The organism is Methyloceanibacter caenitepidi (assembly GCF_000828475.1).
Lineage (GTDB): Bacteria > Pseudomonadota > Alphaproteobacteria > Rhizobiales > Methyloligellaceae > Methyloceanibacter > Methyloceanibacter caenitepidi.
The window spans coordinates 2722772-2836600 of sequence record NZ_AP014648.1; the positions used below are offsets into that span (position 1 = coordinate 2722772).

107 protein-coding genes (2 of these 107 only partly in view) are annotated in these 113829 nt (G+C 63.4%); 61 read left to right on the plus strand and 46 right to left on the minus strand.

Going from position 1 to position 113829, the window contains the following annotated elements; genetic code table 11:
- Together GL4_RS12890 and GL4_RS12895 are read right to left on the minus strand one after the other, a co-directional pair.
- Positions 1–1044 carry the beginning of a heterodisulfide reductase-related iron-sulfur binding cluster gene (locus tag GL4_RS12890; protein WP_244462616.1) on the minus strand. 1197 nt of this gene lie to the left of the window's left edge, so the window shows 1044 of its 2241 coding nt (coding positions 1–1044); its start codon is at positions 1042–1044; its stop codon lies off the left edge, out of view.
- 101 nt (positions 1045–1145) lie between these two features.
- On the minus strand, positions 1146–3341 hold the full coding sequence (locus GL4_RS12895; RefSeq protein WP_045368129.1) for an oxidoreductase: 2196 nt from the start codon (positions 3339–3341) through the stop codon (positions 1146–1148).
- Positions 3342–3693: 352 nt separating this feature from the next.
- Between GL4_RS12895 and GL4_RS12900 the strand changes: the two genes are divergently transcribed.
- A complete protein-coding gene (locus GL4_RS12900; protein WP_045368131.1) occupies positions 3694–4803 on the plus strand; it encodes an aminomethyl transferase family protein in 1110 nt (369 codons plus the stop codon).
- 118 nt (positions 4804–4921) lie between these two features.
- On the opposite strand, the gene GL4_RS12905 is transcribed toward GL4_RS12900, so the two are convergent.
- Positions 4922–6538 (minus strand): trimethylamine N-oxide permease, encoded by a 1617-nt coding sequence (locus GL4_RS12905; RefSeq protein WP_045368132.1) that lies wholly within the window; start codon positions 6536–6538, stop codon positions 4922–4924.
- Between the two features lie 220 nt (positions 6539–6758).
- Between GL4_RS12905 and GL4_RS12910 the strand changes: the two genes are divergently transcribed.
- The 3 genes from GL4_RS12910 to GL4_RS12920 are packed head-to-tail and all read left to right on the plus strand — an operon-like array spanning position 6759 to position 8824.
- A complete protein-coding gene (locus GL4_RS12910; RefSeq protein ID WP_244462617.1) occupies positions 6759–7541 on the plus strand; it encodes an ABC transporter ATP-binding protein in 783 nt (260 codons plus the stop codon).
- Positions 7534–8238: an ABC transporter ATP-binding protein gene (locus tag GL4_RS12915; RefSeq protein ID WP_244462720.1), complete on the plus strand. Its 705-nt coding sequence runs from the start codon at positions 7534–7536 to the stop codon at positions 8236–8238. Before GL4_RS12910 ends, GL4_RS12915 begins: the two co-directional genes overlap by 8 nt.
- A complete protein-coding gene (locus GL4_RS12920) occupies positions 8204–8824 on the plus strand; it encodes a hypothetical protein (protein WP_052464506.1) in 621 nt (206 codons plus the stop codon). The genes GL4_RS12915 and GL4_RS12920 overlap by 35 nt, the downstream gene beginning before the upstream one ends.
- 108 nt (positions 8825–8932) lie before the next feature.
- Here GL4_RS12920 and GL4_RS12925 read toward each other — a convergent pair whose 3' ends face one another.
- From GL4_RS12925 to GL4_RS12935, 3 genes are all read right to left on the minus strand, one after another.
- Positions 8933–9955 carry a branched-chain amino acid ABC transporter permease gene (locus tag GL4_RS12925; RefSeq protein ID WP_197539041.1) on the minus strand — a complete coding sequence of 341 codons (1023 nt, stop codon included), beginning with the start codon at positions 9953–9955 and terminating at the stop codon, positions 8933–8935.
- On the minus strand, positions 9948–10820 hold the full coding sequence (locus GL4_RS12930; protein WP_045368138.1) for a branched-chain amino acid ABC transporter permease: 873 nt from the start codon (positions 10818–10820) through the stop codon (positions 9948–9950). The genes GL4_RS12925 and GL4_RS12930 overlap by 8 nt, the downstream gene beginning before the upstream one ends.
- Before the next feature lie 159 nt (positions 10821–10979).
- On the minus strand, positions 10980–12272 hold the full coding sequence (locus GL4_RS12935; RefSeq protein WP_045368139.1) for an ABC transporter substrate-binding protein: 1293 nt from the start codon (positions 12270–12272) through the stop codon (positions 10980–10982).
- A gap of 416 nt (positions 12273–12688) precedes the next feature.
- Here GL4_RS12935 and GL4_RS12940 point away from each other — a divergent pair, with 416 nt between their 5' ends.
- Positions 12689–14653 (plus strand): molybdopterin-containing oxidoreductase family protein, encoded by a 1965-nt coding sequence (locus GL4_RS12940; protein WP_244462618.1) that lies wholly within the window; start codon positions 12689–12691, stop codon positions 14651–14653.
- A 45-nt stretch (positions 14654–14698) separates the two neighbouring features.
- Entirely contained in the window at positions 14699–14866 is a 168-nt protein-coding gene (locus GL4_RS12945; protein ID WP_045368141.1) for a twin-arginine translocase TatA/TatE family subunit, read from the plus strand.
- A gap of 85 nt (positions 14867–14951) precedes the next feature.
- On the opposite strand, the gene GL4_RS12950 is transcribed toward GL4_RS12945, so the two are convergent.
- Both GL4_RS12950 and GL4_RS12955 read right to left on the minus strand, forming a co-directional pair.
- Positions 14952–15680, minus strand: coding sequence for a class I SAM-dependent methyltransferase (locus GL4_RS12950; protein ID WP_197539042.1), 729 nt, complete (start codon positions 15678–15680; stop codon positions 14952–14954).
- A gap of 94 nt (positions 15681–15774) precedes the next feature.
- A complete protein-coding gene (locus tag GL4_RS12955) occupies positions 15775–16539 on the minus strand; it encodes a TorF family putative porin (RefSeq protein ID WP_082025662.1) in 765 nt (254 codons plus the stop codon).
- A 463-nt stretch (positions 16540–17002) separates the two neighbouring features.
- On the opposite strand from GL4_RS12955, the gene GL4_RS12960 reads away from it, so the two are divergent.
- From GL4_RS12960 to GL4_RS12990, 7 genes are all read left to right on the plus strand, one after another.
- On the plus strand, positions 17003–17758 hold the full coding sequence (locus tag GL4_RS12960; RefSeq protein WP_045368142.1) for an SDR family oxidoreductase: 756 nt from the start codon (positions 17003–17005) through the stop codon (positions 17756–17758).
- Positions 17759–17878: 120 nt separating this feature from the next.
- Positions 17879–19795 (plus strand): excinuclease ABC subunit UvrC, encoded by a 1917-nt coding sequence (uvrC, locus tag GL4_RS12965; RefSeq protein WP_045368143.1) that lies wholly within the window; start codon positions 17879–17881, stop codon positions 19793–19795.
- A gap of 154 nt (positions 19796–19949) precedes the next feature.
- Positions 19950–20495: a CDP-diacylglycerol--glycerol-3-phosphate 3-phosphatidyltransferase gene (gene pgsA / locus GL4_RS12970; RefSeq protein ID WP_045368145.1), complete on the plus strand. Its 546-nt coding sequence runs from the start codon at positions 19950–19952 to the stop codon at positions 20493–20495.
- A 13-nt stretch (positions 20496–20508) separates the two neighbouring features.
- Complete coding sequence (moaD, locus tag GL4_RS12975) at positions 20509–20763, plus strand: molybdopterin converting factor subunit 1 (RefSeq protein ID WP_045368146.1); 255 nt, start codon at positions 20509–20511, stop codon at positions 20761–20763.
- Between the two features lie 33 nt (positions 20764–20796).
- Positions 20797–21282, plus strand: a complete 486-nt coding sequence (gene moaE / locus GL4_RS12980) for a molybdopterin synthase catalytic subunit MoaE (protein ID WP_045368148.1) — start codon at positions 20797–20799, stop codon at positions 21280–21282.
- Positions 21283–21447: 165 nt separating this feature from the next.
- Positions 21448–22554, plus strand: a complete 1107-nt coding sequence (locus GL4_RS12985; protein ID WP_045368149.1) for a hypothetical protein — start codon at positions 21448–21450, stop codon at positions 22552–22554.
- A gap of 3 nt (positions 22555–22557) precedes the next feature.
- Positions 22558–23067 (plus strand): Imm1 family immunity protein, encoded by a 510-nt coding sequence (locus GL4_RS12990; RefSeq protein ID WP_045368151.1) that lies wholly within the window; start codon positions 22558–22560, stop codon positions 23065–23067.
- Here GL4_RS12990 and gcvA read toward each other — a convergent pair.
- Positions 23010–23996, minus strand: a complete 987-nt coding sequence (gcvA, locus tag GL4_RS12995; RefSeq protein ID WP_045368152.1) for a transcriptional regulator GcvA — start codon at positions 23994–23996, stop codon at positions 23010–23012. The genes GL4_RS12990 and gcvA overlap by 58 nt on opposite strands.
- Positions 23997–24097: 101 nt before the next feature.
- On the opposite strand from gcvA, the gene GL4_RS13000 reads away from it, so the two are divergent.
- The gene (locus tag GL4_RS13000; protein WP_045368154.1) at positions 24098–24835 is read left to right on the plus strand and encodes a type 1 glutamine amidotransferase; all 738 of its coding nucleotides are present in this window, start codon (positions 24098–24100) and stop codon (positions 24833–24835) included.
- A gap of 1 nt (position 24836) precedes the next feature.
- On the opposite strand, the gene bluB is transcribed toward GL4_RS13000, so the two are convergent.
- Positions 24837–25469: a 5,6-dimethylbenzimidazole synthase gene (gene bluB / locus GL4_RS13005; RefSeq protein ID WP_045370133.1), complete on the minus strand. Its 633-nt coding sequence runs from the start codon at positions 25467–25469 to the stop codon at positions 24837–24839.
- Positions 25470–25967: 498 nt separating this feature from the next.
- On the minus strand, positions 25968–26858 hold the full coding sequence (locus GL4_RS13010; RefSeq protein ID WP_045368156.1) for a branched-chain amino acid aminotransferase: 891 nt from the start codon (positions 26856–26858) through the stop codon (positions 25968–25970).
- 284 nt (positions 26859–27142) lie between these two features.
- Between GL4_RS13010 and GL4_RS13015 the strand changes: the two genes are divergently transcribed.
- From GL4_RS13015 to GL4_RS13030, 4 genes are read left to right on the plus strand one after another with little or no spacing between them, the layout of a single operon-like run.
- Positions 27143–27724 carry a MarR family winged helix-turn-helix transcriptional regulator gene (locus GL4_RS13015; protein WP_082025665.1) on the plus strand — a complete coding sequence of 194 codons (582 nt, stop codon included), beginning with the start codon at positions 27143–27145 and terminating at the stop codon, positions 27722–27724.
- Positions 27725–27732: 8 nt separating this feature from the next.
- Positions 27733–28452, plus strand: a complete 720-nt coding sequence (locus GL4_RS13020; protein WP_045368157.1) for a response regulator — start codon at positions 27733–27735, stop codon at positions 28450–28452.
- Positions 28452–29867, plus strand: coding sequence for an ATP-binding protein (locus GL4_RS13025; RefSeq protein ID WP_045368159.1), 1416 nt, complete (start codon positions 28452–28454; stop codon positions 29865–29867). Before GL4_RS13020 ends, GL4_RS13025 begins: the two co-directional genes overlap by 1 nt.
- Positions 29868–29889: 22 nt before the next feature.
- Positions 29890–30258 carry a hypothetical protein gene (locus GL4_RS13030; protein WP_045368160.1) on the plus strand — a complete coding sequence of 123 codons (369 nt, stop codon included), beginning with the start codon at positions 29890–29892 and terminating at the stop codon, positions 30256–30258.
- Positions 30259–30324: 66 nt separating this feature from the next.
- On the opposite strand, the gene GL4_RS13035 is transcribed toward GL4_RS13030, so the two are convergent.
- From GL4_RS13035 to GL4_RS13050, 4 genes are all read right to left on the minus strand, one after another.
- The gene (locus GL4_RS13035; RefSeq protein ID WP_045368162.1) at positions 30325–31008 is read right to left on the minus strand and encodes a ubiquinone biosynthesis protein COQ9; all 684 of its coding nucleotides are present in this window, start codon (positions 31006–31008) and stop codon (positions 30325–30327) included.
- Between the two features lie 116 nt (positions 31009–31124).
- The gene (gene proC, locus GL4_RS13040) at positions 31125–31946 is read right to left on the minus strand and encodes a pyrroline-5-carboxylate reductase (protein ID WP_045368164.1); all 822 of its coding nucleotides are present in this window, start codon (positions 31944–31946) and stop codon (positions 31125–31127) included.
- Positions 31947–32061: 115 nt separating this feature from the next.
- A complete protein-coding gene (locus GL4_RS13045) occupies positions 32062–32559 on the minus strand; it encodes a type III secretion system chaperone family protein (protein ID WP_045368166.1) in 498 nt (165 codons plus the stop codon).
- A 191-nt stretch (positions 32560–32750) separates the two neighbouring features.
- Positions 32751–33014 (minus strand): accessory factor UbiK family protein, encoded by a 264-nt coding sequence (locus GL4_RS13050; RefSeq protein WP_045368168.1) that lies wholly within the window; start codon positions 33012–33014, stop codon positions 32751–32753.
- Positions 33015–33227: 213 nt separating this feature from the next.
- On the opposite strand from GL4_RS13050, the gene lgt reads away from it, so the two are divergent.
- The 6 genes from lgt to GL4_RS13090 all read left to right on the plus strand — a co-directional run bounded on the left by lgt (position 33228) and on the right by GL4_RS13090 (position 38917).
- Positions 33228–34055, plus strand: coding sequence for a prolipoprotein diacylglyceryl transferase (lgt, locus tag GL4_RS13055; protein WP_045368170.1), 828 nt, complete (start codon positions 33228–33230; stop codon positions 34053–34055).
- Positions 34056–34066: 11 nt separating this feature from the next.
- Positions 34067–35194, plus strand: a complete 1128-nt coding sequence (locus GL4_RS13060; protein ID WP_244462620.1) for a class I SAM-dependent methyltransferase — start codon at positions 34067–34069, stop codon at positions 35192–35194.
- Positions 35195–35212: 18 nt separating this feature from the next.
- On the plus strand, positions 35213–35998 hold the full coding sequence (gene pgeF, locus GL4_RS13065; RefSeq protein ID WP_045368171.1) for a peptidoglycan editing factor PgeF: 786 nt from the start codon (positions 35213–35215) through the stop codon (positions 35996–35998).
- Positions 35999–36207: 209 nt separating this feature from the next.
- Positions 36208–37215 carry a hypothetical protein gene (locus GL4_RS16890; RefSeq protein ID WP_156137598.1) on the plus strand — a complete coding sequence of 336 codons (1008 nt, stop codon included), beginning with the start codon at positions 36208–36210 and terminating at the stop codon, positions 37213–37215.
- A gap of 179 nt (positions 37216–37394) precedes the next feature.
- On the plus strand, positions 37395–38327 hold the full coding sequence (locus tag GL4_RS13085; RefSeq protein ID WP_045368177.1) for a ribose-phosphate pyrophosphokinase: 933 nt from the start codon (positions 37395–37397) through the stop codon (positions 38325–38327).
- 155 nt (positions 38328–38482) lie between these two features.
- Positions 38483–38917, plus strand: coding sequence for a GlcG/HbpS family heme-binding protein (locus GL4_RS13090; RefSeq protein WP_045368179.1), 435 nt, complete (start codon positions 38483–38485; stop codon positions 38915–38917).
- A 4-nt stretch (positions 38918–38921) separates the two neighbouring features.
- On the opposite strand, the gene GL4_RS13095 is transcribed toward GL4_RS13090, so the two are convergent.
- Entirely contained in the window at positions 38922–40157 is a 1236-nt protein-coding gene (locus GL4_RS13095; RefSeq protein WP_082025666.1) for an alpha-hydroxy acid oxidase, read from the minus strand.
- A 190-nt stretch (positions 40158–40347) separates the two neighbouring features.
- On the opposite strand from GL4_RS13095, the gene GL4_RS13100 reads away from it, so the two are divergent.
- From GL4_RS13100 to GL4_RS13120, 5 genes are all read left to right on the plus strand, one after another.
- Positions 40348–41376, plus strand: a complete 1029-nt coding sequence (locus GL4_RS13100; RefSeq protein WP_045368181.1) for a 2-dehydropantoate 2-reductase — start codon at positions 40348–40350, stop codon at positions 41374–41376.
- A gap of 155 nt (positions 41377–41531) precedes the next feature.
- The gene (locus GL4_RS13105) at positions 41532–42176 is read left to right on the plus strand and encodes a 50S ribosomal protein L25/general stress protein Ctc (RefSeq protein ID WP_045368183.1); all 645 of its coding nucleotides are present in this window, start codon (positions 41532–41534) and stop codon (positions 42174–42176) included.
- A gap of 53 nt (positions 42177–42229) precedes the next feature.
- Positions 42230–42844: an aminoacyl-tRNA hydrolase gene (gene pth, locus GL4_RS13110; RefSeq protein ID WP_045368184.1), complete on the plus strand. Its 615-nt coding sequence runs from the start codon at positions 42230–42232 to the stop codon at positions 42842–42844.
- 45 nt (positions 42845–42889) lie between these two features.
- Positions 42890–43987 (plus strand): redox-regulated ATPase YchF, encoded by a 1098-nt coding sequence (gene ychF / locus GL4_RS13115; RefSeq protein WP_045368186.1) that lies wholly within the window; start codon positions 42890–42892, stop codon positions 43985–43987.
- 165 nt (positions 43988–44152) lie between these two features.
- The gene (locus GL4_RS13120; RefSeq protein ID WP_045368187.1) at positions 44153–45409 is read left to right on the plus strand and encodes a DUF1963 domain-containing protein; all 1257 of its coding nucleotides are present in this window, start codon (positions 44153–44155) and stop codon (positions 45407–45409) included.
- A gap of 41 nt (positions 45410–45450) precedes the next feature.
- Here the strand turns inward: GL4_RS13120 and GL4_RS13125 are convergent, their stop codons facing one another.
- The 3 genes from GL4_RS13125 to GL4_RS13135 all read right to left on the minus strand — a co-directional run bounded on the left by GL4_RS13125 (position 45451) and on the right by GL4_RS13135 (position 49727).
- The gene (locus tag GL4_RS13125) at positions 45451–46158 is read right to left on the minus strand and encodes a DUF502 domain-containing protein (RefSeq protein ID WP_082025801.1); all 708 of its coding nucleotides are present in this window, start codon (positions 46156–46158) and stop codon (positions 45451–45453) included.
- A gap of 132 nt (positions 46159–46290) precedes the next feature.
- Entirely contained in the window at positions 46291–47532 is a 1242-nt protein-coding gene (locus tag GL4_RS13130) for a methyl-accepting chemotaxis protein (RefSeq protein WP_052464513.1), read from the minus strand.
- Between the two features lie 149 nt (positions 47533–47681).
- Complete coding sequence (locus GL4_RS13135; protein WP_045368188.1) at positions 47682–49727, minus strand: bifunctional aldolase/short-chain dehydrogenase; 2046 nt, start codon at positions 49725–49727, stop codon at positions 47682–47684.
- A 198-nt stretch (positions 49728–49925) separates the two neighbouring features.
- Here GL4_RS13135 and GL4_RS13140 point away from each other — a divergent pair, with 198 nt between their 5' ends.
- Complete coding sequence (locus GL4_RS13140; protein WP_045368189.1) at positions 49926–50162, plus strand: hypothetical protein; 237 nt, start codon at positions 49926–49928, stop codon at positions 50160–50162.
- A 195-nt stretch (positions 50163–50357) separates the two neighbouring features.
- Complete coding sequence (locus GL4_RS17845) at positions 50358–50678, plus strand: hypothetical protein (protein ID WP_045368190.1); 321 nt, start codon at positions 50358–50360, stop codon at positions 50676–50678.
- 82 nt (positions 50679–50760) lie between these two features.
- On the opposite strand, the gene GL4_RS13150 is transcribed toward GL4_RS17845, so the two are convergent.
- The 8 genes from GL4_RS13150 to petA all read right to left on the minus strand — a co-directional run bounded on the left by GL4_RS13150 (position 50761) and on the right by petA (position 58108).
- Positions 50761–52041 carry an MgtC/SapB family protein gene (locus GL4_RS13150; RefSeq protein WP_045368191.1) on the minus strand — a complete coding sequence of 427 codons (1281 nt, stop codon included), beginning with the start codon at positions 52039–52041 and terminating at the stop codon, positions 50761–50763.
- A 62-nt stretch (positions 52042–52103) separates the two neighbouring features.
- Positions 52104–53183: an S-methyl-5-thioribose-1-phosphate isomerase gene (gene mtnA, locus GL4_RS13155; protein ID WP_045368193.1), complete on the minus strand. Its 1080-nt coding sequence runs from the start codon at positions 53181–53183 to the stop codon at positions 52104–52106.
- Positions 53184–53253: 70 nt separating this feature from the next.
- Positions 53254–53793 carry an adenine phosphoribosyltransferase gene (locus tag GL4_RS13160; protein ID WP_045368195.1) on the minus strand — a complete coding sequence of 180 codons (540 nt, stop codon included), beginning with the start codon at positions 53791–53793 and terminating at the stop codon, positions 53254–53256.
- A gap of 112 nt (positions 53794–53905) precedes the next feature.
- The gene (locus tag GL4_RS13165; RefSeq protein ID WP_045368196.1) at positions 53906–54781 is read right to left on the minus strand and encodes an S-methyl-5'-thioadenosine phosphorylase; all 876 of its coding nucleotides are present in this window, start codon (positions 54779–54781) and stop codon (positions 53906–53908) included.
- A 61-nt stretch (positions 54782–54842) separates the two neighbouring features.
- The gene (locus GL4_RS13170) at positions 54843–55400 is read right to left on the minus strand and encodes a hypothetical protein (protein ID WP_052464516.1); all 558 of its coding nucleotides are present in this window, start codon (positions 55398–55400) and stop codon (positions 54843–54845) included.
- 10 nt (positions 55401–55410) lie between these two features.
- Positions 55411–56235, minus strand: coding sequence for a cytochrome c1 (locus tag GL4_RS13175; RefSeq protein WP_045368197.1), 825 nt, complete (start codon positions 56233–56235; stop codon positions 55411–55413).
- Entirely contained in the window at positions 56235–57497 is a 1263-nt protein-coding gene (locus tag GL4_RS13180) for a cytochrome b (protein WP_045368198.1), read from the minus strand. Before GL4_RS13180 ends, GL4_RS13175 begins: the two co-directional genes overlap by 1 nt.
- Positions 57498–57505: 8 nt before the next feature.
- Positions 57506–58108: a ubiquinol-cytochrome c reductase iron-sulfur subunit gene (gene petA / locus GL4_RS13185; protein WP_045368199.1), complete on the minus strand. Its 603-nt coding sequence runs from the start codon at positions 58106–58108 to the stop codon at positions 57506–57508.
- Positions 58109–58468: 360 nt separating this feature from the next.
- On the opposite strand from petA, the gene hemF reads away from it, so the two are divergent.
- Complete coding sequence (gene hemF / locus GL4_RS13190) at positions 58469–59371, plus strand: oxygen-dependent coproporphyrinogen oxidase (RefSeq protein WP_045370146.1); 903 nt, start codon at positions 58469–58471, stop codon at positions 59369–59371.
- A gap of 138 nt (positions 59372–59509) precedes the next feature.
- Here hemF and GL4_RS17565 read toward each other — a convergent pair whose 3' ends face one another.
- Positions 59510–59665: a hypothetical protein gene (locus tag GL4_RS17565; RefSeq protein WP_156137599.1), complete on the minus strand. Its 156-nt coding sequence runs from the start codon at positions 59663–59665 to the stop codon at positions 59510–59512.
- Positions 59666–60072: 407 nt separating this feature from the next.
- On the opposite strand from GL4_RS17565, the gene GL4_RS13195 reads away from it, so the two are divergent.
- The 3 genes from GL4_RS13195 to GL4_RS13205 all read left to right on the plus strand — a co-directional run bounded on the left by GL4_RS13195 (position 60073) and on the right by GL4_RS13205 (position 62303).
- Positions 60073–60291, plus strand: coding sequence for a cold-shock protein (locus GL4_RS13195; protein ID WP_045368201.1), 219 nt, complete (start codon positions 60073–60075; stop codon positions 60289–60291).
- 259 nt (positions 60292–60550) lie between these two features.
- Positions 60551–60964: a BA14K family protein gene (locus tag GL4_RS13200; RefSeq protein ID WP_052464517.1), complete on the plus strand. Its 414-nt coding sequence runs from the start codon at positions 60551–60553 to the stop codon at positions 60962–60964.
- A 388-nt stretch (positions 60965–61352) separates the two neighbouring features.
- Positions 61353–62303 carry a fatty acid desaturase family protein gene (locus tag GL4_RS13205; RefSeq protein WP_045368202.1) on the plus strand — a complete coding sequence of 317 codons (951 nt, stop codon included), beginning with the start codon at positions 61353–61355 and terminating at the stop codon, positions 62301–62303.
- 89 nt (positions 62304–62392) lie between these two features.
- On the opposite strand, the gene GL4_RS13210 is transcribed toward GL4_RS13205, so the two are convergent.
- The gene (locus GL4_RS13210; protein WP_045368204.1) at positions 62393–63034 is read right to left on the minus strand and encodes a class I SAM-dependent methyltransferase; all 642 of its coding nucleotides are present in this window, start codon (positions 63032–63034) and stop codon (positions 62393–62395) included.
- Positions 63035–63120: 86 nt separating this feature from the next.
- Here GL4_RS13210 and GL4_RS13215 point away from each other — a divergent pair, with 86 nt between their 5' ends.
- Both GL4_RS13215 and GL4_RS13220 read left to right on the plus strand, forming a co-directional pair.
- Positions 63121–64023, plus strand: a complete 903-nt coding sequence (locus GL4_RS13215; RefSeq protein WP_045370150.1) for a LysR family transcriptional regulator — start codon at positions 63121–63123, stop codon at positions 64021–64023.
- A 205-nt stretch (positions 64024–64228) separates the two neighbouring features.
- Positions 64229–64651, plus strand: coding sequence for a CBS domain-containing protein (locus GL4_RS13220; protein WP_045368205.1), 423 nt, complete (start codon positions 64229–64231; stop codon positions 64649–64651).
- A gap of 3 nt (positions 64652–64654) precedes the next feature.
- Here the strand turns inward: GL4_RS13220 and GL4_RS13225 are convergent, their stop codons facing one another.
- On the minus strand, positions 64655–65149 hold the full coding sequence (locus GL4_RS13225; protein ID WP_045368207.1) for a DM13 domain-containing protein: 495 nt from the start codon (positions 65147–65149) through the stop codon (positions 64655–64657).
- Between the two features lie 247 nt (positions 65150–65396).
- On the opposite strand from GL4_RS13225, the gene GL4_RS13230 reads away from it, so the two are divergent.
- Positions 65397–66074 (plus strand): hypothetical protein, encoded by a 678-nt coding sequence (locus tag GL4_RS13230; RefSeq protein ID WP_045368209.1) that lies wholly within the window; start codon positions 65397–65399, stop codon positions 66072–66074.
- On the opposite strand, the gene GL4_RS13235 is transcribed toward GL4_RS13230, so the two are convergent.
- Positions 66071–66337 (minus strand): usg protein, encoded by a 267-nt coding sequence (locus GL4_RS13235; RefSeq protein ID WP_045368210.1) that lies wholly within the window; start codon positions 66335–66337, stop codon positions 66071–66073. The genes GL4_RS13230 and GL4_RS13235 overlap by 4 nt on opposite strands.
- Positions 66338–66592: 255 nt before the next feature.
- Between GL4_RS13235 and groES the strand changes: the two genes are divergently transcribed.
- Positions 66593–66910 carry a co-chaperone GroES gene (groES, locus tag GL4_RS13240; protein ID WP_045368211.1) on the plus strand — a complete coding sequence of 106 codons (318 nt, stop codon included), beginning with the start codon at positions 66593–66595 and terminating at the stop codon, positions 66908–66910.
- A 101-nt stretch (positions 66911–67011) separates the two neighbouring features.
- Positions 67012–68661, plus strand: a complete 1650-nt coding sequence (gene groL / locus GL4_RS13245) for a chaperonin GroEL (protein ID WP_045368212.1) — start codon at positions 67012–67014, stop codon at positions 68659–68661.
- Between the two features lie 84 nt (positions 68662–68745).
- Here the strand turns inward: groL and GL4_RS13250 are convergent, their stop codons facing one another.
- From GL4_RS13250 to GL4_RS13260, 3 genes are all read right to left on the minus strand, one after another.
- Positions 68746–70047 (minus strand): CCA tRNA nucleotidyltransferase, encoded by a 1302-nt coding sequence (locus tag GL4_RS13250; RefSeq protein ID WP_082025670.1) that lies wholly within the window; start codon positions 70045–70047, stop codon positions 68746–68748.
- Positions 70048–70093: 46 nt separating this feature from the next.
- Complete coding sequence (locus GL4_RS13255) at positions 70094–70354, minus strand: DUF6111 family protein (RefSeq protein WP_045368214.1); 261 nt, start codon at positions 70352–70354, stop codon at positions 70094–70096.
- Between the two features lie 113 nt (positions 70355–70467).
- Positions 70468–70941, minus strand: coding sequence for a DUF1285 domain-containing protein (locus tag GL4_RS13260; protein ID WP_052464520.1), 474 nt, complete (start codon positions 70939–70941; stop codon positions 70468–70470).
- 239 nt (positions 70942–71180) lie between these two features.
- Here GL4_RS13260 and GL4_RS13265 point away from each other — a divergent pair, with 239 nt between their 5' ends.
- From GL4_RS13265 to GL4_RS13280, 4 genes are read left to right on the plus strand one after another with little or no spacing between them, the layout of a single operon-like run.
- Entirely contained in the window at positions 71181–72176 is a 996-nt protein-coding gene (locus GL4_RS13265; RefSeq protein WP_045368217.1) for an AAA family ATPase, read from the plus strand.
- 7 nt (positions 72177–72183) lie between these two features.
- The gene (locus GL4_RS13270) at positions 72184–73137 is read left to right on the plus strand and encodes a DUF58 domain-containing protein (RefSeq protein ID WP_045368219.1); all 954 of its coding nucleotides are present in this window, start codon (positions 72184–72186) and stop codon (positions 73135–73137) included.
- A complete protein-coding gene (locus tag GL4_RS13275) occupies positions 73134–76001 on the plus strand; it encodes a DUF4159 domain-containing protein (protein WP_045368221.1) in 2868 nt (955 codons plus the stop codon). The genes GL4_RS13270 and GL4_RS13275 overlap by 4 nt, the downstream gene beginning before the upstream one ends.
- 3 nt (positions 76002–76004) lie before the next feature.
- Entirely contained in the window at positions 76005–78101 is a 2097-nt protein-coding gene (locus tag GL4_RS13280; RefSeq protein ID WP_045368223.1) for a membrane protein, read from the plus strand.
- A 15-nt stretch (positions 78102–78116) separates the two neighbouring features.
- Here the strand turns inward: GL4_RS13280 and GL4_RS13285 are convergent, their stop codons facing one another.
- On the minus strand, positions 78117–78617 hold the full coding sequence (locus tag GL4_RS13285) for a GNAT family N-acetyltransferase (RefSeq protein WP_156137600.1): 501 nt from the start codon (positions 78615–78617) through the stop codon (positions 78117–78119).
- A 369-nt stretch (positions 78618–78986) separates the two neighbouring features.
- Here GL4_RS13285 and wrbA point away from each other — a divergent pair, with 369 nt between their 5' ends.
- Positions 78987–79604 (plus strand): NAD(P)H:quinone oxidoreductase, encoded by a 618-nt coding sequence (gene wrbA, locus GL4_RS13290; protein WP_045368225.1) that lies wholly within the window; start codon positions 78987–78989, stop codon positions 79602–79604.
- A 12-nt stretch (positions 79605–79616) separates the two neighbouring features.
- On the opposite strand, the gene GL4_RS13295 is transcribed toward wrbA, so the two are convergent.
- The 3 genes from GL4_RS13295 to GL4_RS16895 form a co-directional block, all read right to left on the minus strand.
- Positions 79617–80111, minus strand: a complete 495-nt coding sequence (locus GL4_RS13295) for an NUDIX domain-containing protein (RefSeq protein WP_244462621.1) — start codon at positions 80109–80111, stop codon at positions 79617–79619.
- A 35-nt stretch (positions 80112–80146) separates the two neighbouring features.
- A complete protein-coding gene (locus GL4_RS13300) occupies positions 80147–80557 on the minus strand; it encodes a hypothetical protein (RefSeq protein WP_156137601.1) in 411 nt (136 codons plus the stop codon).
- Positions 80558–80810: 253 nt separating this feature from the next.
- The gene (locus GL4_RS16895; protein ID WP_052464526.1) at positions 80811–82148 is read right to left on the minus strand and encodes a hypothetical protein; all 1338 of its coding nucleotides are present in this window, start codon (positions 82146–82148) and stop codon (positions 80811–80813) included.
- A gap of 315 nt (positions 82149–82463) precedes the next feature.
- Between GL4_RS16895 and GL4_RS13310 the strand changes: the two genes are divergently transcribed.
- Positions 82464–83405, plus strand: coding sequence for a metallophosphoesterase family protein (locus GL4_RS13310; protein WP_244462622.1), 942 nt, complete (start codon positions 82464–82466; stop codon positions 83403–83405).
- Here GL4_RS13310 and GL4_RS16900 read toward each other — a convergent pair.
- The 3 genes from GL4_RS16900 to otsB form a co-directional block, all read right to left on the minus strand.
- Positions 83392–84396, minus strand: a complete 1005-nt coding sequence (locus GL4_RS16900) for a hypothetical protein (protein WP_156137603.1) — start codon at positions 84394–84396, stop codon at positions 83392–83394. The genes GL4_RS13310 and GL4_RS16900 overlap by 14 nt on opposite strands.
- The gene (locus tag GL4_RS13320) at positions 84338–85750 is read right to left on the minus strand and encodes a hypothetical protein (RefSeq protein ID WP_045368226.1); all 1413 of its coding nucleotides are present in this window, start codon (positions 85748–85750) and stop codon (positions 84338–84340) included. The genes GL4_RS16900 and GL4_RS13320 overlap by 59 nt, the downstream gene beginning before the upstream one ends.
- Before the next feature lie 128 nt (positions 85751–85878).
- Complete coding sequence (otsB, locus tag GL4_RS13325) at positions 85879–86610, minus strand: trehalose-phosphatase (RefSeq protein WP_045368227.1); 732 nt, start codon at positions 86608–86610, stop codon at positions 85879–85881.
- A 328-nt stretch (positions 86611–86938) separates the two neighbouring features.
- Between otsB and GL4_RS13330 the strand changes: the two genes are divergently transcribed.
- The 5 genes from GL4_RS13330 (at position 86939) to malQ (ending at position 97604) form a co-directional block, all read left to right on the plus strand.
- Positions 86939–88369 (plus strand): alpha,alpha-trehalose-phosphate synthase (UDP-forming), encoded by a 1431-nt coding sequence (locus GL4_RS13330; RefSeq protein WP_045368229.1) that lies wholly within the window; start codon positions 86939–86941, stop codon positions 88367–88369.
- Between the two features lie 185 nt (positions 88370–88554).
- On the plus strand, positions 88555–91848 hold the full coding sequence (treS, locus tag GL4_RS13335; RefSeq protein WP_045368230.1) for a maltose alpha-D-glucosyltransferase: 3294 nt from the start codon (positions 88555–88557) through the stop codon (positions 91846–91848).
- A 40-nt stretch (positions 91849–91888) separates the two neighbouring features.
- Complete coding sequence (gene glgX / locus GL4_RS13340; protein ID WP_045368232.1) at positions 91889–93964, plus strand: glycogen debranching protein GlgX; 2076 nt, start codon at positions 91889–91891, stop codon at positions 93962–93964.
- Complete coding sequence (treZ, locus tag GL4_RS13345; protein ID WP_045368234.1) at positions 93961–95751, plus strand: malto-oligosyltrehalose trehalohydrolase; 1791 nt, start codon at positions 93961–93963, stop codon at positions 95749–95751. The genes glgX and treZ overlap by 4 nt, the downstream gene beginning before the upstream one ends.
- 8 nt (positions 95752–95759) lie before the next feature.
- On the plus strand, positions 95760–97604 hold the full coding sequence (gene malQ / locus GL4_RS13350; RefSeq protein ID WP_045368236.1) for a 4-alpha-glucanotransferase: 1845 nt from the start codon (positions 95760–95762) through the stop codon (positions 97602–97604).
- A 57-nt stretch (positions 97605–97661) separates the two neighbouring features.
- Here the strand turns inward: malQ and GL4_RS13355 are convergent, their stop codons facing one another.
- Complete coding sequence (locus GL4_RS13355) at positions 97662–97970, minus strand: Rdx family protein (protein WP_045368238.1); 309 nt, start codon at positions 97968–97970, stop codon at positions 97662–97664.
- A 290-nt stretch (positions 97971–98260) separates the two neighbouring features.
- Between GL4_RS13355 and GL4_RS13360 the strand changes: the two genes are divergently transcribed.
- The 5 genes from GL4_RS13360 to GL4_RS13380 all read left to right on the plus strand — a co-directional run bounded on the left by GL4_RS13360 (position 98261) and on the right by GL4_RS13380 (position 105036).
- Positions 98261–98752 (plus strand): VirB8 family type IV secretion system protein, encoded by a 492-nt coding sequence (locus GL4_RS13360; RefSeq protein WP_045368240.1) that lies wholly within the window; start codon positions 98261–98263, stop codon positions 98750–98752.
- Positions 98753–98869: 117 nt separating this feature from the next.
- Positions 98870–100018 (plus strand): ABC transporter permease, encoded by a 1149-nt coding sequence (locus GL4_RS13365; protein WP_045368243.1) that lies wholly within the window; start codon positions 98870–98872, stop codon positions 100016–100018.
- A 7-nt stretch (positions 100019–100025) separates the two neighbouring features.
- Positions 100026–100805 carry an ABC transporter ATP-binding protein gene (locus GL4_RS13370; RefSeq protein WP_045368245.1) on the plus strand — a complete coding sequence of 260 codons (780 nt, stop codon included), beginning with the start codon at positions 100026–100028 and terminating at the stop codon, positions 100803–100805.
- Positions 100806–100836: 31 nt separating this feature from the next.
- On the plus strand, positions 100837–102105 hold the full coding sequence (locus GL4_RS13375) for an ABC-type transport auxiliary lipoprotein family protein (protein WP_052464530.1): 1269 nt from the start codon (positions 100837–100839) through the stop codon (positions 102103–102105).
- 159 nt (positions 102106–102264) lie between these two features.
- Positions 102265–105036: an HAD-IC family P-type ATPase gene (locus GL4_RS13380; RefSeq protein WP_082025803.1), complete on the plus strand. Its 2772-nt coding sequence runs from the start codon at positions 102265–102267 to the stop codon at positions 105034–105036.
- A gap of 60 nt (positions 105037–105096) precedes the next feature.
- Here the strand turns inward: GL4_RS13380 and GL4_RS13385 are convergent, their stop codons facing one another.
- The 4 genes from GL4_RS13385 to GL4_RS13400 all read right to left on the minus strand — a co-directional run bounded on the left by GL4_RS13385 (position 105097) and on the right by GL4_RS13400 (position 109533).
- Entirely contained in the window at positions 105097–106122 is a 1026-nt protein-coding gene (locus GL4_RS13385; protein WP_045368248.1) for a class I fructose-bisphosphate aldolase, read from the minus strand.
- Between the two features lie 160 nt (positions 106123–106282).
- Positions 106283–106675: a hypothetical protein gene (locus GL4_RS13390; RefSeq protein WP_045368250.1), complete on the minus strand. Its 393-nt coding sequence runs from the start codon at positions 106673–106675 to the stop codon at positions 106283–106285.
- A gap of 14 nt (positions 106676–106689) precedes the next feature.
- Complete coding sequence (locus tag GL4_RS13395) at positions 106690–107754, minus strand: HAD family hydrolase (protein WP_045368253.1); 1065 nt, start codon at positions 107752–107754, stop codon at positions 106690–106692.
- 108 nt (positions 107755–107862) lie between these two features.
- Positions 107863–109533 (minus strand): arylsulfatase, encoded by a 1671-nt coding sequence (locus GL4_RS13400; RefSeq protein ID WP_045368255.1) that lies wholly within the window; start codon positions 109531–109533, stop codon positions 107863–107865.
- Between the two features lie 179 nt (positions 109534–109712).
- Between GL4_RS13400 and GL4_RS13405 the strand changes: the two genes are divergently transcribed.
- The 5 genes from GL4_RS13405 to aguB all read left to right on the plus strand — a co-directional run.
- Entirely contained in the window at positions 109713–110405 is a 693-nt protein-coding gene (locus GL4_RS13405) for a Crp/Fnr family transcriptional regulator (RefSeq protein WP_045368256.1), read from the plus strand.
- 164 nt (positions 110406–110569) lie between these two features.
- On the plus strand, positions 110570–111523 hold the full coding sequence (locus GL4_RS13410; RefSeq protein ID WP_045368257.1) for an NAD-dependent epimerase/dehydratase family protein: 954 nt from the start codon (positions 110570–110572) through the stop codon (positions 111521–111523).
- Positions 111524–111751: 228 nt separating this feature from the next.
- Positions 111752–111964, plus strand: a complete 213-nt coding sequence (locus tag GL4_RS13415; protein WP_045370162.1) for a response regulator — start codon at positions 111752–111754, stop codon at positions 111962–111964.
- A 250-nt stretch (positions 111965–112214) separates the two neighbouring features.
- Positions 112215–113273 (plus strand): agmatine deiminase family protein, encoded by a 1059-nt coding sequence (locus GL4_RS13420; RefSeq protein WP_244462623.1) that lies wholly within the window; start codon positions 112215–112217, stop codon positions 113271–113273.
- Between the two features lie 60 nt (positions 113274–113333).
- Positions 113334–113829, plus strand: the 5' portion of a protein-coding gene (gene aguB / locus GL4_RS13425; RefSeq protein ID WP_045368259.1) for an N-carbamoylputrescine amidase. It continues 362 nt past the right edge of the window; 496 of the gene's 858 nt are visible here — the first part of the coding sequence; it begins with the start codon at positions 113334–113336; the stop codon falls past the right edge of the window.

The window sequence follows — 113829 nt, forward strand, 5'->3', positions numbered from 1 at the left end:
CGCCTCGTGACAACGGCCGCACTTCGTACAGGCATCGAGATTGAGAAGCTGCTTCCAGGTGAAGTCCGTGATGGACTCCGCGCCGACTTTCTTCGCGGTCAGGTCTGATTCGGGAAGATGCGCGGCCGGCTTCGCATCGCGCACCGCGAGCGAGGCCATGGCCGTGAAGATGTGCTTCGCCTTGGTATAGGGAATGGCCGCGATGAAGGTGAGAGCCAGAAGGCCGTGGAACCACCATAGCCCGATGCGCAGCTCCCCTGCCCCCATCGGCGTCAGCCCGAGCGCTTTGTAGCCGTATGCCACGATCGCGCCCACCGGCGACCACCAGCGGTAGTCCCAGACCGTCGGGTCGGCCTGCAGCCAGACGAGGCGCGCGGCCTCGAGCATGAAGCCGGTGATGCCGAGCAGCACCAGGGCCCAAAGAAACAGCCAGTCCTCCATCCGGTACCAGTCGCGGCCGTAGTCGGGATCGGACGGGACACGATCGGGGCGGCGGTAATCGAGCTTCGGAAGCGCCAGCCACTTCCGGCGATACATCATGTACAGGAGGCCGATCACGAACCCCGCGCCCGCGATGTCGAGCACCAGCGAGAACCAGAGATAAAAGGAACCGTACCAGAACTTGATACCCGCGATCGGCTCGAGAATGTCGTACTCGAGCGTGATCGTCGCCGTACCGATGAAGAGCAAGGCGAAGCCGAAAAAGATCAGCGCATGATTGCGGCCGGCGGCTGAATCGCGGCGGCGGATCGTGCGATGTGTCAGCATCGCCTCGATCATGTCTTTGATGCCGCCCCAGAGCCCCTTCTCGGACACGGAACGGCCGCGGGCGTATTTCCGCACCTGCGCGTAGCAGCCGTAAACAAACACGGCGATCGCAAGGACCGCGACGACGTAGAATGACACCAGCATCCACGTCGGAAAATCTTGGAACAGAATTCGGGTGACCTGCTCCGGGTTCTGCCCCGCTTCGATCAACGTCGTCTCCTGACGGGTTGAGGGCGTTTCTTGGAACCCGCGCTCCCTGATCGAGACTCGCGTCAATCAGGTCGGATCGTTCGGGTTCGTTTGCGCCAAAGCCCTAAAGTTCGTTGTTGAAAGATCGTCCCGGGCGGGGGGAGAGAACCGCCCGGGACGAAGTCGTTCTACTCTTGGTACTGAATTTCGACGGCGCCGCCCGGCATATGGGGCTCACCCCAGACAGCCACTTCGCGGCGATACGGCTTCGGATGCTGCGGATCGTTTTCTTCGATCTCGCGGGCGATCCGGTGTCCATCGAAGGTCGCATCGGCAATGAGCTTGGGCGCCCAAGCATCGCCGATGACGTACACACCCTTGATGCCCTTCTCTGCCCACTCGCTCTTCCGCGCCTTCAGGCCACGATAGATCTCGTCGTCCGAGGAACGGCCGGTCACGAGCACCAGCGTGTCGAAGTCGACCCAGCGCTGGGTCTTGTTCTCATCGCGCGGCAGCTGGCCGGGCCCCTTGTACTGTCGCTTCCAGCCGTCGCCGTAGATGTCGTAGATCTCGATACGGCCTTCTTCTGCGCGAGAGGCCCAGACGCCGTCGATCATCTCGACATGGTTGTTGTGCAACCAGCGGTGAAGGTTGGGAAGTTCGAGCGTGAACTCCATGTACCGGCCCATCTGCACGCCATTGATTATGGTGACGTCGTGGCCGGCTTCCTTGAGCCGCTGCGCAAGGCTTGGGCCCATGTAGTACCAATCGCAATTGAGCACCACGACCTTCTTGCCGATCTTCTTCTTGCCTTCGAAGATCTGTTCGGGCGTCACGCACCAGTCCTGGGTCGTTGCGTCGATGCCGGGGATCGGCTCATGGGTCAGACCGCTCGTACCGTCCGTGTTCCAATGGGAACCGGTCGCCACGATGATCTTGTCGGCGCCGTAGTCGAGACAGTCGTCGACCGTCATGGGCTTCACGCCGAGCGCGACCTGGGAGTCCTTGTTCTTTTTGAGAAGCTTGTTGATCTGGGTCTCACGGTAGTCGCGGTGATAGCTCCACTCGCCGAGGCCAGGCAACGTCGCGATCGTGTTGACGCAGCCGCCGACCTTGTCGGCCTTGTCCACCAGGTGAACGGTGTAGCCCCGCTCCATGAGGACGCGCGCGGCTTCCGAACCGGACGGGCCGGCGCCGAGCACGAGGATCGAGTCGTCCGACTCGGCCTTGGGGAACTTCTCGGGATGCCAGCCGCGGCGGTACTCTTCACCCGCCGTCGCATTCTGCGTGCAGATGAAGGGAGGACCGCCGATTTCCCACCGCGAGATGCAAACGTTACAGCCGATGCAGGTGCGGATGTCGTCGAAGCGGCCTTCCTCGATCTTCTGAGGCAGGAACGGATCCGAGATGCTCGGCCGCGCTGCGCCGATGATGTCGAGCTCGCCGGCACGGATGACCTGAGCCATCTTTTCGGCATCGGTGAAACGGCCCACGCCAAGCACCGGCTTCTTGGAAACCGCCTTGATGTGCTTCTGCCACGGGATCTGATGGCCCATGCGGTACCAGCGGGACGGACCAGCGTCCTCGCCCCATTCGGCGATGTCGCCCACATTGACGTCCCAGACGTCGACCAGCGGATCGGCCAGCTCGACGAACTTGATGCCGTCTTCCTCGACCTCGACGCCGGCGTCGCCGTAAAGCGTGTCGACCGCGAAGCGGGTCGCAATCGCGCAATCCTTACCGACTGCGTTGCGCACCTTTTCCAGCGTCTCGAGCCAGAACCGCGCGCGATTCTCAAGCGAGCCGCCGTATTTGTCGGTGCGCCGGTTGTAGTAAGGCGACAGGAACTGAAGCGGCAGATAGGAGTGCGCGCCATAGACATAGACAATGTCGAAGCCCGCATCGCGCGCGCGAATGCCGGCGTCCACGTAGTATTGCTGCAGCCGGTTGATGTCGTCCTGATCGGCTTCGTGGCAATAGGTCAGGTTCTCGTATTCCGAGTTGAACTGGCTCGGTCCATAGGACGTACAGCGTGTCTCCATGCAGGGCGCATGCGCCGCGCCGTACCACATCTCCACACCGGCCAGCGCGCCATGGGCGTGAATGTGATCGGTCATCGCACGCAAGTTACGGATATCGCCGTCGTCCCAGATTCGGGCGGATACGCGATGGCAATCGTCCGATTCCGGATGAATCGAGCAGTACTCCGTGTTGATGCCAGCCCAACCGCCTTCAGCCTTCAGAGAGCGGTGCGCCGCCTGGAAACCCGGTTTGTCCGATCCGGCGCCGATGCAATGGGGCACCTGATAGAAGCGGTTGCGGAGGGTTTTGGGCCCGATCTTGATGGGCTCGAAAAGGATGTCGTATTTCGAGTCACTCGCCATGGAGTGCATCTCCCTTTATCTGGCGGTGGGGAGATCAGCTCCGCTCAACCGCTATTCTCGACCAGCCAGAGCCCGGAAAAGTCTAGTCCGGCTTATTGTTATGTGCCGGAGCGGCCGCCCAACCCGAGACATCTTGGCAGTGCAAGTCTCGGCCAATTCGGCCCAATTCCAATTCCCTTGGATGGATACCCACTTGGGGTTAGCCGCCGTCCGGCGCATGGCAGGAGCCGCGCGCTTATTCAGAATGGCCTACCTCCACGAGAGTAATTGTCATTCGGCGTGTTCACTTCGACACTGCGGATAGCCGCCACGACGCGGTTTTGATCGAAATCACGCACACGGTTGGGGCGACATGAGCACGCGAAATTCCGCACTGAACAGTCGACACGAAGCTCTGGGATCGAAACTCGACGGCGAGACATGGTGCGACATGCGCGTGCCGTGGAGCTATGCGACCGATCCGAACGACGAAGTCGTGGCGGTACGGACCTGCGCCGGACTCTACGACGTCTCCGCGCTGAACATCGTGCGGGTGACTGGGCCGGACGCCGTCGCCACGCTCAATGGTCTCGTGGCCATCGACGTTTCCACGATCGCCCCGGGCCAGGCTCGGCTGGGCGCCGAAGTGAACGAAAACGGCGCCCTCGTCGACGACATCATGATTATTTGCGATGGGCCGGACGAATACCGCGTCACCCACGGCAGCGGCGCCACGCCCGAGCAGCTCAAGAAGGTGTCGGAAGGCAAGAACGTCTCCGTCGAGTGGGACCGGGATACCCATGTCCTTTCCCTGCAAGGTCCGGCGTCTCTGAAGACGCTGAACCCGCATACGCCCATGGCGCTGGAAACGCTCCCCTTCTTCAATCACGCGAAGACGACCCTGTTCGGCAAGGACGTCATTATCGGCCGCTGCGGATATTCCGGGGAGCGTGGCTACGAGGTCTATTGCTCTTCGGCGGATGCCGGCGAGGTATGGGACAGCATTCTGGCCGCCGGCAAAGAGTTCGGCGTCGTGCCCGCCTCTTGGACATCGCTCGATCTCATCCGCGTCGAGTCCACGCTTCTGTTCTTCCCCTACGATATGCCTGAAGGCGACACGACTCCGTGGGAAGTCAACATGGGCTGGGGTATCGACGAGGACAAGCAAGCGGACTACATCGGCAAGCAGGCGGTCCTCTTCCTTCGCGGCCGAGAGCGCATCAAACAGGCCGGCATCGTATGTGACACCGACGACGCGGTCGAACCCGGCACGCGCATCTTCAAGAACGGCAAAGACGTCGGTGTCGTCACCAGCTCGAGTTTTAGCCGGTACCTCATGAAGTCCCTAGCTATGGTTCATCTCCTCCCGGACTGCACCGGACTTGGCACGCAGGTGACATTGGGCGGCGAACCGGGCATTTGCACCGGCACGGTGGTGCAAACCCCGTTCTACGACCCGATGCGACTGCGTGTTGAGGACTAGCAGCCCCGAGTGCCGCCTGCACTACTGGCCGCGGGTGGTACCGAGAGCCGGTTGCGTGCACGTCACGCGGCCGGCTCTTTCCCTTTGTGCCTTCGGCAGAAACCGTGCTCGGCAGCGATCAACTCGATGCCCAGAAATGGCAGGCTAGCGTGACGGCCGCCGCGCCGGCGAGTGCCAGATAGGGCAGCAGACCCCCACGTGTCGCCACCCCCGCCTCGGGTCCGAGATGCATGTCCTCGGCCATGTTTTCCGGATAGATGCCTTTGTCCTGGACATAGTGCCGGTAGATGAAGAACGGCACGGCGAGGAACGCGATGATGAACCCGGTCAGCAAGGTGCCCTGCCCCCATATGTTCGCACCGAGCCCGGCCACCGCCATGTTGACGAACGACATCAGAATGCCGGCGATCAGCAGGACCTTTGGGACCCGATAAGGCCGCACCCAGTGGGGACGGTCGAGCCGGTGTATCCAGCCAGCGTTCACGTAGAGAAACGTGAAGACCATGTAGGAGACATTGGTCGCGGCCAGGACGAAGATGTAGTCCGACATCAGGAGTAGGCCCAGATTGAGAACCAGATCCGTCCACATCGCGTTTGTCGGCGCGCCTGCCTTGTTCACGTGGGAGAGGTAACGCGGCAGCCATCCCTCGACCGACCCCTGATAGGACGTCCGCGCTGCACCCGACATCGCCGTCATGACGCAGAGCAGGATTGCGAGGATCAGCAGCACCGCGACGATGGTTTCCAGAACTACGCCGCCACCGAGGATGTCGGCCAGAACGTGGCCCACATCCATGCCGCTGCGGATGCCCGGCGCGATCATCCCTTCGATCCCGAGCGAGCCTTGAAAGGCCAGCGGCACGAGCGTAAAGACGCCGACGCACAACAGCCCCGACGACATCAGCGCCAGAAACGTATCGCGGGCCGGGTCCTTGAATTCGCGCGTATAGCAGGCGGCCGTCTCGAACCCGTTGGCGGACCACAAGGCAACGAACAAGGCGCCGCTGACGGCGATCCAACCCGCTTTGTCCCAGGTGCCGTCAACCGCTCGACCGGCCGCGTCGTAGGCCAGCGGGGCCAGCGGCAAGAAATTCTCGCGCGGCATGTCGCCGGTGAACAGCGGAACGATGCCGATCAGAATGAGCGGCACGAGAGCAGCAATCCCAAGCAGCATCGTCACACGCGCAGACTGAAGGATGCCGCCGCGCTGGATCGCGAAACAGCCGAGCAGCAGCGTGGCCGCCACGATGAATGTCGCGTTGATGCGTAAGGTGAGCCCCTCCTTCAGCCATCCGAGATCGGCCAGCACGATTTGCCAGCTTGTGATGGCGGCGTCCGGGGCGAAAAACAGGTTGAGGACGTAGCCGGCACCAAGACCGGCGCCGATCGACAGCACCACGGACCACGCGGACCAATTGCACCACACCGCAATCGGGGCGAACAGCTTGCCGTATCGCGACCAGGCGATCGCGCTATGGATGGCTGCTCCGCCGGACTTGCCTGGGAACAGGCCCGCGATTTCCGCGTAGGTAAAGGCTTGGATGAAGGCCACGGTGATGGCTGCGACCCAAACGAGCCAAGAGGCCTTGCCCGAAGTGGCGGCGACGCCGCCCATGGTGAAGAGAACCAGGGCCGGGACGCCACTGGCGACCCAGAAGGCATCCCGCCAACCAATCTGCCTCTGCAGCGAATGCGGGCTTTCGCCGGCGTATTGTCCTACGTCTTCTACGGCCACCGGCTCTCGATCGTCCCTGCCACGGACGGGTTCTATGGCCCGTCTTATTCGCGTCATTGAAGCTATGTTGTCCGCACGAAGCGTCCCGCATCAGCCAAGAGCGAGCAATGCTCTGATCGAAGTAACTCCTAAGAGGTACGATCTTGTAAGAATGCAGCGCTCTGTGAAGCTGTGCTAAATCTCGACAAGACTTGATTTTCCGGGGACAACGCACACGCCGATGATGCAGACACAAACGCCTATTATCGAGGTACGCGATCTTGGCCGCATCTTCGGCGGCATCGTTGCCATCAACGATCTGAGCTTGACCGTTCGCGAGGGCACGATCCACGGGTTGATCGGTCCGAACGGCGCCGGCAAGACGACGACCTTCAACGTCATCAGCGGCTTCTACCCGCCGTCTCGGGGAAAGATCCTCTATTGCGGCGAGGACGTTTCCGGCCGGCCGACCAGCGCGCTTGCCGAGCGTGGTCTCATCCGCACATTCCAAGGCACCACGCTGTTCCACGAATTCACCGTGATCGAGAACGTTCTGCTGGGATGCCACCGCAGCGCGAAGGCCGGCGTGGTCAGCCGGATCCTTGGGACGGACCGCAACATCGAGGCGGCCGCGAGGGCCAAGGCGTACGAGATACTCGAGTTCCTCAACCTCGCCCACCTAGCGGACGAGCTGACGGCGAACCTGTCGCACGGTCACCAGCGCGCCCTCGGACTGGCGGTCGCGCTTGCCGCTGAACCGCGGCTGCTGCTGCTGGACGAGCCCTTTACCGGGATGAACCCCGAAGAGACACGGCAGATGATCCAACTGGTCCGGCGCATCCGCGAGGAGCAGCGCGTCACGATCATGCTGATCGAACACGACATGCAGGCGGTGATGGGCCTCTGCGACATCATCACGGTACTGAACTTCGGGACGCTCTTGACCGAAGGCACGCCGGAAGAAGTGCGCACCAACCCCGCCGTTATTGAAGCCTACTTGGGAACCGCGATCGATGCTGCTTGAGATCAAGAACATCAAAGTCCACTACAACAAGGTGGCGGCCCTGAAGGGTGTCAGCATGGCTGTTCCCGACAAGGGCATCGTCACGATCGTCGGCGCAAACGGCGCCGGCAAGAGTACGACCTTGCGCGCCATCTCCGGCCTCGTACGGATCAGCGATGGCGAGATCATTTTCGACGGCCAGCGCATCGATCGGCTGGCGCCGGAGAAGATTGTTGCGCTCGGGATCGCACATGTGCCCGAAGGGCGGCGGGTCTTCCCCGACCTGACGGTTGAAGAAAACCTTAGAACCGGTGCTTTTCTGCGGTCGGACAAGGACGGGATTGAAGCGGACCTGCGCGACGTGTTCAAGCGCTTCCCGCGCATGGAAGAGCGCCGGGGTCAGTGGGCTCGGTCGCTCTCCGGCGGCGAGCAGCAAATGCTGGCGATCGGCCGCGCCCTGATGTCCAGGCCGCGAATGCTGATCCTCGACGAGCCCTCCATGGGGCTGTCGCCGGTCATGGTTCAGGAGATGGCACGCGCCATTCGCGACATCGTGGATCGCGGCGTTCCCGTCGTCCTCGTCGAACAGAACGCCGAGCTCGCTCTCAAACTTGCGAACTTCGCCTATGTCCTCGAGACGGGAACAATCGCGCTGGAAGGACCCGCACGGGAGCTGCACGACAATGACCATGTTCGAAAAGCCTACCTCGGCGCCTGAAATCTGGAGTCTGCAGGAGCTCGTCAACGCCGGCTGGAGCCAGGACGATCTGTCCTGGGAAGCCACCAGCGAGGAAGCGGTCGCGGCCGCATGTGCAGGAGACTTCGAGCAGGCGAAGGACAAGGCGGGCAGCGCCTTGCGGCTGGCACGCGAGACCTTTGAACCAATCGACCCGCGGCTCGGCACGAGCCTTGCCAACTTCGGGATATGTCTTGCGCTGACTGGCGACAAGAACGACCTCGCCGCTCTGGCCGCAAAGGCTCTTGAGACCTGGCGTGGGGCCCATCCCTGGATCGCCCGCATGCAGGCGCCCAGAGTCGCCCGCAGCTCGATGTTCCACCTCCGCATGGAGGCTCTTCACCGCGACACCTACCGCGCACTGTGGCAGAAGCGGTGGAACGCTATCGCCAAGGACGCGGCAACGCGCCTGGAGGCTTTGAGGGACAATCCAGACACGCTCATCGCACCCGACGCGGCCGTGTTCACGGCCTGGCGGCGCGAACGGCCGGCCATGTTGAATGATACCCGCAAACTGCTGGCAGCCGGTCAGCTCTTGCTTGCGCCGGCGGCCGAACCGCGCAGCTAGCGCGGCTCTTCCCAACTGATCGAGAACTGGGCTTCCCGTCCGCCCGTTGCGCGGCGCGCTATTGCTCTTGCGCCGCGGGCCCGGCTAACGCGCCAGCCCCGCCGATCCTCACTCTGCGATCTGGGGCGACGCGAGAGATCCGTTGCTCTCTTTGTCCCGTTTGCCGAACAGCCGCTTGATCTTCGGAACCAGGCTCTCTAGGCCGTCGGGCAGGAACAGAATCGCGATGATCAGGAGAGCGCCGTAGAACATCGGCCGCATCTCCTCGACACCGAGAGACCGCAGCACGATCTCGTTGACAATGGTGAGTACCACGACGCCGATGATGGGACCGTAGAAGGTCGCCGTGCCGCCGACGATCGCCCAAATCAGAATGTAGACCATCTCCTCGACGCTGAACCTGTTGGGCGCGATTGCGCCCACATAGTGCGCATAGAGCGCGCCGGCGAGACCGGCGAAAAATGCCGAAAAGACGAAGGCGAGCGTCCGGTAGCGGAACGTGTTGACGCCGACAGACTCGGCCAGCTTGTCCTGCCAGTGAATGGCGTGAAAGGTGAGCCCGATGCGCGACTTCTCAACGCGATACAGAATCAGAAGTGAGATCGTTACGACGATCAGGCAGAGATAGTAGTAGTTCACCGGCTCGTAGAAATCGATCGAGAGAAAGTCCGGAAAGGAGGGGATACGCTTGATGCCCTTCGGACCGCCGAACAGAAACGTGAGGTCGCTCCACTTCCACGAGAGGCGAATGACCTCGCCGGCCGCGAACGATGCAATGAGGAAATAGAACCCCTTCATCCGGAACAACGGAAAGCTGAGGAGAAACGCCAGGAATCCTGCCATCGAGGCGCCGGCCAGCATTGCGAGCGGGACCGGAACCGAAAGCTTCTTTGCCACCAGGGCCGATGTATAGGCCCCTACCCCCATAATGACGGCGTGGGCCAGAGACCATTCGCCTGTCAGCGTCAGCAGCCGGTAGCTGCAGACGAGCAGCACGTTGATCACGAGCAGGACCAGAACCTCCTGCTGCGAGAACGACAGGAGATGCGGAAGCACGACGAGGACGCCTGCCAGAAGTACGAACCCAAACGCAGCAGCGAGGTTCACGGAGTGACTGTCAGGCTTATGCACGTTCTTTCGCTCCAAATAGTCCTGTCGGCCGCACGATGAGGACCCCGAGCATCAGGAGGAGACCGACTATATTCGCCAGGGTGCCGTCGTAGAGCGTCGTCACGAAGGTATGGACGAACGCGTAGAGGATCGAGACCAACACGGCCCCTTCCAAGGAACCGAGGCCGCCGACGATGATGATGATGAAGGCGGAAACGACGACGGGATGCCCCATATAGGGTGTCGGAGAAACCAACGGCGCCGTCAGGGCACCGGCAACGCCGGCAAGCGCCGCGCCAATGAACATCGCCAAGCGTGCCGTGTTGTTGATCGACATTCCTTGAAGCACGGCCGCTTCCCGATCTTGGGCACAGGCTCGCAATGCCCAGCCGAACTTGCTCTTACGCAGAAATATCCAAAGCGCACTTAGCAGGGCGACAGCAGCTACGATGACATAGAGTCTCTGGTAGGTCAGAACGACACCGTCCATGAAGACAAGCTTGTCCTGGGTCGACGGAGGCACGTTCTTCATCCGCACGCCGAATCCGAGAACCGCAATCGTCTGCAGGATGAGAAGAAAGCCGATCGAGGCGATCAGGCCGCCCAGTGGATTGTCGCGCAAGGGTCGGAACAGAGCGAGCTCCATGAGAAGCCCGAGCACCCCGACAAAGGCCAGCCCCGCCGCGACCGAGAGAAAGAAGGGAAATCCTTGGTCGGCATAGAGGGCGACGACGGTATACGCCCCTGCCATATAGAGTTCGCCGTGCGCGAAATTGACCACGCCCATCACGCCGAAGATGAGGACGAATCCAACCGCGATGAGTGCCATGTAGCTCGCGGCATAGGTCGCATTGACGACGGTCTGAAAGAAAAGTTCTGCTGTCATCTCATATCGCTCCGCCTCGCGCCCGGCCCAATATGGGGCCGGGCGCTGGCAGTCGTGTGCACAGAAAGTATGGCTCTGGATGATCCGCACCGCTCACGGAACGCCTTGGCGATGGTCAAGCGCGCGCCGCGCTGGCGAACCAGCCTGCGCCCAGTCTGTTTAGCCGCGCTGATAGTACATCTGATTGAGCGCCTTCATGTGCTTGATCATCAGGTCGCTATGCTTGTCCCACCAGGCGGGGATGGACTTGAAGTCTTGGATCTTCGCCTTGCCGTCCTTGATAGCCACGACGGGCCACTCGCCAACGAGCGCGTTGTCGATGCCGAACAGCTCCTTGCCCCACCACTTGGCTTCGCCAAACGCCTGGCGCCCGGTGCCGCCGACCTTCATGGCCTCGAGCACCTTGACCGGCTCGGTCGTTCCGGCGCGTCCCGCAGCGTCAGCCCAAAGATCCATGATCGAGGCGTACTCCCACGACACCGCGCTCCACTCGCCCTTGCCGTAGCGCTTCACATACTCATTGTAGAAGTCGTTCGGCTTGTTGAAGTTGACGTGCTCGGCATTCATGGCCGGGTCGTCAAAGTCTGGGAACTGGAAGATGAAGCCTTCCATGAACTCCTTGGACGTCTTCTCAACCAGCTTCTCATAGAAGTCCGCCGTGCACGAGATCATCTGCCCCTTGAAGCCTTGCTGGAACGCCTGCTCCACCAGCGGATGCACATAGTCCGCATAGCACGTATCCAGGCAAATGATGTCCGGCTTCAGCGCCAGCATCTTGGACATGAGGGGCGCGAAGTCGGTCGTCGCCGGGTCGAAGAAGATGGGCTCGTCGAGGACCTCGATGCCGGCGGCCTCAAAGGCGGCGAGGTAGGTCGCCACGGAAGGCTTGCCGAGGGAATCGTCCTGTGCGCAGACGACGGCCGTCTTGAGCTCCGGCTTGTTCTCGGCAAGCCACTCAACGCCCGTCACGTTGTAGATCGGATGCACCTCGCACGGCGCAACCAAGAGCTCCGTCTCGGGGCTCAGATCGCTGGGCAGCAGGGTCGAGAACAACATTTCCTCTTTGTCCGCGATCGGAGCGGCGCCCGGCCACGGATCGCCGCCCAGCATCATGACGAACTTGACGTCGTCCTCTTTGATCAGCTTCACCGCGCCGGTCCGTGCCTTGCTAGGATCGTATTCGTCGTCATAGGCGACGAACTCGACCTTGTAGGCCTCGTCGCCGATCTTGACGCCGCCGTCCGCGTTGACCCAGTCCGCCCAAATCTTGCAGCCGTCCAGGCCGGGCTTGCCCCAGGCGGAGACTTCACCGGTCAAGGGCGCGAGAAATCCGATCTTGACCACCTTGTCCGCGCCGAAGGCGAACTTCGGCATCGAGACACCGGCCATGGCCGTTACCGCCGCCGTGGTTGCGAGAAAGTCGCGGCGACTAATCGTGAATTTGCTTGTCATTTAGTCCCTCCACGTCAAGTGACGGCGCGACCGCAAGAGCGAACGGTCTGCCTGCTAAACGCATTGCTGATGGGTGAAGAATGGGCGGCGCGGCGCGGTAGGCTGTATGAAGCTCAGTTCGCTTATTCATGATGCCCAAGCTTCCAACCGCGAGTTGCGCCACCAGTTTTCCGGCCTCGAAATCGGGCCGATATCGTTCTGATGCTCGGTAGTTTCGGTGTTGGAACGACGGCGGGGCAATCCTCTTGAGTGAGTAACTCCTAGGGGGTACGGGAATATATTAGACTTCCAAATCACCACTTGGCAGGATCGGGCGATGAAACCTTGAGCAAGTCCTTCGAGGATTCATCGTGCCAAGTGAAACGGTCATCAAAACGACATGCGCGCGCGACTGCTATGACGCGTGCGGAATAGCCGTGCATACGCGAGACGGGTCCATCACCAAGGTTATCGGGGATCCGGACCATCCGGTTTCGCGCGGCAAACTCTGTGGCAAATGCGCTATTGCCTACAATGGCGCCTGGCGCGACCCAGCGCTCCGCCTTTCCTCTCCACTGCGGCGTGCGGGACCGAAAGGTGAGGGAAAGTTCGTTCCGATCTCCTGGGACGAAGCACTCGCGGAAATCTCCGAGCGCTTCACGGAGCTTGTCGATCAAGGCAATGCACACACTATTCTGCATACGCACTATACGGGCACGGTCGGGCTGATAAATATTGCGTTTCCACTGCGCTTCTTTCACCGCTTAGGTGCGACCGAGGTCGACCCCGACACTGTGTGCAACAAGGCGGGCCATGCGGCTTTGGACCTCACATTCGGCACATCGGTTGTCGGCTTTGATCCACGCACGGCGCGGGATTCGCGATGCATCCTCGTCTGGGGCGCAAATCCGTCCCACTCTGCCCCACATCAGGACCAACGCTTCCTGACTGAAGCCGCCGCTGCCGGAACGACGATAATCGTCGTGGACCCGATCGAGCACGCGACGGCTACGGCATCGGACCTGTTTCTCAAGCTTCGCCCGGGCACGGACGCCGCCTTGGGATTTGCATTTCTCAATGTGATGAAGTCGAGCGGCTTGATCGACTGGGAGTTCGTCGACGCGCATGTGCTTGGCGCCAAGGCGCTCATGGAGACGATCGACAGCACGACCCCGGCCGTGGCGGAGAAGCTTTGTGGCGTACCGGCAGATTTGATCGATAAGGCGGCTCGCGCCTACGCCGAGGGCCCCTCGTTGCTTTGGCTTGGACAGGGCGTGCAGCGTCAGACATATGGCGGGAACGTCTTCCGCGTCCTCTCCGCCCTTGTGGCCTTCAGCGGAAATGTCGGAAAGCCCGGCGCGGGCTTCCTCTACTTGAACGGTCCCGATTGCCGCGGCATCGACATGGACATGGTCGCGATGCCCGAACTCGCGCGCGGCGCGACCCCGTCCATCAGCCATATGGACCTCGCAGCGACTCTCGAACAGTCCGAGTTGTCGAACGCGCTGGTGACATGGAACAGCAATCCGGCGGCGTCCTCGCCGGAACAGCGGCGTCTGCGCAAAGCCTTGTTGCGCGACGACCTCTTCCATGTTGCCGTTGAACTCTTCCATACGGACACGACGTCTTATGCGGATGTCGTTCTTCCGGCCGCGAGTTTTCTCGAGTGTAACGATCTCGTCCTGTCGTATTTCGATTTGACGCTGTCGGCTCAGGTGAAGACCGTCGACCCTCCCGGGGACGCGCTGCCGAACCATGAGATATTCCGGCGATTGGCGGGCGCGATGGGTTATGAGGAACCCGCTCTCTTCGAGAATGAAGCCGATCTCATCGAGAGACTGCTCGAGCAAACGCCTTACCCCGGCAGCTTCTCGGACCTGGCTGCGGCCGGGACGGTCACGCTTTTCGACGAGCCCCAAACCCAGTTCCCGGACCTATCGTTTCCGACGGAGTCGAAACGCATACAGCTCGCCAACGACGCTGCGGTCGAGCTGGGACTTCCACGCGCGCCGACCGCCCATGCGGACGAGCGGGCTCAGCCCGGCTTTCTGCGGATCGTTTCGCCCGCATCGGCCTGGCTCATGAACTCGAGCTACGGCAACGATCCGGTTATCCAGAAGAAGCTGGGCACGCCATCGATCGTTCTTCATCCGGATGACGCGGCCGAGTACGACGTCGTGGACGGAGATCCGATCGTTCTGGTGAACGACATCGGACGGTTGGCGCTGACCGTGGCAGTCTCGGACATCGCACAGCCCGGCATGGGCATTGTCTACAAGGGCCGGTGGCCCGGCACGACAGATACCGACGCCAATATCAACGCGCTCGTCTCCGGCCGCAAAAGCGACCTTGCCGAAAACACGACCGTTCATAGCACCGAGGTCCGGCTCGAGAGGGTCTGACCCCACACATTCAAAGACACGTTCAAGGAAGTAAGAGGACAATCTATGGGACCGAGTTGGTGGCAAATCGCAGTCGTTATCGCCTTGTTTGTGCTTCTCTTCGGCCGCGGCAAGATATCAGACGTCATGGGAGACGTGGCCAAGGGTATTAAGAGCTTCAAGGCAGGACTTGCCGACGAGGAGGTCGACAAGGCCGATCGCCACACCGGCTAGGTCTCCGGACCGCTCGAATCCAGTTAAGTACGCTGGGCGGCGTCCGCATCGACACGCGGTCGCTTCAAAAGCGGCGACGGGGCCCCTAGCACGCAACGAACAACGCGACCAGGCCGCGCTGTTCGACGTCTACATGCGCAAAGCGGCGTTTCAGACCTTCGGTCAAGGCGGCCAGGCTGTCCTCGCTGTTATTGAAGACGCCCCGCTCGTTATAGATCTTGAACAGTGCTCGGGCGGGCCCGTTGGGCCGCACCCCATCACCCAGAATCGTGGCGCCGAACAGACGTGCGTCTTGTGCCATGAGCGGCTTGAGGTGATCGAGCACCACGAGCTTTTCCGCCATGGACCCCGGCAGACAGTGCAGCACGTAGGTCAGCGCCACCGATGAGAACGGCGCCAGATCCGAAGACAAGGGCTCCAGAAGGTTCGCCTGCCGGCACTTCGGGTCGAACCGCCGCAGCCGCCGCGCCGACACGCTCAAACAGTGCGGATTGATGTCGAGCAAGACCAGGCGGTCGAATGCTGTGCCGGCACGGTCGAGAAAAAGACCGGTACCGACCGCGGCCTCCAGGTGGTTTGCCGACAGATGCCGCCGGTAAAGGCCGACGATGTTCGACGTCGGACAACGCCATGCAATCCGATTGGAGAGGCCGTGAACCGCAAGATCGTAAAACGACAACGAGGCGGGCGTGTAGATCGCGTGCGCCTTGGCGACGGCGTCCATCTTGGCGACGGCATCTGCTCCGGCAGGGGCAACGCCACCCTGCCCTGAGTCTGAACCGGGAATCTCAGCCCCCTTTTCCGATTTCGTCATCGCTCGAACTTAAGGGTTGGCTGAAAACGCGCACGAAAAAAGAAAAAGGGGCGCCGAAACGGCGCCCCTTTGGAAGGTAGTGTTTGGGTAAGTCTTAGAACGATGCGCTGATCGTACCGACGACGCGACCGTCGCAGTTGTCGCCGCGACCCGGTGCGCCACCGCAACCGATATCGCTCAGGTCGGTATCCCAGTAGCGGACATCAGCTGCCCAGTTGTCCAGGAAGCCGAGGGTCAGACCCACGTTCCAGTAGGTGTAATCCGTACCGGCATCGGCCCACTGGAAGCCGACCAAACCGCTGACGCTCGGATCGAAGAAGTTGAACCACTTGTTGCCGAAGACGTACTCGCCGCCGACCTCAAGAACGTCGTAGTCGGAGTCAGTACCCCAGTAGTTCGTCACGCCGAGGGTGAAGGCATCACCGAAGGTGTACGAACCGCCCGTCTTAATTTCGACGATGTCGGTCCCGCTGGCGCCCGGATAGGTGTACCACAGCACGCCGATATCGAGGTCGAAGCCGCCGATCGTCGGAGCGATACCACCGTAGTAGTCGATCTCGATGCTGTCAGCGAAGTCGATGTTGGAGCCCCACATGCCGAGGTAGAACATGCCGTAGGACGCATCGAGCGAACCCTGAACGGCCGGGTTCTGATTGGTCTGAGAGATACCACGGAACACATAGTCCGTGGTGAAAGCCGTGGTGGCGCTAAGCTCGAGCTGATTGCCCGAACCACCGCCGAAGGGGCCGAATGCCTGGTCCCCAGGATCTTGCGCCTGTGCCGCAAGGGCGGAACCCGCAACGAGTGCCGCTCCCAAAACCGTAGATTTGAAGATCCCCGCAATTTCACGCCGAGCCATTATCCAGTCTCCTGCTTTTCGCCTGTCCCTGACGACTTGATTTCGTTGTTTAGGATGCTGCTGACACGCTGTGTTCGCGGTGCAACGTCCCCCGTGGCTTTGACAATAGTCAGGGCTTTTGGTGAAGCAACGAAAAAGCAAGGTTCTTTCGAATTCTACAAACCCAGTGTGTCCTATCTGCAATAATTTACTGTTTTTGATACCGCATTGGGCTTAGGAGCCGCTCCGGTCAGCCTACCCATTCAGCCAGTTGCACAGTTGTTGGGCGTTTTGGCTTCGTTCCTTTGAGATACCCTCGGCGCTACACGGGTAAGCCGGGCCGACTCAGTGCGGACTCGGGGCTCCGCGCCATGTCTTGTTCGGCAGATTTCGCTCCCATAGAGTGCCGATCCCACGTGGTTGGGGCCCGCTTGGCGGGTTTTTTCCGATATTTCCGGCAGCAGCCTACGACTCGAAGGACACGATGGCCGCCAACTCCTTGGAAGCCTGTGCATTGGTGACCGGCGCCGCCCGCCGCTTGGGGCGCGCCATCGCGGAAGACCTCGCGCGCGCCGGGTGGCGGGTCGCGGTCCACTACCAGAGGTCCGAGGCGGACGCGCGCGGCCTTGTGGCGGAAATCGAGGCTTTCGGCGGACGCGCGGCAGCCGTTCAGGCCGATCTGTCGGAACTCCAGGCCTTGCCGGGCTTGATCGAGGACAGCGCCAAGGCCCTGGGGCCCGTGGCCTGCCTCGTCAACAACGCCGCCTGCTTCTCCTGGGACTGGCCGGACGATTTCGACGAGACCGGCTGGACCCAGCATCATGAAGTCAATCTTCGCGCGCCGGTTTTCCTGACAAAGGCCTTCGCCAATGCCCTGCCGGCCGGCGTCGAGGGCAATGTCATAAATCTGATCGATCAGAAGGTTCATGCGCTGAACCCCCATTACTTTACCTACACAATCGCCAAATCGGCCCTCTGGACCGCGACTCGCACCCTCGCCCAGGCCCTGGCGCCCCAAATCCGGGTCAACGCCATCGCCCCCGGCCCGGTGCTGCCCTTCGAGGGCCAGTCGGACGAAGACTTCGCGCGCGAATGCCATGACACTTTGCTGAAACGCCCTGTCCCCATGAGTGACATCACGGCGACGGTCCGCTTTCTTCTAGAGACGGGATCGATCACGGGCCAGATGATCGCGCTGGACGGCGGGCGGCACCTCAATTGGCGTCCCGACGCGGGCTGAAGCGAAAACTTGTTAGACAAGGCTCTTGCGTGGACGCCCTTGAAGGGGGCCGGAGCCACCCCCTAGTGTGAACGACAGGTCCGCACTGCCGCGAGGCAGTTGCCAACACGATACGATTTCATGACACCGGAAAGCTCTGACAGCGAAAGCGCAAATCCGCTTCTCAAGCGGGATTCGGACGCGAGTCCCGAGACGGGAGCCGCCGTCATCGCGCGCCATGCGAAGCTCGCGCCGGCTGGCCCCGGCGTCTATCGCATGTTCGATTCCGAAGGCCAGGTGCTCTACGTGGGCAAGGCGCGGCACCTCAAGAAACGCGTCCAGAGCTACGCGCGCGGCGCCGGCCACAACAACCGCATCGCCCGCATGATCGCCGACACGGCGGCCATGGAGTTCGTGACCACCAACACCGAGATGGAGGCGCTTCTCCTCGAGGCGAACCTCATCAAGCGGCTCAAGCCCCGCTACAACGTGGTTCTGCGGGACGACAAGTCGTTCCCCTTCATCTTGATCGCCCGCGACCATCCGGTGCCGCAGATCCTGAAGCATCGCGGGGCCCGCAACCGCAAAGGCGATTATTTCGGGCCTTTCGCGTCCGCCGGTGCCGTGGGCCGGACCATCAATACTTTGCAGCGCGCCTTTCTATTGCGCTCGTGCTCCGACGGTTACTACGAAGCCCGCACGCGCCCCTGCCTGCTCTATCAAATCAAGCGATGCAGCGCGCCCTGCACCGGCGCGATCTCCGAGGAAGCCTATGGTGAGCTCCTCGACGAGGCCCTGGGGTTCCTGCGCGGAGAGAGCGATGAGGTGAAGCATCGCCTGCGCGCGCTGATGGAAGAGGCCAGCGAAGCCCAGGACTACGAGCGCGCGGCGAGTTTCCGCGACCGGCTGACGGCGCTGAGCCATATCCAGTCCCACCAGGGCATCAACCCGCACACGGTGAAGGACGCCGACGTGTTCGCCGCCCACCAGGAGGCCGGGCAGACCTGCATCCAGGTCTTCTTCTTCCGCGCGGGCAACAATTGGGGAAACCGGGCCTATTTCCCGCGCGCGGACAAGGCCCTCCCCGTGGAAGAGGTTCTCGAAGCCTTCATCGCGCAGTTCTACGACGACAAGCCCCCGCCGCGGCACATCCTGCTGAGCCACGAGATCGCGGGGCAAAGCCTGCTCGCCGCCGCCCTGGAACTGAAGGCCGGGCACAAGGTCGAGGTGCTGACGCCCCAGCGCGGCGAGAAGCGCGACCTCGTCGAACATGTGCGGACGAACGCGCAGGAAGCCCTAGGAAGACGCCTCGCCGAACACGCCTCACAGCGCGACATATATAGAAGACTGGCGGACGCCCTCGATCTGGAGGAACCGCCCGAGCGCGTCGAGGTCTACGACAACAGCCATATCTCGGGCACGAACCCCGTGGGCGCCATGATCGTGGCGGGCCCCGAAGGCTTCCAAAAGGCCCAGTACCGCAAGTTCAACATGAAGGGCGAGGACCTCACCCCCGGCGACGACTACGCCATGATGCGGCAAATGCTGACCCGCCGCTTCAGCCGGCTTCTCAAGGAGCGCGAGAACGACGAGGAGGACAAATGGTCCATGCCGGACCTCGTGCTGATCGACGGCGGCCCCGGCCAGCTCTCCGCGGCCCACGAGGTTCTGGAGGAGCTCGGCCTGACCGACATCAACCTCGCCGCGGTCGCCAAAGGCCCGGACCGCAACGCCGGGCGCGAGCGCATCTACCGCAAAGGCAAGGAGCCCCTGATGCTCGAGCCGCGCGATCCGGTGCTCTATTGCATCCAGACCCTGCGGGACGAGGCCCACCGTTTCGCCATCGGCGCCCACCGAACCAGGCGGAAAAAAGGCATCACCGCCTCGCCGCTCGACGAAGTGCCCGGTATCGGCCCCACCCGCAAGCGGGCGCTGCTCCAGCATTTCGGCTCCGCCAAGGCCGTCAGTCGGGCCGGAATCGCCGATTTGGAAAGCGTTGGCGGCATCAGCGAGCACATGGCCAAAACGATCTACGATTTTTTCCATGAACGCGGTTAGCAGCGCCGCCCATTGCGTTATGTTGGGGACACCAACTGAACTGAGTGATTACGACATGTCGGAACAAGGATTGGCGGGACGGGGCGTGCCAGGGTCGCATGATGCAAACCGTGGGCGCAACGCGGATCGGCGGCATTACAGCAGCCTGCCGAATATGCTGACCTATGGCCGCATCGTCGCCGTTCCGGCCATGGTCGCCTGCTTCTTCATCGAGGCCGATTGGGGCCGCTGGCTCGCCATGTGGATCTTCATCGCCGCGGGCGTCAGCGATTTCCTGGACGGCTATCTCGCCCGCGCCTGGCAGCAGCAAAGCAAGCTCGGTCAGATGCTGGACCCCATCGCCGACAAGCTGATCGTCGCGGCCGCGCTCCTGATGCTGGCCGCGAACGGGACGATCGCCGGCTGGTCGCTCTGGGCCGGCGTCATCATCCTCTCCCGCGAGATCCTGGTCTCGGGCCTGCGCGAATTCCTCGGCGGCCTCAGCGTCAGCGTGCCCGTCACCAATCTCGCCAAGTGGAAGACCGTGGTGCAGATGGTCGCGATCGGCTTCCTGCTGGCCGGCCCCGCCGGCGACAAGGTCTGGTCCTTCACGACCAATTTCGGCCTGACGCTCCTGTGGATCGCTGCGATCCTCACGCTCTACACGGGCTACGATTACTTGCGCGCCACGCTGCGCCATCTCATGCCCGACGAGAAATAGGCACGACCCGACAATGACACGCCTCCTCTACTTCGCCTGGGTGAAGGAAAAGACCGGCATCGCGTCCGAAGACGTCGATCTGCCGGAGAGCGCCGGCACGGTCGCCGACGTCATCGCCTGGCTGAAGACGCGCGGCCCCGAATTCGAAAATGCGTTTGCGCAAAGCGAGACGATCCGCGCCGCCGTCGACCAGACCCATGCGCGCGCCGACGCTTCCATCGCGGGCGCACGCGAGATCGCCTTCTTCCCGCCCGTCACGGGCGGCTAGTTACTTCTGGCTAGTTACTAAAGGAGACGCGCCGTGATCCGCGTCCAAGAGGGCGACTTCAATATCGGCGAAGAGATCGAGGCGCTGCGCAAAGACTGTTCGGGCAAAGTCCGCACCGACATCGGCGCCATCGTCACCTTCACCGGCACCGTACGCGACGCGCTTCGCGCGTCCGATGGTGAAGGCGCCGGCGAAATCTCCACCCTGACCCTCGAGCACTATCCCGGCATGACCGAGAAGGAGCTCGCGCGCATCGAGGAAGAGGCCCATGCGCGCTGGCCGCTGCAGGCCTCGCTGATCGTCCACCGCGTGGGCACACTTCTCCCCGGCGACAATATCGTGCTCGTCATCACCGCCTCGGCCCATCGCGAGGCCGCCTTCGAGGCGGCGCGCTTCCTCATGGACTACCTCAAGACCTCCGCCCCGTTCTGGAAACGCGAGACGGGCCCGCAAGGCGAGCACTGGGTGGAAGCAAAAGAGACCGACGACCAAGCCGCCGCGCGGTGGCGGGAGGAGTAGCCCCTCGCGCGTAACGCGCCCGATGCTCGGTCCTCCTGTCATTCGCTCAGTCTAAGACCATAGGCGCGCGCTGCCCGGCAGCGCCCCTATCCCCCGCCAATCACCACGCCCCTTGATAGGATTATATTCCTTTGACAGTTCAACTGGACCTAGGAGCGGCGGGCCGTGGCCGAACACGGGGAAACTCCACTGGACGACAATCAATGGGGCACGCCGGAGCGTCCCTGCGACCCTAGCCACACTGCAGCGATTGGCACGGACGCTGCCTGGGACCGGGCTCGCCTGCAGCGGGACGTCGCTTTCCTGCAACTCAAGACGGCCTGGGGCTACGCCAAGCTCGACCAGAAACTCGAGACCTTCAAACAGGCCTTCTACGTCTACTACGCCGAGGTCTTTGGCGAGCCCTACGTCCCTCGTTCTTACGTCCCCAAAGCCTTCGACCCCAACCAGCCCCGCGTGCCCGCGGGCAACCCCGATGGCGGCCAGTGGACCAGGATCGGTGGGGGCAGCGCCTCATCTAGCAACGCCGATGAGGCGCCCGTTGGCACCCGACTCGCCCAGACGCGTCGGCGCAATAGGGCGACCGATGCAGAGGGCACACTCGCCCAGGTAACACGACGGGATGTCACCGAGGCACTCGCGCGCAACGCGATTCAGCGTGTCCAAAGACTTGACCCAGGCTGGCGCCCCAGTCCGAGCATAGAACGACGAAACTCGATAGTAGGCCAGATCCGACGCGCCGAGGAGAACCTAAGGGAGGCCCAGGCGCGACTCCGCGAACTTGAACAGCAGCGAGCTCCTGAAGCGATCCAAACCCTGAGGGACAGCTACGGCACTGACCTCTTAGGCAGACCACTGTTGGGCGACAGCGACACGGTGGCGCATGGCATTGTAGACGGTGAAACCTTCATGGGCGTCAATTCGGGGGCGATTGTAGAGTACTCTCAGCGAGACCTGAATGATGCGAAACGCGCGCTCATCCCATTGGTTCGAAAACGCCCCGACATCATGAGTACCCACAACATTGGTCAACGTCCGAACGATGCATTGTTTCATGCGGAGAGCACCGTGCTGCTGAGAGCAGCCCGTGCCAACGATGGTACACTTTCAGGCAAGGTGATCGATATCACTGTGGATCGGCCAATTTGCTCTAGCTGCAAAAAGGTGCTGCCGTTGATCGGACAGGAACTAGGGAATCCCATCGTCCGATTTACCGAACCCTCCGGACGTGTGCGCACGATGCACAATGGCGAATGGAAAGACCAGGACTAGGCAATGCTCAAGCGAACAGACTTTGGCGAATACGAGCACAAGGGCTGGCCTGCTCCCAAAACCTTGAGCCGCTTCTTCTTGGCACCGCCGGGACAGGAGTGGTTCAACTACTGGGGAAACGATACAGCCGCCCTCTCCATAGAAGGTCTCTACGGCACCGAAAATGAAGATCATCTCGCCGGAAAGCGGGTCGACCTCGATCTATACCTGTACGGCATGCCTGGCCTTGGTGTTCTGCTCATCTACCATAAACACGGCGGTGGCTATCAGGAGGAATATACGTCTGTCGGCGACTTGAGCCGGCTGAACGAATGGGTCGAAAACCTCCACCGCACAAAGCTGCCCATCGGTCTCTTTATCCCCTTCCCTCGCGCCTATGATGCGGTAAAGGAATTCATCGAGACGGACGGAGAGCTTCCCAAATGCATCGAATGGGTGGCCAATAAGGACTTGCCCTACGGCACCTTCCCGGATCCGGCGGTGGAACTAGAAGAACGCTTCGGCAAGGGATAACACTCCGAGGAAGTCGCCGCGCCGCCGCCCCCTTGGTTCAGCCCCGCTTCCGCCAACAGCCATTTGCGAAACGTTGCGACGCGCGGATCGTCCAGTGCGCGCGGCGGGCAAACCAGCCAATAGCGAATCCCGACTTCATGGGTGATGTCGAACGGCGCGACGAGACTGCCGGCCTTGAGCTCCGCCTCGACCAGATGCTGCCGCGCGACGGCGACGCCGAGGCCTTCGGACGCGGCGCGCAGCAGCAGCTCCGAATAGCCGAAGCGCGGCCCGCGATTGAGATCGATGCCCTTGAGCCGCGCGGCCTTCAGCCAGAGCGGCCAGTCCTCCGGGTGCGCATCGTTGCGCAGCAAAACGTGATGGGCGAGATCGGCCGGCTCTTTGAGCGGGCGCGCCCCCTCCAACAGCGCGGGGCTGCAAACCGGGATCAGCCTCTCCGCGATCAGCGGTTCGCAATGAAGCCCCGGCCAATTCCCCTGCCCGTAGCGAATGGCCACATCCACGTCGGAGCCCGTGAAGCTCGCGACCTCCATGCTGGCGTCGAGCCGCACCTCGATCTCGGGGTGCTTGCGCTTGAGATCGGCGACGCGCGGCACCATCCAGCGCACCGCGAAAGTCGGCAGCATACTGATCGTCAGCGGCGCGTTGGGCTTGCGCTCGTGCAGGTCGGCGATGGCGAGGGAAAGCCGGTCCATCGCCGCCTGAACCTCGGGCAGGAACCGCTGCCCGGCGCTGGTGACGGTCACGCCGTGGGACCCGCGTTCGAAGAGCTGGGTGCTCAACGCCTCTTCCAGGGCGCGGACCTGGTGGCTCACCGCCGAGGTGGTCACCGACAGCTCCTCCGCCGCGCGGCGGAAGCTCTTGAGCCGCGCCACGGCCTCGAAGGCCCGGAGCCCCGCCAGAGGCGGTATCGGAACATGCGCAACCATGATGAGTTCTTCTCAACACCCGATGAAAACATATCGCTTTTCAGCCGCTTTTTCGACTGTAAGTTCATGAGAAGATTTCACCAACTGCCAAGGCGCGCCCCATGAAGCCCATCCGCATTTTCCGCCACGAAGACTGGATTCATCCCGGCCGTCTCACCCAGTTCCTCAACGCCGAATCCGTCCCGTGGGAATTGGTGCGGATCGACCAGGGCGATCCCGTCCCGCAGACCATCGACGATGTCGCGGGCCTCGTCTTTCTCGGCGGCACCATGAGCGTCAACGACGATTTCCCATGGCTGCTCGACGAGATGGCGCTGATTCGCAAGGCCGCGGCCCAGGACGTACCCATGCTGGGCCATTGCCTGGGCAGCCAGCTCATCGCCAAGGCGCTGGGGGGCGTTGTCGCGCCCATGCCGGACAAGGAAATCGGTTGGTGGCAGGTGACGAAGTGCGACAACCCGGTGGCGCGGGAGTGGCTCGCCGATACGCCCGATCCGGTCGAGATTCTCATCTGGCACCACGAGGCCTTCACCCTGCCGCCGGGCGCCGCGCCGCTCTATTCAAGCCCGTTCTGCGCGGAGCAGGCCTATGTGCGCGGCAACGCGGTCGCGACGGTCGCCCATCCGGAGGTCACACCCGAACTGCTCGGGAGCTGGCTCGACCTCTATGGCTACGACATCGAGCCGACGGTCCCGAGCGTGCAATCCATCGAGCAGATTCGCGAAGATTTGCCCAAGCGTTGCGTGGCGATGCATGCGGCCCTCACGGATCGGCTCTATGAGAAGTGGCTGGCGCGGATCGTGGCCTACGCACAGACCCGAGAACACTCCGCCGCGTAGCCTAGCGCCGCAGGATCACCTCGTCGGTCGCGTGCCGGTGTTCCCAGCCCGCGCGCTGCAGCGTCGGCGTGTCGTCTTCGACTTGCGGATAGCCGACGCAGAGATAGCCGATGAAGATCCACTCTTCCGGCACGTCCAGCGCCGTCGTGACGCCGGCCGGGTCGATGATCGACACCCAGCCCACCCCGATGCCTTCGGCGCGCGCGGCCAGCCAGAACGTGTGCACCGCCGTCACCACCGAATAGTCGATGGTCTCGGGCATGGTCATGCGGCCGAGCCCGTAGCCCTGCACCGTCTCGCGGTCCGCATAGACGGCGATCTGCACCGGCGCCTCGTCCATGCCTTGCAGCTTCAGCCTCGCGTAGAGCGCCGCCCTGTCCGGCGACTGCATGGAGAGCGCCTCGGCGTTGCAAGCCTCGAAATTCGCGCGGATCGCGGCGCGGCGCGCGGGGTCTTCCACCAACACGAAGCGCCACGGTTCGCTGAGCCCCACCGATGGCGCGAGACACGCCAACCCCAACAGCCGGTCGATCATGCCCTCGGGGAGCGGATCGCGCTTGAAGCGCCGCACGTCCCGCCGCCAGCGCAAAAGATCATAGAGCTTCGCGCGGAACGCCCCGTTGAAATCGGGCACGGATTCGCGGGCCTCAGGCTCGCGCTTTTCGGGCTCACGCGTCTCGGGTTCGCGCACGTTGCGCTGCTGGAATTGTTCGCCAAACGCTTTCATCGCCGCAAATCCTAGCATGCTTGCCCGCAAGGCAAGCCGGTTCTTTCCTGCCGCCCTTACTGTCCTGGCCGCACGGTCGCTCTTTTCGGTTCTTGAACAAGATGCATCTATTACCCTGAAAACAACTCACTTCATGCAAGGATAGGAAGCCGCTAGAACCTACCCATGACGTTTGGCCGCCCAGCCCGAACGTCAGAAGCGTCCTTGCCCGAGCCTGGGCGCTTCCTCATCTCAGCCTTGCGGCGGTCTCCCGGTTTCGGCCGGAGATCGCCGCATTCTTTTTATGGGCTGACGATGTCTTGTGCGCTGACGGTGTCGCAGCCGGCGCGTGAAGCTGGCCGGCGAAGCAGGGTTTGCCGACAAGACAAGCTTGATCGTTATGCGTGGAGCCTTCGCGCGGCAGCGCTAGCCCGCGGCGGCAATGCTCTTCGCGGGATGCACCAGCGCGGCGTAATCGGCCATGAGCGTGCGCGTGATCTCGCCGGGCGTGAAGCTGTATTCGCCGATGGAGCCGACCGGCATGACCTCGGCGGCCGTCCCCGTCACGAAGCATTCGGTGAAGTCCGCAAGGTCTTCGGGAAGGATGCGCTTCTCGACCACGTCCCAGCCGCGCTGCTTGGCGAGGCTCATGACCGTGCGCCGGGTGATGCCGTTGAGGAAGCAATCGGCGATGGGCGTGTAGATCACGCCGTCCTTGACGAAGAAGATGTTGGCGCCCGTGCACTCGGCCACGTAGCCGCGCCAGTCGAGCATGACCGCGTCGGCGAAGCCTTCGCGCTCGGCGCGGTGCTTCTCGATGGTGCAGATCATGTAGAGACCCGCCGCCTTGCTGTGGACCGGCGCTGTCGCCGGGTCGGGCCGGCGGTATTTGGCGAATTTGAGCTTCATGCCCTTCTCGATCGCGGCGGGATCGAAATAGGCGCCCCATTCCCATGCGGCGATGGCCACGTTGATGCGCGTCTTTTGCGCCGACACGCCCATCTGCTCGCTGCCGCGCCAGGCCAGCGGACGCACATAGGCGTCGGAGAGTTTGTTGGCGGCAATGACTTCGCGCGCGGCCTTGTCGAGCTCGGCGACGGAATACGGCACTTCGAAATCGAGGATCTCGGCGGATTCGCGCAGGCGCTGATTGTGCTCGGTCAGCTTGAAGATCTCGCCGTCATAGGCGCGCATGCCTTCGAACACGGCGCTGCCGTAATGCAGGGCGTGGGTCAGCAGATGCACCCGCGCATCGTCCCACGGGATCATCTCGCCATTGAACCAAATCAAGCCGTCACGCTGGTCAAAGCCCGGCATGGGTCTCCTCCAAGAATAGGGGCGCGCCGGTTTTTCCGGATGCGTCTGACCCCTGGGTAATTTTCCCCCCAATCCCAATACACGATAGCGTGTCAGAGCAATTGCGCACACGTGCGGCGGGGCGTATCAAGGGGTATTAAGTCAACATGGCTGACATAATCCAAGCCCAAATATATGTCAACATGACTGACCTAAATACACCCCTCTCCCGTAGCCGCAAAACTGCGGGGAACAAGCGCGCGGGCGCCCGCGCCGACGGAGCGGTTGTGGCCAGCAGCGACACCATGAGCGAAAGCTCCAAGACCTTGTCCAGGGCCCCTGTCGAGGATGTGCCGGCAAGCCCCTCGGAAGGGCTGACCGAGGACAATCTCCATTCCTTCGCAGAGCTCCTGTTCTTTGCCTATCGCGACTTCACGGGCGATCCGGACGCGATACTCAAGGATTTCGGTTTCGGCCGGGCCCATCACCGGGTCTTGCACTTCGTGAGGCGCAACTCGGGCCTGCGCGTCGCCGACCTCTTGGATATCCTGAACATCACGAAGCAAAGCCTGTCGCGCGTGCTGAAACAGCTGATCGACCAGGGCTACATCACCCAGAAGGCCGGCGCGTCGGACCGCCGGGAACGGCTGCTCTACCCGACGGAGCGCGGCAGGGCCCTGGCGGCGCGCTTGGCCGCGCCGCAAATGGTGCGGCTTCGCACGGCCCTCGAGGCCGCGGGTCCCGAGGCGGAGCCGGCAATTCGCCGTTTTCTGGAAGCTATGATCAATGCCGAAGATCGGCCCAAAGTTTCCGCCATAACGAATCCGAACCCGACGCACGCCGACCCGACGCCGGCGGGCGGCAAGGACGAAGGCAAACCGATTTGACCCACGCGATGAGCACCAAACTTCAACAAGGGGCCGGTCCCGACGACAACGCCCAGCACATCCTCATCGTGGATGACGACAGCCGGATTCGCGATCTGCTCGGCCGCTATCTCCAAGACCGCGGCTTCCGGGTGACGATGGCCGTCGATGCGGAGAGCGCCCGCGCCCAGATGCGCAGCCTCGCCTTCGATCTGATCGTGCTCGACGTGATGATGCCGAAGGAGTCGGGCATCGACTTCGCAAAATCGCTGCGGGCGGACAACCAGGTACCCATCCTCATGCTGACGGCGCGCGCCGAGCCCGAGGATCGCATCGAAGGGCTGGAAACGGGCGTCGACGACTATCTCGCAAAACCCTTCGATCCGCGCGAACTGCTCTTGCGCATCGGCAACATCCTGAAGCGCGGCGCGCAGGCCGCCCCGTCCGGCGAGATCCGCATGGGCAATTTCGTCTTCCATATCAGCCGCGGCGAGCTGCAGCGCGATGGGGAAACCGTGCGCCTGACCGAGCGCGAACGCGAACTGCTTCGCTATTTCGCGCAGCGGCCTGGAACGCCCGTGTCCCGACACGAACTCGCCAAGGGGTCCGACAAGGACGCCGACATCGGCGGCGAACGCGCCGTGGACGTGCAGATCAACCGGTTAAGACGCAAGATCGAAAACGACCCGGCCAACCCGGTCTATCTTCAGACCGTGCGCGGCAAGGGCTACATACTCTATTCCGAGTGATGAGCGCCGTCTCCGATACCGCCCGCCCGCTTCCCGAGGAGCACGCCAAAGCCGAACGGCAAGGCCCGCTCAAATGGTTGCTGGCGCGCTTCGGCGAGCAAATGCCGAAGGGCCTCTATGCGCGCGCCCTCATCATCATCATTGCTCCGATGGTGCTGCTTCAGTCGGTCCTGACCTTCGTGTTCCTCGAACGGCATTGGCAAACCGTTACCCATCGCCTGTCGACCGGCACGGTGCAGAACATCGCCATGCTGATCGACATGTACGAGGAGCTTCCGAAGCAGCATAACGTCGCGATGCTGACGGGACTGGCGGCCAAGAATCTCGGCTTGCGCGTGCGGTTCGCCCCCGGCGAGGATCTGCCGCAAGTGCGCTCCAAGCCTTTCTTCGACCTGCTGGACACGACCCTCTCCGACGAGCTGGAGCGGCGGATAGGCCGCCCCTTCTGGATCGACACGGTCGGCCGGTCGGACTTCGTCGACATCCGCATCAAGCTCGAGGACGCGGTCATGCATGTGCTGGCGCGGCGCAGCCAAACCTACGCGTCCAACTCGCACATCTTCATTGTCTGGATGCTGGGCACGTCAGTCGTTCTGCTCACGGTCGCCATTCTGTTCTTGCGCAATCAGATCCGGCCGATCCTGCGCTTGGCCTATGCGGCTGAGAGTTTCGGCAAGGGCCGTCCCATGCCGGAGGACTTCAAACCGCGCGGCGCGCGCGAGGTTCGCCAGGCCGCGCACGCCTTTGTGGAGATGCGCGACCGCATCGAACGTCACGTGGAGCAACGCACACTCATGCTGGCCGGGGTGAGTCACGACCTCAGGACCATCCTGACCCGCTTCCGGCTGCAACTGGCCATGATGGAGGAAGGGTCGGAGCTCGAGGCCATGCGGGCGGATATCGACGAGATGCAGGCCATGCTCGAAGACTACATGGCCTTTGCCAAGGGCGATTCGGGAGAGGCCATCGGCTATGTGGACATCGGCGAGATCTTGAACGAGGTCAGCTCTCAAGCTCATGGCGGCAAGGCCGATCTCGAAGGCAAGACCGTGGACGTCCGGATGGAGAACAAGCCGCTCGTCGTGCGCGCCCGCCGCCACGCGTTCAAGCGCGCGATCTCCAATCTCGTCAACAATGCCGCGCGCTTCGCGGATACGGTACGCATCACGGCGGCGAAGAGCGACGGCATTTTGACGATCGAGGTCGAGGACGACGGTCCCGGCATCCCCGAGGACGAACGCGAGCTGGTGTTCCGGCCCTTCTACCGGGTCGACCGTGCGCGCAACCAGGACTCGGGGTCGACAGGGCTCGGGCTCGCCATCGCGCGCGACATCACCCGCATACACGGCGGCGACATCACACTCGATCAATCTTCTCTCGGCGGACTGAAAGCCGTGCTAAAAGTCCCGGTGTAATTTCTCATTTGGAGGTGCTTCTATGAAACGTGCGTCTATCGGGCTTGCCGCCATTGCAGCCCTGGCGTTGACAGCCCCGGCCTTTGCCCAGGACGAGGCAGAGCCGGATGGTTTCCAGCAAAACGAGATGCCGGGCTCGGAGTTTCAGCTCGACGTGGATTCCGACGGCAAGGTCGAATTCGGCCGCGAGAGCACGCTCGAGAAAGAGGCTGCCGACGAAGCCGCCCCCGAGGGTCTGAGGGACGGACTGGAACTGGGTCCTGATACGCTCGGCGATGGGCTCGACGATCCCGACGCCCCGGTCGACCCGGATCCGATCGATGACGAACTCCCCGGCGAGGGTCCCGAGAGCCTGTCCGGTCCTGACGATGAGGATCCGCTGCCTTACTAGAAGCGCATTTCCATTTGGAGGGCGGGGCAGAATGGCGCGCCCCGCTCTGATCGGCCGTAGACGCCCTTAGGCGGAGGACGGAACCGGTCCGGAATCGGGTGAGGCGCTGCCGTCAGGCTTGTCCTTGCCTCCGAAGTTCCGTTTGAGGCCGCGCACGAGCCCGCACACGGTCTCGCAAACCTTCTCCAGGCTCTGCATGCCGCGCTCGCCGTTCGTGAGACCGCGATCGAGCGTCGCCATGGTCTTATCCAGCGATGGCGAGTCATCGTCGAGCCAAACGCTGAACGCCTTGCCGTAGACGGCGGACAGACCGGCGATGCGCACCAAGGCCGTCGGACCGTCGAGCTTCGCGCCCGCATTCGCGAGCGTCCAATATTGCGTGACCATCCGCGAGCACACGAACATCGAGGCCTCGCCCGGACGGCAGCGCAGATAGGCCGCGATGCGCTTCAGCGCTTCCTTGTGCGGCGCCATCACCTCGAAGCGGGTCATCAAAGCCTCGAACACCTGATCGCGGACGCTGTCGTCCGGTCCGGCGGGTTTGGTGCGCGCCAGAACCTGTGCATCGACCTCGGTTTGGAACGCGCGCAGAAGGTCGTTCTTGCAGACAAATTCCCGGCGCAGGTCCGCCAGCGACAGATTCGCTTCCTTGGCGATGTCGTTGAGACCGACGTCGCCCCAGTCGCGCGTCGCAGCGAGCGTAAGCGCCGCCATCACCGCCCGATTCCGTCTGGAGAATTCCTCGAACATAGCCGTACTCCTCTGTGGGACACTCGTTTCGGCATCTTGCTGTCAGATACGATAGGCCGATTTCGTGGCCATCGAAAGACGCGAGAACCGGCGCTGCACGACGCGCGGGAGACGCCTCAGGACGACAACTCCCGCGACCGTTTCGCAGCCTGCGCCACGGCGCGCGCCAGCAACCTCTTGAGCGCATCCTCTTTCATGAGTACTTCGAGCGCGGCCGCTGTCGTGCCGTTGGGCGACGTCACGTTGGTCCGCAGCGTCGTCGCGTCCTGTTCGGAGTGCTTCAGCAGCGCGCCGGCGCCCGCCACGGTCCCACGTGCCAAACGCGCGGCAAGCTCAGCCGGCAGGCCGGCTTCGATCCCCGCCTGCTCCAAGGACTCGACAAGATGGAAGACGTAAGCCGGACCGCTGCCGGAGACAGCCGTCACCGCATCCATCAGAGCTTCCTCGTCGACCCAAACCACCTCGCCGACGGCCGCCAGCAGCGTCTCGCAAGCCTGCCTTTGCGGCTCGCTCACATGGGCATTGGCGACACAGACCGTGATCCCCTCCCCCACGGATGCCGGCGTGTTGGGCATCGCGCGCACCACGGCGCACGTTTCCGGCAGCGGCTCGGAGAGACTTTCGAGTGTCCGCCCCGCCGCAATCGACAGGACAACGGTCCCAGCGCCGACCGATGGCGCGATGACACTCAGGACCTCACCCGCGAGGGCCGGTTTCACGGCGAGGACGATGACGGCGGGCGGTTGAGGCAGACGCGGCGCCGCGCCTGCAACGATGCCATGCGCGGCCACCAGTTCGCCGATCCCCTCCGGCAGCGCCGGGTCTTGGATAAAGACGCTCCTCGGGTCGAGGCCGCGAGCCAACCAGCCCTCGAGCAACGCCCCGCCCATCTTGCCCGCGCCCACCAGGAGCAACGGGCCGTTCAAGGCAATCGTCATGCTTGGTCCTGCCTCATCGGAAGACGTGTCGTTCCGGCCATCTAAGCAGCAGCCCGGTGCCTGGTCACGCCCAAAGCCGATTCTCGCGGGCCGTTCCTAGCTACGCGGTTCCGGGCTAAGCGGTTCCTTGCGTCTCCAGCATCGTGGCCGCGAGCGCCTCTTCGGCGCTCTTCCCAGCCCACAGCACGAACTGGAAACTCTGATAATAGCGCTCGCAGGCTTCGAGCGCCGCCGTCAGCAGCCCCTCGCATTGTCCGGCGTGGGTCTTGGCACCCGCCAGCAGCAGCCCGTTGCGGTACAGCAGCATGCCGTCCTGCCGCCACAGATCGAAGTGCCCCAGCCAGAGCTGCTCATTGATATTGGCCATCAGCCGGTAGACCTCCGGGAGCCGCGCCTGCGTCGCCCGGAAGTCGAAGGCGCATGCAAGATGCAGCGCTTCCAGATCTTCTCGCCAATTCAACGAGACATGGTAGTCGCACCAGGACCCGGCGACTGTCAGCGACAGCTCGTCAGGGGTGCTGCGTTCAAAACTCCAGTCACGGATGGTGGCGATCTGCTCCACCATGTCCACGGGATTTGTGAAGTGGTCGTAAGTCGCTTCGATCGAAGCCATGCGTATCCTCTCGGGCCGCGTTGAGGGGTCCGCGCACAAGAAACAGCAACCGCGAATCAGTAGATGAATCAGTTATATACTGGCGAGTCCGCGCACAAAACGGCGCCTGAGTCGCCAAGCGCCGAATTGCTGTGGATGACCCGAGAAATCTGTGGATGAATCGGAGACTCGACTCGACTCTGCGCCAAGCGTTATCCCGGGTTATCCACAGCTAGCTTGGACTCAAGCACGGCGATACGGGCCTTGAGCGTCTCGTTTTCTTCGCGGGCCTTCTGCGCCATCGCTTTGACGGCCTCGAACTCCTCACGCTGCACCACATCGAGTTCATTCAAGATTCGTTCGGCCTGGCCGCGCATCATACCTTCGACTTCCTGCCGCACGCCGTCGGCGGCGCCGACCGCGTCGGTCAAAAGCTTACCCAACTCGTCAAAGAAACGTCCGCTGGTCTGCGTCATGTCACGCAACCTCCGAAAATGTGATGCAAGACCCGCATTTGCCCGGATCCTCGCTTAGCGAAACTGTCATTTGCGCGGACTATTGCGTAGCGCGCTAACAGAGGCAAGCGGACGAGAGCGCTCCGCCGGCGGCAATTCGTCGGGGCGAAGGGCGCGCTTGACAGGGGTGGGCCTGAAGCCGAGGGTCGCCACGACTAATCTACCCGAGGCACCATGCAGCTTTTCGTCATCCCCTTCCCCGTCGTCGATCCCGTGGCCTTCTCGATCGGACCCGTTTCGGTCCGATGGTACGGCCTGGCCTATCTCGCAGGCATCCTCGCGGGCTGGCTCTACGGACGCCGGATCGTGTCTCGCGCCGATCTGTGGAACGGCAATCCGCCCATGACGGTCCGCCAGGCGGATGACTTTCTGCTCTGGATCACACTCGGCATCGTGGTCGGCGGGCGCCTTGGCTTCGTCTTGTTCTATGAGCCCAGCTTCTTCTGGCAGAACCCGTCGCAAATTCCGGCCATCTGGAACGGCGGCATGTCCTTCCATGGCGGGCTGCTCGGCGTCGTGACCGCCGTCTATCTCTTCGCCAGGGCCCAAGGGATCAACCCGCTCTCGCTCGGCGATATCGCCTCGGCTGCGACGCCCTTCGGCCTGTTCTTCGGGCGCATCGCGAACTTCATCAACTCCGAGGTCTACGGACGCCCGACCGACGTGCCCTGGGCCATGGTCTTTCCCGGCGTGGACGATCTGCCCCGGCACCCGAGCCAGCTCTACGAGGCCGCGCTCGAGGGCGTTGTCCTGTTCATCATCCTCCGGGTCGCTACACACTATTATAAAGAGCTGAACCGGCCCGGCACCGTGTTTGGCCTGTTTCTCATCTTTTATGGGATATTCCGCTCCGTTATCGAGGAGGTCGCGCGCGAACCGCATCCGGGGCATCCGCTCGACATTGGAATTCTCACACCGGGCATGGCCTATTCGATTCCGATGTTTCTCATCGGCGTTTGGCTCATCTGGCGCGCCCGGCGAAAGGCGGCCCTCGCGGCCTGACGGACGGCACGATGGCGCCGACGCGGACACCGACCAGCATGGAGAGCACGCTGCTCAGCGTGCGCCTGAAAGCGCAGATCGCGCGGATCGGCCCCATCACCGTGGAGCGGTACATGGATGTGTGCCTCGCCGACACGACCGCCGGCTACTATCCCTCAAAGCAACCGATCGGGGCCGCCGGCGACTTCGTCACCGCGCCCGAAGTCAGCCAGATGTTCGGCGAACTGCTGGGGCTGTGGGCCTACGCCGTCTGGCAATCGATGGGCTCGCCTCACCCGGTGATCCTCGCCGAACTCGGACCGGGACGGGGCACGCTGATGGCCGACGCGCTTCGCGCCTTGCGGCGCCTTCCCGGCTTCATGGACAGCGTGCATGTCGCCCTCGTCGAGACAAGCCCGCCGCTCCGCCGCGCCCAGGAGGAAGCCCTCGCCGGCTCCGGCGCCGAGATTTCGTGGCACGACACCATCGAGAACGTGCCGGCGGGCCCGCTGATCGTCCTCGCCAACGAATTCATCGACGCCCTGCCCATCCGGCAGCTCATCTGGCGGGACGGCGCGTGGCGGGAACGCTGTGTGCGGATCGCCTACAGTGGAGGCTTCGAGTTTTGCGATGGCCCTGCGCTCCCCGTCGAGAGCTTGCGCCGCAACGCCGAGCTGCGGCAGCTACCGGATGGGTCGATCCTCGAGGTGAGGCCTGCGGCCAACGCTGTCGTCGCCGCGCTTGCCGCCAAGGCCAAGGATGCCCCGCTTGCCGCGCTCATCGTCGACTACGGCCACGAGGCGACCGAATGCGGCGATACGCTCCAGGCCATCTCCCGGCACAAATTCGTCGATCCTCTTCAGGCCCCGGGCAGCGTGGACCTCACGGCGCATGTGGATTTCGGCGCATTGAAGGATGCTGTGCGCGCCGCGGGTCTGGCCGCCTATGGTCCAAAGCGGCAACGCGCACTGCTTCTGGAACTCGGCCTCGAAGCGCGGCTCGAACGCCTGTGCCAGGACGCAACCCCGGAGCAGCGTGATGCGCTCGTGGCCGGCGCGGATCGGCTGATCGATCCTGCGGCCATGGGCGTGCTTTTCAAAGCGCTCGCGATTACGAGTAATGATCTCCCGGCGCCCCCTGCTTTCGAAAACAGTGCATGAGACGTTGAACACACGCCAATGATCACCGACGACAAACTCAGAATTCAGGCCCGCAATCTTGCCGAGATCGACGGCATCGACCACGGGTTCTTCACGCGGCTGGGTGGGGTCTCGAAAGGCCTCTATGAGTCCCTCAATTGCGGCGTGGGCTCGAGCGACGCACCGGACGCCGTCACGGAGAACCGGACGCGCGCCGCACGGCTGCTCGGCGCGCCGCTCGACAAACTCGCGACCGTCCACCAGAAGCACTCGAATATCGCCGCCGTGGCCGACGAGACCTGGACACCCAATACCCGCCCCGAAGCCGACGCGGTCGTCACCGCCACGCCGGGCATCGTCGTCGGTATCGTCACAGCCGACTGCGCCCCCGTGCTGCTATGCGACCCTAAAGCGCGCGTCGTCGGCGCGGCCCATGCAGGCTGGCGCGGCGCCTTCGATGGGATCGTCGAAGCCACGGTCGAGGCCATGACAGGGCTCGGCGCCGACCCGACACGGATCGTCGCGGCGATCGGCCCCGCCATCAGCCAGGGAGCCTACGAGGTGGGCGAGGACTACAAGGCGCGATTCCTCGATACCGAGCCTGACGCCGGGACATTCTTCGCCAATGACGAGGGCACCGGCGAGCCGCATTTCGACCTACCCGCCTATGTCGCCGACCGGCTCGACCGGGCCGGTGTGAGAGACATCTACGATCTTGGGATTTGCACGTATTACGAGGAAACGCGGCTCTATAGCTATCGCCGGTCGCAGCATCACGGCGAGCCGGATTATGGGCGCCAAATTTCCGCCATCGTGCTTACCTGATTAGGATTCACCATAGACTGATCTGCGGGCCCCGGGACGGGCGGGGCGTCTGGACGCCCTCGGGGCCTGCCAAGTATGGTTGGCCGGAACTATCAACCTGGCCGGCTTCAAAAGTCTGGCCCCGCCAAAAGAACACTGGTTGGAAACGACGTTGGAAGCGCACGCGCGCTGCGCGCAAAACCGTGTGTAGCCAACGAGGGAGCGAGCGGTTGGCCGCTAAGCGATACAGAACGACACACGTCCTGAGCTTCGCCGTGACGGCCGTCGCGCTGCTGGCGGCCGCCTTTTCCCTGACGGGCTGCGGCGGCGGAGCGGGCATGGGCAACATCATGCAGGGTGCTGGCGGCTTGTTCGCCGGCTCGCCCAAGATCGCCATGGGCCCCGTTGTCGGACCGCCGAAGAACGTGACGAGCCAGTTGACCCAGGCCCTTCAGACCGCCGGCGCCGAGCGCAATCTCACCATCCTCCCCAGCGGTTCGGAAGAGGCGGAATACACGCTTCGGGGCTATCTCCTGAGCGCCGCCGAGGGCAGCCGCTCCAGGATCTCCTATGTGTGGGACGTGGACGACGCGGCGGGCAAGCGCGTGACGCGGGTCTCGGGCGAGGAGGTCGTGGCCGGCGCGTCCAGCTCCAATCCATGGCGCGGGCTGAACTCCACCGCCATGACCAACATCGCCAACAGCACCGCCTCGCAATTGGCCGCGAACCTGCCGGGCGGGCGCGGCGGCGGCCTTGCGAAACCCACCGCCAGTTCCTCGTCTTCGTCGTCTTCGTCCTTCACTGGCCGCACCGCAGCGGCGACGGGGGCAGCAGGGGCCGCAGCCGCGACTGGGGCTGCCGCCTCCTCAAGCTCCCGCTCGGCCTCGGCGCCGAAACCTTCCGGCGTCAAAGTCGGGTCCGTTTCTGGCGCACCAGGCGACGGAAGCAGCAGCTTGGCGTCCGCCCTCAAGACGAAGCTCCGCAGTTCCGGCGTCAAGGTGGTGAGCGGGGGGTCGAACGTGTACACGGTCAACGGCACCGTGAAGCTGACCTCCGCGGGGCTTTCCAAGGAGAAAATCCACATCGATTGGCGCGTTCTGGAGCCCAGCGGCAAGGTTAAAGGGACCGTTTCTCAGGAGAACGTGATCCCCAAGGGATCGCTGAACGGCTCTTGGGGCGCGACCGCCAACGCCGCGGCCAACGCCGCCGTGCCCGGCATCAAGAGGCTGGTTCAGTGAGGCTGGTTCAGTGAGGCACCTGGGTCCGCAGCGCCCCCGCGAACCCGCCCGCGACCAAATCACTTGGGCATCAGGAACTTCGAACGTTTACACAGGTGCCACACGCTTGTTAAAAGCGGCCCGGGTGTGCCGCAGGCCTTGGCCGACGTCACATTGGCTGGGTTTCGGGGAACAAGAGCATGAAACTGGTTGCAGGTAACAGCAACCGCCCTCTCGCTGAGGCAATCTCCAACTATCTCGATACGCCACTTGCGCGCTGCGTTGTCCGCCGTTTTGCGGATAAAGAGATATTCGTCGAAGTTCAGGAGAACGTCCGCGGCGAGGATGTTTTCATCATCCAGTCGACCTCGGCGCCCGCCAACGATCACCTCATGGAACTCCTAATCCTGTGCGATGCGCTGAAGCGCGCGTCCGCGCGGCGTATCACGGCGGTCATTCCCTATTTCGGCTACGCGCGGCAGGACCGGAAGCCCGGCCCCCGCACGCCAATCTCCGCGAAGCTCGTGGCGAACATGATCGTTCGAGCCGGCGCCGACCGGGTTCTGACGCTCGATCTTCACGCGGGCCAGATCCAGGGTTTCTTCGATATCCCGACCGACAACCTGTTCGCCGCGCCCGTGCTCGTGGGCGACATCAAGGAAGTCATGCGGGACGACGACATCATGGTGGTCTCGCCCGACGTCGGCGGCGTGGTTCGCGCCCGGGGTCTTGCGAAACGCATCGATGCGCCGCTTGCCATTGTCGACAAGCGCCGCGAGCGGCCCGGCGAGTCCGAAGTGATGAACGTCATCGGCGACGTGTCCGGACGCAGCTGCATCCTGATGGACGACATCGTCGATTCGGGCGGCACGCTGGTGAACGCGGCCGAGGCGCTCCTGAAACAGGGCGCCAAGCAAGTCACCGGCTACATCACCCATGGTGTCCTGTCCGGCGGCGCCATCGCCCGCGTTATGGCCTCGCAGCTGAAAGAACTGGTGATCACCGATTCGATCATGCCGAGCGACGCCGTTTTGAACGCACACAACATCCGCGTCTTGTCGATCGCCCCGCTGCTCGGCGAAGCCATCGCGCGCACGGCCGAAGAGAAGTCGGTATCCAGCCTCTTCTACTAGGCTCACCTCTCTAAAGTTCACCAGCTACGCCCGCAAATGGGCCGGCGCGAACATGCGTCATCGCGACGGCATGGTCTTGTGGTCTGCTCGTGGGACCCCAACTAATAGGGCACCGTTTCATAAGCGGTTTAGACATCGTACGGAGGAGATGAGGAATGCACGTCAATCTAGAGAATGCCGAACAAGTTATCGAAGCAGCCCGCAAGAAGGCCGTCGAACTCGACACGCAGATGTGCATCGCCGTGGTCGACTCCGGCGCCAATCTGAAGGCTTTCATGCGCATGGACGACGCCTGGGTCGGCTCCATCGACATCGCCATCAAGAAGGCGACGACGGCCTGCTTCTTCGGCATGGCGACCGGCGCGCTGGGGCAGCTCTCCCAACCCGGTAAACCGCTGTACGGGATCGAGCACTCCAACGACGGCTTGATTACGTTTCCGGGCGGCCTCCCAATCGTCGACGAGGATGGCGTGCTCGTAGGCGCCATTGGCGTGAGCGGCAGCACGGTCGACAACGATCACGAAGTTGCGGCCGCCGGCGTCGCCGTTCTCGGCGTCTCCGAGTTGCCGGCGCATCCCTGGCGCACCTAGGACTTCAAAGACCGAAAACCAGATTCTCGGGCAAGGCGTTGACGTCGGCCGTTCCGGTCAGCGTCATCGCTTCGTCGAGCTCCTGCGCAACCAGCTGCAGCGCGGCCGCGACGCCGCGCTCGCCAAAGGGCGCGAGACCGTAGATATAGGCCCGCCCCAAGAGACAGCCGTCCGCACCGCGCCCGAGCGCCTTCAGTACGTCGAAGCCGGAACGGACGCCGCTGTCGAGAACCAGCTCAACCGAATCGCCCACAGCGTCGCGTATCCGCGGCAGCATTTCTATCGAACTGGCGGCGCTATCGAGTTGCCGCCCGCCATGGTTCGACACCACCACGCCGTCGACGCCGAGATCGGCGGCGATCTTCGCATCCGCGGGATCGAGCACGCCTTTGACGATCAGCTTGCCGGACCAGTTGTTCCGGAGCCATTCGAGATCGTCCGGGGTGACCGCTCCTTTGAACCGCGGCTCGGCCCAGGCGGAGACCGAGGGGAGATCGTGCCCGTCCGGACAATAGGCAGCGAGGTTCCCAAGCGTCGGCTTGTTGCGCAGATAGCGCCAGACCCACCTCGGCCGGCGCACGATGTCCAACACGTGCCATATCCGCAAATTCAACGGGATGCTCACACCGTTGTCGAGATCGCGGTTGCGGCGCCCCTGCACGGCCGTGTCGACATTGACCATCAGCGCCGGGCAGTTGGCTTGCTCCGCCCGCTGCAGAAGCGATGCGTTGATCTCGCGATCTTTCATCAAATAGAGCTGGAACAAAAATGGCGTCTCGACGGCGGCGGCGACCTCCTCGATCGAGCACGTTGCCAACGAACTCAGGCAATAAGGCACGCCGCAGGACGATGCCGCGCGCGCGGCGTGAACCTCCCCTTGCGGATGAAAAGCGCCGCCCATGCCGATGGGAGCCAGAGCGACGGGCATCGAGGCGACCTGCCCGAAAAGCGTGGTGCGCGTGGTCCGGATGACGGGGTGATCGAACACGCGCTGGCGAAGGCGCAAGGCATCGAAGTCCGCCCGGTTCCGCCGCATGGTGATTTCGTCGTGGGAACCGCCTTCGAGAAAATCGAAGACGATGGCGGGGAGATGCCGCTTGGCCGTGTCGCGAAGGTCGTGCGGATGATTGGCCAAGGTCGATGGCCGGATCATTGCGCCGCCGCGCGGGTTCTCCCGATCGACACCGGTCACCCCCTTCGCAGGCACACCGGAAAGGCGACTGTCGAACTCTTCATACATGACGTGCGCAGTCCCCGTTTTGCGCAGATCGGCAGCCGTCGGTTACGCCCATTCGTGCACCACACATCCCAAGCCCGATAGATTACTATAGCCTGCCCGAGGCCGTACCGTCGAATTGCAGGCCATCCTTAAAGCGGCCATCACACCGCGATATGGGCACATTCCCTTCCTTTCTGCCGGGCCGGCTTTCATGACCGACGCGAACGACATTCCCATCACCGTTGCCGGCGCCGGCAGCGTGGGCTGCTATGTCGGTGCGCGTCTTGCCGCGGCCGGGCGTAACGTCACCCTGCTGACTCGGCCCGCCCTCGCCGCCACCATTTCGCGCCACGGCCTTCACTGCTCCGACTTGGAGGGTCACAACATCGACGTCGGCCCGGATCGTGTGACGCTCTGCACGACACCGTCCGAGGCCCTCGCGGGCGCGAAGCTCATCCTCGTAGCCGTCAAGTCTCACGACACCGAGGCGATGGCCGCGCTGATCGCGGAGCACGCCGGCGGCGGCGCCGTTGCCGTCAGCCTGCAGAACGGTGTGTCCAACGCAGGGCTCCTCCGGCGGCGCCTGGGGGCGGAACGCGTCGTCGATGCAATGGTCCCCTTCAATGTCGTTCAAAGCCGCCCGGCGGACGCCCCGCCGCGCTTTCATCGCGCGAGCGGTGGGGTAATCCAGATCGAGAGGACGGCGACGGGACTGCGGCCGGTGCTCGAAGTCCCGCACATGCCGGTCGCCGAGCGTGACGACATCGAGGCGGTGCTGTGGGGCAAGCTGCTGGTCAATCTCAACAACGGACTCAACGCTCTGTCGGGCCTGCCCATCGTGGAGCAGTTCGGCGACCGGCACTGGCGCGCGCTCGTGGCCCGGCAGCTCGACGAGGGTCTGGCGGTCCTGAATGCCGCCGGCATCCGGTACGCCCCATACGAAGGCGTGCCGCAGCGGGCCTTGGCGCTGGCGCTGCGACTTCCTGACGCCCTGTTCCAGGTCGCCGCCAAGCGGATGCTCTCCATGGACAAGAACGCCCGCTCGTCCATGTGGGAGGACCTGCAGGCCGGCCGGCGCACGGAAATTGACTATCTCCAAGGCGAAATCATCCGGCTGGCGGATCAAGTCGGGCATCCGGCCCCATTGAACCGGCGGGTCCTGGCGCTCGTCAAAGAGGCCGAAACGGCCAAGAAGGGGCCCCCGGGCCTCCCGCCGGAGGCGGTCTGGGGCGCGCTTTAGCGCCGAAAAACAGCGCCGATAGGCGATTGTGTTCTTAGGTGTCCTTAGGCTATAAGCCTCTGCAATTCCGTCGCGGCGACCACGAACAGAGCGCCGCGCCCGATTTTGGGGGCCGGTTTCCGGCCCCTCACTATTTCAGACGTTCGGAGGATCAAATGGCTGAGGCGATCGAGCTCAAGGCGTGGTCGCGAGGGCGCACCGGAACCGGTGGCGCGCGCGCAATTCGCCGCGAAGGGCGCATTCCCGGCATCGTTTACGGCGGCAACGACGAGCCGCTCAACATCGCTCTGGAGACGAAGGAAGTCTCCAAGCAAATTCAGACCGGCCACTTCCAGAGCACGGTCTACATGCTCGACATGGACGGCACGAAGATCCGCGCCATTCCGCGCGACGTGCAGGTCGACCCGGTGCGCGACTTCCCGATCCACGTGGATTTCCTGCGGCTCGCAAAGAACGCCGAGATCGACGTGGACGTGCCGGTGCACTTCCTCAACGAAGGCGCCTCTCCGGGCCTGAAGCGCGGCGGCGTGCTCAACGTGGTGCGCCACGAGATTTCCCTGCGCTGCCCGGCGGACAAGATTCCCGAATCGATCGAGATCGACCTGACGGGAATGGACATCGGCGAGTCGATCCATATCTCCGCCGTGACGCTGCCTGAGGGGGCTGTCCCCACCATCACCGATCGCGACTTCACCGTCGCGACCATCGCCGGCCGCGTTGCCGAAGACACCGGTGAGGAAGAAGAAGAAGGCGCCGAAGAAGCGGCCGAAGAGGAAGAAGCCGAGGAGTCGAAGGAGTAGCCATCTCCTTCCGGGCCTGACGGGCCGTTCGGACCACGAGACGGGACGACGCGATGAAGCTCTTTGTCGGCCTCGGCAATCCGGGGGCGCAATACGCCTTCAACCGTCACAACGTCGGCTTCATGGCTGTGGACGTCATTGCCGCCGCACATGGATTCGCCGCTTGGCGCAAGCGCTTCCAGGGGTTGACCTGCGAAGGGCGGCTGGGCGGCGAACAAGTGCTTCTCCTCAAGCCGCAGACCTTCATGAACGAGTCGGGCCGCTCGGTGGGTGAGGCCGCGCGCTTCTACAAGATCCCCGTCAGCGACGTGGTCGCCTTCCACGACGAGTTGGATCTGGCGCCCGGAAAGGTGCGCGTGAAGATCGGCGGCGGTGTCGCCGGCCACAACGGGCTCAAGTCCCTGACGGCGCATCTGGGCAACGATTACATGCGGGTACGCATCGGTATCGGTCACCCCGGTCACCGTGAGCGCGTCATCGGTCACGTGATGCGCGACTTCGCCAAGACGGATATGGAGTGGCTGGAGCCGGTGCTTGCCGCGATGTCGGACGCCGCTCCGATCCTCGCCAGAGGCGAGAAAGACAAGTTTCAGACCCAGGTCGCCCACGAGACGCGGGATGTCATGCCGAACGACACCGGGAACGAAACGCAAAGCGAAACGGACTAGCCCGCACGAGACGGCCGGGCGGCGCGACAGGAGCCAACGCAGGATATGGGATTCAAATGCGGCATTGTCGGACTGCCGAATGTCGGCAAGTCCACCCTTTTCAACGCTCTCACTGAGAGCGCCGCGGCGCAGGCCGCCAACTACCCCTTCTGCACCATCGAGCCCAACGTGGGCGACGTGCCCGTCCCCGACCCGCGCCTCGCCAAACTCTCGGAGATCGCGGGCTCCGCGCAGACCATCCCGACGCGCCTGACCTTCGTCGACATCGCCGGTCTCGTCCGCGGCGCCTCCAAAGGTGAAGGCTTGGGGAACCAGTTCCTCGCCCATATCCGCGAAGTCGACGCCATCGCCTATGTGCTGCGCTGCTTCGAGGATTCCGACGTGGTCCACGTAGACGGCAAGGTGGATCCCCTCGCCGATGCGGAGACCATCGAGACGGAATTGATGCTGGCCGACCTCGAGAGCCTCGAGCGGCGCGTGCCAGCTCTCGAGAAGAAGATTCGCGGCCAGGACAAGGAAGCCAAGGAGACCTTGGCGCTCCTGGAGCGGGCGCTCGTCGTGCTGCGCGAAGGAAGGCCCGCGCGCTACGCCGCAGTGGATCACGAAGACCGCAAAGCGTTCCATTCGCTCGGCCTCTTGACCTCGAAGCCCGTTCTTTATGTCTGCAACGTGGACGAGGCCTCGGCCGGAAGCGGCAACGCGCTTTCGGATGCGGTTCTGGCGCGCGCCACCAAGGAGGATGTCGGCTGTGTCGTGATCTCGGCCAAAATCGAATCCGAGCTGGTGGAACTCGACGCCGAAGAGCGGCAGTCCTATCTCGCCGATCTCGGGCTGAACGAGCCGGGCCTGAACCGGCTGATCCAGGAAGGCTACAAGCTGCTCGACCTCGTCACCTACTTCACCGTCGGGCCGAAGGAAGCGCGCGCCTGGACCATTGAGCGCGGCACCCGCGCGCCGCAAGCGGCGGGCGTGATCCACACCGATTTCGAAAAGGGCTTCATCCGGGCCGAGACGATCGCCTACAACGACTATGTCGGTCTTGGCGGCGAGGCCGGCGCGCGCGACGCGGGCAAGCTGCGCCTCGAAGGCAAGGAATACGTGGTGAAGGACGGCGACGTCCTGCACTTCCGCTTCGCGAATTAGGCCTCAACTCCTTACGCGACCCAATAACTTGGGCTCTCGCTTGGGTCCGCTCTGCCGGCCCGCACGACCCTGTCAAAATTTTGTTCTTCTTTTGTTCTTGACTTCTTCGGTCTCGGTATGCAACTTTTAGTAGCATGCCGACTGCGCGTATCGAGGGAGGGCCGAATGGCAGACGCGAAGAACCTCACCGGGCTCGATGACGACGCCTTGGTCGAGGCCTATGTCGAGAACGTCCAAGTCTATGAGCGGATCGGTCACATTGGCGCGGCGAACCGCCAGATGGATCGGCGGCGGGCCATCATCGATGAACTGAAGCGCCGCAGCGGCGGATCGCTGCAACCGCTGAGGCCGTTGTTGGAGCATCCAGACCTCAACGTCAGGCACACGGCCGCGATCGAATTTCGCAGAATCGATCACGCCGCGTTCGAGGCAACGACGAAGGCTTTAGCCGAGCGCCAGGATTTAATCGGCGGCGAGGCGCGGGATTCGCTCCGGCTGGACGCACGCGCCCAAGAGGAAGGCTATCCGGAAGATTGGACTCCTCGGGAACCGATCCCGCCCAGCAAGGAGATGACCTGGCAATGTGATAATCCGCCGCCGCCTGGGGTCTCGGACGGCGAGCTACGGCAGCTCTTGGGGAGTCACCTCAACGCGCAGACTACGGAGGTGCTATTGCGGCTGGCGCGCCCCGCCATTGGCTTATGGCCGCAGCGCCCTATCCCCGGCGCCCCCACAAATGTCTCGCGGCTCGGCGGCGAACCGAGCGTACCTGCTGATTGGTCTTGGCCCATGGTCGAAGCAGAGCCGGAAGACGAGCCCATGCTGTTCTTGGGGCAGATAAACTGCACCGATCTTCAGGGACTGGCTGGAGCCGAACGCCTCCCCGCCTCCGGCATGCTCTCATTCTTCGGTGACGCCGATGGGGTCACGGGGTGCGACTTCGGTGGTGGCGACACAGCCGTGTTCTATTGGGAAGACACGGACACGCTGGTACTGAGAGGCTATCCGATGGCGCCTACCGAAACCATCCAGCCATGCGGCCTTACCTTCAGGCCCATAACGGACCTACCACATCCTGAGAGCCGGTCGGTCAAGGAGCTGTGGCGAGACCGTACCGCGGCCACAAAGTATGAGACCGTTTATCGGACTGTCCGTGAGTACGGCATCCCCAAAGACTATGTCGGCTATTGCAGCTTCAGCAAGCTATTGGGCTGGCCCACGCTGGTACAACAGGAGTTGGAGGAGGTCAGGTATTGTCAGGATCCCCGAGGCCTGCAATTGCTGCTGCAGCTTGATGACTACCACAACGGGGCGGAAGGAACCTGGTGGGGGCCTGGCGGCTCTCTCTATTTTCTCATCACCGATGCGGACCTAAGCGCACGACGATTTGCCAATTGTGTATTCGAAATCCAGGTGACCTGAGAAGTGACTTCAAACGATCGGACCGGCCCGCTGTCCTGCAATCACGTCTTGGCCGGGTGCTTGCGGGGCGCTGCTTCGTTCGCTGCCTCGCCGGTCTCGCTGTCGACCGTGACGTTCTCCGCAGGGAGCCCTTTTGGCGGGGTGACCCCCATCGACAGATAGACATTCACGAGCCTCTCGACGCCGCCGTCGGCCGGCTTGACCCATTCCTCGGGCACGTAGATGAGCGCTCCGCCGAACGGCACGGGCGCAAACGGCACCAGCACGGGCACATAGGTCCTCTCTCCGATAGCCACCGGCTCATGCGAGGGCATAAGCGCCAGGGTCGCGGCGCTCCCCTCTCCGCCGAAGAAGCACCAGACCGGGCTCATGCCTTTCAGGCTGTCCTCACCGTCCCCACGATCCATCATCGCGACGAAGCGTTTGGAGATGTCGTACACGTTCGACACCAGCGGAATGCGCATCATGAACCAGTCGAAACTGTTGGAGATCCAGTTTCGCAAGCCCGATTCCACCGCAAGGCCCAGCAGGAAGATCACGGCCAGAATGATGCCGAGGCCAATGAAATAGGCCACAAGCGAAGAGCCCGACAGGTTGAGCCCAAGATGGGTGATGAGATTGCCGAGAAAGCTGCCGGGTCCCGCATAGGTGGCCACCAGCGAGCCCAGCCACGCGGTGATGAGAACCGTGACCACGATCGGCAGCAGCGCAAGCGCGCCGGACAGGAAAACTCGGAAAATACGCCCCACGGGGAAGCCCTCCACTTTCAAACCGGACGCTAGCCCATCCGGGACACCAGGGCCAAACGCAAAAGCCGCCGGGGCACGATGCCCCGGCGGCTCTACGCGGTACTTGAAACGGTGTGCTGCGTCGCGTTTGCGTCAGCTGGCGTTCTTCAACGCATCGGCGGCCGCGACGCGGCGCAGGAAGTTCTCGACCGTGTGACGAAGCTGCTCGCCATGACGCGAGAGGTCCTTACTGACCTGCAGCATCTGGGCTGCGGACTGGTTCGTCTCATCCACGGCCTTGGTGACGTCGGGCATATGCGCGGCCACATCCTCGGTGCCGCGCGCCGCCTGACGGACGCTATGCGAAATCTCGGAGGTCGCCGCCGATTGCTGCTGCACGGCCCCGGCGATCTCCTGGGTGTTCTGATTGACGTCGCCCATCGTGGTCACGATGGATTGCATGGCCTCGACCGCGCTGTGGGTTGAAGAGCGGATCGCGTCGATCTGCTTCTTGATATCGTCGGTCGCTTTGGCCGTCTGATCGGCCAGTGTCTTGACCTCGCCCGCCACCACGGCAAAGCCACGCCCTGCCTCGCCGGCGCGCGCGGCCTCGATCGTGGCGTTGAGCGCGAGAAGGTTGGACTGCGCGGCCACATCCTGGATGAGATCGACCACGTCGCCGATGCGCTCCGCAGCCTCTGTGAGACTCCGGACCTTCTGGTTGGCCATCCGGGCGTTCTCGGTCACCTGGTCGACGATCTTGCTGGCGTTGGAAACGCGGACACCAATGTCGCTGAAGGAAACGGCGAGTTCCTCGGCCGTTGCCGCTACGGACTGCACATTCGCCGAGGCCTCATCCGAAGCCGAGGCCACCACGCTGACGCGGTCGTTTGTGTCGATGGCAACGGTCGACAGGAGCCGTGCGGTATCGTCCATCTGCCGCGCGCTGTCGGCGAAAGCGCCGAGCAAGCCTGCGATGGAGCCGCGGAACTGGTGGATGAGTTCTTCCGTCCGCCGTTGCGAGGCAAGCCGCCTCTCGATCTGGCTGTCCAACTCGCTCTGGTGGGACTCGCTCCAGCTCGTGGCATCGGCCTGAAACGTCTTGAGCGCATTGGCCATGACGCCGATCTCGTCGCGGCGCTTGGTATGGAGGACCTCGCCGGCCGTGTCCCACTTGGTCAGGCGCTCGATGACGGCGTGGAGATCCCGAAGCGCCTGGGAAAGCGATCGCCCATAGAGATAGCCGGCGCCGGCGCCGAGAGCCGTAGCAACGAACAGCGCGAGCAGTACGGCAGCGCCAACGCCGGGGACGATCATCTGCAAGGCGATCGTCACGACGACGGCGACTAGGGCCGTAGCACCAAAGTAAAGGGAAAATTTCTTGCTGAGATCCATCAAATCTCTCAAATCCGCTGCCATCAAAATATGCCGGACGCGTGCGACCGGGCACCACGTGCGCAGGATTGCCCCGACAGGCCTCGTGGTGACTGCAGCTTCGGCTTTTGTGGTTAACAGTCCCTTTAGGGGATGCAGAGATTTTTTGGCTAGCGCAGCGCCGCCGCGATGTTGCCGCCGTCGACGGTCTCCACGTGACCCGTCGTCTTGCGCGCTTTGGCGAGGGCCAGGAAGGCCTGGGCGACATCGTCGGCCGTCACCTCGGCGTGCAGCAGATTGCCGGCCATATAGTCCGTCTCCGTCACGCCTCTGGCCTTCGACCGGGTGGCGATCATCTCGTCCGTCAGAAGGCCGCTTCTGATGCGATCCGCATTGACGCCGTTCGAGCGAATGCCGTCCGCGCCGTAATCGAGCGCGTATTGGCGCATCAACAGCATCGTGGCGGCCTTGGGCAGGCCGTAGGGCCCGAAATTCTGCCCCGGATTGACGGCCTGCTTGGAGATGTTGAACAGAAGCGCACCGCCCGTGCCCTGCTTCTGCATGATGGCGACCGCCTCGCGCGCAACGGTCTGGTGCGCGAAGAAGTTCAGCTCGAAGCTCTTGCGCAGGACCTCGTCCGGAACGTCGCCAATGCGTCCCTGCCAAGCCGCGCCCGCGTTGGACACGAGAATGTCGACGCCGCCAAACCGCGCACAGACGGCCTCGAAGGCACGGGATACATCGTCCGAGTTTGTCACATCGCAGGCGATGCCGATGCCCTTGACGGCGCGCGCGGCCTCGGCGGCTGCGTCCCCGTTCACATCGAGGACGGCAACCGCGGCCCCGTCGCCCGCAAGGGCCTTGGCCGTTGCCGTCCCGATCGCGCCCGCGCCCGTCACCACGGCCACCTGGCCCGTAAGCGGCTTCACCACTTGTTTGGCGAGCTTGGCCTGCTCCAGGCTCCAATATTCGAGGGCAAAGAGATCGCTCTCGGGCAGCGGCTCGTAGCGGCCGATCGCTTCGGCGTCAGTGATGACGCGAACCGTGTTTTCGGCGAGATCGCCCGCAATGGCCGCGTCCTTCGCCGACCGGCCGAGACCGAACAATCCGACGCCTGGCACCAGGACGACGCGAGGCATGGGATCGAGCTTGGTCTTGGTCCCGCCGACCGCTTCGTTCTCCCGTGCGAAGTAGAGGTCATACTCCGCCACGTAGGTCTCGACGGCGGCCTCGACGGCCTTCGCGAACTCATCGAGCTTGCCGGACTCCGGCACCGGCACGACGAGCGGCTTGTTCTTGGTCCGAATGATGTGGTCGGGCGTCACCACCCCGCGCTGGCTGTAGGAGGAGAGCTCGGCGCCGTTCACGTAGTCTAGGATGGCGTCGCTCGAGCGGAACTCGGCCACAAAGCGCGTCGGCTCTTGCCCGGGCCGGTGGATGGCGCAGGCACCGCGCAGGATCGGCGCGATCTCGGCCGCCGACGCAGGCGCCGCTGGAATATGCGCCGCCTGGAAGACGACGGGCCGGCCCTGGCGCAGACGGCTCTCCGCAAGCGAGACCATCTCGATCATGCGCTCATAGGCGTCTTGCGCCGTGTCGCCGAACGTGAAGATCCCGTGCTTGTGCAGGATCATCCCTTCCACATCGGGTTTCTCGTCGAAGACATCGGCGGCCACTTTGGCAAGATCGAAGCCCGGTGCGATGTAGGGAACAATCCCCATGCGCCCGTTATAGACCTCGCGGGCCAAGGCCACGCCGTCGGGTTGATCCACGAGCGACAGAACCGCGGCCGCATGGGCGTGGTCCACGAATTTGTGCGGCAGGAAGGCGTGCAGCAGCGTCTCGACGGACGGATTGGGTGCGCCGGCATCCAAGAGGTTGAGCCGCTGGGTGTTGACCATGGCCTCGTCCGAGAGCGCATCGAGCGCGCGCATCTCCCGTAAGGGGCCGAGCTTGACGGCCGGAAGGCCCCAGGGCTCGATTTCCGCCATGTCGGCGCCGGAGCCCTTCACCGCGATAACGTCGTGCTCCTGGCCGAGATCGTCGACCGCGCGGGTCTTCACGGAGGTGTTACCCCCGCCATGTAGGACCAGCAGCGGATCGCGGCCGATCAGCCGGGTCGTGTAGACGCGAAGGGCGATGTCCTCGTTGACGCCCTCGGCGCCATAGGCCTCGACCGCACGCTTCGCCTCGTCGTCATTCCATTGGCTTTTCATGGCGCGGGTTGTGGCAAGTTTCCACCATCCCGGCAAGACGAGATCTCAAATTTCCCCGCACCCGATCGCCCCTGCAGCCAAAAAGAATCGGGCTGGCGCAAGAATCCTCATTTTCGCCCCAGGAGGATACGGATTCGAAACAAATTCGGCTGGATAATCAGACCCTAAGGGGCGCTTTGGGATGAGGGAGACATCGTCGTGGGCAGATTCCTGGACGCATACAAGCCGGAGCGGCACTACATGCGTGGGCCCGGTCCGAAATGGCACGCCAAGCACTCGGCCTCGCTTCTGACAGCTGCCAGTGCTCAGCCGGCCGCAAGCCGTGGTCCGGCGCTGAAAGAGCTTCGGGCGGCAGAGTTCCAATTGCTAAGCTGGATGGCGCCGATGGCTGCCGCTGTCACGCTCGGCTTCATGGCCGTGATGGTGCTGGCGTAGCCTGAAAACAGCCCGAGCCGACGCACGTTTTGCGATAGATTACCGCGCGCGCGAGCCTGCGGCCGGGCGCAGGCCGGTCGATCTACACAGACAAAAGCTTCGCGAAATACAACGGTTTGGGCTTTCCTTTTCGATCATTGAGGCTCAACCTGTAGGTCTACGAGGAAGGGTCTCAAAGATCGCGAGGTAGATCTCATGCGTTCAGTTGTCTTCACGACCCTAGCGGGCCTTCTCGCCATATTCATCTTGGCTAGCCCCAAACCCGCATCGGCAATGCCGGCCGCTGCGATACTCAAATACAGCCCGGAAACCGCGTCGGAAGTCGTGCCGGTCCGGCGGTGGTACCGCCGGCGGTACTATTACCGGCGTCCCTACTACCGGCCCTACCGGTATTATCCGCGGCCCTACTACCGGCCCTACCGCTATTACGGCCGTCCCTATTACGGACCCCGCTACCCCTACTATGGCCGCCGCTACTGGCGCGGACCCCGCGTCGGCGTGTATGTGGGCATCTAAGCGGTCGACCGCATAAGACTGTGGTTTCGAAGAAACGCGGTGCCTTTGAAGGCGCCGCGTTTTTTGTTGCCCCCGCCCTGGGTCATATCAGCAGGACACTGGCAAGGCCGGCAATCAGCATCGCGCCGATCGCCAGGAGAAGGGGCTTGCCGAGCGCGGCGCCGGCGAGCACGAAGGCGATCCCGCATTTGACCGCCGTGTTGACCAACGACGCGATGACGATGGCGACCACGGCCACATGCGCACTCCCCGTCTTGGCGAACTCGGCCATCGAGAGGGTGATCGCGTCGACGTCCGTCAGCCCCGCAAGCGCCGCCACCGCATAGACTCCGCTGTCCGAGAAACTGTCCTGTGCGATCTTGACCGCGACCAGCACCACCGCGAAGAACGCCGCAAACTTCGCCGCCGACGTCACGCTAAAGGGGTTGGTCACGCCCAGGTCTTCCCGGGCGCTAGCGTCCTTTCCATGCCGAGGCCCGCGCAGATAGATCAGCGCCGCGGCCCCGGCCGCGACCAAGGCCATCGCCGCGAACGGCAGGAAGATCGGTCCGAGGAGCGCGCGATTGACCACCGCGACCACCACGAGGACGCGCGCGAACATGATCCCCCAGGCCACCAGGATACCGCTTGCGAACGCCATCGTATTGGCGGGGCTGGTACGCGCTTCGCGGGCGAAAGAGACCGTCACGGCTGTCGACGAAACAAGGCCACCGGCAAACCCCGTCAGGAGCGCCCCCTTGCCAGGACCGAGCCAGCGCGTCAGCGCATAGCCCACCAGCGACAGGCCGGAGATCAGGATGACCAGGAGCCAGAGCTCGTAAGGATTGAGCGCGCCCCATGGGTCGATCGGCTTGTCGGGAAGGAGCGGCAACGCGACAAAGGTCGCGATCAGCAGTTGCAGGCCGGAATAAACATCGTCCCAGCCAATCTGCTTCACGAAGCCGTGCATCGGATCCTTGTAGGCAAGGACCGCCGTCGTGATGACGGCCAGGGCGATGGCGATTTCGGATCCGCCCATCATGTCGATCGCCCCCAGCACGAAGACGATGACAGCGGCGACCTCGGTGGTAAGGCCGACGGCTTCCTGCTGTCCGCGTGTCGTCGCCACGTAGCCGGCGACCACAAAGGCCCCCGTGATCAGAAGACCAGCCGCCACGATCCAATAGGAGTCGAAGGCACGGGCGAGCCACGCCGTGCAGGCACCGAGGAGCGCGAACAGGATGAAGGTGCGCAGACCGGCCGTTTGTTCCGTCTTTGATTTGCGCTCGCGGCGATGCTTCTCGCGCTCAATGCCGACAAGGGCGCCGAGCAGCACGGCGATCCCGAAATGGATCGCGTCGGCCATGAGATCGTGCGGCTCCATCTTCGCCCTCCTCGCGGCGGACTACCCGCCCCCGGCGGGCCATGCCGAAGGTGCCTCCTACCTCACGAGTATAATAGAGACAGCCCCTCGCGCGAGGCAGGCGTCACGCCGCGCTCGGTGATGAAGCCCGTGACCAGCCGCGCCGGCGTGACATCGAAAGCGTAGTTGGCCGCGCGCGATGCCGGCGGTGCAATCGCAACGGTCTCGACCTTTCCGTCGGGCAATTGCCCGGTCATGTGGGTCACCTCGCTGGCGTCGCGCTGCTCGATGGGAATTTCGCGTCCGTCGTCGAGCGTCCAGTCGATGGTGGAGTGCGGGAGGGCGACGAAGAACTGAACCCCGTTGTCCTTGGCCGCGAGCGCCTTCAGATAGGTCCCGATCTTGTTGGCCACGTCGCCATTGGCCGTGGTGCGGTCCGTGCCAACGATGCACAAATCAACGAGCCCCGCCTGCATCAGATGCCCGCCCGTGTTGTCAGCGACGATCGTGTGCGGCACCCCGTGCGCGCCCAGCTCGAACGCCGTCAGGGACGCGCCTTGATTGCGCGGCCTTGTCTCGTCCACCCAGACATGGACGGAAATCCCCTTGTCGAAAGCCTTGTAGATCGGCGCCAGCGCCGTTCCCCAATCCACGGTGGCGAGCCAGCCGGCGTTGCAGTGGGTGAGGATGTTGACCGTCTCTCCCTTCTTGCGTTCGGCATGGGCCTCGATCAGCCCCATCCCATGCTCGCCGATCTTCCGGCACGCCTCGACATCCTGGTCGCAGATCTCCGCCGCCCGGGCGAAGGCGCCGGCAACGCGCGCGTCCGCGGGGAGCGGCTGAAGGTGCGCCACCATCTCGTCGAGGGCCCAACGCAGATTGACGGCCGTCGGCCTTGTGGCGGCCAGCACATCGCAGGCGCGGGCAAGACCTGCATCGGAGGCGTCCTCCCGCATGGCGAGCGCAACGCCATAGGCCGCCGTCGCGCCGATCAGGGGCGCGCCGCGCACCTGCATGCTGGAGATGGCATGGGCGGCCTCCTCAAGCGTGCGCAGCGTGACGATCTCGAGAGCGAACGGAAGCTTGGTCTGGTCGATGATCTCCGCGGAGACGCCATCGCTGCCGAGCCAGATGGTGCGATACGGTTTGCCGTCAATGTTCATGGAACCGCCTTAGCACACCTGCCGAGGTCCGTAGAGCCCCAAGACGTCAGGGTCCCCGGCCGTTTTGGACCTAGTCGCCCTCGAAGGCCATCAGCGTGTGGCACGGCACGCCGAGTTCGGTAAGGCGCGCACGCCCGCCGAGATCCGGCAGGTCGATGACGAACGCAGCGCCAACGACTTCGGCCTTGAGTTGACGCAGCAGCTCCACGGCCGCGACGGCCGTTCCACCCGTGGCGATCAGATCGTCCACAAGCAGCACCGGTTCGCCGGGGCTCAGCGCGTCCTCGTGGACCTCGATGACGTCGACACCGTATTCGAGTTCGTATTCCTGACCGATCGCCTTGGCAGGCAGTTTGCCCTTCTTGCGGATGGGCACGAAGCCGCAATGCATGCGGTCCGCCGCGGCCCCGCCCAGGATGAACCCGCGCGCCTCGATGCCTGCGACGGATTCGACTCGCTGATCCTGGAACGGCGCCACCAGTTGCTCGACGGACGCACGAAACCCGGACGGATGACCGAACAACGTGATCACGTCGCGAAACATGATGCCGGGCTTCGGGTAATCCGGGATCGTCCGCACAAGGGACTTGATGTCGATATCGGTGGTCATCAGGCAACGGTCTCCATCTCAGGAAGGCCCACGGTCAAGAAAGCCAGGAGGCAGGCGATAGGCGAAACGCTTTGATAGCGGAAGGCGCGTCCGCTGACCAGGACAGGTGCATCTAGCCGTTCAGCACCCGGCCGGCGACCGCATCGAGCTTCTTGAGGAGCGCGGGGTCGCGCGCTTCCGGCGCCGTGATGATGGCGGTGTCGAGCGCGCGGTCGGACCCAGCGGGGCATTCTTCGTGCTCGCGCGGGAAGTCACGGGCGAGCCGGCCCACCAGACGCGCCGCCTTTTCCGCATTGGCCGTGAGCACGCGGATGATGTCCTGCACCGTGACCGCGTCGTGGTCCGGGTGCCAGCAATCGAAATCGGTGACCATGGCCACGGTTGCGTAGCAGAGCTCCGCCTCGCGGGCGAGCTTGGCCTCGGGCAGGTTCGTCATGCCGACGACGGAATAGCCGAGATTCTTGTAGGTCAGACTTTCTGCAAGGGTGGAGAACTGCGGGCCCTCCATGCACACATACGTGCCGCCCCGCACGAAGGGGATCGATTCCGCGTCGGCAGCCTCGGCGATCCGCATGCACAGGCGCGGCGCCACAGGATGGGCCATCGATACGTGGGCCACGCAGCCCGTGCCGAAGAACGAGGTGGCGCGGTTGTGCGTGCGGTCCACGAACTGATCGACGATCACGAAGGTGCCCGGCGGCAGTTCTTCCTTGTAGGAGCCGCAAGCCGATAGCGAAACGAGGTCAGTGACCCCTGCCCGCTTCATGACGTCGATATTAGCACGATAGTTGATGTCGGTCGGCGACAGACGGTGCCCCTTGTCGTGGCGGGGCAGGAAAACGATCGGCAAACCGGCGATATCGCCGAACCGAATCGCGCCCGACGGGTCGCCCCAGGGGCTCTCGATGCGCTCCTCGCGCACGTTCTCAAGTCCCGGCAGGTCATAGAGACCCGACCCGCCGATAATGCCGAGCACTGCTTTCGTCATACGTCCCTCTCGGTGAATGAAGATGCGGCGGCGTCTTGCCCTGGCCTAGGTCCGGCCAAGCTCACTCGCCTACATGCATGTAGACCAAGGCCCAGACATGGCTGCCGCGGTTGTCTTTTCCGACTGTTTCGCCCTCTTTGCGCGTGTTCATGAGCCACAGCGGTCCCTGACCGTTCAGGCCAAGAGGCTCCCCGTCGGCCTCGAGCGCGAGAATATAGTCCGAGCCGTCGATGTCTTCGGGCAAGAGATAGCCGCTGTACCCGTCCGACGCGACGAAGCGCGTCTTGACCTTGGCGGCTTCGATCGCGACCAGCACGTCTTGCAGAAAGGGCCCCTTGAAGACCGCTTCGCTGCCGAGCTCCGGAGTCACGGCGGTCACCGTCCCTTGCGGCAGGGCCAGCAGCATCTCCCGGTCAAAGGCATACGCGTTCTTGAAATCGACCTTCAGCTTGGCCAGCGCGCTGTCGCGGTTCTCATCGAAGGCCCCGCGATTGGTCTTGCCCACCAGTCCTCCGACGGTGAGCAGCACCATTCCTTTCGGCCCGGGCTCACCCTCGTCTTGGGCGAAGGCCGCGATGCTGACGAGCGCGATACAGCAAAAGACGAGCGCCCGCAGCATCGATCGCGTCCTAGGTATCGGTCTTGGTTGCGTGCTGGGCCGCGTGGTCGCGTCTGTGGATGGGACCCCAGACCGCCTTCTTTGCGAGGAACATGATCACCGCGAAGACGATCAGGAAGATCATGATCCGTGCGCCGACCTTGTAGCGCTGTTCCAGCGTGGGCTCGGCCGCCCACATCAGGAAGGCGGAGACGTCCTTCGCATAATTCTTGACTGTGGGCTCGGTGCCGTCCGTGTACTCCACAACTCCGTCCGACAGGGGGTTCGGCATGGCAATCTGATGACCGGGGAAGGCGGCGTTGTAGTGCATTCCTTTGCTCATCTTCATGTCGTGCGGCGCTTCTTCGTAGCCGGTCATCAGCGCATAAAGATAATCAGGCCCACCGGGGCGGGCCTTGGCGATGACCGACAGGTCCGGCGGTAGCGCACCGTTATTGGCATTGCGCGCGGCCTGCTCGTTCGCATAAGGCGCCTTGAAGTGGTCCGACGGCTTGCCCGGACGCAGGTACATCTCGCCCTTTTCATTAGGGCCGTCCGAGATCTGCGCCTGGGCCGCGAGCGCCTTGACCGCCGCTTCGGAAAACTGCGGACCGCCCGGCTGCCCGAGATTGCGGTAGGACAGCAGGTTCATCGAGTGGCAGTTCGCGCAGACGAACTGGTAGACCTTGTAGCCGCGCTGCAGCTGCGCGCGGTCGAAGTGACCGAAGGGCGGCGCGAACGACCACTCCTGCGCTTCGATCGCCGTGCCGTGGCCGTCGTCCGCGGCATGGGCGATGCCGGGAAGCGCGACGGCGAGAGCCGCGACGGCGGCAAAGAGATTCAAGACGTTCCGCATCACGCAGTCCCCCCGCTGGAGCTCGTACCCTTCTTTCCGAGCACCGACTCGGTGATGCTGCCCGGCAGCCTCTTCGGCTTTTCGATCAGTCCCACGACGGGCATGATGATCAGGAAGAAGGCGAAGTAGTAGAAGGTGCAGATGCGCCCCCAAAGAAGCTTCCAGCCTTCCGGCGCCTGGGAGCCGAAATAGCCCAGGGCCAGGCAGCAGATCACGAACAGCCAGAAGAACCATTTGAAGATCGGCCGATAGCTGACGGAGCGGATGCGCGACGTATCGAGCCACGGAATGAAGAACAGCACCACGATCGCGCCGATCAAACCGATGACGCCGAGCAGCTTGTCGGGAATGGCCCGCAGGATCGCGTAGAACGGCAGGAAGTACCATTCGGGCACGATGTGCGGCGGCGTCTGCAGCGGGTTGGCCGGAATGTAATTGTCCGTGTGGCCGAGATAGTTCGGCGCGTAGAACAGGAACACGCCGAACAGAAGGCAGAACAGCACGATCGCGAAGCCATCCTTGATGGTGAAATAGGGATGGAACGGCAGCGTGTCGGACTTCGTCTTGACGTCGACGCCCGTGGGATTGTTGCTGCCCGGAATGTGCAGTGCCCAAATGTGCAAGATCACGACGCCCGCGATGATGAACGGGAACAGGTAGTGAAGCGCGAAGAGCCGGTTCAGCGTGGGCTCGCCCACCGAGAACCCGCCCCAGATCCACTGCACCAGCGTCGTGCCCAGCCCCGGGATCAGCGTGTCGAGCGAAGTGAACAGGTTGGTGATCACCGTCACGGCCCAGAAGCTCATCTGACCCCAGACCAGCGAGTAGCCCATGAAGGCCGTGGCGATCATCAGAAACAAGATCAGCACACCGAGCATCCACAGGATCTCGCGCGGAGCCTTATAGGACCCGTAATAGAGCCCGCGGAACGTATGGACGAAGGCGGCGAAGAAGAACATCGAGGCGCCGACGGCGTGCGCGTAACGGAGCAGCCAGCCCCAGTTCACGTCGCGCATGATTTTCTCGACGGAGTTGAAGGCGCCGTCCGTGGTCGGCACGTAGTGCATGGCGAGCACGATGCCCGTCACGATCTGCACGGCCAGCATGAAGCTCAGGATCGCGCCGAACGTCCACCAATAGTTGACGTTGCGCGGCATCGGGAAAACCCCGAACTGGTCGTGCATCAGCCGCGGAATGGGCAGACGCGTGTCGAGCCAGCGCTCGATGCCGGTAGAGGGCTTGTAAGTCGATTCGTGCGCCATGATCCGCCCTATCCGATCTTGATTTTGGTGTCAGAGGTGAAGGCGTAAGGCGGGATGTACATGTTCTCCGGCGCCGGCCCCTTACGAATGCGGCCCGCCGTATCGTACTGCGACCCGTGGCACGGGCAGTACCAGCCGCCATACTCGCCCTTGTAAGAGCCGACCGCCTGACCCTGCGGAATGCAGCCGAGATGGGTGCAGATGCCGATCATCACGAGCCAGGGCTCTTTGTCGGTCGCTGCCCGGTTCTCGTCGGTGGCGAGAGCGGTGTCCGCCAGGTTGGCGTTGCGCGCCAGTTGATCTGGCAAGTCGTTCAGCTTCACGTCCTTGGCTGCGTCGACTTCCTCGGCCGTCCGATGGCGGATGAAAATCGGCTTGCCGCGCCACATGACCGTAATGGCCTGGCCTTCCTCGACAGGAGCAAGGTCCACCTCGATCGAGGCCAGCGACAGGGTCGAGGCATCGGGGTTCATCTGATCGAGCAAGGGCCACAATGCGGCCGCGCCGCCAATGGCCGCAAAGGCCCCGGCGCCGATCAGGATCACGTCGCGCCGGGACGGATCGTCGTCATGAATAACGGAAGGATCGGTGGAACTGTCTGAATTGGCCATGAAGCCAAACGCTCCTAATTTAGCGGAGCCGAAGAGAGCAAAAGCCCAGCCTCTCGGCTCTCTTAAGTTATGGCACCGTGCGTGCCGAATTCTGTTGTTGCCCAACAAACGGGCACGATGCGTGCCGCAAATTTGTTATTGCCCAGCCTCGCGCTGCGGTGCAACGCGATTCATGGCGGTTTTCTGTCATTGCCAAGGGATGTTGTCCAGCAGACACAGTGGTCAAATTGGCGCAGGCAATTCCTGATAAAGATCAAAGGGACGCCAATGTTGGCAACGCCATGATGCATCCATGTGACGGATACGAACCGCTAAGGTAGATGGATCATGCAAGAAGAAAACGTCATCGAACGGGAAACCATGGACGCGCAAGGATCGGAAAAGCCTACGTCGAAGAGCAGCTTCGAAGCCAATAAGGAGCGGGCCGCCCGCTGGTTCGAGGAACTTCGCGACCGCATGCTGGCCGCGCTCGAAGCGGTCGAGGATGCCGCCGAAGGGGCGCCCGGCTGCGAGGGCAAGGAAGCCGGCCGCTTCACCCGTAAGCCCTGGACCCGCGAGGAAGGCGGCGGCGGGGTCATGTCCCTGATGTCGGGCCGCGTATTCGAGAAGGTCGGCTGCCATACGTCGACAGTCCACGGAGAATTTCCGAAGGAATTCGCGGGCCAGATCCCGGGCGCATCGGAGGATCCCCGTTTTTGGGCCAGCGGCATGTCCTTCATCGCCCACCCGACCAATCCCAACGCCCCCACCGGCCACATGAACACCCGCATGGTGGTGACCTCAAAGGGCTGGTTCGGCGGCGGCGGCGACCTCACCCCCGTTCTCAACCGGCGGCGCACGCAAGACGACCCGGACGCGAAGGATTTTCATGCGGCCATGAAGGCCTCCTGCGAGGGCCAGCCCTCGGCCGACTATCCGCGCTTCAAGGACTGGTGCGACGAGTATTTCTATCTCAAGCACCGGAAAGAACCGCGCGGCATCGGCGGCATCTTCTACGACTATCTGGATACGGGCGACTGGGAGGCGGACTTCACCTTCACCCAGGAAGTGGGCAAGGCCTTCGTCGACATCTATCCGGAGCTGGTAGCCCGCAATATCGGCACCCCCTGGACCGAGGAGGATCGCACCGAGCAGCTCATCCGGCGCGGGCGCTATGTGGAGTACAACCTGCTCTACGACCGGGGCACGATCTTCGGCCTGAAGACCGGCGGCAACGTGGACGCCATCCTGTCCTCGATGCCACCGCTCGTTATGTGGCCTTGAGCGTTCGTCTCCGGCAATCGCCGAACTTCAATCTCCGAGGACCCCATGGAGTCATCCCTCCCCTTGCGGGGAGGGATTGGTGCCGAACGCTGTGGCCGTGCTTGGAACTGCCACGACCATCCATGTGAGCGCGGCGCCCTACCCCCGGATACCGGCGTACATCAGCGGGGTCTGGTCCGCGAACTGGGTGGCGGTCTGGGCGTCGGCGAGGATGCCGGCGGCGATCGCGAGGGCTGCGAGAGCGACAAACGCCAGCGCGAAACCTGCGATCATCTTCCCCGTGATTTTCCCCATGACCTGTTCCCTTCCTTGGCACCGGCGCGCGTCCTTTCCGCGCGTCGTAGGAACAGGTTTAGTGAGGAGCGGCTGAACCCAATCTGAGAGGGCCGTTCATCTTGCGTACAGGTTTTGGTTAACGGCCCGGAAACCCTTTGCCTGCAAGGGTCGGAGCCCCGAAAGAGGCCCAAAAATACTTGCCAAAAGTGCCAGAATGCCGCATCTTTAGGGGCACCGGGCGCCCGCTGTTGGGCGTGGACGAAGACGACGGTAAGCGACGAACGTAGCCAAGAGCACGACCCTTTCCTGACATCTGAAGACGCCAGAGGCGCCTTCCTTGAGGAGCTCGATGGAGATCACCTCAAGCGAAGGGGTCACATGGCCCGTTATTTTGAACTTAGCGAACGGGAAAGGACTCCCACACAATGTCTCGTGTCAACGGCACCGTGAAATTCTTCAACCACACCCGCGGCTTCGGCTTCATCGAGCCGGAAGACGGCGGCAAGGACGTGTTCGTCCATGCTTCCGCTGTGGAGCGCGCTGGCATGCCGCCCCTGAACGAAGGCGACAAAGTCTCCTTCGAGATCGAGGACGACCGCCGCGGCCGCGGCAAGCAGGCAGCGAATATCCAGGCTGCGCAATAGCGCCTAGGACTGCCCGACGGCACACCGCCGCGCGCTTGTAACAAGCGCCAGCAGACTTTCGAAAACCGCCGGCCCCACACGGGGTCCGGCGGTTTTTTCTTGACCGCAAGGGAACTTGCCCGGCCCGCCAACGTTCAGGCCAGGTTCATGTGGCCGCCCCTAGGGTGCCATGAACGGGGGGCAGATTGCCCCACGGATCTGGGGGGCATTCAACCTGCACGGCGCCCGGAGGCAGCGGCGCCACATCCGAGGAATACAGATGATGGGTCGGAAATCGTATTTTGCATTTGTCGCTGCGCTGGTCGCAGTCTTCGCGCTGGTGGCGGCGGCTCCGGCGGAAGCCGGACGCGGCCATGGCAATAAGGGTTGGCGGGGCGGCCCCGGCGGTCCCTATGTCCAGAACAACTACTACGGCCGTCCTTACGGCTACCGGGGCGGCAGCAATGTCAGCGCACTGGGCGCCGGGCTCGTCGGCCTTGCCGCCGGCGCGGTGATCGGCAGCGCCCTCACTCCCAAAACGGTCTATGTGACTCCGCCGGCCCGGCCCGTGGGCTACCGTCCGGAGCCCTGGACGGAGGATTGGTATGCCTACTGCTCGTCCCGCTACCGGAGCTTCAACCCGCGCTCGGGGACTTTTGTCGGCTACGACGGCTACGAGCATTTCTGCCGCTAGACCCGCCGGTGCAACCGATATCGCTTGATGCAGCACAGCCCGCCGGTCACAGCCGGCGGGCTGTTGCACGCACGCCACAAGCGTCTTGAGCGGGTCCACAGGCACAACCGGCACGCGGCTGTCGCCGTCGCCCTAACGCGCTGATTTCCTTTGCTGGTTGCTTTTCATCAACCCTTAATGACACTGACATTCATTGCGTCTTGAACGCGATGCCGTCACGGCCCAAAATTGCGACCGTTTCCGGACGCGTTTAGCGCGGCACGCCATATTTTGTTGCCAGCCGCCGTGTTTTGTTGTCTTGACGCAAAGTCGTATCGCGCCGCCGCGATTATCGTCTTGACGGTGTTGGAAAAATCGAAGCTTAAGAATCCGAGGACAGTTGCAGCCCATGTCCGTTGTCGCCGAACCCGCGATCACTGAAATCTCCCGCGACCAGCCAAACGCCCCGGCAGACCGAGAAGCCCTCAAGAAGATCCGGCCCTATCAAGGCATGGTGGCTTGGCCGACCGTGTTTCTGGCGATCGGCATCGTGGCGTCTTTCGTGACCGTGTGCACGCTCGGAACGCTGGGGATCATCCCGCTATGGCTCGGACTGATCCTCAACAGCCTCATTCTCTATGCGGACCAGACGCCGCTGCACGAGGCCTGCCACGGCAATATCGCCGGAAAGAACTCGCGCTATCTGTGGCTGAACCATCTCGTCGGCTATGTGTGCGGCACCATCCTGCTGCACGAATACAAAGCCTTCCGCTACATGCATCTGGCGCATCACCGGGAGACCAACGATCCCGAGCTCGATCCCGATCATTGGGTCGCGGTGAACAATCCGTTCCTGCTCGTGTGGCGTTGCCTGACGATCGTGTTCGTCTACCACAACTATTTTTGGCGCCACATCGCCTTCCATCCGCATGTGCCCGGCATGCGCAGCCTCTCGATCCAGATCGCTCTGATGAACGGCCTCTACTACGCGGTCATCATCGGGCTCTGCGTGATCGGTTATTGGCGCGAAGTTCTGATGCTGTGGGTCCTGCCGCACATCTTCGCTTCCGCGCTCATCATCTACTTCTTCGCCTATCTGCCCCATAAGCCGCACAAGGTGCGCGAACGCTATCGCGACACGAACGTGTTCTGGGTGCACGGCAAGATCATCGAACCGATCGTGGACTGGCTCTACCTGTTCCAGAACTTCCACCTGATCCACCACCTGTTCCCGCGCATCCCCTTCTACAAATACAAGGACGCATTTGCGGATCTGCGGCCGGTCCTGGAGAAGGAACACGCGCATATCTACGAGTACGATTTCGGCCCGCACCGCGAAGCCGCAACCGAGGCGCGCTAGCGGCGCGCAAGCCTCACCGCGAATACGACAATAGCCGGGTGCGAACCCGGCTATTTTTTTGCCACGGCGACGCTTGGCCGAAGATGGGGTCAGGCCAGCTTCCGCGCGACGATGAACGGCACGGAGACATCTGTCGCGAAGTGCCGGGTCTCGAGGATCTCGAACCCATGCGCCTCGATCTGCTGCTTGAGTTCCGCCTCGCGCTGAAAGCGGACATAGGGCGCCTTCCCCAAAGCCTGCAGGATGGGCAGAGCAATCTTCATCAGCCGCCACTTCAGCGGCGCCTTCGGCCCGAGCCCACAAAAGGTCTTTGAGATGAACAGACCGCCCGGCTTCAGCACGGATGCGATCCGGCGCAGATCCTCATCGAGGGTGGGCAGCAGGTGCAAAAGGTTGAAGCCGAGCACCGCATCGAACGGCGTGTTCTTGGCTGCGATTTCGCCGACGGCCGCGGTTGTGAACTCGACGTTGCGCGCGCCTTTTTCGAAGGCCTTGTGGCTCGCGATGCGGATCATACCACTGGAGATATCGCTGCCCACATACTCTTGGACACTGTCGCAGAGCCGCAGAGCCGTGGTGCCGGTACCGCACCCCACTTCCAACACACGCTGATCCTCTTCGAGGTAGTACCGCGTGCGATCGAGCGTGGCGTCGTAGGCCGCCTCGTTGGCGATCGGCTGCTTTGCATATTTCTCCGCCTGGGCGTCCCAAAACTGTGCTGCGTGAACCATGGATGGGCTCCTTTCGTGGACGCAGAGTGCCATGCATATTTCAAATGTGAATTGTCAAAATTCGCAGATTGTATATGCAAATTTGCATGAACTGGCAGGCTATCACGTTCGACTGGAATCAGGTCAGGGCTTTTCTCGCGACGGCCGAAGAAGGCTCTTTTTCCGGCGCAGCTCGGGTCCTGGGGCTGACGCAGCCAACCCTTGGGCGTCAGGTCGCGGCGCTGGAAGAAGATCTCGGCGTCATGCTGTTCCAGCGGATCGGCCGAAACCTCGAACTGACCCCGTCGGGCCTTGAGCTTCTGGACCATGTCCGGGTCATGGGCGACGCGGCACACCGCGTGTCGCTGGCGGCCTCGGGACATAGCCAGGCCATCGACGGCGTGGTCCGGGTGACGGCGACCAACATCTACGCGGTGTATTTCCTGCCGCCGGTCATCGAGCGCCTGCATGAGATCGCGCCGAACCTCGAAATCGACATCGTCGCGTCGAACGAGCTGCGTGACTTGAGGCGGCGCGAGGCCGATATCGCAATCCGCCACGTGCGCCCGCAAGAGCCGGAGCTCGTCGGACGGCTGGTCAACGAAAGCGACGGCAGCCTCTACGCCTCGAAACGCTATCTCAGCAAATATGGACGTCCCCGTTCGCCCGCGGACCTCGAGGGTCACTACTTCATCGGCAGCAACAACCAGCAAGAGATGGTGAACTATCTCGGCAGGCTTGGAATCACGCCTGCGCGCGAGAACTTCCGGTTCGGCTCCGACTGCGCCCTCGTCATGTGGGAGATGGCGCGCCAAGGCTTCGGCATGTGCCTCATGGCCGCTGCCGTCGCCACCAGGACGCCGGGCATGGAACCCGTCTTTCCCGACATGGCGCCCATGAAGTTCCCGACCTGGCTCGTCGCGCATCGGGAGCTCTACACAAGCCGCCGCATCAGGCTTGTCTACGACACGCTCGCCGAGTTTCTGTCGAACCAGAGCGAAACCTCCTGAGCCCGCGGCAATAGTTCCGCCGGCCCGCGCATGCCGTGCAATAAGAAGCGCCGCTAGAGACGGCGCGCGACGGCTGCAAGCCCGCTCCGGACGGCATTTCTATATCCGGCTGCGGCGCCGGGCATCAAGGGCGCCTTGTTCCGCATCAAAGTACGGCTGCGACAAATGTGCTAACGTCTTGGGGTCCTGGAGATTGGAGGGCGTCATGACCAACAGAAGGCTCGCCGACATCTTGGGGGATCAGAGGCTCCTGGCGCTGAGGGAACATGCGCCGGTTCGCGAAGCCTGCCAGTGCATGTGGGAGCGCCGCAAGGGATCGGTCCTCGTGATCGATCAAGACAGCCGGCTCATCGGCATTTTCACCGGCCGCGATGCCGTACGCGTGCTCGCCGAAGGCCGGAACGCCGACGAGACACCCCTGCTCGAAGCGATGACGCCCAACCCTGTGACCGCGCGTCCCGCGGCCAGCGCCGTCGACGCCTTGCGCACCATGAGCGACCGGGGCATCCGCCACCTTCCCGTGGTGGAGAATCACACGATTTTCGGCGTCGTCTCCCGCAACGACTTCAAGGGTATCGAGATCGATCGCCTCGACGAAGACGATCACCTGTCGGAGTGTCTCCGCTAGGCGCTATGTCGCTCCTTGCTCGAATGTGAGGTCGGCCGGAGAGATCAGCACACCGAATTGTTGGCACCAGATGACCACCGACGGAAACTTCTCGAGATCGACGCCGTCGGGGATCGCATAGTTCTGGCTGCCCTTGAAAGCCCGCAATCGCCCGAGGTCCACATACATCGTGTCCTTCACGTCGTCGGACGACCGGATACCGGCTTTCGGCACAAGATAGACGTGATAGTCGGGGCCCGGCCCAACCTCGAAGTCTTCGCCGAGAAAGACCGTCTTCGGATAGACGCTCACCTCGCCCTTGCCGTAGTGGATGGGATCGGCCGGGTTCGCATGAATGAATGTGCCCTTGGCGACGAGCGCGCCCGCCTCATTGCGGTCGAGCGTCTCCTTCGCCTCCGGCGGCGGGAACAGATAGGGGAAGGCGAAGATGCCGAGCCCCAGGCCCAGCACCAGCCCGATCAAAATGCCCGAAAAGAATCCTTTGATGAATCGCCACATGTCACCCCCCTCCGATGCCCGTCGACCACGCCCAGCGAGGCTAGGAGCTTGCCATGGCGTGGGCATGAAGGCGAGCGGCGTAGCACCGTTCGAACGGATACGTTCGCAAGAGCCTCTTGGTGAAGTCTTCGCCCTCCTGATCCGACCAACTCTGCGAGACTTTGCAATTGTTAGTTGTTTGGCGCCATAGTGGAAGAGTCTTCGCAAACCTCGTCCTGCAGTTGGCACAGGAAAAAGCACTGAGAGCATGATGCGAACACCGACCGCCCTGTTGATATTGATTGCCTGCTCGGTTTGGGTCTTGCCCGTTGTCGCTCCTGCGTCGCCGAAATGGCTCCCAATCGAGAAGTCTGAAGTCTTGGCATTGTTTGTCAGTGAGTTCGGACTCGGCAATGACGACATTCTGTCGATGGAACAGTGGCTAAATCAGTTGCGTATCAAATATGCGGATGACCCCAAACGCTTGGCGCGCGTGAACGAAGAACAATCAAGGATGAAGGCAGAGCAAGGGGACGAAGACGAAATCTGGTTCGTGGGTAGACGCTCGCTTCCTCTCTTGGTTGCGATGATAGGAGTTGGAGAACAGGTCCACTCGCTTCGCATAGGAGTTCCAGTTGTGAACCTCTCCAAGGAAGAAGGTGAACGAACTTTTAGAGTCCTGTCAGACCTTTTCGAAGCCATCTATCCCGATTGGTCTGATGCCAAGAACTGGCCAACCACGAGCCTAAAGGACTCGTGGAATCGTCTTGCAGCGATGCAACGTGGCGATGACCCGGACAAGACCCTTGTGCGAGAGACCCGAAATGGGATTACAAGCACCACATTTGGAGTCCCACCTGACCTCGTGATCTATGCAGTAACCGTGCGGAAACGGTGCCTGCCGACCGCAACCACCGGAAATCCGTATGAACGTATTGTCTGCTAATGCACCTGTAGTTCGCCCGCCACGAAGCTGAACTCGGTCGGAGAGATCAGCGCCTTGTGCGCCACGCGCACCCGGTAGAGAGGCCCGTCCAGACTGGCGCTCCAAAAATCGAGGAACTCTGAGAGCCGCGGGAAACGCGGCGCAAGATCGAAATCCTGCCAGACATAGCTCTGCAGAAGCTCCCGGTGATCGGGCAAGCGATAGAGAATTTCGGCTGTGGTGAGCGAATACCCAGCCATTTGATCGGCGAAGGCCTGGTCCATCAATCCTCGTCCCCCATTTTTCATAGTGTTTTGGACTCTTCGATGCTATGACCGTCCCGCACCCTCGTCCAGACGATTTATTGAGCAATATCAGCGCATTGGCAGCACACGATGGGGAGTGCTAATTTTTTGGCACTCCCACCTTGAAAGTGCCAAAAACCCGCTCTAAATAGGCTCTCAGAGGATCCCGGTTCTCGGGTAACACCCTCGATTCACGACAATTTTTTGGACAATCTGTCTGGAGGAGTAAGCAAGATGAAGTTTCGTCCATTGCATGATCGCGTCGTAGTGCGCCGGATCGATGAGGACGAACGGACCGCTGGCGGCATCATCATTCCCGATACGGCCAAGGAAAAGCCGCAGCAAGGCGAAGTCGTCGCTGTGGGCCCGGGCGTTGCCGACGACAAGGGTCAGGTCCAGCCGCTCGACGTCCAGGTGGGCGATCGTGTGCTATTCGGCAAGTGGTCGGGCACCGAGGTCAAGATCGACGGCGACGACGTTCTCATCATGAAGGAGAGCGACATTCTCGGCGTCCTCGAAGGAGCCACCGCCGCGAAGAAGAAGGCCGCGTAGCGAGACCGCTAGCGCCTTAAGCCCAATCCGTTTGGCCGCCTGGGCACCGCCGCAATCGCGGGGTGCGACACGCGGCAAGGTTCGAAGGAGTTACACGCAACATGTCTGCTAAAGATGTGAAATTTTCTCAGGACGCCCGCGACAAGATGCTCCGCGGCGTCGACATCTTGGCCAATGCGGTCAAGGTGACCCTCGGCCCCAAGGGCCGCAACGTGGTCCTCGAGAAGTCGTTCGGCGCGCCCCGCATCACCAAGGACGGTGTGACGGTCGCCAAGGAGATCGAGCTCGAGGATAAGTTCGAGAACATGGGCGCCCAGATGGTGCGCGAGGTTGCCTCCAAGACGGCCGACGAGGCCGGCGACGGCACCACCTCCGCGACTGTTCTCGCCCAAGCCATCGTCAAGGAAGGCGCGAAGTCTGTCGCTGCCGGCTCCAACCCGATGGATCTGAAGCGCGGCATCGATCTCGCCGTCGGCAAGGTCGTCGAGGCGCTGAAGGAGAAGGCCAAGAAGGTCACCTCCAATGACGAAATCGCGCAAGTCGGCACGATCTCGGCCAATGGCGACGCCGATATCGGCCGGTTCATCGCCGAAGCCATGCAGAAGGTCGGCAATGACGGCGTAATTACCGTCGAGGAAGCCAAGAGCCTCGAAACCGAGCTCGAGGTCGTCGAGGGCATGCAGTTCGACCGCGGCTATCTCTCCCCTTACTTCATCACCGATGCCGACAAGATGCGCGTCGAGTTGGAGAACCCTTACATCCTCATCAACGAGGCCAAGCTCTCCAACCTGCAGTCCATCCTGCCGCTGCTCGAGGCCGTGGTGCAGTCGGGCCGTCCGCTCCTCATCGTCGCTGAAGACGTCGAGGGTGAGGCTCTGGCGACGCTCGTGGTCAACAAGCTGCGCGGCGGCTTGAAGGTCGCGGCCGTCAAGGCTCCGGGCTTCGGCGATCGCCGCAAGGCCATGCTGCAGGACATCGCTGTCCTGACGGGCGGCCAGGTCATCTCCGAGGATCTCGGCATCAAGCTCGACAACGTCACGCTCGACATGCTTGGCCAGTCCAAGAAGGTCGTTATCACCAAGGACGACACCACGATCGTCGACGGCGTCGGCAAGAAGAAGGAAATCGAGGCCCGCGTGTCTCAGATCCGTCAGCAGATCGAGGACACCTCGTCCGACTACGACCGTGAGAAGCTGCAGGAGCGTTTGGCGAAGCTCGCCGGCGGCGTTGCGGTGATCAAGGTCGGCGGCGCCACCGAGATGGAGGTGAAGGAGAAGAAGGACCGTGTAGACGACGCGCTGAACGCAACCCGCGCGGCCGTCGAGGAAGGCATCGTGCCGGGCGGCGGCGTCGCGCTGCTGCGCGCGCTCGAAGCCCTCGAGTCCCTCCGCGTCAGCAACGAGGACCAGAAGGTCGGCGTCAACATCGTCCGCCGCGCCCTTCAGGCCCCGCTTCGTCAGATCGCCGAGAATGCCGGCGAAGACGGCGCCGTCGTCGTGGGCAAGATCCTCGACAAGAAGGAGTACAACTTCGGCTACAACGCCGCGACCGGCCAATACGGCAACCTGGTCAAGGAAGGCGTGATCGACCCGGCGAAGGTCGTGCGCACCGCCCTTCAGGACGCTGCGTCCGTGGCCGGCCTCCTCATCACCACCGAGGCGATGGTGGCCGAGCTTCCGAAGAAGTCCGGCCCGGCCATGCCTGGTGGCGACATGGGTGGCATGGGCGGTATGGGTGGCATGGGCTTCTAAGCCTGCACCCTTTCCGTCGCGTCCTTTCCGGACGTACCGAGAAACGAGAAAGCCGCGCCTTCGGGCGCGGCTTTTTTCTTGGCGCTAGCCGTCGCGGTCCGCGGCAAGCTTCCCGGCGATCATCAAAAGTCCTTCCCGATCCTCCGCGAAGCCGCCCGCGATCCAGCGCTGCTCGACTGCGCGGAGCATGTCGCCGATCTCGGGGCCCGAGAATTTTCCGAGCGCCGTGATGTCCGGTCCGCGCAAGGGGAACACCGGCGCCTCCCAGCTGCCGGTCAGCGTCGCCGCACGCTGCCAATCGGGATCGGTTGCGGGCGCCGCGCGGGTCGCCCAAGCCAAAAGCGCCCGCGCGGCATAGTCGTCCGGTCCCAGCCGATAGAGCTTGCGCTTGGCCGCCGCCTCGTCCGGCAAGGCCTCGTCGAACGGCTCGCCGGCGAGGGCGAGGAGCGCCTGTTCCGCATTGGAGAGCTTGAACCGGCGCGCAAGCCGCTTGGCGTCCTCGGGCACGAAAACCGCAAGGGCCGCCAGCCGCAAGATGGCACTGGGCTCCCGGTCGAGGGCCGCCTCGATCTCGACGAGACGATCGAAGCGCGGCAGGCGCGGCACGCTCCCGAGAATGTCGCAGAGCAGTCCAGAGGCGAAGAGTACCGACACCGCTTCGCACGCGCGCGGCGCGACCAGCAAGCGCTTCAACTCGCTCGCCACGCGCTCCGCGGAGAGCTTGCGTAGGCCCTTCCGTTCACGCACGCAGGCCGACAGCCCTTCCGCATCGAAGGCGCCACGGCCGTAGGACGCGTTAAACCGGAAGAAGCGCAGAATACGCAAATAGTCTTCCTTGATGCGCTGAACCGGATCGCCGATGAAGCGCACGCGTCCCGCAACGAGATCCCGATAGCCGCCGAGCGGGTCGAACAGCGTGCCGTCCGCGTCCGCATAGAGCGCGTTGATCGTGAAGTCCCGGCGCGCTGCATCCTCGGCCCAGTCCTCGGTGAACGCGACCGTGGCGTGGCGCCCGAACGTCTCCACGTCCCGCCGCAACGTCGTCACCTCGAACGAGACGCCGCCGGCAACCACCGTCACCGTCCCGTGGGGAAGGCCGGTCGGGATGGCCTTGAGACCGGCCTTGCGCGCCCGCGCGATGACCGTCTCCGGGTGGACCGTCGTGGCGAAGTCCACATCCGCGACCGGCAATCCGAGCAGCGCATCGCGCACGGCCCCGCCAACCGCGCGGGTCGCGCCGGTCTCGCCCGAGAGCGCCGCGAACACGCGGACGGTCTCAGGCCGTGCGAGCCACGCAGCGCCCTTGAGCGACGGCAAAGGCAGATTCTCGACCGGGTCTGCCGTCTTGTCGTGGGTCTTGTCTTGGGTTGTGTCGCGTTCGGCCATGGAGGTTGATCCGAATGGCGGTTGGTCCGACAGGATGGGCCAAACGTCAATTGATCCCACCCGGTTTGATGACGCCGTCTTCGAGAACAGACGGTTGGTAACTGCCTTCGCGATCGCCGCCGGTGAACTCCACCAGCGTGAGCAGGCCGACGAACAGGACGATAAGGCCGGCAAGGATGAGCCACAGGAACGGCGCCCCGGCCATGGCGCGATTGGCAGCGACGCCCTTCACCCATACCACATAGGCCGCGTAGATCAGGAAAGGCAGCAGAAACAACAGGATGTTGATGAGAACAATGCGCAACATCGCGTTCGGCAGTCTCCCCTTGTCGGCGGTTAATGGCGTTCTGCGAGCGCCTTTGTGCGCGAGCTTAGCTGTGGCTCACGCACATTGCGAGCGCGCTTTCCCCGCACTCGGCCTCACTCGTCCATGGGAAAGGGAAAGAACGCGCCGCCGCTCCAAACCCCGAGCCCTTCATCGGTCTCAACGGTCAGCTCGGCGAGCTCATAATAGACAGCCCGTGACAGCTGGGCTCGCAGGCCGTCCCGGACTTCAACGAAGGGGGCCCGGCCCCCTTCCGGCTCGGCGCGAAAACCGATGGCATGTTCGGGACTCGCGGTGACTTCGTCGTCCACATTGGTGGTGAAGGTGAGGCGCTGCTCGGGCCCCTCCCCGTCCCGTGTCATCGAGATCGCGATAAACGGCTCGCCCTCGACCTCGATCGGCACTTTCTCCACGGGGGTGACGAGGTAGAACCCGTCGTCTTCGCGTCTCAGCACGGTGGAAAACAGCTTCACGAGCGGCTTCCGGCCGATCGGCGAGCCTTCGTAGTACCAAGTGCCGTCGCGGGCGATTTTCAGGCCAATATCCCCGCAAACATTAAGCTTTGGCAATGATGGCTCGGCCTGTTTGCCGCCATCACTGGCAGATGCTACGAGTCCTTGGGAGTACTTATTAGGCATTGTCGTATTCAGCCCAAAACGACCTTGTGTTCGCAAGAAAGAACTTAAGAGACACGAACAAGGGATTGTGATCCGATTGCCGGCGAAAGTGTTCTGCTTCCATACGACCTTAGCCCTATTTTTCCTCCACCTTGTGGATTCACCGAAACGGAAATGTAGATAAGACAGTCATGACCACACTTGAATCGGAGCCCCAGCTCGTCGACCGCCTCGACGAAATCGGAAGCAAAATACAAGATGTACGCGAGGCGACCTCCTCCGTCATCTTCGGTCAGGAGCGGGTCATCGATTTGGCGCTGGTGACGCTGCTCTCGGGCGGCCACGCGCTCCTCATCGGCGTGCCGGGTCTTGCCAAGACGAGCCTCGTGGAAACGCTGGGCGCCGTGCTCGGCCTCGAGAACAAGCGCATTCAGTTCACGCCGGACCTGATGCCGTCCGACATCGTGGGCTCCGAAGTCCTGGAAGAAGATTCGAGCGGCAAGCGCGAGTTCCGCTTCGTCAAGGGACCGATCTTCACCCAGCTTCTGATGGCCGACGAGATCAACCGCGCGAGCCCCAAGACGCAGTCGGCTCTGCTGCAGGCCATGCAGGAGCACCACGTGACCATGGCCGGCGTCCGTCATGACGTACCCTTGCCGTTCCACGTGCTCGCGACGCAGAATCCGCTGGAGCAGGAAGGCACGTATCCGCTGCCCGAAGCGCAGCTCGACCGTTTCCTCTTGCAAGTCGACGTGTCCTACCCGGATGCCGACTCCGAGCGGCGCATGCTGTTCGCCACCACGGGCACCGAGGAGCGCAAACTCAAGACGATCCTGTCCGCCGAGGAACTGATGGTCGCGCAACGCCTGGTCCGCCAATTGCCCGTGGGCGATCAAGTGGTGGACGCTATTCTGAAGCTCGTCCGCTCCGCCCGTCCCGGCACCGGCATCGACCAGACATTGGACGAGATGATCGCCTGGGGTCCCGGCCCCCGCGCGAGTCAGGCGCTGATGCTGGCCGTTCGCGCCAAGGCCATGATGGAGGGCCGTCTGGCCCCGTCCGTGGACGACGTGATCGATCTAGCCGAACCCGTCCTGAAGCACCGCATGTCGCTGACCTTCGCCGCCCGCGCCGAAGGGGTCGAGATGAGCGACATGATGGCAAGGCTCATCGAGCCGCTGAAGTAGGCCAGCAGTGGCAAAGGCAAGCGCAGCGCTTCAACCGTTTCTGACGGAAGAGGCCGAAGCCCACGGGCTTGCGGCGCGTATGCCTGCGCTTCTCGTCGAGGCGCGCCGTGTCGCCCATACCGTGACGCACGGCACCCATGGCCGGCGCCGGCCCGGGCCCGGCGAGACCTTCTGGCAGTTCCGCCACTTCGACGTCAACGATGCCGAGGCGGCCATCGACTGGCGCCGCTCGGCTAGTTCCGACAAGCTGTTTGTCCGCGAACGCGAGTGGGAAGCGGCGCATACGGTCTGGCTCTGGCTCGACCTGTCGCCGTCCATGCGGTTCCGGTCGTTCCTGTCCAAGACCTCGAAGGAAAGCCGTGCCGTCGTGCTGGCGCTCGGGCTCGCCGAACTGTTGGCGCGCGCCGGAGAACGTATCGGCCTCATGGGCCGGGCGCCGTCCTCGGGCCGGTTTGCCAGCCGCAAGGTCGCCGAGGTGCTTCTCAGCGAAACCGCGGACGACAGCCTGCCGCCGCCCGCGCGCCTGAACCGTTTTTCCGAGTGCGTTCTGTTTTCAGACTTTCTGGAGCCTATCGACCAGATGGTCGAACGCTTCCACCAGATCGCGAGCCAGGGCGTCCGCGGACATCTGGTTCAGATCCTCGATCCCGCCGAAGAAACCCTGCCCTATTCCGGACGGACGGAGTTCGAAGCCTCCGAAGGCGGCGCGACCATGATCGCGGGCCGTGCCGAGGATCTTCGCGAAAAATATCAGAAGCGGATCGAGCGCCATCGCCTCGACCTGCAGGAGGTCGCCCGCCAGCTCGGCTGGTCGTTCGTCGTGCACCATACCGACCGGCCCGCCGAAGAGGTGTTGCTGGCTGTCCATGGTCAGCTTGCGGGCCAGGAGCGCGACTACCGCTATCGTGCCGGCCGCGGCAAGGCTGAGACGGCGCTCGCCCAAAAGGACGCCGGCTCATGATGACGCTCGGCCCCATCGGCTTCATGCAGCCTTGGATCCTGCTGGCGCTGGCCGCGTTGCCCGCCATCTGGTGGCTGCTGCGCTTCACCCCGCCGAGCCCGAAGGTGGTCGAGTTTCCGCCGACGCGCCTGCTCGCCGAGCTTAAGCCCACCGAGGAGACTCCGGCTCGCAGCCCCTGGTGGCTGACCCTCATGCGGATGCTGCTGGCCGCCCTGCTGATTCTGGCCCTCGCGCGGCCGGTCATCAATCCGGACGAAGGGCGTTTCACCGGCGAGGGCACCATGCTGCTCGTGGTCGACAATGGCTGGGCCTCGGCGGCGTATTGGAACGCAAGGCGCGAAGCCATCGAAGCCGCGATCGACCGCGCCGACCGGGGCGACCGCAACGTACTCATCGTCCCGACGGCATCCATCGACGAGATCGGCGAGGCACTGCCCGCAGACGCGGTCCGCGAGCGCATCGCGGGGCTCGTGCCACAGCCCTTCGCGCCGGACCGGGACGCCGTCACCGCGACGATGAAGGAAGCGTTGAAGGAAACCTCCGGCTACAGCGTGATTTGGCTGAGCGATGGCCTGGACTACGGCCATGCCGAGGACTTTGCGGCCTGGCTCGGCAAGCTCGCCGACGGCGGCAGCCTGACAGTGTTGAAACCCAGTCCGCAGGAAACCCCGCTGGGCCTCGGACATGCCCGCGCCGAAGGCGGCACGCTCGCCGGCAGGATTGTTGCCGGAGCCGAGGGGCCGATCTCGGGAACCGTCCGGGCCCTGACGGCGCGGGGCGAGCCGCTCGGCGAAGCGCCTTTCACGATCAAGCGCGGCGAGACCGAAGCCGTCGCCCCGTTCGACCTGCCGCTCGAAATCCGTAACCAGGTGGCGCGCCTGCAAATCAGGGGACAGCGCTCCGCAAGCGCCGTGCATCTCCTGGACGCGCAATCCCAATGGCACCGCGTCGGCATCGTCTCGGGTGAGTCCCAGGAGGAGGCGCAACCGCTCCTGTCGCCGCTCTATTATGTGGAGCGCGCCCTGTCGCCCTACGCGGACGTGATCATTCCGACCGAAGCCAATGTCGCCACCGCCATCAACGACCTGATCGATAAGCAGCGAGTCTCCACCATTGTGCTGGCCGATATCGGGCGGCTCACGCCGGCGACCCAGGAGGAGCTGGAAGCGTGGCTCGACAAGGGCGGCGTCTTGATCCGTTTTGCCGGCCCGCGTCTCGAGCAAGGCGGCGATGAACTCTTGCCCGTCGCACTGCGCCGAGGCGGCCGGTCGCTCGGCGGCGCCCTCTCCTGGGGCACGCCGCAGCCTCTCTCGCCCTTCGAAGACAAGAGCCCGTTCTACGGCCTCGACGTGCCCGAAGACATCCGGGTCAACCGGCAGGTCCTTGCCGACCCCGCCGTCACCATGGACGCGGAGATCTGGGCGACGCTCACCGACGGCACGCCGCTCGTGACCGCAAAACGTCAAGGCGACGGCTGGGTCGTCCTGTTCCACGTCACTGCCAACTCCGACTGGTCGAACCTGCCGCTCGCGGGCCTGTTCGTGCAGATGCTGCGCCAGACCATTGCGTTGGGGCCAAGCCAGATCCTCTCCTCATCCGATGAGGGCGACGGCACCGCCGATACCGCTGCGGACGCGCCGCGCCGTGCGGCGACGACGGCTCTCGCGCCGGTTCAGACTCTCGACGGCTTCGGCCAGCTCGTGCCGCCGCCTTTGAACGCCTCGCCCATCGCGCCCGATCAATTCGCCAAGACCGTCGCCGGTCCCGAACACCCGCCGGGCTATTACGGTCCCTCCGGCCAGGCCCGCGCGCTGAACATCGTCAAGACCGACACCGAGTTCGTGCCCCTTCCGGATGTGGCGGGCGCGAACACGGTCGGCTTCTACACATTGAAGAAGCCGTTCGCGCTGGAGCCCTGGCTGTATCTCGCGGCGCTCGGCCTGTTCGCACTCGACATTCTGGCGGTGCTTGCGCTGAGCACCGGCCTAGGCTTCCGCAGGCCGCACCGGGCGACGGCGGCTCTGATCTTTGCGATGCTGCTCGCCGCGGCGGCCACGGCGCCTCGTCCCGTGCAAGCCGCGGACACCGACACCGTCGAAACGGCAGCCAAGTCCGACGCGGATGCTGAGGAGTTTGCCCTCAACGCGACGCTCAAGACCCGGCTGGCCTATGTTCTGACCGGCGACAGCCGGATCGACCGCACCAGCCAAGACGGCCTCATGGGCCTCAGCAAAGTCCTCGGGGCCCGTACCGCCCTTGAGCCAGGCGCGCCGATGGGCGTCGACATCGATAACGACGACCTGTCGTTCTTCCCGGTGTTGTACTGGCCGGTGCGGGAGGATGCCGAACCCTTGTCGGACGAGACGCTTGCCAAGGTCGATGCCTACATGAAGCAAGGCGGCATGATCGTCTTCGACACGCGCGACCAGGAACGCGTCGCCTATGGCGGCAGCCAGGGCAAGGCGCTGACCCGCCTGATCGGTCGCCTCGATCTTCCGGCTCTCGAGCCCGTGCCCGCCAATCACGTGCTGACCCGGTCGTTTTATCTGATGAACAGCTTTCCCGGCCGATGGGACGGCGGGTCGCTGTGGGTCGAGGCAGAACCGGCCAACGAGGCGGAACGCGACGCCCGGGCGCGGCGCACGGACGGCGTGAGCTCCGTGGTGGTCACCTCCAACGATTTCGCCAGCGCCTGGGCGCTGGACGACAGCAACCGCCCGCTCTACCCGGTGGTGCCCGGCGGCGAGCTCCAGCGCGAGATGTCGTTCCGCGCAGGGGTCAATCTCGTCATGTATGCTCTCACCGGCAACTACAAGGCGGATCAGGTCCACGTGCCTGCGCTGCTGGAAAGATTGGGGCAGTAGACGATGAACTGGTCCATCACGTTCGTCCCCTTCGTGCCGTGGCCGGCCCTGTGGATCGTCGCCGGCATTGGCGCCGTGCTGTTGGCGCTCCTGTTCTGGCGCGCGCGGCGCGGAGCCGTGCTCCGGCTTCTCACCTTCGCCGCATTGCTGATGGCGCTCGCCAACCCGCACTTAAAGCGTGAGGACCGCGAGCCGCTGAACGATATCGTCACCGTGGTGGTGGACGACAGCCAGAGCCAGACACTGGCCGGCCGCACGGCCCGTACCGCCGAGCTTCGCAACGCGCTTGAAGAACGGCTCAAGGAAGTGCCGGATCTCGAGACCCGCGTCGTGCGCTCCGGTTCGTCCACCGACGAACCCGACCGAGACGGGACGATGCTATTCACCGATCTTGGCCAGGCCCTGGCGGACGTGCCGCCAGACCGGCTGGCCGGCGTCATCATGATTACCGACGGTCAGGTTCACGACGTGCCAGAGAAGGTCGCCGCGCTCGGGTTCGATGCGCCCGTGCACGCGCTTCTCACCGGCAAGGACGACGAGTTCGACCGCCGTCTCGAGGTCATCGCGGCGCCCCGGTTCGGCATCGTCGGCAGCACGCAGACCGTCGAGGTCAGGGTGAGCGAGTCCAAGCCCCGCGAGGACGACATCACCACGCTGACGATCACTCAGCAGGGCAAAGAGCCCGAAAAGGAGATCGTGCGCATCGGCGCCCCGGTCGAGATCCCGGTCGACATCACGCATGCCGGTCCCAATATCGTGGAGATCAAGGTCGACGGCGCCGAAGGCGAACTGACCGAGATCAACAACCGCGTCCTGCTGCCCATCGAGGGCGTGCGCGAAAACCTCCGCGTGCTGCTTGTCTCCGGCGAACCCCATGCCGGCGAGCGCACCTGGCGCAACATGTTGAAGTCCGACGCGTCCGTGGATCTCGTGCATTTCACGATCCTGCGTCCGCCGGAAAAACAAGACGGCACGCCGATCAACCAGCTCTCGCTGATCGCCTTCCCGACGCGTGAGCTGTTCCAGGAGAAGCTCGATCAGTTCGATCTCATCATCTTCGACCGCTATCAGCGGCGCGGCGTGCTGCCGCTGCTCTATCTTGAGAACGTCGCCCGGTACGTGGAGCGCGGCGGCGCGGTACTTGTTTCCTCTGGCGACGACTACGCTTCGCCCTTGAGTCTCTATCGCACGCCGCTCGGATCGATTCTGCCCGCAGCCCCGTCCGGACGCGTGGTCGAACGGCCCTACCGTCCGGCCCTGTCGGAACTCGGCGCCAAACACCCGGTCACCGGCGACCTGGCCGGCGCGCGCGGTGGCGGCGAGGACGGCACCGCGCCGACCTGGGGCCGCTGGTTTCGCGTGGTCGACGTCTCGCCGCGCGATGCGGAAGTCCTCATGACGGGCGCCGACGACCGTCCGCTTCTGGTGATCGGCGAGCGCGGCAAGGGCCGCGTCGCTGTGCTCCTGTCCGACCAGGCTTGGCTCTGGGCGCGCGGCTATGACGGCGGCGGACCCTATTCGGATCTGCTGCGGCGGCTTGCGCACTGGCTGATGAAGGAGCCGGAACTCGAGCAGGAGACGCTCCGGGCCTCCTCCAAGGGTCAAAGCCTCATCATCGAGCGCCGGTCCATCGAAGACGAGATCGATCCGGTCGTCGTGACCACGCCGTCCGGCGAAGAGATGACCGTGACCCTCGACAAAGGCGAGCGCGGCATCTGGCGCAAGGTGATTCAAGTCGACGAACACGGTGTCTATCGCGTCGCATCCGGTGAACTTGCGAGCCTCGCCACGGTCGGCAAGGCCAACACGCGCGAATTCGCGGCCGTGACGGCCTCGACCGAGCCTCTCGCACCGGTGCTCGAAGGCACGGGCGGCGGCGCGTTCTGGATGGGCCGCGAAGAAGGCGCCGAAGAATCCTTGCCGCGCCTCGCCATGATCCGCAGCGGCCGTGTGATGCACGGCGCCGATTGGCTCGGCCTGCACAAGCGGGACGCCTACCACGTCAAGGGCGTACGACTGTTCCCGCTGTTCAGCGGGTTCCTCGCGCTGGCCCTCCTGCTCGGCCTCTTGGCCGCCGCCTGGTACCGCGAAGGCCGCTAGAGACGGCGCGGGCGATTAAGCCGCGTACGCGCGAACCTGGCCCGCCACGCCTTCCAACGCGCCCTCGACAAGCTCGACGCCCAGCAGCCGCGCCGGATCGACCGGCCCCGGCAGCGTGATCGCACCGTATGCGGATGGCTTGAATCCGAAGCGGCCATAATAGGGCATGTCCCCGACCAGCAGCACAAACCCGAATCCCGCCGCACGCGACCGCTTCAGCCCTTCCTCCAGAAGCGCCTTGCCGCAGCCCTTCCCGGCCAAGCTCGGGTCGACAACGAGAGGGCCGAGCAGCAGCCCGCCGTCTTGCTCGCCGACACGGATGGCCGTGAACCGGACGCCGCCGACGATCCGGCCATCGTGCCTGGCCGTCAGGCTGAGCTCGGACACCGGCGCGACGCCCTCACGCACGCGATAGGCGCTGCGCGCGAAGCGGCCCGGCCCGAAGGCGGTCGCGGAAAGAGCGTTGATCGCCGGGATGTCGGCGGGTGTTTCAGGGCAAATCTCAAAGGTCATCATCAGGTCGGCACCAAAGGAAAGAGGCGAAGGGAAACTCCCTACCGGGCGCCAAACGTGACCAACGGATTGTTTGTGGGTGCGGACGAGGCGGCGGCGAGGATCAGGCGTTCCGCGGAAAGCGGGCGCGTGCTCGTCGTCGCTGAAGTGACTTTATGCTGTCGGTCGTCCAGATCATGGGCGCTGCCAATATCATGGACCGGCGCCCCAGGTCCAGCGCCCATTGAGGGCCTGAGCATAAGGGCACGTTTACGAGGCGCTCCAAGTTCACTATGTGTTATCGCCTCACATAATAGTGTTGGAATTGCTAGACTTCGGTTCTGGCAATGCCGGGGCGCCGAGGCTCGCCCTGATGGTTCAGCGGGGTTATTCATGGCAGATAAGGCGAAGCTGCTCGTTCTCTATCATTCCTCCTATGGGCACGTGGAGACGCTTGCCTACGCAATGGCGCACGGTGTTCGCGCGGTGGAGGATATCCGGGTCACGGTTAAACGCGTGCCCGAGCTGATGCCGGACGACGTGATGTCCGCCGCCGGCATGAAGGTCGAGCAACCGGCTCCGATTGCGGACCCCGGAGAACTTGCCGACTACGACGGCATCATCATCGGAACGCCCACCCGCTTCGGCAACATGACGTCGCAGATGCGTTACTTCCTCGACCAGACCGGACCGCTCTGGGCGTCCGGGGCGCTGATTGGCAAGGTGGGCAGCGTCTTCACGTCCACCTCCACCGGCGGCGGCAACGAAACGACGATCACGTCCGTGTACAACACCCTCATTCACCACGGCATGGTGATTGTGGGGCTTCCCTATTCCGCGCCTGACCTGACGGACATCAGCGAGGTTCGGGGAGGGTCTCCGTACGGCGCGAGCACAATCTCCGCCCCGGACGGATCCCGCACGCCCTCGCAGAAGGAATTGAACCTGGCGAGCTTCCAGGGTCACCACGTCGCCAAGATCACCAAGAAACTGATGACGGGCGACGAATAGCGCACGCCGCGTCTAGCCGGACCATTTAGGGCTGACAGGCACGCCCTTGAATATCTCCGCAAGGCGGCGGCTCGTGCCCGGATCCAGGGGCTCGGGCAGATCGTCCATGGCAAACATGCCCGTTTGCGCGATCTCCCCCCTCTGCCGGTAGTCTCCCTCGCGCGTCCACTGGCGCACCAGATAGAGCGCGATGTGGTCGCCGGCGAAGTTCGCGCTGTTGGAGTACATGGCAAACAACGCCGCAGGACCGGTCAGTGCGACGCCGACCTCCTCTTCGAGCTCGCGCGCCAGGGCCTCTTCCAGCGTCTCGCCCCACTCCACCCCGCCGCCCGGAAAGAACCAGCCGGCCCGATAGCTGTGGCGTACGAGGAGAACGCGGTCCTCCTCGTCGATCACGACTCCCTGGGACCCGAGCGTCATGCCCCGGCGCATGCGCCAGACAGGCCGGATGGCGGCCGTCGCGATCCGGGACAGAAAATTGCTGCGTGGTCCGCTCTTGTCTCTCAACAGAAAGTCTCCGGTGTCGTGCTCCGAACGTCGTATTACCGCGTATCCGGGTTCGCGCGAGACGCTTCCGCAGCATCTTGCGACGGTCCCGGTTGCACCGAAATCCCAAACAGACGCCATTGCCCATTCACAGCCTGATAGAGCAGCTCGAAATTGATCTGCATAGGCTCCCCGGGAAAATAGCCCTTGAGGTGTAGCATGCCCTTCTCTTGGTCTAGCACGGGCTGCTGCGTTAGCTGCGGCGCGACTACGGCCACAGCGGAGAGGTCGACCTCTTGCGTGAGGAGGTTTGAAAATATTTGCGAGAGCCTTGCCGCGCTGTTTGCCTCGCGGAAGCCGGGGGCGCCGATATCGCGCAATACGGTGTAATTGCCCGTCCGCAACGCCCCATTGAGCGTGATGAGACTGTTCCGCACCAAGATCACAATTTTTTCGGCGCTGGGCATGGCAACCGCCTGCCGCGCGACCTGAATCTCAACCTCGCTTTGGGCGAGAGCCAGTTCAGCTGAGAATAGAAGAAGGCAGATACCCACCACAAAAGACAGGCACTTCTCTATCTCCCAATTTTGCCATGGTCTTCCACGATCCGACGGGACAGCCCCCTCAAAGAAAAGGATCCGCCCCGCCTCAGCCTGCCTGCGGGGCCCGAAAGGTGATGGCCAGCACACGGAAGCTCCGGCAAGCGGTGAGAAGAGTTGACTACCAGCCGAACGTCACACCAGCGCGTCCGGCGACCTCGCCTTCGTTTGTGCCGACGCCGATGCCCGCATCCGCAATCAGTGTACCAGAGCCTGAATGCAGTAAATCCCTTGCTAGCAGTCCCGCGGCCGTAAGACTGACGGCGCTCGCGTCGTCGTAGCCACCCCAGCCCGCACGCATGGCAAAGGTCTGCCCCGGTAGAAGGATCGGCTGCGCGAGCGAGGCCACGGATGCGAGCCCCTCGGTAAGGGCCCTGTCACGCCGGCCCAGTTTGTCGATTTCCGACTGCAGTCCCACTATGTCGGAAGTCGAAGCAAGACCCAAAGCCGCAGGCGTGTACGCCGCAAGGTCCCCATTCGCATTCGATGTGACAATGTGAGTTGGGCTGCCCTGCGCCAACTTGCTGCGCCGAGACGTGAGGCCCGGCATCGTGTAGGTGTTGGATGATGTTCCAAATACCTGCTGGTTGGCACGTGTCGCCTTGGCTTTATTACCGAAGGCGGCCGAATTCTTGTAAGTCGCGCTGCTATTGGGCCCAATCGCTGTGCTGTTCGCGCCAGTGGCCACAGAATTCGTACCCATGGCGATAGCGTTGCTGCCGCTCGACTGAGGATTGATTCCGACAGAGATCGATCCGGTCGCGGCGTCCACCTTAAAATACTGGCTAGAGTCCGCGATGCTCGCGACCAGCTGATTCGTTTGATAGAGCTGGCTGCCATTCACCGCGTCGGTGCTCGTTGCCGATAGTGTCCCTTCATCGACATTGACGATGCGCCGCTGATTGGTGGACGACTCCACCGACACGGTGTTGGCGACGTCGGCCACGGAACTGGACCCGATCGCCACGGCATTCGTCGCCGTCGCTCGCGCGCCAGCGCCGAAAGCGGCAGCATTGGTCTGGCTGGCCCGGCTGTTCCTCCCAACCGCCACGCTGGCTTCGCCGCTTGCAAGGCTGCCGGTAGCGACGGCCGCGCTGAAGATGCCGGTCGCGGTGGCGCCGGGGCCTAAGGCTGCACTGTCCGTGGCGCTCGCGTTGGAACCGCTACCAAAGGCCGCGCCACTTTGGCCGGACGCCGAACTTCCCAGGCCAAAGGCGGAACTGTTGTTGCCGGTCGCCGCGCTGTTCACGCCAAAGGCCGCGCCGTAATTGCCCGCGGAACTGCCGCTACCATAGGCCGAGGCGGAGTTGCCGGCCGCGCTGGCGCCATTTCCGCACGCCGTGGCGGTTGCGTCGCCGGTGTCGTCGCCTGCCGGATTGGGCCCTGCACCGCCGTTCGAGCACTCGACCGCGTGGGCTCTGTCCGGCACGAACATGGCACCGGCTGCAATTGTCAGCATCGCCCAAGCGAAAATCTTTGAAATGTTAGTCACAAGCGTCCCCCCATGCCTCCGCTCAGCGCGGTAGGATTTTCGTCAGCGAAGTCGCCGCAGACTAAGGAACGCGATTGCGTGACATCGAGCCCGAGTGACTCGTAATTTCCATCATGCGATGACAAGTTGCAAGGCAACACTATTACCATTGTATGGCAGTCGGTTTGCCAAGGGCCAGGTGGCACGAAACTCGAGGGTTACAGCCTGGGTCGGCAACCGGCTCAAGGTCCCTGTAGGGCCGTTGTTCACGGAATGATTTCACCGGGCTAGGATCTCGGCCCCGTGGAAATCGAAAAGGTTCAGACTGCGCACGTGTTCACTCTCGCCCATATGTCCGACATTCATCTCGGCCCGTTGCCGAAGGTGAAGAGTCGCCAGCTCTTGTCCAAGCGCCTGCTTGGCTACGTGAACTGGCATCGCGGACGGAAGTTCGTGCACCGGCGCGATATCCTGGACCTGCTTACGAACGATCTGAAAGAGCGCGGCCCCGACCACATCGCCGTCACCGGCGACCTCACCAATCTCGGACTGCCTCAGGAATTCCCGCTCACGGCGGACTGGCTGCGCAATCTCGGCTCCCCCGACGACGTCACGGTCATTCCGGGCAATCACGATGCCTATGTGCGGATCAATCCCGACAAGGCCACGGCCCATTGGCGACCCTTCATGCAAGGGAACGAATCGGGCCAAACGCTCTACGAGCAGGTCCCTGGCGAGTTTCCCTTCGTGCGCCGCTTCGGCGATATCGCCCTCATCGGCCTATCGTCCGCCATATCGACCGCGCCATTCCTTGCCGCCGGACGGCTGGGCGGAGAGCAACGCCGCGCCTTGGCCGAGATACTCGACAGGCTGGGGCGCGACGGGCTGTTCCGAGTTGTACTGATCCACCACCCGCCTTTGCCGGGTCAGGCGGGCTGGCGGCGCGGCTTGCGCGACGCGGCCGAAGTCCGGGATGTTTTGCGGGATCATGGCGCAGAGCTCGTCCTGCACGGACACAACCACGAACAGAGCCTCATCGAATGCGAAACCGTCAGCGGCCCGGCGATCGTCGTGGGAGCGCCGTCCGCATCGGAAGCCGTCGATGGCCGGATCCCCGCCGCCCGCTATAACGAATACGCCATCGAGCGGGCCGGAAACGGCTGGCGGGTGGAGATGACAGGCCGCGCCGCCACGCGTAACGGTGATGTGCGGGAATCCGAAAAGCGGGTGATCAGGTCGCGCTGAGCCAAACCGCGGCGAACAGACCCACTGCGCCAGTCAGCAGGCCGACGATGAAGCTCATGATCACCATGCGCGTGTTGACGCGGGGCCGATCTTCCTCCGGCACGAACCGCGACGGGCCGCCGGGATGGGTCAAGCCCGCCTCCAGGCGTTCCCGCTGCACGATCTGAGCCGCAACGTAGTCGGTGATGCGGTCCGCCGTCTCGGCGACATTGGTCGAGCGGAACAGCGTGCGCCGCCCGTTCTCGCTATTGCGCATGAAGAGATAGGCGTTCGCGCCCTCTTCGACCGTGACGTAGGTGAACAGATCGATCCAGAGCCGCGCCGGACGGCTCGGCACCAGCGCCAGGTTGAATCGGTCGTCATGATTGGGAATCTCGGCGAAGACCGCTTCCAGCTCCGCGTTCAGCAGATCAAGACGCGCAAGCTCGCCGTCGCGCTGGTCGGCTGCCTCGTCGAGCCGTTCGGCTTCCTCCAGCCGTGCCTTGCGGATGGCGTCACGCAAAGACCGGCTCGCAGCCGGATGATCGATCGCTTTGGCGCTATGGTCCATCGCCGTGTGATCCTTCTCTGTCTTGGTGTCTTTGGCCCCGCACTTGGACTCGGGCACGTCTTCAAACCTATGTGTGAGTCCGGGAGCAGCTCCAGCCTCGGGGGCATTTTCGGAGACGGTCGCATTTTCGGCCTCGGACAAATGTTCGGGCTCGGCATGCACCTCCACTTGCTCGACCGCCCGCCGCAACTGCGCCGTTAGCGACCAGGGCTCTTGCCGCGCAAGACCGTCCGCTTCGTCGGCCGGTGACGGCCCCCGCACAACGTCCGGAATGTCGAGCGGGTCATTGTCCGCCTGAGACCGCTGCACCGTGAGCCAGCTGGACGGCGCGCGCGTGCGGCGCGCCGAACCCGACTCGAGCGCATACGCTTCTGGGCTACGCCTACTTGTTTGCGAGGACAACGGACGCTCTCGCATCATCGAACCACCGATCGATGGCATCGTCGACGCTCTTGTCGAGGCCCAACTGCCATGCAGCGATCGTTGCGTCGAGCGCCTCTTCGTTGGCGGCGACGAAGCTCTCCCGGTTGATTGCCTCGCTCGCCTCGTTGACGAAGTAGTCGATGGCGATGCCGATCGCGACGCCGAGCGCCGCGCCGATCACCTGGCCGCCCACGGGCTCGACAACCGTTCCGACAGCCGCGCCCTGGAGCGCGGGGCCCGCACGCGTGGCAAGCGACGTCGCCATCCGCGTCGACATTTGTCCGAAACTGCGCGCCGCGATTGCGTTGATCGCACGGCCGAGCGTCAGCGCGCCGACCGTGCCGCCCGCCGCCGCCGCACCGACGCCCACGACGCCGTCATAGGCGCGGTCTTCCATGAGATAGGTCGGCGCTTTCCATTTCTGCGCATCCCAGTCGAGCTTGACGTTCGTCATGGAGGTCGTCTTCGGGATATCCTCCATGTTGCTCGTGTTCTTCGCCAGGAACAGCTGCAGCCGCATGTCCGTGTTGGCGATCACGCGACGGTAGCTGTCGTGCGCATGCCGCACGGCCTGCTCCACGCCCTTCGTGATGACTTGATCGCGCATCTCGGGCTTCAGCACCTGGTCCGTGTAATTCTCTAGGAAATACTCCTCGACATCGGCTTCGATCGCCTCGCTCAACGACTCGTACTTGCCGGTCTCGAAAAACCGGCTGGCCGCCGACGCCACCGTCTCCTTCAAGACGATGTAGGAACGCTTCCACGCGAAGAACCAGTCTGCGTAAGCCGCGATGGCCTCGTCGCGGTCCTGAAAGGCGAGGTCGAAGCTGCGCGACAGATCCTCGTGCGCTGCCCGCTTGATCCGCGCGCGCTCCTCGTCGAGCATCAGGATCGTGTCGTTGACGAATTTGTCGGCTTCGGACTGGCCCACGACCAGCTTGTGCAAATTGCCGTCGACGTCCTTGACCACGAGATCGACCGCGTCGGGCGGCAGGGTCTTGGCCGGCTTGAAGATATCGAACAGGCTCCCGTCCGGATGAACGGCCGCCGTGTGATCCAGATGACGGTAGTAGCTGCGATAGAACGTGGTCCCTAAGGACAGCACGGCATAGGCGATCAGGATCAGGCCGATCGCAATGCCGATGGGCTTCAGGAACATGCCGAGAGGACCCGGCTTTACCACCTTCTGCTTGATGGGGCGCAGCTTCGTCGAGTCCTTACGCTCTGCGGCGGGATTAGCCCGGCGGCGCGTGACGCGCGACAGCCAGGACTCCTCCTTTGCAGGGGAATCGAGAGACACATCACCACTGTCGTGCGCGGCGCCGTCGTAGGTCTCCACGAGGGCGGTACCGCGCTGTCCGTCGTCAAGCATGTCCTATGACACCTCTCCTGTGACAACCCGGAGCTGACTGAAGGCAGAGCCCCCCGGCCCTTCACACACCGACCTTATATATAGGAATAGCGGCTGCGGGATGTAAGTCAGCCGGCACGGCAGAGATCTTAACGGGCGCCGACGAGCTGAAAAAGCCAGGCGAACAGACCCTTACGGTCCGTCCGGTAATTGGCGATCGTATGCCCGTCGTCGACTTTGATGGAGAGCCCGCCCAGCGCGTTCACAACCTCGAATGCGTGCTCGTCGGTGACGTCGTCGCCCATGAAGACAGGCGTCCGGCCCTGGAACGGCGCCTCTTCGAGAAAGGCCCGCACGGCCTCGCCCTTATCGACCCCTTTCGGCTTCAGCTCGAACACCATCTTGCCCGGCAGGATGACGAGAGTGGGATTCTGCGCCACCGCTTGGTGGACCAGATCTTCGCACGGACCGGCAAGGTCTGGCCGCTGCCGGTAGTGGATGGCGATGGACGACCGCTTCCGCTCGAGAATCATGCCGTCATTGGCCGCCACGAAAGGCTGCAGGATGGCATAGGCCGCCTCGACCGCCTCCGCGTTCCCCTCGTCGACATGCAGGGCGCCGGTCGCATCGCGCCGGATCGACCCGTGTTCCGCCGCCGTTGCAAGCTGGATCGGGGCCAGGAAGCCATCCACGGCCTCGAGGGGGCGGCCGGTGACAATGGCGACCGCGCCGTCATACTTCACGGCAAGCCCCTCCAGCACCTCGCGAACCTTCGGCTCCACGGCGACCAACTCCGGGCGCGGAGCAATTTCGACCAGCGTTCCGTCAAAATCGAAGAAGAAGGCGCTCTCGCGCGGAACATCCGGCAAATTATCGGTCATTGATTTCCATCGGCTTAGTGTTGGACTGGAAGCCGACGGGAAAATCGGCAAAAACTTTGGTAGGCTCGCATTCGGCCCTCCGGACGGGCGAAAATTATTCTATATGTTCCGAACCCTTTGTGACGATTCCGGTTTAGGATCATATGCCCGGCTGCAAAGCGCAGCGCCGCTGACGCATTGTTTTTGAACGGACAAATGCCAATCTTCAGGGGGACATGGCCGCGTCATCCACAAGCGATATGACGCACGCAAGTCAACCGACGCTTGATTCGGCCACACAGCCATTCGCGATGGTGCACCGAGCCGATCAGGGTGAATTCGAGAACTGATGCCTGAGAAGACGGAAAATAATCGCCGCCTTGTCGTTGTCTCCAACCGGGTGGCCGATTTCAAAGCCAAGTTCCAAACCGGCGGCCTGGCTGTCGCCCTTGGGGATGCGCTCAAGGCCTCCAAGGGACTCTGGTTCGGCTGGAGCGGCGACACGCGCGACGACGCCCTCTCGGTGCCACCTCACGTCGAGCATGTTGCGGGACTGACTGTCGCAACCATCGACCTCACGGACAAAGAGGCCGAGGGCTATTATTTCGGCTATGCCAATCGCTGCCTGTGGCCCGCGCTGCACTACCGGCTCGATCTCGCCCAGTCCAATGAAGAGCAGAGCGAGATCTACTTCCAGGTGAACGCCCGCTTCGCGGACGCGCTGATGCCTCTGATCACGCCGGACGACATCATCTGGGTCAACGACTACCACCTGATCCCCCTGGCGGAGGAATTGCGCGGACGCGGCTGCGAAGCCCGCATCGGATTCTTTCTGCACACGCCGTTTCCCTCTCCGGAAATCTTCGCGGCGGTCCCCAGTCAGAAGCGCCTCGGCAATGCGCTGATGGTCTATGACGTGGTGGGATTCCAGACCACGTCGGACCGGGACAATTTCCGCCGCTACGTCACCGCGTCGCTGGACGGCGAGCAACTCCAGGGCGACCGGGTGACCGCGCAAGGCGAGACGACACTGGCGTCCGTCTTCCCCATCGGCATCGATGTCGAACACTTCAAGAAACTCGCCGACGAAGAAGACACCAAGGGTCCACTGCTCCCCGACGTCGGCAGTGACATGAAGACGATCATCGGCGTGGACCGCCTCGATTACACCAAGGGACTACCCGAACGATTGCGGGCCTTCGAAGTCCTGCTCGAGCAGTTTCCCGAGCATCACGGCAAGGTCCGGCTGGTGCAGATTGCCCCGCCGACGCGCGAAGGGCTGCCCGTCTACCAGGAAATCCGCGAGAACGTCGAACGGCTGGTGGGGCGCATCAACGGCCGCTTCGGCGATTTGAGCTGGCAGCCCGTGATCTATATGCATCGCGGCGTTGCGCAGCACATCCTGGTCCATCTGTTCCGGCGGAGCGACGTGGGATTCGTGACACCCCTCCACGACGGTATGAACCTGGTCGCCAAGGAATACATCGCCGCGCAGGCCGCTCAGGATCCGGGCGTGTTGGTGCTGTCACGTTTCGCGGGGGCGGCGGAGCAACTGCGCGAAGCGCTGCTCATCAACCCCCACGATATTCAGGAGACGGCGCGTGCCCTGGACCGGGCCCTGACAATGCCCCGCCAGGAGCGCTGGGCCCGCCACAACCGTCTCTGGCAGCGCATCGAGACGTATGACTTGTTCAACTGGCGCGACAGCTTCATCCAGTCCTTCGCCGAGTCCGACACAAACCCGGTGAACCTCTTCCCCAAAGAGGCCGGCGCTGCCTAAGAAGCACGCCCCGTTCGCGCCCGGCTCCGACAGGCTCGTCCAGGTGGGACGAAACGACCGATGGGCGCCGCGTAATTGGCTCTAGTCCCGGCTGTTGAACCCTCTTACTTTCACCGGCACGATGGCCCACCAGGTCGCGCTCTGGAATCCTATATCGCCAACCCTCACGACATCGCCCACGCCTCATGATCGACCGCAACGACCGGCACTGGTACAAAAACGCCGTCATCTACGAACTGCACATCAAGGCGTTCTTCGATGCGAACAATGACGGCGTTGGAGATTTCAGCGGTCTCGTCAAGAAACTCGATTATCTCCAAGACCTTGGCGTAACCGCCGTCTGGCTATTGCCGTTCTACCCTTCGCCGCTGCGCGACGATGGCTACGACATCGCCGACTACACCTCGATCAATCCGACCTACGGCACCATGCGCGACTTCCGCCAGTTCGTGGCGGCCGCGCACGATCGCGGCATTCGGGTCATCACCGAGCTGGTGGTCAACCATACCTCCGACCAGCACCCCTGGTTCCAGCGGGCGCGGAAAGCCAAGCCCGGCTCCGTCTGGCGCGACTATTACGTCTGGAGCGACACCGACCAGAAGTTTCCCGGCACGCGGATCATCTTCCTGGATACGGAAAAATCGAATTGGACTTGGGATCCGGTCGCCAAGGCCTATTTCTGGCACCGCTTCTACTCTCACCAGCCCGACCTCAACTACGACAACCCGCGCGTGCTGTCGGACATCCTGCGGGTCCTCCGCTTCTGGCTCGACATGGGCGTCGACGGCCTGCGGCTCGATGCGGTTCCCTATCTCATCGAGCGCGACGGGACCAACAACGAGAACCTTCCCGAGACGCACGAGATCCTGAAGCGTTTCCGCGCCGAGATCGACGAACGCTATCCGGACCGCATGCTGTTGGCGGAGGCCAACCAGTGGCCGGAGGACACGCGCCCCTATTTCGGCGAGGGCGACGAATGCCACATGGCGTTTCACTTCCCGCTCATGCCCCGCATCTTCATGGGGCTCGCGCGCGAGGACCGTTACCCGATCACCGACATCATCAGCCAGACCCCGCCGATCCCTGGCGATTGCCAATGGGCCATCTTCCTGCGCAATCACGACGAGCTCACGCTCGAAATGGTCACCGACTCCGAGCGCGACTATCTGTGGGAGACCTACGCGACCGATCAGCGGGCCCGGCTCAATCTCGGTATCCGCAGGCGGCTCGCCCCGCTGCTGGACAACGACCGGCGCAAGATAGAGCTCCTCACGGGTCTGCTTCTGTCCATGCCCGGCACGCCGGTTCTGTATTACGGCGACGAGCTGGGCATGGGAGACAATTTCTATCTCGGCGACCGCGACGGCGTGCGCACGCCGATGCAATGGTCGGCCGACCGCAATGGCGGTTTCTCGCGCGCCGATCCGCAACGCCTCTACCTGCCGCCAATCATGGACCCGATCTACGGCTACGAGACCGTGAACGTGGAGGCCCAGCAGACCCACGCGAGCTCCCTGTTCAACTGGACCAAGCGCATGATCGCGGTCCGGCAGACCCATAGGGCCTTCGGCAATGGCAGTATGACCTTCCTGCGGCCGGCGAACCGCAAGGTTCTCGCCTATCTGCGGGAGCACGACGGCGAGGTTATCCTGTGCGTCTTCAATCTCGCCCGGTCGGCGCAAGCGGTGGAACTGGACTTGGCAAGCCAACGCGGCAAGGTACCCGTGGAGTTGACCGGCGCGTCCGCGTTCCCGCCGATTGGCACCCTGCCCTATCTGCTGACCTTGCCGGCCTACGGCTTCTACTGGTTCATGCTCGCCGATCCGGCGCAGCTCGCCTCGCATCCGGAGCAAGAGCCGGAGTCTCTGCCGGAGCTTGAGACCTTCGTGCTCGGCAAAGGCTGGATGCTGGTCGAAAGCCAGCGGCGCGACGCCGCGCGGACCGATCGCATCGTTCAAGAGATACTGCCGACCTATATCGCGCGGCAGCGCTGGTTCGGTCCGGCAGACGCCCGCATCACCCATGTGACACCGGAGCGTCTCGGCGAGATCCCGCAAGAGGGGCACGAGAGCTTCCTCCTCCTGTTCGGACGCGTCGCCTTGCAGGGCGGGGACATGCAGCGGTACCTCATTCCTCTCGAGCTGGCATGGGGCGAAGATGTCCTGCGCCAGGACAGTCCGCTCCTGCCCTACGTGGTCGGGAAGATCCGCCGGGGCGCCAAATCGGGCATCGTCTTTGACGCCGCCCATGGCGACAGATTTCCCCGCGCGCTGCTCAACGCGATGCGGACCCATGCGACGTTGCCGGCGGTCGGCGGCACGTTCCGGTTTGGCGCGACCGAGAAGCTCCGTGAACTGGACATGTCGAAACCCCTCGACGTGCGCCGCGTGGCGACGGGCGAGCACGCGCATACGGTGCGCACGCTTGGCGACGAAGTCCTCCTGAAAATGGCGCGGCGCCTGCGTTCGGGCATCGATCCCGGCATCGAGATGGGCCACTTCCTGTCACGGGCCGGATTCACCAACAGTCCCGCCCTGCTGGGAACCCTGGAACACGTCGACGAGACAGGCACCCCCACCGCGCTCGCCATTGCCTTCGAGTATGTGGGCAACCAAGGCGACGGCTGGTCGGTCGTCGTCGATGCGCTCGACCGCGAATTGGAGGACGAGTCCCTCTCGGGCAACGGAGAGGATCGTGGCCTCCCCTATTCCCTGACCTTGATCGAGACAATAGGGCGGCGGACGGGCGAGCTGCACCGCGCGCTTGCCGCAGCCGACCCGGAAGACGCCGCTTTCGTGCCGGAGCCGGTCACGCAGGTGGATCTCGACAACTGGCTCCAGCGGGCGATCGCACGGGCAAACGAGGCTTTCGAGTCTCTGGAGGCTCTCCCGGACACGACGGATACTGAAACGCGCGAGCTCGCAGAGAAGTTGCTGACCTTGCGCGAAGCCATGCTCCGGCGCATCGAAACGCTGGTGCCGACGATCGCGCGCGGCAACAAACTCCGGCTGCACAACGACTACCACCTTGCCAAGATCCTCGTCGCGGCAAACGACGTTTACATCATCGACTTCGAGGGCGAGCCCGACAGGCCGGTCGAGGAGCGGCGGCAGAAAGCGCCGGCCTCGCGCGACATCGCGACCATGCTGCGGTCTTTCGACTACGCCGCGCGCACGGCCATGGACCGTCAGCGTCAGCGCGGTGCAACGCATCTGGAAGAGATCGAGACGCGCGGCCTCAACTGGCGCTCTCTCGCCGAACGGCGCTTCCTGCGCGCCTACGGCATGGCACGGGACGACACCTCGGGCGGGTCGCATCTCGCGGGCGGCGAACTTCTGCCGCTGTTCCTTGCGGACAAGTTGTTTGAAGAAATCATCTACGAAGGGGCGAACCGGCCGTATTACCTCGCAACACCGCTGCGCGCAGCGCTGGAACTCGTCGCACCGCTCGATACCGCGACGGACGGGGACGGCGCGTGATTGTCTCCTGCCCCCTGCTGCAATCCTGGGATAGCCGCCAATGCCGTTAAAGCTCGATCCCGGCTCGCCCCATCCGCTCGGCGCGACTTTCGACGGCCAGGGGGTCAACTTCGCGCTGTTCTCGGCCCACGCCACGCGCGTGGATCTGTGCCTGTTCGACGAGAGCGGCACGGAAACGGACCGCATCACTCTGCCCGAATACACCGACGAGATCTGGCACGGCTATGTCCGGGGCCTGGGACCGGGGCAGCGCTACGGATACCGCGTGCACGGTCCCTACGTTCCCCGTCACGGGCATCGCTTCAACCGGAACAAGCTGCTCCTCGATCCCTATGCAAAGGCCTATTCCGGGCAATTGCAGTGGGACGACAGCCTGTTCGGTTACCAGATCGGCGCCAAGCGCGGCGATCTCGTCAAAAGCCGGACGGACAGCGCGCCATTCATGCCCAAATGCGTCGTGACGGGCACCGAGGATCTGCCGCTGAACAACCGGCCCAATCGGCCGTGGCATGAGACCGTCATCTACGAAGCGCACGTGAAGGGCATGACCGCACTGCATCCGGATATCCCGGAAGCGCTCCGCGGCACGTTCGGCGGACTCTCGCACCCGGCCGTCATCGACCATCTCGTGAAGTTGGGGGTGACGGCCATCGAGGTTCTGCCCGTTCATGCGATCGTCAACGACCGCCATCTGGTGGAGCACGGGCTCAGCAACTATTGGGGCTACAACAGCGTCGGCTTCTTCGCACCGGCCGAGCGCTACGTATCGCCGGGGGCCGGGATCGCCGAATTCCGGACCACGGTCGACCGGCTGCACGAGGCCGGCATCGAGGTACTGCTCGACGTAGTCTACAACCACACGGCCGAGGGCAATGAGCTGGGACCGACACTCTCGTTCAAAGGAATCGACAACGCGTCCTACTACAAGCTCGACGAAAACAAGCGGCACTATTACGACACCACCGGCTGCGGCAACACGATGAACTTGGCGCACCCGCGGGTGCTCCAACTCGTCATGGATTCGCTGCGCTACTGGGTCGAGCAATGTGGCGTCGACGGGTTCCGGTTCGACCTCGCGCCCGCGCTCGCCCGTGATGGCAACGGCTTCGACCCAAGCGCGGCCTTTCTGGATGCGATCGGTCAGGACCCCGTTCTGTCGCGCGCCAAGCTCATCGCCGAACCCTGGGACATCGGCATGGATGGCTATCAGCTCGGTGCGTTTCCGCCCGGCTGGGCGGAATGGAACGACCAGTGGCGCGATGGGCTGCGCGCTTACTGGAAAGGCGACATGGGCCGGCTCCCGGAACTGGGGCGCCGCATTTCCGGATCGGCGGAGATCTTCGACCGCCGCGGACGCAAGCCGTGGGCCAGCGTCAATTTCATTGCCGCCCATGACGGCTTCACCCTGAACGACGTTGTCTCGTACAACGAGAAGCACAACGAGGCTAATCAGGAAGGCAACAAGGACGGCCACTCGCACAATTGCAGTTACAACTGGGGCGTCGAGGGGCCGACCGACGATCCGACCATCCTCGACCAGCGCGATCGCATTCGCCGTGCTCTGGCCGCCAGCCTTCTGTTGTGCCACGGCACGCCCATGTGGCAGATGGGCGACGAGATCGGCCGGACGCAACTCGGCAACAACAACGCGTTCTGCCAGGACAACGTCATCTCCTGGATGGATTGGCAGAACATCTCGGAGCGTGACCGGGACTTCCTGACATTCGTTCAGGGTCTCTCTGCGCTGCGGCAGCAACAGCCGCTCTTGCGCTCACCGAATTTTCTCCATGGCGAGCCGGTCGCGCCGCGCATCAAGAACGTGTCGTGGTTCAAGCCGGACGGTGAGGAGCAGCAGCCCGAACATTGGGAAGACCCGGTCGCGAAATGCATTGGCGCCTCGTTCGCTGGCGGCGGGAACATCCTGCTCATGCTCTTCAATGCCGACATCGATGAGATCGATTTCATCTTTCCGTATTTCGGGAAGCGCCATCTGCATTGGAAGCTTCTGTGCGATACCGCAAACGGGCTCATCCGCCCCGAGGACGCGCCGATCGCCACGGGCAAGACGACCCTTCCGGGCAGCGGGCTTCTCCTGTTCGAAAGGACGGAACGATGAGCGCGCATGTCGCCCATACGCTGCCCTGGGGCACGGAGATCACCGAGGACGGCGCCCGCTTCCGGCTTTGGGCGCCCGCGCAAGACTCCGTATCATTGGTCAGCGATAGAGGCGCGGCCATTTCGATGACGAAATCCGCCGAAGGCTGGTTCGAAACGCGCACCGATGCGGTACCCGTCGGCGGCGGCTATCAGTTTGCCCTCCAAGACGGGATGCGTGTCCCCGATCCCGCCGCCCGCGCGCAAGTGTCGGACGTCCATGGCTTCAGCCGCCTCGTGGACCCGGAGGCCTACGAATGGCAGACGCCGGATTGGAAAGGCCGCCCCTGGCAGGAAGCGATCATCTACGAACTCCACACGGGCACGTTCTCGCGCGACGGTACGTTCGACGGCGTCGCCCGTGATCTCGACAGGCTCGTCGACACGGGCGTGACGGCAATCGAGCTGCTGCCTGTCGCGCAGTTCGGCGGCAATCGCGGCTGGGGCTATGACGGCGTTCTGCTCTATGCGCCGCACACGGCCTATGGCGGACCGGAAGGCCTGAAACGGCTGGTCGATGCCTGCCACGAACGCGGCCTGATGGTGCTGATGGATGTGGTCTACAATCATTTCGGGCCGGACGGGAATTATCTCGGTCATTACGCACCCAACTTTTTCGACCCCAGACGGAACACGCCCTGGGGAGCGGCCATTGCCTTCGATCGGCTGCCGGTCAGGGAGTTCTTCGTGCACAACGCACTCTATTGGCTCGAGGAGTTCCGCTGCGACGGGCTGCGCTTCGATGCGGTGGATCACATCAAAGACCCCGCCGAGGAAGAAGTGCTCTCCGAGATCGCGCGGGAAGTCCGCACCCGGATTCCGGATCGGCATATTCACCTCACCATCGAAGACGACGAGAACTCGATACGGCTCTTCCAGTTCGACGATGCGGGTTCACCGCGTCTCTACGACGCCGAGTGGAACGACGACTGGCACCATGCGGTCCACGTGATCCTGACCGGCGAAAAGACCGGCTACTACGTGGACCACATGGAAGATCCCATCGAACGCCTCGCGCGGACAATGGCGGAAGGCTACGACTACCAGGGTGAGGACTCCGCCTTCCGTGGAAAGAAACGCGGCGAGCCATCGGCTCATTTGCCGCCGACCGTCTTCATCAACTACATCCAAAACCACGACCAGACGGGCAATCGCGCGCACGGTGATCGCCTCGAAACGCTCGCATCTTCCGAAGCCGTCGATGCCGCGCTGACGTTGCTGCTGCTGGCGCCCCACATCCCAATGCTGTTCATGGGCGACGAATACGGCGAGACGAGACCGTTCCTATTCTTCACCGATTTCCGCGGCGATCTCGCAAAGGCCGTCGCGAAGGGGCGGCGCGCCGATTTCGGCAGCCACGAATCCTATACCAATGCGGCGACCGGGAAGGATATCCCGAACCCGAATGCGCTGGAGACGTTCGAGCGCAGCATTCTTGCGCCGGCGGACACGCCGCGTTTGGACCTGGTCAAGCAGCTGCTGGCCGCGCGCAAGACACATGTCATGCCGCACATGACGTCCATTAGCGGGCATGCAGGCGCCGTCGCCGCGCGTGAGGGCTCCGCCTTCACCGTGAGTTGGGCCCTAAACGGCGGCGGCGCGCTGATCTTGACCGCCAATCTCTCGGATGCCCCCGTCACGCTCCCTTCGAATGCAGGTGGCAAACCGTTTTTCACGACCCCTCCTGGCATTGACCCGGGCGCGGACCCGCTGCCCCCGTGGTCTGTCATAGCCAGCTTGAGACTGTAGGAGTCCCGATGACGGATCGGATCGGAGAATTGGCGAAACGCTTCGGCATTGCCGAAGGCTATATCAGCGAACAGGGCGACTGGGTCACGACGCCGGACGAGACCAAGGCCAAGGTGTTGGAGGCGATGGGCGTCCCTCTGGACGGCGACGGCGTCCTACCGAAGCCGGCGCGAATGGAGGACATCGCCGGCCTGGCGGACTCCGCCTTCTGGCCGCCCTTCCTCGTCGAGCAGCGCGCCTGGGGCTTCGCCGTACAAGCCTATGCGCTGCGCTCGGCGCGCAATTGGGGCATCGGCGATTTCGAAGACCTCGCACGCCTCGGCGAATATGCCGCGACGCTCGGGGCGGATTTTATCGGCGTCAGCCCGCTCCATGCGCTGTTTCTCGCCGAGCCGGAACGCATCAGCCCTTACAGCCCCTCGTCCCGTACTTTCCTCAATCCGCTCTTGATCGCCCCGGACCAGGTGCCGGGCTTCGCCAACGTCGTCACGCCCGACCTGACCGCCAAGTGCGCCTTGCTCCGAGAAACGGACCTGATCGACTACGCGGGCGTCGCCGCCGTCAAGATTCCGGTCCTCGAAGAACTCTTCGCGCTGTTCCTCAAGACCGCCCCGACCGAAACCAAGGACGTCTTCGAACACTATTGCTACGAGCAAGGCCGAGCGCTGGAGATCCACGCGCTCTACGAAGCCTTGTCCGAACACATGGTCGCGCAAGGCCACAATGCCGCCTGGACGACCTGGCCGGAGGCATATCGTAATCCAAACAATATTGCGGTGCGCGACTTCGCCCGTGCAGCCAAGACGCGTCTCGCCTTCCACGCCTGGCTGCAATGGACGGCGGAAAAACAACTCGCCGCCGCGCAAGCACGGTCCCGCGCTGCGGGCATGCGCATCGGCCTGTATCTCGATCTGGCAGTGGGCATTTCGCCGGACGGCTCCGCTTGCTGGCAGGACGGCCCTGCGATCGCGCGCGCCGCGCGTATCGGCTGCCCGCCGGACCCCTTCAGCGCGCAGGGTCAGGACTGGGGTCTTGTTCCCTTCTCGCCCGTCGGTCTTGCTGTCGAACGCCTCGAACCCTTCAAGGCGGTGCTGCGCGCGAACATGCGCCATGCGGGCGCGCTGCGCATCGACCATGCCATGGGCCTCCAGCGGCTCTACTGGATTCCCGAAGGCAACACGGCGATCGACGGCGCCTATGTCGCCTATCCCTTCCGCGAACTGCTGGAGGGCGTCGCGGCGGAGTCTTGGATCTCGCAAACGATCGTCATCGGCGAAGACCTCGGCACGGTCCCGCCTGGTTTCACCGACACCATGGTCCGGGCGGGGCTCTTGAGCTACCAGGTCTTCTATTTCAGCGACGAAGACGGCGTCTGGCGCGCACCGCATGCGTATCGGCGCGAAGCCATGGTCTGCGCGTCCACCCACGACCTGCCCACACTTCCCGGTTGGTGGATCTGCAATGATGTCAATTGGCGTGTCAAAAGCGCCCGCGCCACGGAAACCGAAGCCGTGATTCAACGCCAGGACCGCAAACGCGACCGCAAGCGCCTTCTGGATGCATTGATGGGTGCGCAGGCCCTGAAACCCGATCCGTCCTATGCCGATGCCTACGAAATGCCCGATGATGTCATTGTCGCGGTCCACCGCTTCCTGGCGGCGACACCGTGCCGCCTGCTTGCCGTCCAGTTGGACGACGCGTTGGGCGCTGTCGAGCAGGCCAACCTTCCCGGAACCGTCGACGAACATCCCAATTGGCGGCGCAAGATCGCCGTTCCCATCGAGGACCTGAAGGACCGGCCTCTGTTCCAGGCCGTGGCCGCGGCCGTGGCGACCGAGCGCCCCAAGACCTGAGGATGGTGGGCCCGGGCATGGACGCCGGCGCCCAACGAAACCAACGATTACAGCCGATTAGCCGTCTCCAGAGTCCCCGTGCCCGCGGTCGGCATGGCCAAGATCGTGAGCGGGCGCGATGCGGTCCCGGACAAGCTGCTTGAGCTCGGTGATCTCGGGAAACCGGCCCTGCTCGCCCCGGGACCACACAAGGTCTCCGTCGACGCGCACCTCGAAAACGCCGCCCGTATCGTCGGGGATCAGCGTCAGCGAGCCCGCCTCTCCCGCGAAGGTCGAAAGAAGCTCCTGCCCCATCCAGGCGGCCCGAAGCATCCAGTTGCACAAGCGGCAATACGTGATAGCGATATGCGGTTTCGGCGTGGCCATTCCTTTGTCTCCGACTATTGTCTTCGAGTGGATGCGCAGAACCTCAAGAGACTGTAGACTGGGCCGCGAGACCGATTCCAGCCTCATTCCTGGTCAACCATACCGGTGAATGGCCTACCGTTCTGAAGGCGAAGTCGTGGGAGTGTCACCTGCGCGCAACAACACTGTTCCAAGAAACGCGTTTCGGACCGCAATAGCCTTGTTCATGCAGCAACTGTCTTGCGCCATCATCGACTGAGACTACCATCCTGACTTGCTTCGGACGTCAAAACTGCGGGAAAATCGACCACATGAAACCTCTGATTCGCAAAGCTGCCCCCGTTCTGCTCGCCACCGCGGCGCTTGCGGGCGTGTTCATGTCCACCCCATCCGAGTTGGCCTCGGCCAGCGCGGTCGACGGACTGCTCGGTTCATGGCGTGGCGGCGGCACGGCCAGGTACACGTCCGGATCCGAACGCCTTAGCTGCAACGCCTACTACCGGGGTGGCGGATCCAGCCTCGGCCTCTCCGTGATCTGCAACTCACCGACATCCAAGGTCCACATCCGGAGCAACCTTCGCGTCAGCGGCAGCCACGTTTCCGGCAGTTGGGAAGAGCGCACCTATAACGCTGCAGGAAGCGCCTCCGGCTCGCTGACTCCGGGCCGGCTCAACATTCGGATTTCCGGCACGGTCAACGGCAGCATGACGGTCAACTTTACGCAGTCCCGGCAAAGCGTCTCGATCTCCACGACGGGCACATCGCTGCGGGGTGTTTCCATGTCGCTGAACCGCAGCGGCTAATTCACGGCCCCCGCCTTCCGAGTTTCCCTATAGTGTACGGCGTTCAGGGGCCCCATTTCGGGGCCTCTCGGGCGACAGGTTGGACGGCGCGAACCGGGGAACAAGGAGCAGACGGCCATGGGCGAGGCGTTACTGACCCAAAAGCTGGTAGGCGATCGGCTGGAGCTGACCGCGAGGGGCTCATGGACCGCCCCCTATGCGGGTGATCTCGAGACCGAGATCGATCGGCTCTCCGGGGGCGCAAACGGCACGGCGTCCGCCAAGACCACGGACGTATCGATCGACATGGCCGGGGTCCGCGAACTCGATACGTTCGGCGCGTGGCTTCTCGAGCGACTGACCCGCCAATGGACGAACGCTGGACGCGACGCCAGGGTCGTCGGCCTGCCCTCACACGGCGCCGATCTCGTCGAGGAGATGCATGTGGTTAACCGCGAAGCGCCCGCGCCGCAGGAGCGCCTGAACCCCATCGTCTCGTTCTTCGCCGCCGTCGGACGTGGCACCGCGGGCTTTGCCGGTAGTTTCCATACCTTCGCGCAGATGCTCGGCGAGACCGGCATGGCAGCTGCTCGTGTTCTCGTCCGTCCAAGCGAGTACCGGCTGACGTCGACGGTTCACCAGTTCGACCGGGTCGCGCTGCAGGCCGTGCCCATCGTCGCGCTCATCACCTTCCTGATCGGCGCCATTGTCGCTCAGCAGGGCATCTTCCACTTCCGCAAGTTCGGCGCCGAGCTCTACGCCGTCGACCTCGTGGGCATTCTCGTGCTGCGCGAGATCGGCGTGCTGATCGTCGCCATCATGGTCGCAGGACGTTCAGGCAGCTCCTATACTGCGGAGCTCGGGTCGATGAAGATGCGCGAGGAACTCGACGCGCTGCGCACCATGGGCTTCGATCCCGTGGAGGTGCTCGTCCTGCCGCGCATCATCGTGCTCGTACTCGCGCTCCCGGCCTTGACATTCATCGGCTGCATGGCCGCGCTCTACGGCGGCGGTCTCGTCGCGTGGCTCTATGGCGGCATGAGCCTCGACATCTATATTGCGCGGTTGACCGACGCGATCTCGCTGACTCATTTCAAGGTCGGCATGATCAAAGCGCCGTTCATGGGCCTCGTAATCGGTCTCGTTGCCTGCGCCGAGGGCCTGCGGGTGAAGGGAAGCGCCGAGTCGCTCGGCATCCAAACGACGAAGTCCGTCGTGGAGTCGATCTTCCTGGTGATCGTGCTGGACGGCCTGTTCGCAATCTTCTTCGCCTCGATTGGGATGTGATCCGCTTATGAGTGAGAAAACGCCGGTCATCAAAGTGCGCGATCTCGTCGTGGGATTTGGCACCCAGACCGTCCTCAATCATCTGGACATGGACGTGCGTCCTTCAGAGATCCTGGGCGTTGTCGGCGCTTCGGGCGCGGGCAAGTCGGTCCTATTGCGCACGATCATCGGACTGATCCCGAGACGCCACGGAACCATCGACGTCCTCGGCAAGGACCTCGACAAGATCGACGAGAGCGAACGGCGCGCGATGGAGCGCCGCTGGGGCGTGCTGTTCCAGCAAGGCGCGCTGTTCTCTTCGCTCACCGTGAAGCAGAACATTCAGTTCCCCATGCGGGAGAACCTCGAGATTTCGCAGCGCCTCATGGACGAGATGGCCTACGCCAAGCTGGAGATGGTCGGGCTGTCGCCGCGGGATGGGGACAAATATCCATCCGAGTTGTCGGGCGGCATGACAAAACGCGTGGCGCTCGCGCGCGCCCTGGCGCTCGACCCGGAGATTGTGTTTCTTGACGAACCCACGTCTGGGCTCGACCCGATTTCGGCCGGTGATTTCGACGAGTTGATCCGGACGCTGCAGCAGACCTTGGAGCTCACCGTGTTCATGGTGACCCACGACCTCGAGAGCCTCTATACGGCGTGCGACAGGATCGCCGTCCTTGCAGACGGCAAGCTTGCCGCGGAAGGACCGATCTCCGCCATGCTGGAATCCGATCACCCCTGGGTGAAGACCTATTTCCAAGGAAAGCGGGGCAGCAGCCTCGCCGACCGCGAACTGACACACTAACCGCGTGACCGAACGAGAAGGACGCTGATCGATGGAAACCCGTGCCCGCTACGCCCTGATCGGATTTTTCATCCTCGCCGTGTTGGGCGCGGCCTTCGGCTTCGTATACTGGCTGGAAAACAAGGGTGGCTTCGGCGAGCGCGAAACCTATCGTATCCAATTCGAAAGCGCGGTCCCGGGCCTCTACATTGGCTCGGCGGTCCTCTTCAACGGCATCCGCGTCGGCGACGTGACGAGCGTCAGCCTCAACCCGGCCCAGCCGCAGCAAGTGCTGGCAACGATCTCGGTGATGAAGGATACGCCCATCCGCGAGGACACGGCGGTGAACGTGGAGCAGCAGGGGCTGACCGGCGGCGTGGCCGTGACCCTGACGGGCGGCACGTCCACCGAACCGCTGGCGCAAAACGAAGGCCTCGCGACACTGATCGCGCCCCCCGATGTTGGGCGCGACTGGACGCAAAGTGCGCGCGATGCGTTTCAGGAAGTCGAGCAAATCCTGGATGAGAACCGGGTTCCGGTCCAAGAGGCCATCAAGAACATCGAGGTCTTCACCGACGCCTTGGCCCGCAACTCCGATAAGGTCGACGGTATTCTCGCAGGCATCGAACGGATGACGGGCGGGGGCAAGGACGCCTCACTGCTCTATTCACTGAAGCCTGCAACCAATCTGCCGCCGGGGCCCGAGGCCCCGCCGAGCTGGAAGCTCACGATCCCTGAGCCGACCACGCTGCTGGCCTACAACACCGACAAGATCATGACCCGACCCGCACCCGACGAGAGCCGGTCCTTGGAAGGACCGCGCTGGAACGACAGCCTCCCCATCCTGGTGCAGGCCAAGCTGATCGAGACCTTCGAGAACGCCGGCTACACGGACGACGTCACCCGCACTCTCGGTGACTTCCCCAACAGCGATCAGCTCTCGATCGATATCCGGCGCTTCGACGTCTCCACCGGCGACGATCCGGAGGCCACCATCCTCATCCTGGCGAAACTTCAGGACCCTGCCGGGGGCGTCATCGGGTCCAAAAAGTTCGATGCGACGGCACCCGCCTCGGGGAACGAACCGCGCGATTATGTGGACGCGCTACGCACGGCCTTTGAGACGGTCGCACGCGATATTCTCGACTGGAGCACGGAGACACTGGCTTCAGCGCCGCCACCGCCTCCCGCGGCAGACGATGCAGGAGCGGCCGACATGGCGCCGGAAGACATGCCGCCGGAAGACATGCCGCTTGAGGACGCGCCGGCCGATTTCGACGGCCTTCCGATGCCGCCAGAGCCGGATGAGGCGACGCAGTAGAGGCAAGGGCTCCGTCAAATTGGGAGGCGCATGATCTGCGTCAACGCGCCCGAACGGCGATAGACTTGACTGTGCCCAGCCCGGCAGGCGTTCGGCGGCACGGGACGATCTTGACGGCATTGGCCTGCTGAACCACAGGCACGACTCTTGGCGGCACCGTTGGCACGACCTCTAGCAAAACGCGATGCACAAACATCGGCCGATGCGCCGCTTCCCTTTGCGCAAACGGCGGACGAGGTCATGGCCGCCCAGCAGGTCGCACTCGATAGCGGCCTGAGCGCAACCGAGGCCGCGTCGCGGCGCGAGCGCTATGGTCCGAACCGGCTCCCCGATGTCGAGCATCGTGGCGCCGTGATGCGCTTCCTGCTGCAGTTCCATAACCTTCTCATCTATGTGCTGATTGGCGCGGCGGTACTGGCCGCGGCGATTGGAAACGTGATCGATGCCGCCGTCATCGTCGCGGTGGTCGTCCTCAACGCGATCGTCGGTTTCATCCAGGAAGGACGCGCCGAACGGGCGCTCGAGGCCATCCGCGGGATGATCGACCCCCACGCTGCCGTCATTCGCGATGGGCGGCGCGTGGACGTGGCCGCCGACGACATCGTCCCAGGCGATCTGGTGCTCCTGGAGCCGGGGACGCGCGTACCGGCCGACCTGCGCCTGGTGAGAGCGCGCAATCTACGGATCGACGAGGCCGCGCTGACCGGCGAGTCGGTTCCCGTCGACAAGACCGTCCGGCCCGCCCCGCAGAACGCAGTCCTTGCCGAACGCACCTCCATGGTGTTCTCCGGCACGTTTGTCGCCAACGGCACGGCGACCGGCATTGCCGTCGCCACCGGACCGCAGAGCGAGCTCGGGCACATCAGCGCGCTTGTCGGCACGGTTGAAAAGCTCACCACGCCGCTGATCAGGCGGATGGATCAGTTCGCCCGCCTGCTCACCTTCTTCATCCTTGCCGCCTGTGCCGCCGTATTCCTGTTCGCGGTCTATGTGCGTGCCTATGCCTGGCAAGAGGCCTTCATGGTCGTGATCGGGCTCGCTGTGTCGGCCATCCCCGAAGGCCTGCCGGCGGTGATGACGATCGCGCTTGCCGTCGGCGTCCAGCGCATGGCCGACCGGAACGCGATCATCCGCAGGCTGCCGGCGGTCGAGACGCTCGGCTCGGTGTCCGTCATCTGCTCGGACAAGACCGGCACGCTTACACGCAATGAGATGACGGTCCGGAGCGTTGTGACCCCCGAAGGCGTGCTTGACGTATCCGGCGTGGGATACAGTCCGCAAGGCGGCTTCACGGACAACGGGGCACCGGTCGAACCCGGCACCAGCAAGGTCCTGACCGAAGCGGCCCGCGCGGCCATCCTGTGCAACGACGCGGAGTTGCGGCACAGCGGCAATGACTGGTTGGCCCACGGTGATCCCATGGAGGGGGCCCTCGTGTGCTTCGGCATGAAAGCCGGGTTCGATCCCGAGCTCTTACGCAAACAACTGCCGCGAACCGACGAGATTCCCTTCGACACCGAGCACCGCTTCATGGCGACGCTGCACCACGGCCACGAAGACGGGAGCGCTGTCGCCTATATCAAAGGCGCGCCCGAGCAGATCCTCAGCATGTGCGACCGGCAGCTCGGTCGGGACCAGGTCGAGCCGTTGGACGCCGACGACTGGCACGAGCAAACCGCCTTCACGGCGCGGCACGGCCAGCGCATGCTGGCCCTCGCTATGAAGCGCTTGCCCAAGGGCACGCAGGATCTCGCCGTCTCGGATGTCTCAGAAGGCGCGGTTCTCATCGGTCTCGTTGGTCTGATCGATCCGCCGCGCGAGGAGGTCCTCTCCGCCATTCAGGAATGCCGGTCGGCGGGTATCGACGTAAAAATGATCACGGGCGATCACGCGGCCACGGCGACCGCCATCGCCCGCGAACTGGCGCTGGCGCCCGAACCGCAGACCCTGACCGGAGACCAACTCGACGACATCGACGACACCGACCTGCCCGACGTCGTGCGCAAGATGACGGTCTTCGCGCGGACGACCCCGTCGCACAAGCTGCGCCTTGTACGCGCGTTGCAGGTCGATCAGGACGTTACCGCCATGACCGGCGACGGCGTCAACGACGCCCCTGCCCTCAAGCAGGCCGATGTCGGCGTGGCCATGGGCAGGAAGGGCACGGACGCCGCCAAGGAAGCGGCGGAGATCGTGCTCGCGGACGACAACTTCGCATCCATCGTCGCGGCGATACGCGAAGGCCGCACGGTCTACGACAACATCCGCAAGGTCATCGCCTGGACTCTGCCCACCAATGGCGGCGAAGGCGCCACGCTGATCGGGGCCATCGCCTTCGGGCTCACCCTGCCCATGACCGCGATCCAGATCTTGTGGATCAACATGGTCACCGCAGTGGCGCTCGGTCTCACCCTCGCCTTCGAACCGACCGAACCGGGAACGATGACACGGCCGCCCCGCAAAGCGACCGAGTCTCTCCTTTCAGGTACGCTTTTGTGGCGTATCTGTTTCGTCTCGCTTCTGTTCGCAGCCGGTGCATTTGGGATCTTCTTTTACGCGATCGAACGCGGCCAAAGCGTCGACATGGCCCGCACCATGGTCGTCAACACGCTCGTCGTGATGGAGATCGCTTATCTGTTCAGCGTGCGCTTTGTGTATAGCGGCTCGCTCACATGGCGCGGCATGCTCGGCACGCCGGCCGTTCTGATCGGGGTGGGCACGACAGTTCTCGCGCAGCTTGCCTTCACTTATTTGCCCCCACTGCAGTCCCTGTTCGCGACCGAGCCCGTTGCCTGGCAGGACGGGCTGCTGATCATCGGGATTGGGGCAGCGCTCCTGATCCTGGTTGAGCTGGAAAAGGCGATCTTTGGAGTCTTTGCGCGGCGCAGGACAGCGGCCCAGGAAACAGCAGCCGAAGAAACAGCGGCATAAGAAAAAGGCGGGAGACATGCTCCCGCCTTTCGCATTTTCAAATTGTACGAGGAACGGGTCTTAAGCGGCCTTCTTCTCGATCGCCTCGGTCCACTCGCCGAGCGTCGCGAGACCGTTCATCTCCGCGCGATGCGAGAACGCCGCCTGTGCCGCCGGCACGTTGTCCTTCTTGCCCGACCAGGCGACCTGCGGCGCATGCTGCAGCGCGCGGCCGTAGGAGAAGGTCAGGTGCCAGGGGAACCCGCCGATGCGGTTCATGGCGTCGAGGCGCGCGGTGGCCTCCACGTCTTCCTGGCCGCCCGACAGAAAGGCGATGCCCGGCACGGCGGAGGGGACGCAGTCCTTCAAGACGCTGATGGTGCGTTCGGCGATTTCCGCGTCCGAGGCCTGCGTCGCGCACTTCTTACCCGGTACGATCATGTTGGGCTTCAGCACCATGCCTTCGAGCTGCACTTTCGCGTAGTACAACTCCATGAACACGGTCTTCAGCGTCCACATGGTCACGGCTTCGCAGCGTTCGATCGTATGGTCGCCGTCCATCAGAACTTCCGGCTCCACGATCGGCACAAGCTGCTGCTCCTGGCACAGCGCCGCATAACGGGCGAGTGCGTGGGCATTGGAGTTGATGGCGTCGTGGCTGGGAATGCCGTCGCCGATGTCGATCACGGCCCGCCATTTGCAGAACTTGGCCCCAAGCTCACGGTATTCGATCAGCCGGTCACGGAGGCCGTCGAGGCCCTCGGTGATGGTTTCGCCGGGGCAGAAGGCGAGCGGCTTGGCGCCCGCATCGACCTTGATGCCGGGAATGGAGCCCGCGGCCTCGATGATCTTGACCAACGGCGTGCCGTCGGCCGCCTTCTGGCGGATGGTCTCGTCGTACAGAATGACGCCGGAAATCCGGTCCTTCATGGCCGGCTCGGTGCGGAACAGGAATTCGCGGTAGTCGCGCCGGTTTTCTTCCGTGGATTCAACGCCGATGGCGTCGAACCGCTTCTTGATTGTTCCGCTTGATTCGTCCGCCGCAAGAAGCCCCTTGCCCGGCTGGGTCATCGCGGTGGCGACTTTGTTCAATGCCGCGAGGTCCATGTCGTATTCTCCCTATCACGCAAAAATTTCAGCCCACAATTACCGCTCATAAGCCATGGCAGCGCGCCGGTTACAAGGCACGATTTGGCCGTTGCAGGCAGGCGAATTTCACCACGGAAATTTTTCCCAGGATCGGTGGCAACGCGCGATCTCGACGCGCTCAATGGCGGCGCACGAGCGCCACGACAAACAGCAGGCCAATCACGCCGTGGAGCGCACCACCTGCCCACAGGCCTTGACTGCCCGTCTGGAGCGCACCGAACAGCAGCACGGGCGCGGCAAGAATGTTGTAGATCGCAAGTGAAATAGCCGCATACGAGCCGAGGCCGTAGGCCATGGCGTGATCGCCGGTCGCGATCGCCCAATTCCGTCCCAGAAGAGCTCCGACCCCAAGGCCGAACGTGGCAACGCCGAGCAATCGAATGAGCGACAGCGTGGCCAGATCGGCCTGAGGGCCACCGACGCCCGAGACCACTATGGCCGGCATCAATATCGCCGACACACCGAACAGGACCTCGACGCACCCCGAGATGAGAACGAGCAGCGGCACCATGGCTGTTGGATCTCCTATTGGCCGTCCGGAGAAGCGCCGGGCATGTCAGGCGCGGACGCGGCCCCCGATTGCGGCTTGCCCCACGCGAAAATCCGATTCCAATCGTCCTTCATGCTGACGACATTCCAACCGTTCGCCATGGCATCTTCCATCAACTCGACAGGAAACCGCCCCACATCGGAATCGGGCCCGTAGGCATATTCGCGTTTTGCATCGTCGTGATGAACGAGCCCCATGAAGCAAAGGCCTTTGCAGTTCGCCGTCCATTCCAGCATCTCCTTGTCGCCGATGGAGTTGCCGAAGGCAAAGATGGGCTGCCGGCCGATATAGTGATTGATGCCTTCCGCCTTGCCGGGCCCATCGTCAAAAAACAAGAGGTCGGGCAGCTTCACGAGGGTGGGGCTCGAGTCCCAGTAGCGGAACTCGGTCTCACCCGACGAGCCCACGACTTGCCAGGGCGGGATGCCGTAGCACTGCTCGGTATAGGCGCGCATGAAGGCCGTCCCGCCGCCCGAGACGATGAACGTCGTGAAACCGTTTGCGCGCAGATACTCGAGCAGCTCGATCATCGGCGCGTAGGTAAGGTCGGTATAAAGCCGCTTAAATCTCGGATGCTTTGCTGTTTTGAGCCAAGCGGACACGATGTCGTTGAACTCCACCGTGGTCATGCCGCTATGAGTAGCGGTCACGAGCGCCATGGCGCCCTTCTCGCCGTAGGTGAGGAGCTTTTGCGTGTTGCCGTCGAGCGCGGACTTGAAGGGCTCCTTCGTCTTCCAGTCGGGATGCTGGTTCGCCGTTGCCTTTACCCGGTCGACCACGAAAACGAACTGGGTATAGACCGGCTTCTCGACCCACAGCGTCCCGTCGTTGTCGAACGTGGCAATGCGGTCTGGCTTCGGCACGAAATCGGGACTGCCCGCGGTCGTTACGCGCGCGACATAGTCGAGTATGTTGGACTTGACCGAACCGTCATTCCAGGACGGCAGCGGGTCGGGTGTGTCGTCGGCGCGAGCCGGGCTCGCTCCCATCCACACACCGATCAGACCCGCTACAGCCATGAGGCGAACCGTCGTGGTCATGTTGTCACTCCCGTCACGCGCAAAACAAAAGGGGCGGCCCGTCGCCGGACCGCCCCTCTTATAGCCTATTGCTCGAAACCTCGTTAGCCGAAGCCTCGCGCTTCGAAACTAGTTGCCCGTCGGCAACCCGATGCTGAAGCCTTCCTTGGCCAGTTGCGACTGGAGCGACTTGAGAAGCTGGTACTTGGAGATGGTGATCGGACCGGTATAGGTCTCGCTCTGAAGCTTCCGCGGCGGATACTCCACGTAGGACTTCATGAGCTTCGCCACAGACTCGTTGGCCGGAACCACGGCCCAGGTGCTCTCCGTGAAGGTCGTCATGAAGATGTCGTAGCGTTCCTGCGGGTCGGCTAGGAGATCGAACACCTGCGGCACGGTCGCCACGTATTCGCTCGCGCCTTTCCAACCCAAGTTCGTATCGACCGCGAGGCCGCCCGTGTCCGCGCCGTCATCACCGCGAAGGTTGAAGACGTACTTGAATTGGTTCAGGCGAACCGCACCGGGCGAAAGCTCGTCTTCGGTGAAATAGAACCACCAATTGCGCTTCGACTTTCCCGAACCGGTCCAGACCGGCGTCATATCGTAGCTGTCGAAAATGATGGGCTTGCCGTCGCGATCCTCCGTCGGCAATTCGACACCGGCGACCGACGCGAACGTGGCCATCAGGTCGAGACCGCCCAGGATGGCGTCGCTCTTCGAACCTGCTTCGACCTTACCAGGCCAGCGCACCATCGACGGCACGCGATTGCCGCCCTCGCGGACCGTGCCCTTGGTGCCCCGGAACGGCGTGTAACCGGCGTCAGGGTAGACATCCTGCCAAGCGCCGTTGTCGACCGTGTAGAACACGATCGTATTATCGGCGAGACCGAGCTCGTCCAGCTTCTTTAGGACGTTGCCCACCCGCGTGTCGAGCTCGACAACGGCGTCGGCATATTTCGATTTCGAGATCGACTTATGCTCGAACTCCGGCGCTGGCATGTTCGGCTGGTGGTTCTTCATGAAGTTGACATTGATGAAGAACGGCTTGTCCGACTTCGCCGCTTCGTCGAGAAACTCGATCGCGGCTTTCTCGATGTACTCGTCGAGATAAGGAATGCCGACCACACCCTTCTCCGGCGTGTTGACGTATTCGCCGTTGACCTCGAAGTCCTGGACCGGCTTCTCGCCGGCCTTGCCCGACAGCGAGCCCTTGGTCACCTTCTGGAACATCGCCCGCAGCTCCGGGGTCATGTTCGGGAACCACTTCGGGTCGCCATAGGTGTAGGCATTGAGGTGATAGAGGAACGTATACTTCATCACGTCATAGCCTTGGGCGTTCGGCAGCGCATAGTCCGACTCGCCCAAATGCCATTTGCCGGTGAAGTAGGTGTTGTAGTCGGCCTTCTTCAGGACCGAAGCGAGCGTCCACTCGGCGGCAGGCAGCCCGCCGCCCTGCCCCTGGAACGCCACGGTCGTCATACCGCTGCGGTTGGGAATGCGCCCTGTCTGGATCGCGGCACGGCCCGGGGTGCAACTCGGCTGGCCATAGAAGTTGGTGAAGACCATGCCCTCCTTCGCCAGCTTATCGAAATTCGGGGTCTGCATACCCCGCCCCTCGCCGCCGAGATAGGGGCCGAGGTCGCCCCACCCGGTGTCGTCCGAAACGATCAGAAGAATGTTGGGTTTTTTGCCCTCCCCTTTGGGGCTGCTCTTCGTGTCTTGCGCGTGGGCAACGCCCCCGCAAGCCACGAGCGCAGCGACCGACAGGCCGCACAACGTCTTGTACAAGCCGACACTCATGCTAGCACTCCCTTGTTTTCGGTGCTCGATGCGAGAGGTCTGGAGACGTGCAGGCGGAGATCATGGCCGTCGATCCGGGCCGTGGGATGAACCGCTCACCTATCCTCCCTCGCGGTGAGAATAGCCGGATGCTACTCTGGCCGCTCAATCAAAAACTGCTCACCTGACGAGATTCCCGTATGAAAAAGGACGCTTGGAATTTGGAGCGAGCTCTGGAAGTCCTGTGCTCGCGTGGCTGGCTTTCCGAACGCGGAAAGGAGATCCAGAAGCGCTTGGCGGGGATCGCAAGGCTCAGGATTTTCGAGGCCCACGAGCCGATCTATCTGGCGGGGCAAAACCCGAACGGCGTGTTCGGTCTGGTCGAAGGGTCGGTCAAGCTCGCCTTTCCGAGGAACGACGGCGAAGATTACATCGCGCACTACGCCGGCACCGGCTTCTGGTTCGGCGACCTCGCGCTTTTCTCCAATGCCCCCCGTCTCGTCTCGATCCATGCAGCCGAGCCCACAACGATGGTTCAACTCAGCCCTCAGGGCATCGCGCGTCTTGTGCGTGAGGATCCAAAACTGCATGCGGACTTCTACGCCCTTACCTACGCGAACTTCAGAACCGCTCTCAGCATCATTGCCAATCTGGCGATCGTCTCGGTCGACAAGCGCATTGCCGACCGGCTTCTTTTGGAAGCGGCAGCCCATCCGAAAGCCGACGGTTGGGTTCATGTCTCTCAGCCAGATTTGGCTCAGCTGATGGCAGTCTCCGTCCCCACCTTACGCCGCACAATCGGCCGCTTCGTGCGCGCCGGCCTCGTGGAGCAAGGCTACGGCCGGATCAAAGTCGTCGATGCGAACGGACTGCAGAACATCATCAGGGGCTGACCGCGCGGCGGCGGGGGCTTCAAATTCTGAGATTTCCGGACCGGGTGGCGATATCTCACCAGCGCTCCCCCCTCCCCCCGAAGGGCTTGCTCTGGCCCAATTGTGATTGTGAACTCTTTCTCTTGAAAGACAGGGCCTAGGGCCATCGTGACGCGTGGAGCAGCATGCCGGGTGCAAAGGCTCAAGAACCGGACCGGAAACCGCTGGTAGCGCTCACCGGCGCGACTGGTTTCATCGGCCAACATCTTCTGCAAGGCCTCACGGACCGCGGCTATCGTGTCCGCGTTCTGCTGCGCCGCCCCACCCAGATGCCCGAGTCCTGCGCCAGCGTGCTCATCGGTGACATCGCCAAGCCCTACAACATGTCCGAGGCGCTGGCGGAGGTCGACGCCGTGATCCATACCGCCGGCATTCCCCACGCCATGACCGGCCTGCCCGAGGACGACTACCGCCTGTTCAATACGGACGCGACGGTGCGCTTCGCCAAGGCAGCCAAACGCGCCCGCGTGAAGCGCTTCCTGTTTCTCTCGTCCATTCGCGCCCAATCCGGACCGGTGGCGTCTTGCGTACTGACCGAGGACCAGGAGGCGCGGCCGACCGACGCCTATGGGCGGTCGAAGCTCGAAGCGGAACGTGGCGTGGCAGAGACGGGCCTCGATTGGGCCGCGTTACGCCTTGCCCTCGTTTACGGTCCGGGAGCCGGCGGCAATGTCGCCAAGCTCGTGAAGCTTGCGCGCGCACCCTACCCGCTGCCGTTGGCTGGGTTAAAGGCGCGGCACTCGCTCCTCGCGCTCGATAATCTTGTCGAGGCCGTCGACCGCATTCTGATGGCGCCCGCGCCGCTGCACCGGCCCTTCATCGTGGCCGACCCAACCCCGGTCACCGTGGCGGAGATGGTTCGCGCCTTGCGGTCGGGCCTTGGCCGCAGGGCCGGGCTTTTTTACGTACCGCCCTCGCTGCTCAAGGCTGCGTTGGCGGCCATCGGACCGCAGGTCGAAACCGGACCGCTGTTCAACTCTCTCGTGGCCGACACGGCCGCCTTGCGTGCGCTGAACTGGGCCCCGCCTATTGCAACGCAACAGGGACTGGCCGCGCTCGCCCGGCAAATGCCCGGTTGATCAAGCCTTCCGGCATTGCTGCAGCGCATCCATGCTGCACCGCGCAACACTCGGAATTTTAAGTACTTTTCGGGCCACAGGTCTTATCAATGTCGCATTCTGCGCCTATAGTGATTTCAGGCTGACGTGGGGGTCGCCGTTATGGAATCGCTGTCCGCGATGATGAAAACGTCTCCGACGCTTGAACGAGCGGAGCGCATCTCGAGGATGGTGCAGTTGGAGGCGGGTATGGCACTCCCCAAGATTGTCGTTCGCGGCAAGAAGGTCATTCTTTTGAGCGGCTACTGCAAGGACGACTTCAAGGGTGTTCGCGAAGCGCAACGGCTCGGCGGCTATCGGCTCAAGGTCGACGCCGAGGATCAGCTGTTGGCGGCCGCGCGGAAGAATCCTGACGCCGTGGCATTCGGCTACGTCGCCGGTCAGTGGGTGGCTTCGGCCTAGTTATTCGCATTCAAATCATGAACGGGCGCGCGGCGCGCTTCCGTTGCGCCTGCGCGATGTCCTGTCGACGCAAGTCGGGCCGATCGCACCTCATGTCGGGCGAACCAACGATTATGACTTCCGACTGAGCAAAGATGCCCTTGCCTGCCAAATTTCCTCGCCCTAAACATCGCGCCGAAAACTAAAGGCTTCAGCGCGCCCCAAACGTCGCGCGGCAGCTCTCGCCCCCAATTCACAATCTCGGCCGCCTTTGCACTCTTCGACGACAGATTGGCCCCAAGCCGATATCCACCTCCCCCCCGAATGGGCGCCGCAGAAGGCGATCTGGACGGCGTGGCCGGCCGCAGCCGAAGAATGGAACGGCGACCTCGACACCCCGCGCCGGGACGTCGCGGCGCTGGTGCATGCGCTCGCGCCGGACAACCGGGTGCACCTGCTCGTCGACGGCCTGGAAGCGCGACAATCGGCTGAGCGTGCGGTTGGAGACGTCGCGGACATCGTTCCAGCCGCATATGGCGACATCTGGCTGCGCGACACCGGCCCACTCTTCGCGACAATGCGCGGCGAGCCCCGCGCGCTGCGTTTCCACACCAATGGCTGGGGCGGGAAATTCTCGCTCCCCGGCGACGAGAGCGTCGGCGACGACATCGCGAGGCTAGCGGGCGTTGCCACGCAGGCCTTCGATTTCGTGCTGGAGGGCGGCGCCATCGACCATGACGGGGCGGGTACCATCCTCACAACCAGACAAACCTTACTGAACCCCAACCGGAACGGCTGGTCTCAGGCCGATGCCGAAGCGGTTCTGCAGGCGGCACTCGGCGCTCGCAAGATTCTCTGGATCGACGAGGGGCTCACCGGCGACCACACCGACGGTCACGTCGACAATATTGCGCGTTTTGCCGGGCCGGGCCGCATCGTCATCCAGGAACCGGCGGGGCCGGACGACCCGAACGCCGCGGTGTTCGCGGCGATCGCGCGCAACCTCGACGGCGCGACCGATGCTGACGGGCGCATCATCGAAGTCGTGTCCATTCCCAGTCCCGGCCGCGTTCCCAACGCACTCGGCGAAATCTCGCCCGCCTCGCACCTTAACTTTGCCATCGCGAACGGCATTGTGGTCGTGCCGGTCTTCGGCACAAATACGCAAGCGGAGGCACTCGGGCGCTTGCAAGCCGTGTTCCCGGACCGCAAGGTTGTTGGGCTTCCCGCCGCGGGTCTCCTCGGAGCGGGGGACGCTGGCGGCGGCGCCTTCCATTGCATCACCCGCGAGGAACCGGACTTCACGCGCGGGCGTCTGACAACTCAGTAAGAGCCCGATGAGGTCGGACAGTCGGAACGGGTCAGCAGGATCGGCCAGTAGGAACAGGTCATGACGCGCCAAGTAACAGTTGCTGCGGTCCAAACCGCCTTGGGTCATGACATGACCGCCAACATCGCACGGATCGAAGCCCTGATCCGCGAGGCGGCTGCCCAAGGGGCGCAGGCTGTAGTGCCGCCTGAACTGTTCCAGAGCATCTACTTCCCCACGCGCCAGGATCCGAAATGGTTTGAGACCGCCTATGCCGTGGAAGATCACCCGTGCGTGCGGGCGCTTCAATCGCTCGCAAGCGAACTCAAGGTCGTGATTCCCATCTCCTTCTTCGAGAAGGACGGCCCCCATTTCTACAACAGCGTCGCCATCGCCGATGCGGACGGGACGATCCTTGGCGTATATCGCAAAAGCCATATCCCCGACGGTCCGGGCTATCAGGAGAAGTATTACTTCCGGCCGGGCAACACGGGGTTCAAGGCCTGGCGCACAAAGCACGGCACGATCGGCGTCGGCATTTGCTGGGATCAATGGTACCCGGAGGCGGCGCGGGCGA

What these genes read in the sequence shown, in the direction of transcription:
- GL4_RS13020 (WP_045368157.1), top strand. Translation starts at nt 27,733, where the DNA reads ATGAGCACCAAACTTCAACAAGGGGCCGGTCCCGACGACAACGCCCAG.
- GL4_RS13050 (WP_045368168.1), bottom strand. Translation starts at nt 33,014, where the DNA reads ATGACGCAGACCAGCGGACGTTTCTTTGACGAGTTGGGTAAGCTTTTG.
- otsB (WP_045368227.1), bottom strand. Translation starts at nt 86,610, where the DNA reads ATGACCGATAATTTGCCGGATGTTCCGCGCGAGAGCGCCTTCTTCTTC.
- petA (WP_045368199.1), bottom strand. Translation starts at nt 58,108, where the DNA reads ATGGCCAATTCAGACAGTTCCACCGATCCTTCCGTTATTCATGACGAC.
- GL4_RS13215 (WP_045370150.1), top strand. Translation starts at nt 63,121, where the DNA reads ATGAACTGGCAGGCTATCACGTTCGACTGGAATCAGGTCAGGGCTTTT.
- GL4_RS13130 (WP_052464513.1), bottom strand. Translation starts at nt 47,532, where the DNA reads ATGGATCTCAGCAAGAAATTTTCCCTTTACTTTGGTGCTACGGCCCTA.
- GL4_RS13035 (WP_045368162.1), bottom strand. Translation starts at nt 31,008, where the DNA reads ATGTTCGAGGAATTCTCCAGACGGAATCGGGCGGTGATGGCGGCGCTT.
- GL4_RS13265 (WP_045368217.1), top strand. Translation starts at nt 71,181, where the DNA reads ATGACCACACTTGAATCGGAGCCCCAGCTCGTCGACCGCCTCGACGAA.
- pgsA (WP_045368145.1), top strand. Translation starts at nt 19,950, where the DNA reads ATGCTGACCTATGGCCGCATCGTCGCCGTTCCGGCCATGGTCGCCTGC.
- proC (WP_045368164.1), bottom strand. Translation starts at nt 31,946, where the DNA reads ATGACGATTGCCTTGAACGGCCCGTTGCTCCTGGTGGGCGCGGGCAAG.
- GL4_RS13285 (WP_156137600.1), bottom strand. Translation starts at nt 78,617, where the DNA reads ATGATGACCTTTGAGATTTGCCCTGAAACACCCGCCGACATCCCGGCG.
- GL4_RS17565 (WP_156137599.1), bottom strand. Translation starts at nt 59,665, where the DNA reads ATGGGGAAAATCACGGGGAAGATGATCGCAGGTTTCGCGCTGGCGTTT.
- GL4_RS13395 (WP_045368253.1), bottom strand. Translation starts at nt 107,754, where the DNA reads ATGACCACGACGGTTCGCCTCATGGCTGTAGCGGGTCTGATCGGTGTG.
- GL4_RS12990 (WP_045368151.1), top strand. Translation starts at nt 22,558, where the DNA reads ATGCTCAAGCGAACAGACTTTGGCGAATACGAGCACAAGGGCTGGCCT.
- GL4_RS13160 (WP_045368195.1), bottom strand. Translation starts at nt 53,793, where the DNA reads ATGACCACCGATATCGACATCAAGTCCCTTGTGCGGACGATCCCGGAT.
- GL4_RS13010 (WP_045368156.1), bottom strand. Translation starts at nt 26,858, where the DNA reads ATGCCGGGCTTTGACCAGCGTGACGGCTTGATTTGGTTCAATGGCGAG.
- GL4_RS17845 (WP_045368190.1), top strand. Translation starts at nt 50,358, where the DNA reads ATGCGTTCAGTTGTCTTCACGACCCTAGCGGGCCTTCTCGCCATATTC.
- GL4_RS13170 (WP_052464516.1), bottom strand. Translation starts at nt 55,400, where the DNA reads ATGCTGCGGGCGCTCGTCTTTTGCTGTATCGCGCTCGTCAGCATCGCG.
- GL4_RS13045 (WP_045368166.1), bottom strand. Translation starts at nt 32,559, where the DNA reads ATGGCTTCGATCGAAGCGACTTACGACCACTTCACAAATCCCGTGGAC.
- GL4_RS13365 (WP_045368243.1), top strand. Translation starts at nt 98,870, where the DNA reads ATGGGCGAGGCGTTACTGACCCAAAAGCTGGTAGGCGATCGGCTGGAG.
- lgt (WP_045368170.1), top strand. Translation starts at nt 33,228, where the DNA reads ATGCAGCTTTTCGTCATCCCCTTCCCCGTCGTCGATCCCGTGGCCTTC.
- GL4_RS13250 (WP_082025670.1), bottom strand. Translation starts at nt 70,047, where the DNA reads ATGGCCGAACGCGACACAACCCAAGACAAGACCCACGACAAGACGGCA.
- gcvA (WP_045368152.1), bottom strand. Translation starts at nt 23,996, where the DNA reads ATGGTTGCGCATGTTCCGATACCGCCTCTGGCGGGGCTCCGGGCCTTC.
- ychF (WP_045368186.1), top strand. Translation starts at nt 42,890, where the DNA reads ATGGGATTCAAATGCGGCATTGTCGGACTGCCGAATGTCGGCAAGTCC.
- GL4_RS12950 (WP_197539042.1), bottom strand. Translation starts at nt 15,680, where the DNA reads ATGACGAAATCGGAAAAGGGGGCTGAGATTCCCGGTTCAGACTCAGGG.
- GL4_RS16900 (WP_156137603.1), bottom strand. Translation starts at nt 84,396, where the DNA reads ATGCCATCGATCGGTGGTTCGATGATGCGAGAGCGTCCGTTGTCCTCG.
- treZ (WP_045368234.1), top strand. Translation starts at nt 93,961, where the DNA reads ATGAGCGCGCATGTCGCCCATACGCTGCCCTGGGGCACGGAGATCACC.
- glgX (WP_045368232.1), top strand. Translation starts at nt 91,889, where the DNA reads ATGCCGTTAAAGCTCGATCCCGGCTCGCCCCATCCGCTCGGCGCGACT.
- GL4_RS13150 (WP_045368191.1), bottom strand. Translation starts at nt 52,041, where the DNA reads ATGGAGCCGCACGATCTCATGGCCGACGCGATCCATTTCGGGATCGCC.
- GL4_RS13390 (WP_045368250.1), bottom strand. Translation starts at nt 106,675, where the DNA reads ATGGTGCCGCTGCTCGTTCTCATCTCGGGGTGCGTCGAGGTCCTGTTC.
- GL4_RS13355 (WP_045368238.1), bottom strand. Translation starts at nt 97,970, where the DNA reads ATGGCCACGCCGAAACCGCATATCGCTATCACGTATTGCCGCTTGTGC.
- GL4_RS13275 (WP_045368221.1), top strand. Translation starts at nt 73,134, where the DNA reads ATGATGACGCTCGGCCCCATCGGCTTCATGCAGCCTTGGATCCTGCTG.
- pgeF (WP_045368171.1), top strand. Translation starts at nt 35,213, where the DNA reads ATGATCACCGACGACAAACTCAGAATTCAGGCCCGCAATCTTGCCGAG.
- GL4_RS12900 (WP_045368131.1), top strand. Translation starts at nt 3,694, where the DNA reads ATGAGCACGCGAAATTCCGCACTGAACAGTCGACACGAAGCTCTGGGA.
- hemF (WP_045370146.1), top strand. Translation starts at nt 58,469, where the DNA reads ATGGACGCGCAAGGATCGGAAAAGCCTACGTCGAAGAGCAGCTTCGAA.
- GL4_RS13175 (WP_045368197.1), bottom strand. Translation starts at nt 56,235, where the DNA reads ATGCGGAACGTCTTGAATCTCTTTGCCGCCGTCGCGGCTCTCGCCGTC.
- GL4_RS13030 (WP_045368160.1), top strand. Translation starts at nt 29,890, where the DNA reads ATGAAACGTGCGTCTATCGGGCTTGCCGCCATTGCAGCCCTGGCGTTG.
- GL4_RS12930 (WP_045368138.1), bottom strand. Translation starts at nt 10,820, where the DNA reads ATGACAGCAGAACTTTTCTTTCAGACCGTCGTCAATGCGACCTATGCC.
- GL4_RS13000 (WP_045368154.1), top strand. Translation starts at nt 24,098, where the DNA reads ATGAAGCCCATCCGCATTTTCCGCCACGAAGACTGGATTCATCCCGGC.
- wrbA (WP_045368225.1), top strand. Translation starts at nt 78,987, where the DNA reads ATGGCAGATAAGGCGAAGCTGCTCGTTCTCTATCATTCCTCCTATGGG.
- GL4_RS13385 (WP_045368248.1), bottom strand. Translation starts at nt 106,122, where the DNA reads ATGGACCTCGCGGCATTGAACAAAGTCGCCACCGCGATGACCCAGCCG.
- GL4_RS13405 (WP_045368256.1), top strand. Translation starts at nt 109,713, where the DNA reads ATGAAAAAGGACGCTTGGAATTTGGAGCGAGCTCTGGAAGTCCTGTGC.
- GL4_RS13060 (WP_244462620.1), top strand. Translation starts at nt 34,067, where the DNA reads ATGGCGCCGACGCGGACACCGACCAGCATGGAGAGCACGCTGCTCAGC.
- GL4_RS13200 (WP_052464517.1), top strand. Translation starts at nt 60,551, where the DNA reads ATGATGGGTCGGAAATCGTATTTTGCATTTGTCGCTGCGCTGGTCGCA.
- groL (WP_045368212.1), top strand. Translation starts at nt 67,012, where the DNA reads ATGTCTGCTAAAGATGTGAAATTTTCTCAGGACGCCCGCGACAAGATG.
- GL4_RS16895 (WP_052464526.1), bottom strand. Translation starts at nt 82,148, where the DNA reads ATGCTGACAATTGCAGCCGGTGCCATGTTCGTGCCGGACAGAGCCCAC.
- GL4_RS13210 (WP_045368204.1), bottom strand. Translation starts at nt 63,034, where the DNA reads ATGGTTCACGCAGCACAGTTTTGGGACGCCCAGGCGGAGAAATATGCA.
- treS (WP_045368230.1), top strand. Translation starts at nt 88,555, where the DNA reads ATGATCGACCGCAACGACCGGCACTGGTACAAAAACGCCGTCATCTAC.
- GL4_RS12935 (WP_045368139.1), bottom strand. Translation starts at nt 12,272, where the DNA reads ATGACAAGCAAATTCACGATTAGTCGCCGCGACTTTCTCGCAACCACG.
- GL4_RS13135 (WP_045368188.1), bottom strand. Translation starts at nt 49,727, where the DNA reads ATGAAAAGCCAATGGAATGACGACGAGGCGAAGCGTGCGGTCGAGGCC.
- GL4_RS13225 (WP_045368207.1), bottom strand. Translation starts at nt 65,149, where the DNA reads ATGTGGCGATTCATCAAAGGATTCTTTTCGGGCATTTTGATCGGGCTG.
- malQ (WP_045368236.1), top strand. Translation starts at nt 95,760, where the DNA reads ATGACGGATCGGATCGGAGAATTGGCGAAACGCTTCGGCATTGCCGAA.
- GL4_RS13090 (WP_045368179.1), top strand. Translation starts at nt 38,483, where the DNA reads ATGCACGTCAATCTAGAGAATGCCGAACAAGTTATCGAAGCAGCCCGC.
- groES (WP_045368211.1), top strand. Translation starts at nt 66,593, where the DNA reads ATGAAGTTTCGTCCATTGCATGATCGCGTCGTAGTGCGCCGGATCGAT.
- GL4_RS13100 (WP_045368181.1), top strand. Translation starts at nt 40,348, where the DNA reads ATGACCGACGCGAACGACATTCCCATCACCGTTGCCGGCGCCGGCAGC.
- GL4_RS12910 (WP_244462617.1), top strand. Translation starts at nt 6,759, where the DNA reads ATGATGCAGACACAAACGCCTATTATCGAGGTACGCGATCTTGGCCGC.
- GL4_RS13330 (WP_045368229.1), top strand. Translation starts at nt 86,939, where the DNA reads ATGCCTGAGAAGACGGAAAATAATCGCCGCCTTGTCGTTGTCTCCAAC.
- GL4_RS13220 (WP_045368205.1), top strand. Translation starts at nt 64,229, where the DNA reads ATGACCAACAGAAGGCTCGCCGACATCTTGGGGGATCAGAGGCTCCTG.
- uvrC (WP_045368143.1), top strand. Translation starts at nt 17,879, where the DNA reads ATGACACCGGAAAGCTCTGACAGCGAAAGCGCAAATCCGCTTCTCAAG.
- GL4_RS13410 (WP_045368257.1), top strand. Translation starts at nt 110,570, where the DNA reads ATGCCGGGTGCAAAGGCTCAAGAACCGGACCGGAAACCGCTGGTAGCG.
- GL4_RS13095 (WP_082025666.1), bottom strand. Translation starts at nt 40,157, where the DNA reads ATGTATGAAGAGTTCGACAGTCGCCTTTCCGGTGTGCCTGCGAAGGGG.
- GL4_RS13360 (WP_045368240.1), top strand. Translation starts at nt 98,261, where the DNA reads ATGAAACCTCTGATTCGCAAAGCTGCCCCCGTTCTGCTCGCCACCGCG.
- GL4_RS13165 (WP_045368196.1), bottom strand. Translation starts at nt 54,781, where the DNA reads ATGACGAAAGCAGTGCTCGGCATTATCGGCGGGTCGGGTCTCTATGAC.
- GL4_RS13255 (WP_045368214.1), bottom strand. Translation starts at nt 70,354, where the DNA reads ATGTTGCGCATTGTTCTCATCAACATCCTGTTGTTTCTGCTGCCTTTC.
- GL4_RS13205 (WP_045368202.1), top strand. Translation starts at nt 61,353, where the DNA reads ATGTCCGTTGTCGCCGAACCCGCGATCACTGAAATCTCCCGCGACCAG.
- GL4_RS13400 (WP_045368255.1), bottom strand. Translation starts at nt 109,533, where the DNA reads ATGAGTGTCGGCTTGTACAAGACGTTGTGCGGCCTGTCGGTCGCTGCG.
- GL4_RS13120 (WP_045368187.1), top strand. Translation starts at nt 44,153, where the DNA reads ATGGCAGACGCGAAGAACCTCACCGGGCTCGATGACGACGCCTTGGTC.
- GL4_RS13195 (WP_045368201.1), top strand. Translation starts at nt 60,073, where the DNA reads ATGTCTCGTGTCAACGGCACCGTGAAATTCTTCAACCACACCCGCGGC.
- GL4_RS13300 (WP_156137601.1), bottom strand. Translation starts at nt 80,557, where the DNA reads ATGCCCAGCGCCGAAAAAATTGTGATCTTGGTGCGGAACAGTCTCATC.
- GL4_RS13320 (WP_045368226.1), bottom strand. Translation starts at nt 85,750, where the DNA reads ATGCTTGACGACGGACAGCGCGGTACCGCCCTCGTGGAGACCTACGAC.
- GL4_RS13180 (WP_045368198.1), bottom strand. Translation starts at nt 57,497, where the DNA reads ATGGCGCACGAATCGACTTACAAGCCCTCTACCGGCATCGAGCGCTGG.
- GL4_RS12960 (WP_045368142.1), top strand. Translation starts at nt 17,003, where the DNA reads ATGGCCGCCAACTCCTTGGAAGCCTGTGCATTGGTGACCGGCGCCGCC.
- GL4_RS13230 (WP_045368209.1), top strand. Translation starts at nt 65,397, where the DNA reads ATGATGCGAACACCGACCGCCCTGTTGATATTGATTGCCTGCTCGGTT.
- GL4_RS13235 (WP_045368210.1), bottom strand. Translation starts at nt 66,337, where the DNA reads ATGGACCAGGCCTTCGCCGATCAAATGGCTGGGTATTCGCTCACCACA.
- GL4_RS13105 (WP_045368183.1), top strand. Translation starts at nt 41,532, where the DNA reads ATGGCTGAGGCGATCGAGCTCAAGGCGTGGTCGCGAGGGCGCACCGGA.
- GL4_RS13280 (WP_045368223.1), top strand. Translation starts at nt 76,005, where the DNA reads ATGAACTGGTCCATCACGTTCGTCCCCTTCGTGCCGTGGCCGGCCCTG.
- GL4_RS12955 (WP_082025662.1), bottom strand. Translation starts at nt 16,539, where the DNA reads ATGGCTCGGCGTGAAATTGCGGGGATCTTCAAATCTACGGTTTTGGGA.
- moaD (WP_045368146.1), top strand. Translation starts at nt 20,509, where the DNA reads ATGACACGCCTCCTCTACTTCGCCTGGGTGAAGGAAAAGACCGGCATC.
- GL4_RS13370 (WP_045368245.1), top strand. Translation starts at nt 100,026, where the DNA reads ATGAGTGAGAAAACGCCGGTCATCAAAGTGCGCGATCTCGTCGTGGGA.
- GL4_RS13375 (WP_052464530.1), top strand. Translation starts at nt 100,837, where the DNA reads ATGGAAACCCGTGCCCGCTACGCCCTGATCGGATTTTTCATCCTCGCC.
- GL4_RS13015 (WP_082025665.1), top strand. Translation starts at nt 27,143, where the DNA reads ATGAGCGAAAGCTCCAAGACCTTGTCCAGGGCCCCTGTCGAGGATGTG.
- GL4_RS13025 (WP_045368159.1), top strand. Translation starts at nt 28,452, where the DNA reads ATGAGCGCCGTCTCCGATACCGCCCGCCCGCTTCCCGAGGAGCACGCC.
- GL4_RS13415 (WP_045370162.1), top strand. Translation starts at nt 111,752, where the DNA reads ATGGCACTCCCCAAGATTGTCGTTCGCGGCAAGAAGGTCATTCTTTTG.
- GL4_RS13085 (WP_045368177.1), top strand. Translation starts at nt 37,395, where the DNA reads ATGAAACTGGTTGCAGGTAACAGCAACCGCCCTCTCGCTGAGGCAATC.
- GL4_RS12895 (WP_045368129.1), bottom strand. Translation starts at nt 3,341, where the DNA reads ATGGCGAGTGACTCGAAATACGACATCCTTTTCGAGCCCATCAAGATC.
- GL4_RS12920 (WP_052464506.1), top strand. Translation starts at nt 8,204, where the DNA reads ATGACCATGTTCGAAAAGCCTACCTCGGCGCCTGAAATCTGGAGTCTG.
- GL4_RS12945 (WP_045368141.1), top strand. Translation starts at nt 14,699, where the DNA reads ATGGGACCGAGTTGGTGGCAAATCGCAGTCGTTATCGCCTTGTTTGTG.
- pth (WP_045368184.1), top strand. Translation starts at nt 42,230, where the DNA reads ATGAAGCTCTTTGTCGGCCTCGGCAATCCGGGGGCGCAATACGCCTTC.
- mtnA (WP_045368193.1), bottom strand. Translation starts at nt 53,183, where the DNA reads ATGAACATTGACGGCAAACCGTATCGCACCATCTGGCTCGGCAGCGAT.